This window comes from Serratia proteamaculans (assembly GCF_013337185.1).
Taxonomy (GTDB): Bacteria; Pseudomonadota; Gammaproteobacteria; order Enterobacterales; family Enterobacteriaceae; genus Serratia; species Serratia proteamaculans_D.
In genome coordinates this window covers 744,096-859,438 of the sequence record NZ_SWDE01000001.1, presented here as the reverse complement: position 1 = coordinate 859,438, position 115,343 = coordinate 744,096, and the positions used below count along the sequence as shown (strand labels likewise).

108 protein-coding genes, 3 tRNA genes and 1 other RNA gene (1 of these 112 only partly in view) are annotated in these 115,343 nt (G+C 54.5%); 44 read left to right on the top strand and 68 right to left on the bottom strand.

Translation table 11 applies throughout. The features are described 5' to 3' along the window. The 3 genes from FCL49_RS03980 to FCL49_RS03970 all read left to right on the top strand — a co-directional run. Nucleotides 1-455: the final stretch of a lipoate--protein ligase A gene (locus FCL49_RS03980; RefSeq protein ID WP_174352515.1), read on the top strand. It extends 559 nt beyond the left edge of the window; only the last 455 of its 1,014 coding nucleotides appear in the window; its start codon lies beyond the left edge, outside the window; the stop codon is at nt 453-455. Between the two features lie 552 nt (nt 456-1,007). After that, nucleotides 1,008-1,745: an EAL domain-containing protein gene (locus FCL49_RS03975; RefSeq protein ID WP_174352514.1), complete on the top strand. Its 738-nt coding sequence runs from the start codon at nt 1,008-1,010 to the stop codon at nt 1,743-1,745. Between the two features lie 252 nt (nt 1,746-1,997). Then, a complete protein-coding gene (locus FCL49_RS03970; protein ID WP_174352513.1) occupies nt 1,998-3,440 on the top strand; it encodes a protein adenylyltransferase SelO in 1,443 nt (480 codons plus the stop codon). Nucleotides 3,441-3,488: 48 nt separating this feature from the next. On the opposite strand, the gene FCL49_RS03965 is transcribed toward FCL49_RS03970, so the two are convergent. From FCL49_RS03965 to ppsR, 9 genes are all read right to left on the bottom strand, one after another. Then, nucleotides 3,489-4,274, bottom strand: coding sequence for a heme ABC transporter ATP-binding protein (locus FCL49_RS03965; protein WP_174352512.1), 786 nt, complete (start codon nt 4,272-4,274; stop codon nt 3,489-3,491). Continuing rightward, nucleotides 4,267-5,271 carry a FecCD family ABC transporter permease gene (locus FCL49_RS03960; protein WP_174352511.1) on the bottom strand — a complete coding sequence of 335 codons (1,005 nt, stop codon included), beginning with the start codon at nt 5,269-5,271 and terminating at the stop codon, nt 4,267-4,269. Before FCL49_RS03960 ends, FCL49_RS03965 begins: the two co-directional genes overlap by 8 nt. Beyond that, on the bottom strand, nt 5,271-6,101 hold the full coding sequence (locus FCL49_RS03955; RefSeq protein WP_174352510.1) for a heme/hemin ABC transporter substrate-binding protein: 831 nt from the start codon (nt 6,099-6,101) through the stop codon (nt 5,271-5,273). Before FCL49_RS03955 ends, FCL49_RS03960 begins: the two co-directional genes overlap by 1 nt. Next, a complete protein-coding gene (locus FCL49_RS03950; RefSeq protein ID WP_174352509.1) occupies nt 6,098-7,132 on the bottom strand; it encodes a hemin-degrading factor in 1,035 nt (344 codons plus the stop codon). Before FCL49_RS03950 ends, FCL49_RS03955 begins: the two co-directional genes overlap by 4 nt. Nucleotides 7,133-7,195: 63 nt before the next feature. Further along, nucleotides 7,196-9,280, bottom strand: a complete 2,085-nt coding sequence (locus FCL49_RS03945) for a TonB-dependent hemoglobin/transferrin/lactoferrin family receptor (RefSeq protein WP_174352508.1) — start codon at nt 9,278-9,280, stop codon at nt 7,196-7,198. Between the two features lie 93 nt (nt 9,281-9,373). Continuing rightward, on the bottom strand, nt 9,374-9,559 hold the full coding sequence (hemP, locus tag FCL49_RS03940) for a hemin uptake protein HemP (protein WP_012144902.1): 186 nt from the start codon (nt 9,557-9,559) through the stop codon (nt 9,374-9,376). Nucleotides 9,560-9,727: 168 nt separating this feature from the next. Then, nucleotides 9,728-10,213: a glutathione peroxidase gene (locus tag FCL49_RS03935; RefSeq protein WP_135316321.1), complete on the bottom strand. Its 486-nt coding sequence runs from the start codon at nt 10,211-10,213 to the stop codon at nt 9,728-9,730. 104 nt (nt 10,214-10,317) lie between these two features. Further along, the gene (locus tag FCL49_RS03930; protein ID WP_174352507.1) at nt 10,318-11,364 is read right to left on the bottom strand and encodes a 3-deoxy-7-phosphoheptulonate synthase; all 1,047 of its coding nucleotides are present in this window, start codon (nt 11,362-11,364) and stop codon (nt 10,318-10,320) included. A gap of 197 nt (nt 11,365-11,561) precedes the next feature. Continuing rightward, complete coding sequence (gene ppsR / locus FCL49_RS03925; protein ID WP_174352506.1) at nt 11,562-12,440, bottom strand: posphoenolpyruvate synthetase regulatory kinase/phosphorylase PpsR; 879 nt, start codon at nt 12,438-12,440, stop codon at nt 11,562-11,564. Between the two features lie 475 nt (nt 12,441-12,915). Here ppsR and ppsA point away from each other — a divergent pair, with 475 nt between their 5' ends. Then, complete coding sequence (gene ppsA, locus FCL49_RS03920; RefSeq protein ID WP_174352505.1) at nt 12,916-15,294, top strand: phosphoenolpyruvate synthase; 2,379 nt, start codon at nt 12,916-12,918, stop codon at nt 15,292-15,294. 111 nt (nt 15,295-15,405) lie between these two features. On the opposite strand, the gene rprA is transcribed toward ppsA, so the two are convergent. Both rprA and ydiK read right to left on the bottom strand, forming a co-directional pair. Beyond that, an RNA gene (gene rprA / locus FCL49_RS03915) (antisense sRNA RprA) lies at nt 15,406-15,516 on the bottom strand. 251 nt (nt 15,517-15,767) lie between these two features. Further along, the gene (ydiK, locus tag FCL49_RS03910; protein ID WP_012144907.1) at nt 15,768-16,868 is read right to left on the bottom strand and encodes an AI-2E family transporter YdiK; all 1,101 of its coding nucleotides are present in this window, start codon (nt 16,866-16,868) and stop codon (nt 15,768-15,770) included. A 254-nt stretch (nt 16,869-17,122) separates the two neighbouring features. On the opposite strand from ydiK, the gene ydiJ reads away from it, so the two are divergent. After that, a complete protein-coding gene (ydiJ, locus tag FCL49_RS03905; RefSeq protein WP_174352504.1) occupies nt 17,123-20,179 on the top strand; it encodes a D-2-hydroxyglutarate dehydrogenase YdiJ in 3,057 nt (1,018 codons plus the stop codon). After that, nucleotides 20,176-20,592: a 1,4-dihydroxy-2-naphthoyl-CoA hydrolase gene (gene menI / locus FCL49_RS03900; RefSeq protein WP_174352503.1), complete on the top strand. Its 417-nt coding sequence runs from the start codon at nt 20,176-20,178 to the stop codon at nt 20,590-20,592. The genes ydiJ and menI overlap by 4 nt, the downstream gene beginning before the upstream one ends. Nucleotides 20,593-20,645: 53 nt before the next feature. Here menI and FCL49_RS03895 read toward each other — a convergent pair whose 3' ends face one another. Beyond that, nucleotides 20,646-21,050, bottom strand: a complete 405-nt coding sequence (locus FCL49_RS03895; protein WP_004943694.1) for a hypothetical protein — start codon at nt 21,048-21,050, stop codon at nt 20,646-20,648. Between the two features lie 555 nt (nt 21,051-21,605). Here FCL49_RS03895 and sufA point away from each other — a divergent pair. The 7 genes from sufA (at nt 21,606) to FCL49_RS03860 (ending at nt 28,571) form a co-directional block, all read left to right on the top strand. Continuing rightward, entirely contained in the window at nt 21,606-21,977 is a 372-nt protein-coding gene (gene sufA, locus FCL49_RS03890) for a Fe-S cluster assembly scaffold SufA (RefSeq protein ID WP_174352502.1), read from the top strand. Nucleotides 21,978-21,991: 14 nt separating this feature from the next. Next, nucleotides 21,992-23,488, top strand: a complete 1,497-nt coding sequence (gene sufB / locus FCL49_RS03885; protein WP_026142350.1) for a Fe-S cluster assembly protein SufB — start codon at nt 21,992-21,994, stop codon at nt 23,486-23,488. Nucleotides 23,489-23,530: 42 nt separating this feature from the next. Next, nucleotides 23,531-24,277, top strand: coding sequence for a Fe-S cluster assembly ATPase SufC (sufC, locus tag FCL49_RS03880; protein ID WP_135316339.1), 747 nt, complete (start codon nt 23,531-23,533; stop codon nt 24,275-24,277). After that, nucleotides 24,252-25,538 carry a Fe-S cluster assembly protein SufD gene (sufD, locus tag FCL49_RS03875; RefSeq protein WP_174352501.1) on the top strand — a complete coding sequence of 429 codons (1,287 nt, stop codon included), beginning with the start codon at nt 24,252-24,254 and terminating at the stop codon, nt 25,536-25,538. Before sufC ends, sufD begins: the two co-directional genes overlap by 26 nt. After that, nucleotides 25,535-26,755, top strand: a complete 1,221-nt coding sequence (gene sufS / locus FCL49_RS03870) for a cysteine desulfurase SufS (protein ID WP_174352500.1) — start codon at nt 25,535-25,537, stop codon at nt 26,753-26,755. Before sufD ends, sufS begins: the two co-directional genes overlap by 4 nt. 95 nt (nt 26,756-26,850) lie before the next feature. After that, nucleotides 26,851-27,264: a cysteine desulfuration protein SufE gene (gene sufE, locus FCL49_RS03865; protein WP_174352499.1), complete on the top strand. Its 414-nt coding sequence runs from the start codon at nt 26,851-26,853 to the stop codon at nt 27,262-27,264. Nucleotides 27,265-27,557: 293 nt separating this feature from the next. Further along, nucleotides 27,558-28,571 (top strand): L,D-transpeptidase family protein, encoded by a 1,014-nt coding sequence (locus FCL49_RS03860; protein ID WP_174352498.1) that lies wholly within the window; start codon nt 27,558-27,560, stop codon nt 28,569-28,571. A gap of 144 nt (nt 28,572-28,715) precedes the next feature. Here FCL49_RS03860 and FCL49_RS03855 read toward each other — a convergent pair whose 3' ends face one another. The 7 genes from FCL49_RS03855 to FCL49_RS03825 form a co-directional block, all read right to left on the bottom strand. Continuing rightward, on the bottom strand, nt 28,716-28,952 hold the full coding sequence (locus tag FCL49_RS03855; protein WP_005165631.1) for a major outer membrane lipoprotein: 237 nt from the start codon (nt 28,950-28,952) through the stop codon (nt 28,716-28,718). Between the two features lie 308 nt (nt 28,953-29,260). Continuing rightward, nucleotides 29,261-30,673: a pyruvate kinase PykF gene (gene pykF / locus FCL49_RS03850; RefSeq protein WP_135316344.1), complete on the bottom strand. Its 1,413-nt coding sequence runs from the start codon at nt 30,671-30,673 to the stop codon at nt 29,261-29,263. Nucleotides 30,674-31,075: 402 nt separating this feature from the next. After that, nucleotides 31,076-31,381 carry a cupin gene (locus FCL49_RS03845; protein ID WP_174352497.1) on the bottom strand — a complete coding sequence of 102 codons (306 nt, stop codon included), beginning with the start codon at nt 31,379-31,381 and terminating at the stop codon, nt 31,076-31,078. Between the two features lie 141 nt (nt 31,382-31,522). Then, nucleotides 31,523-31,599: transfer RNA gene (locus FCL49_RS03840), tRNA-Val, on the bottom strand. Between the two features lie 21 nt (nt 31,600-31,620). After that, nucleotides 31,621-31,697 (bottom strand) — tRNA-Val (locus FCL49_RS03835). Nucleotides 31,698-31,718: 21 nt separating this feature from the next. After that, a tRNA-Val gene (locus FCL49_RS03830) sits at nt 31,719-31,795 on the bottom strand. 188 nt (nt 31,796-31,983) lie between these two features. Continuing rightward, nucleotides 31,984-33,360: an MATE family efflux transporter gene (locus tag FCL49_RS03825; protein WP_174352496.1), complete on the bottom strand. Its 1,377-nt coding sequence runs from the start codon at nt 33,358-33,360 to the stop codon at nt 31,984-31,986. 242 nt (nt 33,361-33,602) lie between these two features. Between FCL49_RS03825 and FCL49_RS03820 the strand changes: the two genes are divergently transcribed. Then, entirely contained in the window at nt 33,603-34,253 is a 651-nt protein-coding gene (locus tag FCL49_RS03820) for a riboflavin synthase subunit alpha (protein ID WP_174352495.1), read from the top strand. Between the two features lie 29 nt (nt 34,254-34,282). Continuing rightward, nucleotides 34,283-34,579 carry an I78 family peptidase inhibitor gene (locus FCL49_RS03815; RefSeq protein ID WP_174352494.1) on the top strand — a complete coding sequence of 99 codons (297 nt, stop codon included), beginning with the start codon at nt 34,283-34,285 and terminating at the stop codon, nt 34,577-34,579. A gap of 80 nt (nt 34,580-34,659) precedes the next feature. Here the strand turns inward: FCL49_RS03815 and cfa are convergent, their stop codons facing one another. Both cfa and punC read right to left on the bottom strand, forming a co-directional pair. Then, nucleotides 34,660-35,811: a cyclopropane fatty acyl phospholipid synthase gene (gene cfa, locus FCL49_RS03810; protein ID WP_174352493.1), complete on the bottom strand. Its 1,152-nt coding sequence runs from the start codon at nt 35,809-35,811 to the stop codon at nt 34,660-34,662. Between the two features lie 340 nt (nt 35,812-36,151). Beyond that, on the bottom strand, nt 36,152-37,360 hold the full coding sequence (gene punC / locus FCL49_RS03805; protein WP_174352492.1) for a purine nucleoside transporter PunC: 1,209 nt from the start codon (nt 37,358-37,360) through the stop codon (nt 36,152-36,154). Nucleotides 37,361-37,483: 123 nt separating this feature from the next. Between punC and punR the strand changes: the two genes are divergently transcribed. Then, nucleotides 37,484-38,428 carry a DNA-binding transcriptional activator PunR gene (gene punR, locus FCL49_RS03800; RefSeq protein WP_174352491.1) on the top strand — a complete coding sequence of 315 codons (945 nt, stop codon included), beginning with the start codon at nt 37,484-37,486 and terminating at the stop codon, nt 38,426-38,428. Here the strand turns inward: punR and purR are convergent. Further along, nucleotides 38,425-39,450, bottom strand: a complete 1,026-nt coding sequence (purR, locus tag FCL49_RS03795; RefSeq protein WP_135316351.1) for an HTH-type transcriptional repressor PurR — start codon at nt 39,448-39,450, stop codon at nt 38,425-38,427. The two genes, punR and purR, sit on opposite strands and share 4 nt — an antisense overlap. 323 nt (nt 39,451-39,773) lie before the next feature. Between purR and FCL49_RS03790 the strand changes: the two genes are divergently transcribed. Then, on the top strand, nt 39,774-39,863 hold the full coding sequence (locus tag FCL49_RS03790; RefSeq protein WP_004943739.1) for a YnhF family membrane protein: 90 nt from the start codon (nt 39,774-39,776) through the stop codon (nt 39,861-39,863). A gap of 53 nt (nt 39,864-39,916) precedes the next feature. Here FCL49_RS03790 and sodB read toward each other — a convergent pair whose 3' ends face one another. Further along, complete coding sequence (sodB, locus tag FCL49_RS03785; protein WP_174352490.1) at nt 39,917-40,495, bottom strand: superoxide dismutase [Fe]; 579 nt, start codon at nt 40,493-40,495, stop codon at nt 39,917-39,919. Between the two features lie 192 nt (nt 40,496-40,687). Beyond that, nucleotides 40,688-41,509, bottom strand: coding sequence for a C40 family peptidase (locus tag FCL49_RS03780; RefSeq protein ID WP_174352489.1), 822 nt, complete (start codon nt 41,507-41,509; stop codon nt 40,688-40,690). 414 nt (nt 41,510-41,923) lie between these two features. On the opposite strand from FCL49_RS03780, the gene FCL49_RS03775 reads away from it, so the two are divergent. Continuing rightward, entirely contained in the window at nt 41,924-42,271 is a 348-nt protein-coding gene (locus FCL49_RS03775; RefSeq protein WP_012144929.1) for a Grx4 family monothiol glutaredoxin, read from the top strand. 70 nt (nt 42,272-42,341) lie between these two features. On the opposite strand, the gene rnt is transcribed toward FCL49_RS03775, so the two are convergent. Continuing rightward, the gene (gene rnt, locus FCL49_RS03770; protein WP_135316354.1) at nt 42,342-43,022 is read right to left on the bottom strand and encodes a ribonuclease T; all 681 of its coding nucleotides are present in this window, start codon (nt 43,020-43,022) and stop codon (nt 42,342-42,344) included. 78 nt (nt 43,023-43,100) lie between these two features. After that, on the bottom strand, nt 43,101-43,508 hold the full coding sequence (gene gloA / locus FCL49_RS03765) for a lactoylglutathione lyase (RefSeq protein ID WP_153860638.1): 408 nt from the start codon (nt 43,506-43,508) through the stop codon (nt 43,101-43,103). Between the two features lie 338 nt (nt 43,509-43,846). Between gloA and idi the strand changes: the two genes are divergently transcribed. Continuing rightward, a complete protein-coding gene (gene idi, locus FCL49_RS03760; protein ID WP_174352488.1) occupies nt 43,847-44,386 on the top strand; it encodes an isopentenyl-diphosphate Delta-isomerase in 540 nt (179 codons plus the stop codon). 68 nt (nt 44,387-44,454) lie between these two features. Here the strand turns inward: idi and FCL49_RS03755 are convergent, their stop codons facing one another. The 4 genes from FCL49_RS03755 to FCL49_RS03740 all read right to left on the bottom strand — a co-directional run bounded on the left by FCL49_RS03755 (nt 44,455) and on the right by FCL49_RS03740 (nt 48,803). Then, a complete protein-coding gene (locus FCL49_RS03755; protein ID WP_174352487.1) occupies nt 44,455-45,552 on the bottom strand; it encodes an alkene reductase in 1,098 nt (365 codons plus the stop codon). A gap of 87 nt (nt 45,553-45,639) precedes the next feature. Then, on the bottom strand, nt 45,640-46,260 hold the full coding sequence (locus FCL49_RS03750; RefSeq protein ID WP_174352486.1) for a TetR/AcrR family transcriptional regulator: 621 nt from the start codon (nt 46,258-46,260) through the stop codon (nt 45,640-45,642). A 103-nt stretch (nt 46,261-46,363) separates the two neighbouring features. Next, complete coding sequence (gene eptA / locus FCL49_RS03745) at nt 46,364-48,001, bottom strand: phosphoethanolamine transferase EptA (RefSeq protein ID WP_174352485.1); 1,638 nt, start codon at nt 47,999-48,001, stop codon at nt 46,364-46,366. Nucleotides 48,002-48,161: 160 nt separating this feature from the next. Continuing rightward, nucleotides 48,162-48,803: an NAD(P)-dependent oxidoreductase gene (locus tag FCL49_RS03740; RefSeq protein ID WP_174352484.1), complete on the bottom strand. Its 642-nt coding sequence runs from the start codon at nt 48,801-48,803 to the stop codon at nt 48,162-48,164. A 123-nt stretch (nt 48,804-48,926) separates the two neighbouring features. On the opposite strand from FCL49_RS03740, the gene FCL49_RS03735 reads away from it, so the two are divergent. The 3 genes from FCL49_RS03735 (at nt 48,927) to FCL49_RS03725 (ending at nt 51,113) form a co-directional block, all read left to right on the top strand. Next, the gene (locus FCL49_RS03735; protein WP_261420332.1) at nt 48,927-49,856 is read left to right on the top strand and encodes a LysR substrate-binding domain-containing protein; all 930 of its coding nucleotides are present in this window, start codon (nt 48,927-48,929) and stop codon (nt 49,854-49,856) included. A 21-nt stretch (nt 49,857-49,877) separates the two neighbouring features. Next, on the top strand, nt 49,878-50,117 hold the full coding sequence (locus FCL49_RS03730; RefSeq protein ID WP_174352483.1) for a DUF1289 domain-containing protein: 240 nt from the start codon (nt 49,878-49,880) through the stop codon (nt 50,115-50,117). 99 nt (nt 50,118-50,216) lie between these two features. Beyond that, the gene (locus FCL49_RS03725; protein WP_174352482.1) at nt 50,217-51,113 is read left to right on the top strand and encodes an aldo/keto reductase; all 897 of its coding nucleotides are present in this window, start codon (nt 50,217-50,219) and stop codon (nt 51,111-51,113) included. 40 nt (nt 51,114-51,153) lie between these two features. On the opposite strand, the gene FCL49_RS03720 is transcribed toward FCL49_RS03725, so the two are convergent. Beyond that, the gene (locus FCL49_RS03720) at nt 51,154-53,004 is read right to left on the bottom strand and encodes a polyurethane esterase (protein WP_174352481.1); all 1,851 of its coding nucleotides are present in this window, start codon (nt 53,002-53,004) and stop codon (nt 51,154-51,156) included. Nucleotides 53,005-53,245: 241 nt separating this feature from the next. Here FCL49_RS03720 and sodC point away from each other — a divergent pair, with 241 nt between their 5' ends. Then, on the top strand, nt 53,246-53,767 hold the full coding sequence (gene sodC / locus FCL49_RS03715; RefSeq protein WP_174352480.1) for a superoxide dismutase family protein: 522 nt from the start codon (nt 53,246-53,248) through the stop codon (nt 53,765-53,767). 9 nt (nt 53,768-53,776) lie between these two features. Here sodC and FCL49_RS03710 read toward each other — a convergent pair whose 3' ends face one another. The 3 genes from FCL49_RS03710 to FCL49_RS03700 are packed head-to-tail and all read right to left on the bottom strand — an operon-like array spanning nt 53,777 to nt 56,908. Next, nucleotides 53,777-55,801, bottom strand: a complete 2,025-nt coding sequence (locus tag FCL49_RS03710) for an FUSC family protein (protein WP_174352479.1) — start codon at nt 55,799-55,801, stop codon at nt 53,777-53,779. A gap of 9 nt (nt 55,802-55,810) precedes the next feature. Then, nucleotides 55,811-56,668, bottom strand: a complete 858-nt coding sequence (locus FCL49_RS03705; RefSeq protein ID WP_174352478.1) for an efflux RND transporter periplasmic adaptor subunit — start codon at nt 56,666-56,668, stop codon at nt 55,811-55,813. A gap of 3 nt (nt 56,669-56,671) precedes the next feature. Continuing rightward, nucleotides 56,672-56,908 (bottom strand): DUF1656 domain-containing protein, encoded by a 237-nt coding sequence (locus tag FCL49_RS03700; RefSeq protein ID WP_012144944.1) that lies wholly within the window; start codon nt 56,906-56,908, stop codon nt 56,672-56,674. Between the two features lie 180 nt (nt 56,909-57,088). Between FCL49_RS03700 and slyA the strand changes: the two genes are divergently transcribed. After that, complete coding sequence (slyA, locus tag FCL49_RS03695) at nt 57,089-57,523, top strand: transcriptional regulator SlyA (protein ID WP_174352477.1); 435 nt, start codon at nt 57,089-57,091, stop codon at nt 57,521-57,523. A gap of 87 nt (nt 57,524-57,610) precedes the next feature. Here the strand turns inward: slyA and FCL49_RS03690 are convergent, their stop codons facing one another. Continuing rightward, the gene (locus FCL49_RS03690; protein ID WP_099062075.1) at nt 57,611-58,075 is read right to left on the bottom strand and encodes a glycine zipper 2TM domain-containing protein; all 465 of its coding nucleotides are present in this window, start codon (nt 58,073-58,075) and stop codon (nt 57,611-57,613) included. A gap of 368 nt (nt 58,076-58,443) precedes the next feature. On the opposite strand from FCL49_RS03690, the gene anmK reads away from it, so the two are divergent. The 4 genes from anmK (at nt 58,444) to tyrS (ending at nt 62,068) form a co-directional block, all read left to right on the top strand. Next, nucleotides 58,444-59,565 (top strand): anhydro-N-acetylmuramic acid kinase, encoded by a 1,122-nt coding sequence (gene anmK, locus FCL49_RS03685; RefSeq protein ID WP_174352476.1) that lies wholly within the window; start codon nt 58,444-58,446, stop codon nt 59,563-59,565. Between the two features lie 45 nt (nt 59,566-59,610). Beyond that, complete coding sequence (locus FCL49_RS03680; RefSeq protein WP_174352475.1) at nt 59,611-59,913, top strand: MliC family protein; 303 nt, start codon at nt 59,611-59,613, stop codon at nt 59,911-59,913. A gap of 87 nt (nt 59,914-60,000) precedes the next feature. Continuing rightward, the gene (gene pdxH / locus FCL49_RS03675) at nt 60,001-60,654 is read left to right on the top strand and encodes a pyridoxamine 5'-phosphate oxidase (protein WP_135316370.1); all 654 of its coding nucleotides are present in this window, start codon (nt 60,001-60,003) and stop codon (nt 60,652-60,654) included. A 139-nt stretch (nt 60,655-60,793) separates the two neighbouring features. Further along, entirely contained in the window at nt 60,794-62,068 is a 1,275-nt protein-coding gene (tyrS, locus tag FCL49_RS03670; RefSeq protein ID WP_174352474.1) for a tyrosine--tRNA ligase, read from the top strand. Nucleotides 62,069-62,158: 90 nt separating this feature from the next. Here the strand turns inward: tyrS and FCL49_RS03665 are convergent, their stop codons facing one another. The 3 genes from FCL49_RS03665 to FCL49_RS03655 all read right to left on the bottom strand — a co-directional run bounded on the left by FCL49_RS03665 (nt 62,159) and on the right by FCL49_RS03655 (nt 71,720). Next, a complete protein-coding gene (locus FCL49_RS03665) occupies nt 62,159-65,248 on the bottom strand; it encodes a DUF4214 domain-containing protein (protein WP_174352473.1) in 3,090 nt (1,029 codons plus the stop codon). A 131-nt stretch (nt 65,249-65,379) separates the two neighbouring features. After that, on the bottom strand, nt 65,380-68,607 hold the full coding sequence (locus FCL49_RS03660) for a DUF4214 domain-containing protein (RefSeq protein WP_368040105.1): 3,228 nt from the start codon (nt 68,605-68,607) through the stop codon (nt 65,380-65,382). Between the two features lie 14 nt (nt 68,608-68,621). Beyond that, nucleotides 68,622-71,720: a DUF4214 domain-containing protein gene (locus FCL49_RS03655; RefSeq protein WP_174352472.1), complete on the bottom strand. Its 3,099-nt coding sequence runs from the start codon at nt 71,718-71,720 to the stop codon at nt 68,622-68,624. A 300-nt stretch (nt 71,721-72,020) separates the two neighbouring features. Between FCL49_RS03655 and pdxY the strand changes: the two genes are divergently transcribed. Next, on the top strand, nt 72,021-72,881 hold the full coding sequence (gene pdxY, locus FCL49_RS03650) for a pyridoxal kinase PdxY (protein WP_174352471.1): 861 nt from the start codon (nt 72,021-72,023) through the stop codon (nt 72,879-72,881). A gap of 49 nt (nt 72,882-72,930) precedes the next feature. Here pdxY and gstA read toward each other — a convergent pair whose 3' ends face one another. From gstA to FCL49_RS03630, 4 genes are all read right to left on the bottom strand, one after another. After that, nucleotides 72,931-73,536: a glutathione transferase GstA gene (gstA, locus tag FCL49_RS03645; protein ID WP_174352470.1), complete on the bottom strand. Its 606-nt coding sequence runs from the start codon at nt 73,534-73,536 to the stop codon at nt 72,931-72,933. Nucleotides 73,537-73,628: 92 nt separating this feature from the next. Further along, nucleotides 73,629-74,513 (bottom strand): 4-hydroxy-tetrahydrodipicolinate synthase, encoded by an 885-nt coding sequence (gene dapA / locus FCL49_RS03640; RefSeq protein WP_174352469.1) that lies wholly within the window; start codon nt 74,511-74,513, stop codon nt 73,629-73,631. A gap of 201 nt (nt 74,514-74,714) precedes the next feature. Further along, a complete protein-coding gene (locus FCL49_RS03635) occupies nt 74,715-74,981 on the bottom strand; it encodes a DUF3811 domain-containing protein (RefSeq protein ID WP_012144954.1) in 267 nt (88 codons plus the stop codon). Between the two features lie 91 nt (nt 74,982-75,072). Then, nucleotides 75,073-75,738 (bottom strand): HD domain-containing protein, encoded by a 666-nt coding sequence (locus FCL49_RS03630; protein WP_174352468.1) that lies wholly within the window; start codon nt 75,736-75,738, stop codon nt 75,073-75,075. Between the two features lie 233 nt (nt 75,739-75,971). Between FCL49_RS03630 and FCL49_RS03625 the strand changes: the two genes are divergently transcribed. After that, the gene (locus tag FCL49_RS03625) at nt 75,972-76,367 is read left to right on the top strand and encodes a nuclear transport factor 2 family protein (protein WP_174352467.1); all 396 of its coding nucleotides are present in this window, start codon (nt 75,972-75,974) and stop codon (nt 76,365-76,367) included. On the opposite strand, the gene FCL49_RS03620 is transcribed toward FCL49_RS03625, so the two are convergent. Together FCL49_RS03620 and FCL49_RS03615 are read right to left on the bottom strand one after the other, a co-directional pair. After that, nucleotides 76,364-76,633, bottom strand: coding sequence for a hypothetical protein (locus FCL49_RS03620; protein WP_174352466.1), 270 nt, complete (start codon nt 76,631-76,633; stop codon nt 76,364-76,366). The genes FCL49_RS03625 and FCL49_RS03620 overlap by 4 nt on opposite strands. Before the next feature lie 113 nt (nt 76,634-76,746). Continuing rightward, nucleotides 76,747-77,124 carry a RidA family protein gene (locus tag FCL49_RS03615; protein WP_174352465.1) on the bottom strand — a complete coding sequence of 126 codons (378 nt, stop codon included), beginning with the start codon at nt 77,122-77,124 and terminating at the stop codon, nt 76,747-76,749. A 143-nt stretch (nt 77,125-77,267) separates the two neighbouring features. Here FCL49_RS03615 and FCL49_RS03610 point away from each other — a divergent pair, with 143 nt between their 5' ends. After that, entirely contained in the window at nt 77,268-78,122 is an 855-nt protein-coding gene (locus FCL49_RS03610) for an aminoglycoside phosphotransferase family protein (RefSeq protein WP_174352464.1), read from the top strand. Here FCL49_RS03610 and FCL49_RS03605 read toward each other — a convergent pair. From FCL49_RS03605 to FCL49_RS03595, 3 genes are read right to left on the bottom strand one after another with little or no spacing between them, the layout of a single operon-like run. Beyond that, on the bottom strand, nt 78,087-78,590 hold the full coding sequence (locus FCL49_RS03605; RefSeq protein ID WP_174352463.1) for a cupin domain-containing protein: 504 nt from the start codon (nt 78,588-78,590) through the stop codon (nt 78,087-78,089). The two genes, FCL49_RS03610 and FCL49_RS03605, sit on opposite strands and share 36 nt — an antisense overlap. A gap of 23 nt (nt 78,591-78,613) precedes the next feature. After that, on the bottom strand, nt 78,614-79,279 hold the full coding sequence (locus FCL49_RS03600) for an O-methyltransferase (protein WP_174352462.1): 666 nt from the start codon (nt 79,277-79,279) through the stop codon (nt 78,614-78,616). Beyond that, a complete protein-coding gene (locus tag FCL49_RS03595; RefSeq protein ID WP_174352461.1) occupies nt 79,266-79,754 on the bottom strand; it encodes an MEKHLA domain-containing protein in 489 nt (162 codons plus the stop codon). The genes FCL49_RS03600 and FCL49_RS03595 overlap by 14 nt, the downstream gene beginning before the upstream one ends. A 169-nt stretch (nt 79,755-79,923) precedes the next feature. Between FCL49_RS03595 and FCL49_RS03590 the strand changes: the two genes are divergently transcribed. Both FCL49_RS03590 and FCL49_RS03585 read left to right on the top strand, forming a co-directional pair. Then, nucleotides 79,924-80,760, top strand: coding sequence for an AraC family transcriptional regulator (locus tag FCL49_RS03590; RefSeq protein ID WP_174353455.1), 837 nt, complete (start codon nt 79,924-79,926; stop codon nt 80,758-80,760). 49 nt (nt 80,761-80,809) lie between these two features. Beyond that, nucleotides 80,810-81,244: a DUF2000 domain-containing protein gene (locus FCL49_RS03585; RefSeq protein WP_254611022.1), complete on the top strand. Its 435-nt coding sequence runs from the start codon at nt 80,810-80,812 to the stop codon at nt 81,242-81,244. On the opposite strand, the gene FCL49_RS03580 is transcribed toward FCL49_RS03585, so the two are convergent. Continuing rightward, a complete protein-coding gene (locus FCL49_RS03580) occupies nt 81,228-82,421 on the bottom strand; it encodes a benzoate/H(+) symporter BenE family transporter (RefSeq protein ID WP_174352460.1) in 1,194 nt (397 codons plus the stop codon). The genes FCL49_RS03585 and FCL49_RS03580 overlap by 17 nt on opposite strands. Before the next feature lie 113 nt (nt 82,422-82,534). On the opposite strand from FCL49_RS03580, the gene FCL49_RS03575 reads away from it, so the two are divergent. Both FCL49_RS03575 and FCL49_RS03570 read left to right on the top strand, forming a co-directional pair. Then, nucleotides 82,535-83,098 (top strand): helix-turn-helix domain-containing protein, encoded by a 564-nt coding sequence (locus FCL49_RS03575; RefSeq protein WP_174352459.1) that lies wholly within the window; start codon nt 82,535-82,537, stop codon nt 83,096-83,098. Nucleotides 83,099-83,262: 164 nt separating this feature from the next. Beyond that, the gene (locus tag FCL49_RS03570; RefSeq protein WP_174352458.1) at nt 83,263-85,353 is read left to right on the top strand and encodes a prolyl oligopeptidase family serine peptidase; all 2,091 of its coding nucleotides are present in this window, start codon (nt 83,263-83,265) and stop codon (nt 85,351-85,353) included. Nucleotides 85,354-85,433: 80 nt separating this feature from the next. Here the strand turns inward: FCL49_RS03570 and dtpA are convergent, their stop codons facing one another. From dtpA to rsxD, 5 genes are all read right to left on the bottom strand, one after another. Next, a complete protein-coding gene (dtpA, locus tag FCL49_RS03565) occupies nt 85,434-86,954 on the bottom strand; it encodes a dipeptide/tripeptide permease DtpA (protein ID WP_174352457.1) in 1,521 nt (506 codons plus the stop codon). A 598-nt stretch (nt 86,955-87,552) separates the two neighbouring features. Continuing rightward, on the bottom strand, nt 87,553-88,194 hold the full coding sequence (gene nth, locus FCL49_RS03560) for an endonuclease III (RefSeq protein WP_135316384.1): 642 nt from the start codon (nt 88,192-88,194) through the stop codon (nt 87,553-87,555). Then, nucleotides 88,194-88,892, bottom strand: a complete 699-nt coding sequence (locus tag FCL49_RS03555) for an electron transport complex subunit E (protein ID WP_135316385.1) — start codon at nt 88,890-88,892, stop codon at nt 88,194-88,196. The genes nth and FCL49_RS03555 overlap by 1 nt, the downstream gene beginning before the upstream one ends. After that, nucleotides 88,889-89,518: an electron transport complex subunit RsxG gene (gene rsxG, locus FCL49_RS03550; RefSeq protein ID WP_174353453.1), complete on the bottom strand. Its 630-nt coding sequence runs from the start codon at nt 89,516-89,518 to the stop codon at nt 88,889-88,891. Before rsxG ends, FCL49_RS03555 begins: the two co-directional genes overlap by 4 nt. Nucleotides 89,519-89,527: 9 nt before the next feature. Beyond that, entirely contained in the window at nt 89,528-90,613 is a 1,086-nt protein-coding gene (gene rsxD / locus FCL49_RS03545) for an electron transport complex subunit RsxD (protein ID WP_174352456.1), read from the bottom strand. A gap of 380 nt (nt 90,614-90,993) precedes the next feature. On the opposite strand from rsxD, the gene FCL49_RS03540 reads away from it, so the two are divergent. Continuing rightward, a complete protein-coding gene (locus FCL49_RS03540; protein ID WP_174352455.1) occupies nt 90,994-91,887 on the top strand; it encodes a helix-turn-helix domain-containing protein in 894 nt (297 codons plus the stop codon). Between the two features lie 35 nt (nt 91,888-91,922). Here FCL49_RS03540 and rsxC read toward each other — a convergent pair whose 3' ends face one another. The 6 genes from rsxC to FCL49_RS03510 form a co-directional block, all read right to left on the bottom strand. Next, on the bottom strand, nt 91,923-94,151 hold the full coding sequence (gene rsxC, locus FCL49_RS03535; RefSeq protein ID WP_174352454.1) for an electron transport complex subunit RsxC: 2,229 nt from the start codon (nt 94,149-94,151) through the stop codon (nt 91,923-91,925). After that, the gene (rsxB, locus tag FCL49_RS03530) at nt 94,144-94,716 is read right to left on the bottom strand and encodes an electron transport complex subunit RsxB (protein WP_012144971.1); all 573 of its coding nucleotides are present in this window, start codon (nt 94,714-94,716) and stop codon (nt 94,144-94,146) included. Before rsxB ends, rsxC begins: the two co-directional genes overlap by 8 nt. Continuing rightward, nucleotides 94,716-95,297 (bottom strand): electron transport complex subunit RsxA, encoded by a 582-nt coding sequence (gene rsxA / locus FCL49_RS03525; RefSeq protein WP_085116624.1) that lies wholly within the window; start codon nt 95,295-95,297, stop codon nt 94,716-94,718. The genes rsxB and rsxA overlap by 1 nt, the downstream gene beginning before the upstream one ends. A 271-nt stretch (nt 95,298-95,568) precedes the next feature. Beyond that, complete coding sequence (locus tag FCL49_RS03520) at nt 95,569-96,009, bottom strand: DUF2569 domain-containing protein (RefSeq protein ID WP_174352453.1); 441 nt, start codon at nt 96,007-96,009, stop codon at nt 95,569-95,571. A 160-nt stretch (nt 96,010-96,169) separates the two neighbouring features. Then, nucleotides 96,170-97,675, bottom strand: coding sequence for an L-arabinose isomerase (araA, locus tag FCL49_RS03515; RefSeq protein ID WP_174352452.1), 1,506 nt, complete (start codon nt 97,673-97,675; stop codon nt 96,170-96,172). A 31-nt stretch (nt 97,676-97,706) separates the two neighbouring features. Further along, nucleotides 97,707-99,392: a ribulokinase gene (locus FCL49_RS03510; RefSeq protein ID WP_174352451.1), complete on the bottom strand. Its 1,686-nt coding sequence runs from the start codon at nt 99,390-99,392 to the stop codon at nt 97,707-97,709. Between the two features lie 361 nt (nt 99,393-99,753). On the opposite strand from FCL49_RS03510, the gene FCL49_RS03505 reads away from it, so the two are divergent. From FCL49_RS03505 to FCL49_RS03480, 6 genes are all read left to right on the top strand, one after another. Next, the gene (locus FCL49_RS03505; protein ID WP_012144975.1) at nt 99,754-100,737 is read left to right on the top strand and encodes an arabinose ABC transporter substrate-binding protein; all 984 of its coding nucleotides are present in this window, start codon (nt 99,754-99,756) and stop codon (nt 100,735-100,737) included. A 60-nt stretch (nt 100,738-100,797) separates the two neighbouring features. Continuing rightward, on the top strand, nt 100,798-102,333 hold the full coding sequence (araG, locus tag FCL49_RS03500; protein ID WP_174352450.1) for an L-arabinose ABC transporter ATP-binding protein AraG: 1,536 nt from the start codon (nt 100,798-100,800) through the stop codon (nt 102,331-102,333). Nucleotides 102,334-102,350: 17 nt separating this feature from the next. Beyond that, complete coding sequence (gene araH / locus FCL49_RS03495; RefSeq protein ID WP_012144977.1) at nt 102,351-103,334, top strand: L-arabinose ABC transporter permease AraH; 984 nt, start codon at nt 102,351-102,353, stop codon at nt 103,332-103,334. Nucleotides 103,335-103,432: 98 nt separating this feature from the next. Next, nucleotides 103,433-104,350, top strand: a complete 918-nt coding sequence (gene araC / locus FCL49_RS03490) for an arabinose operon transcriptional regulator AraC (RefSeq protein WP_135316396.1) — start codon at nt 103,433-103,435, stop codon at nt 104,348-104,350. A gap of 81 nt (nt 104,351-104,431) precedes the next feature. Then, complete coding sequence (locus FCL49_RS03485) at nt 104,432-105,472, top strand: oxidoreductase (RefSeq protein WP_174352449.1); 1,041 nt, start codon at nt 104,432-104,434, stop codon at nt 105,470-105,472. Nucleotides 105,473-105,538: 66 nt separating this feature from the next. Then, complete coding sequence (locus FCL49_RS03480; RefSeq protein WP_174352448.1) at nt 105,539-106,537, top strand: bile acid:sodium symporter family protein; 999 nt, start codon at nt 105,539-105,541, stop codon at nt 106,535-106,537. 120 nt (nt 106,538-106,657) lie between these two features. On the opposite strand, the gene add is transcribed toward FCL49_RS03480, so the two are convergent. From add to FCL49_RS03435, 9 genes are all read right to left on the bottom strand, one after another. Beyond that, the gene (gene add, locus FCL49_RS03475) at nt 106,658-107,656 is read right to left on the bottom strand and encodes an adenosine deaminase (RefSeq protein WP_174352447.1); all 999 of its coding nucleotides are present in this window, start codon (nt 107,654-107,656) and stop codon (nt 106,658-106,660) included. A 187-nt stretch (nt 107,657-107,843) separates the two neighbouring features. Beyond that, entirely contained in the window at nt 107,844-108,440 is a 597-nt protein-coding gene (locus FCL49_RS03470) for an AAA family ATPase (protein ID WP_174352446.1), read from the bottom strand. Further along, on the bottom strand, nt 108,437-108,874 hold the full coding sequence (locus tag FCL49_RS03465; protein ID WP_174353452.1) for a PTS sugar transporter subunit IIA: 438 nt from the start codon (nt 108,872-108,874) through the stop codon (nt 108,437-108,439). The genes FCL49_RS03470 and FCL49_RS03465 overlap by 4 nt, the downstream gene beginning before the upstream one ends. 9 nt (nt 108,875-108,883) lie before the next feature. After that, nucleotides 108,884-109,153: a hypothetical protein gene (locus FCL49_RS03460; RefSeq protein WP_174352445.1), complete on the bottom strand. Its 270-nt coding sequence runs from the start codon at nt 109,151-109,153 to the stop codon at nt 108,884-108,886. Nucleotides 109,154-109,226: 73 nt separating this feature from the next. Beyond that, nucleotides 109,227-110,069: a class II fructose-bisphosphate aldolase gene (locus FCL49_RS03455; RefSeq protein ID WP_115184764.1), complete on the bottom strand. Its 843-nt coding sequence runs from the start codon at nt 110,067-110,069 to the stop codon at nt 109,227-109,229. Next, a complete protein-coding gene (locus FCL49_RS03450; protein WP_174352444.1) occupies nt 110,056-111,423 on the bottom strand; it encodes a PTS sugar transporter subunit IIC in 1,368 nt (455 codons plus the stop codon). Before FCL49_RS03450 ends, FCL49_RS03455 begins: the two co-directional genes overlap by 14 nt. Next, complete coding sequence (locus tag FCL49_RS03445) at nt 111,416-111,730, bottom strand: PTS sugar transporter subunit IIB (protein ID WP_012144987.1); 315 nt, start codon at nt 111,728-111,730, stop codon at nt 111,416-111,418. The genes FCL49_RS03450 and FCL49_RS03445 overlap by 8 nt, the downstream gene beginning before the upstream one ends. A 10-nt stretch (nt 111,731-111,740) precedes the next feature. Continuing rightward, nucleotides 111,741-112,721, bottom strand: a complete 981-nt coding sequence (locus FCL49_RS03440) for a 6-phosphofructokinase (protein WP_174352443.1) — start codon at nt 112,719-112,721, stop codon at nt 111,741-111,743. A 385-nt stretch (nt 112,722-113,106) separates the two neighbouring features. Further along, the gene (locus FCL49_RS03435) at nt 113,107-113,862 is read right to left on the bottom strand and encodes a DeoR/GlpR family DNA-binding transcription regulator (RefSeq protein WP_174352442.1); all 756 of its coding nucleotides are present in this window, start codon (nt 113,860-113,862) and stop codon (nt 113,107-113,109) included. 100 nt (nt 113,863-113,962) lie between these two features. Between FCL49_RS03435 and FCL49_RS03430 the strand changes: the two genes are divergently transcribed. Both FCL49_RS03430 and FCL49_RS03425 read left to right on the top strand, forming a co-directional pair. Continuing rightward, a complete protein-coding gene (locus FCL49_RS03430; RefSeq protein ID WP_174352441.1) occupies nt 113,963-114,559 on the top strand; it encodes an NUDIX domain-containing protein in 597 nt (198 codons plus the stop codon). Further along, the gene (locus tag FCL49_RS03425) at nt 114,556-114,933 is read left to right on the top strand and encodes an NUDIX hydrolase (protein ID WP_174352440.1); all 378 of its coding nucleotides are present in this window, start codon (nt 114,556-114,558) and stop codon (nt 114,931-114,933) included. Before FCL49_RS03430 ends, FCL49_RS03425 begins: the two co-directional genes overlap by 4 nt. Nucleotides 114,934-115,343: the final 410 nt, after the last annotated feature.

Genomic DNA, 115,343 nt, shown 5'->3' with positions numbered 1-115,343 from the left:
TGGCGGAGTTTAAAGCCGATATCAGCCACCAACAGGTGTGCGAGGCTATCACTCAGGCGTTCTTTGAGCATTATGGCGAGACTGCGAAAGCAGAAATCATTTCTCCCGATGTTTACCCCGATTTACCGGATTTTGCCGCGCAGTTTGCCAAACAAAGCAGCTGGGAATGGAATTTCGGCAAGGCGCCGGCGTTCAGTCACCTGCTCAATGAGCGGTTTGTCTGGGGTGGGGTAGATATCTTCTTTGACGTGGAAAAAGGCGCCATTTGCCGGGCGCAGATTTTTACCGACAGCCTCAACCCGGCACCGTTGCAACGGTTGGCCGAGATGCTGGTGGGCTGCACCTATCGCAGTGAGGCGTTGGCCGATTGCTGCGATGCTTTGATTGTGCAGTACCCCGAACAGGCTGCAGAATTAACCGAACTGCGTCAATGGTTGCTTGAAACGATCAAATAACGTGCGGATCCTGAATGCTCCGGGATGAGGCAACTCATCCCTTTTTTATGTCACGGGTTTGCCTCTCTTTCCTGTTGTTATCCTTGTTTGCAAAAAATACAGTCAAAACACTCAACTAGCATAACTTCCCTAAAAATCAAGGTGGGCATTTTTTTGCCGAATCAATGCAAGGAATAACGCCAGGAATTGATGCGTTATTAAATTTAATCAGTTAAGCTCGCTGCTCTGTACCTAGGCCAGATATACGTATTTGATATTTAACCCGGAATAGGAATTTCTTTAATTAAAACAATGACGATAAGTCAAATTTTCAGAATTACCCTATCCCATAAGCTAAATATGTCTCAAATTCATGCCGTGGGCCACGGTTGTTGCCTTAAGCCAAATTGTTTTCATATCCGCGTTATCGCCATCTAATATAGCTTTAATCTATCAATTAAATGATAAGTTATGACTGGCAGCATTGATATTTCCGATTAATCTCACAGGGATTGATCGATAAAATATATTGATATACGATGAGATGTTCGCCATTCAGCCTATGGCATTGAAATGAAAATCCAACTCGAAGCTGACTTTATTAGTAGCTATGTTTTTCAACCTGTTTACTCAATGGAGGGCAGGCTGTTGGCGGTGGAAATCTTGAACCGTTTTAATAGTCTGGACGGTGATTTGGCGATGCCGGCTGACATTGGGATTAATTTATTGTCCACCGATCAAAGGATTGAGTTATTTAATGAACAATTGAGTTTGGCGGAGCAGAATGCCGCCTGGTTCGTCGAAAACGAGGTATTGCTGACGCTTAATGTCGAAGAAACCCTGGTCGATTTGATCCTTACTGACGGTCCATTATGCGAACGGATCAGACAATGGTCATTTATCGCCTTTGAAATCAGCGAGGGTTTTCCAAATCTTTCGGCGGGGAAAAACAATGAAAAAATCCGTCGGTTCAGTGAGAAGTTCTCACTGTGGCTGGACGATTTTGGTTCTGGTCAGGCAACTCTGACCGCATTGTACGATGGTCTATTCGACTACGTGAAAATCGATAAGCGTTTTTACTGGCAGTTGTTTACCCACCAGGGTTATGACGTGGTGATTGACTCGCTATTAAAGAATATCAATCTGCTGTGCAAGGGAGTGATCGTCGAAGGAATAGAGAAGGAGGAATATTTTAATAAGCTCAGACACGCCGGTGTTTTTGGCCTACAAGGTTTTTTATGGCCCAGCGTTGGTGTGGATAATCTGGCGGCGTTACGGGTAACGCCCGATGAGTTCAATAAAAATAATTGAGAGTACTGCACACACAATGGTTCCAATAATGGACGGGATGAGGTGGTTGCTATCCCGGTACTGTTATTCATTATCAATCTCTCGCTGATAAAGTATTTTATTCATCAGCGAAAAAGGTTTTCTAGCCGTATCGGCTTACATAAAAGCTAAATCCCCCGCATCTGTCCTGGTATCAGGCAGATGCGTTCTCCCTGCATTTCTTCCGTGTTAATCCCCACGCTCAGGCTCTACACTAGGTGGAACGGAGGGCCTATGCCGCAGTTTGAAAACGCTTACCAACAACAATTAGCCGGTTTTTATACCGAATTGAACCCCACGCCGTTAAAGGGAACTCGCCTGCTGTATCACAGCGAGCCACTGGCGCGTGAGCTGGGGCTGGATGAAAGCTGGTTTACCCAGGATAAAACCCCGATTTGGGCAGGAGAAACGCTGCTGCCGGGTATGCGACCGCTGGCACAGGTGTACAGCGGCCATCAGTTCGGCGTCTGGGCCGGGCAGTTGGGTGATGGTCGCGGCATTCTGCTAGGTGAACAACGGCTGGCGGATGGCCGCAGCATGGACTGGCATCTGAAAGGGGCCGGTTTGACGCCGTATTCGCGTATGGGCGATGGCCGTGCGGTGCTGCGCTCGGTGATCCGTGAGTTCCTGGCCTCCGAGGCATTGCATCATCTGGGTATTCCAACCTCGCGCGCGCTGACCATTGTGACCAGCGAACAGCCCGTCTATCGCGAACAGGCCGAGCGTGGGGCGATGTTGTTACGCGTAGCGGAAAGCCACGTGCGCTTCGGTCATTTCGAACATTTTTATTACCGTAAGCAGCCGGAGCAGGTGCAGCAGTTGGCTGATTTTGTGATTGCCCGCCACTGGCCGCAGTTTAAAGATCAGAGTGATGGCTATTTGCTGTGGTTTACCGATGTGGTTGAGCGCACCGCCCGGCTCATTGCCCATTGGCAGACCGTCGGTTTTGCTCACGGTGTGATGAACACCGATAACATGTCGATTCTGGGCATCACCATCGATTATGGGCCATACGGCTTCCTTGACGATTATAAGCCCGACTATATCTGTAACCATTCCGATCATCAGGGGCGTTATGCCTACGATAACCAGCCGGCGGTGGCGCTGTGGAACCTTCACCGCCTGGCGCAAACCCTGTCCGGGCTGATGAGCACCGAGCAGCTGCAAAATGCGCTGGCGGCCTATGAACCGGCCCTGATGCGTGCCTATGGGGAACAGATGAGGGCCAAGCTCGGCTTCTTCACCCAGTCGCAGCAGGATAACGATTTGCTGACCGGATTGCTGAGTCTGATGGCGCAAGAGGGGCGGGACTATAGCCGCACATTCCGCTTGCTAAGCCAGACGGAGCAACAGCAGGCGCAGTCGCCACTGCGAGATGAATTTATCGATCGTGCCGCATTCGATAGCTGGTATCAGCAGTACCGCCAGCGCCTGCAGCAAGAACAGGTGAGTGACGCGCAGCGCCAGCAGGCGATGAAGGCAGTGAATCCGAAGCTAATCCTGCGCAACTATCTGGCACAACAGGCGATTGAAAGTGCCGAACAGGATGATGTCAGTCAACTGGCGCGTTTGCATCAGGCGTTACTGGCGCCGTTTGCGGATAACCCAGAGTATGACGATCTCGCCGCGTTGCCACCGGATTGGGGCAAACATCTGGAGATCTCTTGCTCTAGCTGATTGGCGAAGAAAGATGACGGGCGCGGGATAACGCGCCCGGTAAATAAACTACTGACGCAAATACACCTGTGGCAGCGCCACTTCCGGGTGATAAACCACGCCCAGATCTGCCTGATACCAACGGGTGAGAATATCTGCCTGCAACACTTCCTGCGGCGTGCCCGTCGCGACCAATTGCCCCTGATGCATCAATAAAATGCGATCCGCATACAATGCCGCGAGATTGAGATCGTGCAATACACAGCACACCGCAATCGGCTGTTGCCGCGTCAGCGTACGCAGCAGCCTGAGCGTATGTTGCTGGTGGTAGAGATCCAGCGCCGAGGTCGGTTCGTCCAAAAACAGCCAGGCCGGCGTGGGCTGCGGCTGCCAAAGCTGCGCCAGCACGCGGGCGAGTTGCACTCGTTGCTGTTCACCGCCGGAAAGCTGACGATAATCGCGCTGAGCCAATTCGAGACAGTCGGTTTGCGCCATCACTTGCTGCACCGCCTGCTGTGCGTCGCGTTTTCCGTGGGGCGCGCGGCCCATACTGACCACTTCCTCTACGGTAAAGGGGAAGGCCAGATCGCTATGTTGACGCATGACCGCGCGCACTTTCGCCAATTGCTGTGGTTGCCACTGTTCCAGCGGTCGCCCGAGCAACTGGCATTCGCCACAGCCTGGGGCCAGATAACCGGTTAACAGGCGCAGTAACGTCGACTTACCGGCGCCGTTCGGCCCAATAATCGCCACCATCTCGCCGCTATTGATGCTGAGCGAGACATCGTTGATCAACCGCCGCGAACCCAAGCTGTAACGTAACTGCTGCGCCGTCAGGCTTGCTGTGTTATCCACCCACACGCTCCCGCTGGCGCATGACCAGCCATAAGAAATAAGGCCCGCCGATCAGGCTGGTCATCAAACCGACCGGCATTTCTGCCGGAGCCACCAGCGTGCGTGCCAGCGTATCGCTGACCAACAGCAGGCAGGCCCCCCCCAGTGCGGAACAGGGCAGCAGCCAACGGTGGTCGCCACCGAGGCGCATGCGCACCAAATGCGGCACCACCAGGCCGATAAAGCCAATCACGCCACTCATCGCAACCGCGGCACCTATCAGCAATGCGCTTAACAGCAGCAGCTGTAGCTTGGCACGCTGAACATTCACACCGAGGTAATGCGCCTCTTCATCTCCCAGTTGCAGCAGATTCAGGCGACGCGCCTGTAATAGCGTCAGCAGGGTGGTCGGCAGGATCAGCGAGGCGGAAACGGCGAGAGTTGGCCATTGTGACTGGCTCAGGCTGCCCATCATCCACAGTGAAAATTGACGCAGTTGCTGGTCACTACTGAGGTAAGACAACACGCCAATCGCCGCCATGCACAGGGCGTTGATGGCGATACCCGCCAGCAGCAGGCGCGACAGGCTGCCGTGGCCGCTGCGGCTGATGCCGTAAATCAACAGCGAGACCAACATGCTGCCGAGAAATGCCGCCAGCATGTGGCCATACAGGGCAATTACCGGCGGCAGGGCCAGCGGCATAACAATAATCAGCGCAACAAACAGCGCGCCGCCGCTGCTGATGCCCAACAGGCTGGGATCGGCCAACGGGTTACGGAACAACCCCTGCATTACGGCTCCGGACACCGCCAGCGCGCAACCTATCACTACCGCCAGCAGCACGCGCGGCAAACGGATATTCAGCCAGATATGCCAGGAGGTGTCGCTGAAAGGCTGCTGCCACAGGGTGCGGAATGACAGCGTCAGCGCGCCCATATTGGCCGCGCCCAAGGCCAAGAGCGCCAACAGTACCAGCAGGCCGGTCATTGCCAGTCGGGGGGAGGTACGGCAGCGCATTACTTTTGCTCCGCCGCATCACGCAGTTTGGCCAGCGCGGCAGGGGTTTCCAGCCCAAAACCCAGCAGCGCCATATCGTCAACTACCAGTACGCGGTGTTGTTTACCTGCCGGGGTGAGTGCCATGCCGGGCAGTTTCCACAGCTGTTGCTCGCCGCCGAGCGTTTTTATGCCGTCAGTGGTGACCAGCAGCAAATCCGGCGCGCTGGCTATCACGCCTTCCTGCGACAGCGGGCGATAGCGGCTGAAGCCCTGCATGGCATTCTTCAGACCCGCAGCGGTGATGACCGCGTCGGCGGCCGTGTGTTGCCCGGCCGCCATTGGCGTAATACCGCCGTGGCTCATGACGAACAGCACCCTGACCGGCAACGCATCGGTTTTCACCGCCGCCAATTGCTGCTGGTAACGGGTGCTCAACTGCTTGCCCTGCTCGGTACGCTGGAGCGCACTGGCAATCACAGCGATTTTTTCCGGTACGCTTTGCAAAGTGGTATCACCGGGAATGCGCACCACTTTAACGCCGCTCTCTTCCAGCTGTTTGAGCACCAGCGCCGGCTCAGCCAATTCGGTGGTCAGCACCAGCGTGGGTTTCAGCGCCAAAATACCTTCGGCATTGAGCTGACGCATATAACCGACGTCCGGCAGTTTTTTAACCGCTTCCGGCTGCAGGCTGGTGCTGTCTCGCGCTATCACTTCATCGCCCGCGCCCAGGGCGAAGGCAATTTCGGTGACGTCACCGCCTATCGAGACAATACGTTCCGCCGCCGCAGCGGTGAACGGCAACGCCAGCGTAATGTACAGCGCCAGACGACGGGTCAATGAAGGTATCATGCGGCAATATCCTTGGGTTCAAGCGCGGCAACCTGCTCACGCCACTGAGTTTGCTCCGGCTGGCCTTCGGTGCGCTGGCCGTAAAGTTGTGCTATCTGGGTACCGTCGGCGGCAAACAGTTCCAGACTGGTGACGAAACCGTCTTTGGTGGGCTTGCGGGTGATCCAGCTTTCGGCGATCGCGTCTTCGATCAGGTGCAGAGTGAAGCGGCGATTGAACACGTTAATCCAGCCTTCCTGCGGCATCAGGCGTTCAATCTGACCGGTGAAGATTTGCACGCAGCCACGGTTGCCGACAAAAATCATGATTTCGTTCTGCAGGCCCATCGCGGCGTTAAGCAATTGGCTCAGGGCGCCGTTATCGACCCGATAGGCCAAATCGTTACCGACGGCGCTGAAGGCTTGCTGGCGGGTTAGTTTATTGCGGCTCAGCAACTGGAAAAACTGGTGAACGTCGGTCATTGCACGCCATTCCTGGTCGATTTTCTCGGCATCTGGCGAGGCGTTACTGACCGTGGCGTCTGCCGGTTGCAGGTCCAGTGTCGGGTTTTCCGCATTCAGGTGGCGTTCAACCAGCGCCATCCAGGCAGGGAGGTCGGTTTCATCGGTGGTGTAAACCTTATGCAGTGCGTCGCCCTGATGATCGAAGAACTGAATGCTGTGACGCACACCGCGCTTGTTGGTTTCGCTCATGGCGAAAGCGCTGGCCCACTGGTTGAGGAACAGACGCAGATCCAACTCACGCGGATTGAGGATCAGCCCGGCGTGGCCGTTCAGGTGTTGGTTGCGATAACGACCCATTTGCTCATGCACCGCGTAGCTGTTACGGGTAATGGATTTGGTGACGCCAACCTGTTCGAGTTCGGTCAGCAAGGTACGGGCATCGGCCTGCAGACGACGGGTGTCCTGACCGACGCGGGCATGGGTCAGTTCCGCTTCGCTGACGCCAAGAATTTCAGCCAGGTCACGCGCATATTTGCCTGGGTTATCAATTTTTGCCTGCTGATAGCGTGCATAGAGGGTATTGCTCATTGCGGGTTCTCCTGTGTGAGATTCAGGCGGCGGGCAATCTTCATGCCCGCCGGATTCAAAACATTACCACTGATAGCTGACCAGCAGTTTGGCATTGCGCCCGTCCTGCGGAATGCCCTGTGGCGAGTAGTATTCTTTATCAAAGGCGTTGCCCAGCACCACCGTGGTGGTCACGCCCTGCAGGCGATCGCGGCCTTTATAGCTCAGGTAGAAATCGTTGACGCCGTAGCCGCCTTGTTCTGCGGTGCCGGTTTCTACGCGGGTGGCTCGTTGGGCCACCGTGGCCACCCAGCCGGTCGACAGGCCGGTTTCACCCAGTGGCACGTCCAGCGTGCTGGTGACCGTGTCCGGATTGATGCTGTTTAGCCATTCGCCGCTGCTTTGATTTTTTCCGCGAGTCCGGTTATACGCCAGATCCCAGCCAAAAATGGCGGTTTTGTAGCTCAGCGTAGCGTCCCAGCCCCAAATTTTTGCACGGTCGATATTGGTCGAGAAAGTGGTGCAACTGATGCAATAAGGGCCTCGAGGGCCACGACCCAGCTCCATGGTGACATCCGTGGTGATGTAGTCGCGGGCTTTGGTATCGAAGTAGCTGGCTTTGAATTGCAGGCTGTCATCAGCCAGTAGCAGATCGTCAAAGCGCAGCCCGAAGCCGTATTCCTGGGTGGCGTTGGTTTCCGGCTTCAGGTTCGGGTTAGGCACCCAGTTGTTGGTAATGGTGGTGGGGCCCATGGGAATGGAGAAGTGTTTGGAATCGTTGTACATCTCTCCCATGGTCGGGGCGCGGAAAGCCTGCGAATAAGAGCCGAACAGCATTAGCCAGTCGGTTGGTGTCACCGTGACGGCGCCGCGCGATGACCACTTGTCGGCGTCAACATCGGCGTAACCGTCACTGGAACCTTTGTAGTTATCATAACGCGTCCCGGCAAGCAGGGTGACCGGCAGGTCGCGCAGGGTAATTTCGTCCTGCAACCAGCCGGAAGCAAAGTTGATTTTCGCCTGTGGGAAGCTTTCTGTCGCGCCACCCGGTGTCTGCTCCTGCTTGTAAGCTTCGCTGCCATAGGTCAACAGGTGAGAGGCGAAGGTATCGGCAAACAAACGGCTGCGGTTTTCGAGCTTGGCACCGCGAGTGGTTTGCTTGCGCGCTTCATCCTCACTGCCGTTGGTGTGGGCGTTGATCTCCACTTCGGAGTAATAGATTTTGGCTTCGGCGTCGAGCCAATCCTGACCCACAGGTTTCAGTTTGTAGCCCAGTTGGCCGTCGCGTTGAATGGTCGAGCGGTCGGTCATCAGGTTACCGCTGCTGCTGGCCGATTCCTGCGGGTTTTTCGGCTCTTGCGCCCGGTTGTTGTAGTAGCGCAGGTCGCCGCTCAATGACTGATTCTCATCGAGCGTCCAGGTGCCCTTGGCCAGCAGATTGCTGATGGTTTCATCATTGGGGGCATCAAAGCCGTTGCCCTGACGCAGATTGCCGACGTCGCGGGTGCCAAATGACAGCAGGCCGTCGAGAGTGTCGGTTCTGCCGTAGGTGCTGGCCCCCATGCCGAGGCTGTGATCGCCACTGCCGGCGGTGCCATACACCCGATAGCCGCTATTATGGCCAGGTAACAGCAGATCGGCGGCATCTACGGTTTCATAAGCAATTACGCCCCCCAGTGCACCACTGCCATACAGCAGGGCGGAAGGGCCGCGCACCACTTCGATGCGTTTCACCAGTGCCGGATCGAGAAAGGTGGCGCCAAGATGCCCGGTATCGGTGCCCTGACGGATGCCATCCACCAATGTCAGCACGCCATTTTTACCGTAGCCACGCATGAAAACGTCCTGACCATTACTGCGGCCGGTGCCATTGACGGTAATGCCCGGCACACGGCGCAGCATATCGCCGGCGCTGGTGGCGGTCTGGCTTTGCGGTGTATCGGCCTGAATCACTGTGACCATCATCGGCGCTTCAAAGCTGCTGCGCGCATTGCCGGTGGCGGCTACCGTCATGGTTTCGTCGCTGGCTTTGTCCTTTTTAACCGATGCCGTCGCCGTGGAAGAGGAAGGGGTTTCGCTGGTTTGTGCAAAAGTCACCGTCGGCAGAGCACAGGCAATCGCCAGACTCAATGCGGATAAACGCAGCCGGGTGGAATAGATCAGAGGCATGTCGCAACTCTCCGTATGTTTTAAACATATCAATAGATTTGCTGGCTGCCTGGATCAAAAAGGATCTGGGTGGCTGGCGTTAAGGGATGGGAATTATTTGGTCAGGATCAATTTCCCGGCTTTGGTCTGTCGTAACTGATAGCGCTGGCCCTGATGGATGATGATCGCCACGCCATCGGCATCGAGCAGTTGCGCACTGTCGTAGCAAGGCGGCGTGGCCAGGCCGCTTTCAGCGGTGTGAGCAGCCTGGGCAGGCGTGTTGTGGTGGTGATTATCCATCGTCATATGTTTATGAAACAGGCCGTTAAATAGTAATTAATATCAAAGTGAGAATCATTATCATGTGAACGAAAGGTTACATCAAGGAAAATTTTCTTACCCATGGAAGCTTTTTGCAGGAAGGAGAGGTATGACGGGCTGAGGCGGCTCAGCCCGCAAAATTCAGGGTTATTTCAGCAGGGTTTCGATGCGCTCAAACAGGCGTTCGGGTTTGGTGATCGGCGCGTAGCGTTTCACCCGCTGGCCGTCGGCGGTCAGCAAGAACTTGGTGAAGTTCCATTTGATGCGTTGAGTACCCAGTACGCCTGGAGCCAGGCGTTTTAACTCGTTAAACAACGGATGCGCGCCAGGGCCATTAACTTCAACCTTGCTGAACAGCGGGAAGCTGACGCCATAGTTCAGCGTGCAAAAGTTGGCAATCTCCAGCGGGTCACCGGGCTCTTGTGCGCCGAACTGATTGCAGGGAAAGCCCAGCACCATCAGGCCGCGTTCGCGGTAGTACTGCCACAGATTTTCCAGCCCGTGGTACTGAGGAGTAAATCCGCATTTGCTGGCGGTGTTGACCACCAGATAAGCTCGGGCAGGGAAATCGCCCAGGGTTTTGTGTTCCCCTTGCAGGGTGACGCAGGGGATAGATAACAGTGAATGGATCATGCCTAGGCTCCAAATCCGTTCCATGGGGGAACTGCGAGAATTGCTACCAGTATAGATGAGTGAGTGGGGGGCGGAAAAGCCGGGGCGGGGCCCCGGCGATGGGATCAGAAGCGGGTGTCTACCGCATCGGCCAGCATGGCCAGCAGCTGTTCGCTGTCGGACCAGCTCAGGCAAGGGTCGGTGATCGATTGGCCATAGGTCAGCGGTTGACCGGCAACGATTTTCTGGGTGCCTTCCACCAGGAAGCTTTCTGCCATGACACCGGCAACGGCGACGGAACCGGCGCGGATCTGCTGGCAGACGTTTTCGGCCACTTCCAACTGGCGACGATGCAATTTCTGGCAGTTGCCGTGGCTAAAATCGATCACCAGTTGCTCCGGCAAATCGAATTCGCGCAGGCTGTCGCAGGCGGCGACCACATCGGTAGCGTGGTAGTTCGGCGTCTTGCCGCCACGCATGATGATATGGCCATAAGGATTGCCGCTGGTCTGATAGATAGTCATCTGGCCGTGTTTGTCCGGCGACAGGAACATATGGCCGGCGCGGGCTGCACGAATGGCGTCAATCGCTATACGGGTGTTGCCATCGGTGCCATTTTTAAAGCCCACCGGGCAGGACAGTGCCGAGGCCATTTCACGGTGGATCTGGCTTTCGGTGGTCCGTGCGCCAATCGCGCCCCAACTGATCAAATCAGCAATGTATTGGCCAACGACCATGTCGAGGAACTCGGTGGCGGTCGGCAGGCCGAGCTGGTTCACTTCCAGCAGCAGCCTGCGCGCCATTTCGATCCCGCGATTGACCTGGAAGGTGCCATCCAGGGCCGGATCGGAGATCAGGCCTTTCCAGCCCACCACGGTGCGCGGTTTTTCAAAATAAGTGCGCATCACGATTTCGAGGCGGTCCTGGTAACGGATGCGCAGCGCATTGAGTCGGCCGGCATAGTCGACGGCGGCGTCAAGATCGTGGATAGAACAAGGGCCGATGACCACCAACAGGCGACGGTCTTCACCGGTCAGGATTTTTTCAATTCGTTGCCGTGAGGCCGTTACGCTGTCCGCGATTTCCGCCGAAATTGGCAACTTCTCCGCCAGCTCTTGCGGCGTGACGAGGCTGTCGATGCGCGCGGTCCGCAGTTCATCTGTTTTGTGCATGATTTTCTCTAAAAACTTTTCTTCTCTGCGGCAGGAGTGCCGGGAAGTGATGGCGATCACAATAACGTAAAAACCGATGAATTCAACCGGAGAAACTGTGTTCTGTTGATCAGAACCGCTAAAAAAAGCACAAAAAACGTGGCCTGTGGGGAAATAATCAACAGATGGCAGGGGGCTTCCCCACCATCTTGTCAGGATCAGAACATCCGGCGACTCATTCCCAGAATATCCAGGATTTTGGTCGAGATCTCTTCCACCGAATAATTGGTGGTATTCAGATAACGGATCTGGTTTTTACGAAATAGCGCTTCGACTTCCGCAAGCTCCATCCGGCACTGGCGAATGGAAGCATAGCGGCTGTTTTCACGCCGTTCTTCACGGATGGCGGCTAACCGCTCCGGATCGATCGTCAGGCCGAAAAGCTTATGCTGAAACGGTTTCAGCGCGGCGGGGAGGTGCAAGTTGTCCATATCGTCGGCGGTAAACGGATAGTTGGCCGCGCGGATGCCGAATTGCATCGCCAGATACAGGCTGGTGGGAGTTTTACCGCAGCGCGAAACGCCGAGCAAAATCACCTGCGCCTGATCGAGGTTACGCAATGAAATGCCGTCATCATGGGCTAACGTGTAGTCAATAGCCGCGATACGGGCGTCATACTTGCCGAGATTGCTGGCGGTCAACCCGTGGGTGCGGTTAGGCACCGGGGTCGGTTCGACTTCCAGTTCGCCCTGTAACGGGCCAACCAGCGCCTGCACGATGTCCTGACAGAAACCTTCGCTCTGGGTAATGACCTTGCGCACTTCCGGCGAAATGATCGAGTAGAACACTAACGGCCGCACGCCGGTATCACGATAGATATCGTTAATCTGCTGGCAAACCCCACGGGCCCGGGCTTCGGTTTCCACAAAGGGCAGCGTAAAGGTGGTGGCCTTCACCGGAAATTGCGACAACACCGCGTGACCCAAAACCTCCGCGGTGATCGCCGTACCGTCCGAAATATAAAAAACGCTTCTTTCCACCCTGGGCTCCTTACCTGAAATTGTGACGTCACTATCACGTCTATTGGTCCTTATCATGGGCTGCAGAGGATCCCACGGTAAAGGGGCAGGCAAAAAAATTGTGATAGTGCGGGCAGAGTCGATGAATAAACGGTCGGTCAGGGAATAAACGATGGCGATAAAAACACGGGGCTAAAACACTATTTTAAATTTTATGAAAAACGGAGGTTTATTTCCCATGAGGAATTATTGGTCATGATGGCGCTATTTTCATCAAAGACAATGCAAATAACAGGGTTTTTAAAACTGAAGTTTAAAAAATACTTAATTTGTTGAGATTTAAGCTATTAGTGCGACAGGGAACGATTCCAGGCCGGATTTCCGTTTCAGGAAGTTTTCCTAAAATCCACTTTCTTCAGCGGGTTGATCGATTCACCTTTCCATTTCCTATGGATCATTGTGCTAGTCTGACTCGGCACCGTTTTAGCGGCGCTGAGAAAGCAAGCGAATTAAATCCGTCTATACCCTACTGATAGCAATAAGGATTGTCTCGATGTCCAACAATGGCCCAGACTTGCGTAATGTGCTTTGGTACAACCAGCTCGGCATGCACGACGTTGACCGTGTCGGCGGCAAAAATGCCTCCCTCGGTGAAATGATCACCAATCTTTCCGATTTGGGCGTTGCCGTGCCAAACGGTTTTGCCACCACCGCGCAGGCGTTTAACGATTTCCTCGAGCAAAGCGGTGTTAACCAGCGCATCTATCAGTTACTGGATCAAACTGACGTTGACGATATTGCTCAATTGACCAAGGCGGGCGCGCAAATCCGCCAATGGATTATCGACACGCCGTTCCATGCGGAATTCGAGCGTGAAATTAACCTGGCTTATCAGCAACTGGCCGACGGCGAACCGGAAGCGTCATTTGCCGTGCGTTCCTCTGCCACCGCAGAAGACATGCCGGATGCCTCCTTTGCCGGCCAGCAGGAAACCTTCCTCAACGTGCAGGGTATCGACGCCGTGATGGTGGCGATTAAGCACGTATACGCCTCCCTGTTTAACGACCGCGCTATCTCCTACCGGGTGCATCAGGGTTATGACCATCGCGGCGTGGCCTTGTCGGCCGGCGTACAGCGCATGGTGCGTTCTGACCTGGCGTCTTCCGGCGTCATGTTCACCATCGATACCGAATCCGGTTTTGATCAGGTGGTGTTTATCACCTCAGCCTTTGGTCTGGGCGAAATGGTGGTGCAGGGCGCCGTCAACCCGGACGAGTTCTATGTGCACAAACCGACGCTGCTGAGAGGCAATCCGGCCATCGTGCGCCGTAACCTCGGTTCGAAGAAAATCCGCATGGTGTATGCGCCATCGCAGGACCACGGTAAGCAGGTACAAATTGAAGACGTGCCAGAGCAGCAACGCAATCGTTTCTCTCTGACCGACGAAGAAGTGCAGGGGCTGGCCCATCAGGCAATCCTGATCGAAAAACACTACGGCCGCCCGATGGATATCGAGTGGGCCAAAGACGGCCATACCGGCAAATTGCTGATCGTGCAGGCCCGTCCGGAAACCGTACGCTCTAACGAGCAAACCATGGAGCGTTATCAGCTTAACGCGACCAGCCCGGTGCTGGTGGAAGGGCGCGCTATCGGCCACCGCATTGGCGCAGGTCCGGTGAAGGTCATCCATAACATCAGCGAGATGGACCGTATTGAGCCAGGCGACGTGCTGGTGACTGACATGACCGACCCGGATTGGGAACCGATCATGAAGAAAGCCGCCGCCATCGTCACCAACCGTGGCGGCCGTACCTGCCACGCGGCGATCATTGCGCGTGAACTGGGCATTCCGGCGGTGGTTGGCTGTGGCAACGCGACCGATCTGCTCAAAGAAGGCCAACAGGTCACCGTTTCTTGTGCAGAAGGCGATACCGGCTTCGTCTACAGCGATATCCTCGATTTTAACGTGCAGAGTTCCGAAGTGACCGAATTGCCGGATCTGCCGCTGAAGATCATGATGAACGTCGGCAACCCTGACCGTGCCTTTGACTTCGCGCGTTTGCCGAATGAAGGTGTGGGCCTGGCCCGTTTGGAATTTATCATCAACCGTATGATTGGCGTGCATCCGAAGGCGTTGCTGGAGTTTGATCAGCAGACTCCGGAGCTGCAAGCGGAGATCAAAACGCTGATGCAGGGCTACGACCATCCGGTCGAGTTCTATGTCGGCCGTTTGACGGAAGGGATCGCAACGTTGGGCGCTGCGTTCTGGCCGAAGCGAGTGATCGTGCGTCTGTCCGACTTCAAATCCAATGAGTACGCGAACCTGGTCGGCGGCGAGAAGTATGAACCGCACGAAGAAAACCCAATGTTGGGCTTCCGCGGAGCCGGTCGTTACGTGTCCGACAACTTCCGTGACTGTTTCGCGATGGAGTGTGACGCGGTAAAACGCGTGCGTAATGAGATGGGCCTGACCAACGTTGAGATCATGGTGCCGTTTGTTCGCACGGTAGAACAGGCGGAAGCGGTGGTGGCCGAATTGGCACGCCAGGGCCTGAAGCGCGGTGAGAACGGCCTGAAAGTGATCATGATGTGCGAGATCCCATCCAATGCGCTGTTGGCGGATCAGTTCCTGCAGCACTTTGATGGCTTCTCCATCGGCTCCAACGACATGACTCAGTTAACCCTGGGGCTGGATCGTGACTCGGGCGTGGTGTCTGAGCTGTTTGACGAGCGTAACGAAGCGGTGAAAATTCTGCTGTCGATGGCGATTCAGGCGGCCAAGCGTCAGGGCAAATACGTCGGTATTTGCGGTCAGGGCCCGTCTGACCATGAAGACTTTGCCGAATGGTTGATGGATCAGGGTATTGACAGTCTGTCGCTCAATCCGGATACCGTGGTGCAAACCTGGGTTAATCTGTCGAAGAGAACATAATTTTCTCGATAGGGAATAATTATCAAGGCTAAAGCCGTAACTCAGGTTACGGCTTTTTTATTTCTGAATGTAAATAAAATGGCGTGGTGAATAAAGACGGTCAAAAAAAGAATAAAAAAAAGCCCATCATAGAAGACGGGCAAAGACTACACACAGCAATTCACATGTATGGCATTACATTGTTTGGAAATCTTGCTTTAAATCAGGTATTTGAAGCAATAGATGGCAATAATACTAGATATTTAAGCGTCATTAGTCATTAAGAATCGTCTTAATCAATCGGCCTATTAGAATTTATTTTTAACCGAGGTCTATTTTAACGCAGTACTAAAAAGATGTATTTATTCAGTATGTTTAAATAATGGTCATCAGGTCAGAAAACGTTGGCGATTTTTATTATTGCGGAAGATTTATTCCACAAAAAGCCATCGGGAAAAGGAGAGTTCTGCCCGGTAACCCGGGCAGAAGAGGGATTACATCTGTTCCAGATCCTTGGCAACTTCTTCCAGGTCGGCAGTCGGTTCCGGCGCTTCATTCATCCAGGCAGTGAGTAAACGGTAAGACACCGCCAACACCACCGGGCCGATAAACAGGCCAATCATGCCGAAAGCCAGTAAGCCACCGATAACGCCGGACAGGATCAGGATCATCGGCAGATCGGCGCCCATGCGGATCAGCACTGGCCGCAGCACGTTATCCAGCGTGGCGACCACGCAACTCCAGACCAACAGCACGGTGCCCCAGGTGGTATCGCCACTCCAGTACAACCAGATGATTGCCGGAACCAGCACCAGTAACGGCCCCAACTGCGCCACGCAGCAGATAAAGATCAATACCGTCAGCAGGGTCGCGGCAGGGATGCCGGTCACCGCCAGGCCAATACCGCCCAGTACCGACTGCACCAGCGCCGTCACCACCACGCCCAGTGCTACCGCGCGGATCGCCTGGCCACCCAGCACCACGGCAGCGTCGCCTCTTTCGGCACCCAGACGCGTGGCAAAGTGGCGAATGCCCAAAGCCACTTGCTCGCCGCGTGCATACAGCAACACGCTAAACAGCAGCATCAATGTGCAATGCAACAGCAGGCGGCCAATATGCGCGGCCTGTGCCACAAACCAGGTGGCGGTCTGGCCGAAGTAAGGCTGTACCTTCGCCACCAGTGCACTGCCTCCGGCGTTCACCAGGGTGTGATAACTGTGATAGACCTTATCGCCGATCATCGGGATCGATTGCAGCCAGGCCAGATCGGGAATATGCAGTTTGCCCGGCGTGCTGGCCCAGGCGACGATGGGCGCGCTGTTGTCCACCACGCTGCTGACCAGCAGAGAGATTGGCAGAATAAACAGCAGGATCAGCAGTATCGTCATCACCAGTACTGCCAGTGAACGTCGCCCCCAAAGTATTTTTTGCAGCTTAATCAGCAGTGGCCAGGTGGCGATGACCACCATGCCGGCCCAGGCAAAACCGAGAATAAAAGGTTGAATGACCCAAAAACAGGCGACGATCATTATGGCGATAAACAGCACGCCAAAAATAATCCGTGGCAAATCATAGCGGGATTTCGGGATTGTCATGAATGGGTTCTCATTCTGGTCAGTTAACTCCTTGGGATCGTTTAATCATGGTGCACGTTGATGAAAAACGACAGCACGGCGCACCTTTTGTTGCGAGCGATTCTGCGGCAGGACAATTGCAATAATCTGCATGCCTTCACTAAACGAGTATGTTAGTTTTTATCTCTAATAAAAAACAGGGTGGGTCTGAATAAAGGCCTGATTCAGCGTGCATAATGACGCATAAAAATTAGACAGACAGGGTCAAAAAGCGAATGATCCCACAGATTTCTCAGGCGCCCGGCCTCGTTCAACGGGTGCTCGATTTTTTGGAAGCGTTGAAGCAAAACGGGTTTAACGGCGATATCGCTACCAGCTATGCCGACCGGCTGACGATGGCGACCGATAACAGTATCTATCAGTTGCTGCCTGACGCGGTAGTGTTTCCCCGCTCCACTGCGGATGTGGCACTTATTGCACGTCTGGCGGCCGAAGAGCGCTTCACTGCGCTGACCTTCAGCCCACGCGGTGGTGGGACAGGGACCAACGGGCAGTCGCTCAACAGCGGTATTGTGGTGGATATGTCGCGCCACATGAACCGCATTCTTGAAATCAACGTCGAGCAGGGCTGGGTCAAGGTTGAGGCCGGGGTTATCAAGGATCAGCTCAACCAGTACCTGCGGCCGTTCGGTTATTTCTTCTCACCGGAGCTTTCCACCAGTAACCGCGCTACGCTCGGCGGCATGATTAACACTGACGCCTCCGGTCAGGGATCGCTGGTCTACGGCAAAACTTCCGACCACGTATTGGGCTTGCGGGCGGTGCTGCTGGGTGGCGATATGATTGACACCCGCGCCATGCCGACGCCATTGGCGGAAACGATTGCCAACGAAGACACGGTTGAAGGGCGCATCTATAACCGGGTGCTCAACAGCTGTCGCGATCAGCGGGCGTTGATCCTGGAAAAATTCCCCAAGCTTAACCGTTTCCTGACCGGCTACGATCTGCGCCATGTGTTCAGCGACGACCTGCAAACCTTCGATCTGACACGCATTCTGACCGGCGCCGAAGGGACACTGGCGTTTATCACCGAGGCGCGGCTGGATATTACGCCGCTGCCGAAGGTGCGCCGGTTGGTGAATGTTAAATATGACTCCTTTGATTCCGCACTGCGCAACGCGCCTTTTATGGTGGAAGCCAAAGCGCTGTCGGTCGAGACTATCGACTCCAAGGTACTGAACCTGGCACGCGAAGATATTGTCTGGCATTCGGTCAATGAACTGATCACCAACGTGCCGGATAAAGAGATGCTGGGTCTGAACATCGTTGAGTTTGCCGGCGATGACAAGGCACTGATCGACCAGCAGATGGAGGCTTTGTGCCTGCGGCTGGACGAACTAATTACCGAGCGAGAGGGCGGAGTGATTGGTTATCAGATTTGTGGCGATCTGGAGGGCATCGAGCGCATTTACAACATGCGTAAAAAGGCGGTCGGGCTATTGGGCAATGCCAAAGGGCGCGCCAAGCCGATCCCGTTTGCCGAGGACACCTGTGTGCCACCGCAGCATCTGGCCGACTACATCGTTGAATTCCGTGAGTTGCTCGATAGTCATAACCTCAGCTACGGCATGTTTGGCCATGTGGATGCCGGTGTGTTGCACGTGCGTCCGGCTCTCGACATGTGCGACCCGCAGCAGGAAGTGCTGATGAAGCAGCTTTCCGACCAGGTGGTGGCGTTGACCGCCAAGTATGGCGGCTTGCTGTGGGGGGAGCATGGCAAAGGGTTCCGCGCCGAATACAGCCCGGCGTTCTTTGGCGACGAGCTGTACCTGGAGCTGCGCCGTATCAAGGCCGCTTTCGACCCGGACAACCGACTCAATCCCGGCAAAATCTGTTCGCCGCTTGGCGTCGATGCGCCGATGATGAAAGTGGACGCCGCCAAACGCGGTACCCTTGATCGTCGCATTCCGGTCGAGGTTCGCACCTCGTTCCGTGGCGCCATGGAGTGTAACGGCAACGGTTTGTGTTTCAATTTTGACGTCCGCAGCCCAATGTGTCCGTCAATGAAAATCACCGGCAGCCGCATTCACTCGCCAAAAGGGCGGGCGGCGCTGGTGCGTGAATGGCTGCGTTTGCTGTCCGAACAGGGTGTCGATCCGCTGGAACTGGAAAAGCAGCTGCCGAAGCAGCGTGTCAGCTTCAGGGCGCTGATCGAGAAAACCCGCAACAGTTGGTACGCCAGCAAAGGGGAATACGATTTCTCGCACGAAGTGAAAGAGGCGATGTCCGGCTGTCTGGCCTGCAAGGCCTGCTCCACTCAGTGCCCGATTAAAATCGACGTACCCGGCTTTCGCTCGCGTTTCCTGCAGCTTTATCACACCCGTTATCTGCGACCGGCGCGTGACTATATGGTCGCCGGGGTAGAGAGTTATACCCCGTTGATGGCAAAGGCGCCAAAGGTGTTCAACTTCTTCTTCCGCCAGCCCTGGGTGCGTGAACTGAGCCGCAACAGCATCGGCATGGTTGATTTGCCGATGCTTTCCAGCCCGACGCTGCGCCAACAGCTCTCCGGCCACGGCGCGCTCAGCATGACGCTGGAACAGCTGGAAGCGCTGAACCCGCAACAACGCGAACAGCATGTATTGATCGTGCAGGATCCGTTTACCAGTTATTACGACGCCAAAGTGGTGGCGGACTTTGTACGGCTGGTGGAAAAGTTGGGTTATCGCCCGGTGCTGTTGCCGTTCTCACCCAATGGCAAGGCGCAGCATATCAAAGGTTTCCTGACGCGCTTTGCCCGCACCGCGCGCAAGACCGCCGATTTTCTCAACCGGGTGGCCAAGCTGGGCATGCCGCTGGTGGGGGTCGATCCGGCGCTGGTGCTGTGTTACCGAGATGAATATAACGAGATCCTCGGGGAAACTCGTGGCGACTTCCAGGTGCAATTGGTGCACGAATGGCTGCAACAGTTGCTGGCCGAGCGTGCCGAGCAGCCGGCCACCGGTGAAGCCTGGTATCTGTTCGGCCACTGCACCGAGACCACGGCATTACCGACCAGCAGCCAACATTGGACGTCGATCTTTGCGCGTTTTGGCGCCAGGCTGGAAAATGTCAGCGTTGGCTGTTGTGGTATGGCGGGGACTTACGGGCATGAAGTCAATAACCTGCAGAATTCACTCGGCATTTATGAGCTATCATGGCACCAGGCGTTACAACGTTTGCCACGGCAGCGTTGCCTGGCGACCGGCTATTCCTGCCGCAGCCAGGTCAAACGCATTGAGGGTAACGGAGTACGACACCCATTACAGGCACTTCTGGAGATGATTGAGTGAAACTGTGGAAAAGAGAAACGACGCTGGAACAATTAAACCAGGCCGGTGAAGGCTGCATGGTCAGCCATGTCGGCATCCGCTTTACCCGGCTGGAGGAGGACTACCTCGAGGCCACCATGCCGGTCGACCAGCGCACCCGGCAGCCGTTTGGCCTGCTGCACGGCGGGGCATCGGTCGTGCTGGCAGAGTCGATGGGGTCGATGGCCGGTTATCTGTGCTGCGAAGGTGAGCAGAAGGTGGTGGGGCTGGAAATCAACGCCAACCATTTGCGGGCAGCATTTGAAGGCGAAGTCCGCGGTGTGTGCCGTGCGCTGCACGTTGGTCGTCGTCATCAGGTGTGGCAGATCGAAATCTTCGATTCGCGCGATCGTCTGTGCTGCACCTCGCGCCTGACTACCGCCGTCATCGATTAAGCGTTTTACCCCGCAGGCAGCCCTGTCTGCGGGTATTTTGTCGTTCAACCGGATTACAGCTGAAAAGGCACCCGCTTGACGAAATCCTTCTGGAAGGCGTTGGCCTTCTCCCAGGTCCCTTCCATCGCATATTTCTGGCAGATCAGGGTCAGGGTATGACGGGCAAAATGATAGCTCTGCACCCGGAATAGCTGGCAGCGCTGCGGATTATTGATTTCCACGATCAGCCGATTATGCAGTTTGCTCAGCGCATGCAGGTAGCTTTCATCATCGCCATTCTCCAGACACAGATTCGCCATGTTCAGACTGACGTTGTTATAGCGTTTCAGGTGGTTGATGTTGCACTCAGGTCGCCGCAGTGACGCCTCCGCCATATAGAAATCTACCGTGGCGTCGCGCACGCTGAATTTGTAGTCATCAATTTTTCCCAACAGCCACGCATTCATCGAGATATTCATTTGCCCACGCCCAATGCGAATTGAATGATAATCATTATCATATTTATTGACGCGTTGGTGATCAATCATTCTGTTGAATTATTTATTGTCGGCAGGGGATGCATAGGGGCAGTAGCGACCCAATATAGCCAGTAGCGACTAAACTTTAATCAGAGGTGGCCGCTTCTGCCTGCTCGGTTGGGTGAGTGGAATGGCGTGAAATGCGCCTTATTGTCGATAAACGCATTTTTAAGACAGACAAAATGCAGAAATAGGTATTTTCTATGAATGTTTAAATCGACAGAAAAAGCCCGGCCCTGTAAAGCGTTCGAGCCGATGGGTAAACGCAATGGTGATACAGGATGTGCAGTAAATTCATAAGGATAAAATGATTCCATTTCTGACCGGCAGCGCCTGGCGCGCTGACTGTCCCGCGCGCTTGCCGCATGCCGAAGTAAAAATCCGGGCTTTTAGCGGATACCCCTGTAAAACAAACGGTTGAAGTGATAATCGTTATCACTAACATAGTAGCAACCCAGATTGGCTGTGGAAAAACACGAGTGTGAGGTAGGCCATATGCAAACGGAAAATGTCGGCACCTTTTCTCTGGACGAAAATGTCTGGCAAGGCATTTTGCTCAGTGACAATGCCGTACAACAAATTACGAAACTAATGCAGCAGGACTCGCAGGTGAAGGGGCTGCAACTCGGGGTGAAGCAGTCAGGCTGCGCCGGGTTTGCCTATGTGCTGGATCTCACCCGTGCCCCTGCTGACGACGACCTGCTGTTTGAGCGCGATGGCGCCAAATTGTATGTGCCGTTGAAAGCCATGCCGTTTATCGATGGCACCACGGTGGATTTTGTCCGTGAAGGGCTGAATCAGATATTCAAATTTAATAACCCTAAAGCTCAGCATGCCTGCGGGTGCGGCGAGAGTTTTGGCGTTTGAGCGATGCAATCAACATGACACGAAGCAATGTAGAAATGCCTAATGAAGTGCAGGCTTGGGTCAGCGAAGGTCGCTACAAAGAAGGGTTTTTTACCCAGTTGGCCACCGACGAGTTGGCGATGGGCATCAACGAAGACGTGGTGCGCGCGATCTCGGCCAAGCGTAACGAACCTGAGTGGATGCTGGAGTTCCGCCTGGAAGCCTACCGTGCCTGGCTGCAAATGGAAGAGCCGCACTGGCTGAAAGCGAACTACGAGCGCCTGAACTATCAGGATTACAGCTATTACTCGGCGCCGTCCTGCGGCAGCTGTGATGACGCCTGCGGCTCGCAGCCCGGCGCGGAGCAGCAACCTGGCGCCCCGACCGACAACAATTACCTGACCAGCGAAGTTGAACTGGCGTTTAACCAGCTCGGCGTGCCGGTGCGTGAAGGCAGTGAAGTGGCGGTGGACGCTATCTTCGACTCGGTCTCGGTTTCGACCACCTACCGTGAAAAACTGGCGGAGAGCGGGGTGATTTTTTGCTCGTTCGGCGAAGCCATTCATGAATACCCGGATCTGGTGCGCAAATACCTCGGTCGCGTAGTGCCTTCCAACGATAACTTCTTTGCCGCCCTGAATGCGGCGGTGGCCTCCGACGGTACCTTTGTCTATGTGCCGAAGGGCGTGCGTTGCCCGATGGAGCTGTCGACCTATTTCCGTATCAACGCCGCCAAAACCGGCCAGTTCGAGCGCACCATCCTGATCGCCGATGAAGGCAGCTATGTCAGCTACATCGAAGGCTGTTCTGCCCCGGTGCGCGACAGCTACCAGCTGCATGCGGCAGTGGTGGAAGTGATCCTGCACAAAGACGCCGAAGTGAAATATTCGACGGTGCAGAACTGGTTCTCTGGGGGTGACAGCAAGGGCGGCATCCTCAACTTTGTGACCAAGCGCGCGCTGTGTGAAGGTGCGGGCTCGAAAATGTCGTGGACCCAGTCGGAAACCGGTTCGGCAATCACCTGGAAATACCCCAGTGTGATCCTGCAGGGGGATAACTCTATCGGTGAATTCTTCTCGGTGGCACTGACCAGTGGCCATCAGCAGGCGGACACCGGCACCAAGATGATCCACATCGGCAAGAACACCCGTTCGACCATCATCGCCAAAGGCATCTCCGCCGGGCACAGCGAGAATACCTACCGCGGGCTGGTGAAGATCCTGCCGGGTGCGGAAAACGCGCGTAACTTTACCCAGTGTGACTCGATGCTGATCGGGCCGGATAGCGGCGCTCATACCTTCCCGTATGTTGAAGCACGCAACAACAGTGCGCAGCTGGAACACGAGGCGACGACCTCAAAAATTGGTGATGACCAACTGTTCTATTGTCTGCAGCGCGGCATCAGCGAAGACAATGCCATTTCGATGATCGTCAACGGGTTCTGTAAGGACGTGTTCTCTGAGCTGCCGCTGGAGTTCGCCGTTGAGGCACAGAAGTTATTGGCCATCAGCCTGGAACACAGCGTGGGCTAACCGCCGGATTTACAGCGCGAAAGCGCGACCTAAGGACACTGCATGTTAAGTATCAAGAATTTAAAAGTCAGCGCGGAAGGCAACGAGATCCTCAAGGGCCTGAGTCTGGAAATCAAACCGGGTGAAGTGCATGCCATCATGGGGCCGAACGGCTCGGGCAAAAGCACGCTTTCTGCGACCCTGGCCGGGCGCGAAGAGTATGAAGTGACCGCGGGCGAAGTGACCTTCAAAGGCAAGGACCTGCTTGAACTGGCACCGGAAGACCGTGCCGGTGAAGGGGTGTTCCTGGCGTTCCAGTATCCGGTGGAGATCCCCGGCGTCAGCAACCATTTCTTCCTGCAGACCTCGGTCAATGCAGTGCGTAAATATCGCGAGCAGGAGCCGCTCGATCGCTTCGATTTCGCTGATTTTATCGAAGAAAAAATTGAGTTGTTGAATATGCCGCCCGATCTGCTGACCCGTTCGGTTAACGTCGGCTTCTCCGGCGGCGAGAAAAAGCGTAATGACATCCTGCAGATGGCCGCGCTGGAACCGGACCTGTGCATTCTGGATGAAACCGACTCCGGTTTGGATATCGATGCGCTGAAAATTGTCGCCAACGGCGTTAACTCACTGCGGGACGGCAAGCGTTCGTTCATCATCGTCACGCACTACCAGCGCATTCTGGACTACATCAAACCGGATTACGTTCATGTTCTTTCCCAGGGGCGCATCGTCAAATCCGGCGATTTCACCCTGGTGAAACAGTTGGAGGAGCAGGGCTATGGCTGGCTTACCGACGAACAATAATTCGCGCGCGCTGCAGCAACTCTACAGTCTGTTTGAAGCCCGCGGCGGCGAGCATTCCGCCCATGCGCTGGCGCACTGGCAACAGGCCTTGCGCCTGGGCTGGCCGACCCGCAAGCATGAAAACTGGAAATATACCCCGCTTGAAGGTTTGCTGGAGCAACAGTTCCTGGAGCCGCCGCTCGAAGCGGTGACTGCCGCTCAGCGGGATGCATTGGCGCTGGATATCGACGCTTACCGTTTAGTGTTTATCGACGGGCGCTTCAGTGCGGCATTGAGCGACAGTGAGCTGGGCGATTACCAGTTTGAGGTGGCCCCTTACGGCACGCTACAGGCATTGCCGGAGCCGATCCAGGCCGAAATCTTCCTGCATCTGACCGAAAGTCTGGCGCAGGAAACCAGCATTATCCGCGTGGCGGCCGGCAAAATTGCCCAGCGGCCGTTGTATCTGTTGCATATCAGCAGCGGACGCGGCGCTGAAGGTGAAGTGAATACCGTCCATCACCGCCATCATCTTGATATTGCGCGTAATGCGCAGGCGGAGGTGATCGAGCATTACGTCAGCCTTAATGATGCCGCGCATTTCACTGGCGCACGCCTGACCGCTAACGTGGGTGACAATGCTCAACTGCAGCACTGCAAACTGGCATTTGAAAGCCAGCCGAGCTACCACTTCGCCCATAACGATCTGGTGATTGGCCGCGATGCGCGGGTGAAGAGTGACAGTTTCCTGCTCGGGGCGGGGCTGACGCGGCATAACACCAGCGCACAGCTCAACGGTGAAGGCTCCAACCTGACGATCAACAGCCTGGTGCTGCCGGTCGGTAAAGAGGTCTGCGATACCCGCACTTACCTGGAGCATAACAAGGGTTATTGCGAGAGCCGCCAACTGCACAAAGTGGTGGTCAGCGATCGCGCCAAAGCGGTGTTTAACGGCATGATCAAAGTGGCCAAACACGCGATTAAAACCGATGGCCAGATGACCAACCACAACCTGCTGCTCGGCAAGGTGGCGGAGGTGGATACCAAGCCGCAACTGGAAATCTACGCTGATGACGTGAAGTGCAGTCACGGTGCTACCGTTGGGCGCATCGATGAGGAGCAGCTGTTTTATCTGCAATCGCGCGGGATCGACAAGCATGCGGCGCAGCAGATGATCATCTTTGCCTTTGCCGCGGAGCTGACCGAGGGGATTGGCAACGACACCATCCGTGAATCGGTGCTGGCGCGGATTGCGCAGCGCCTGCCGGGGGAGGCTGCATGAGTTTTCCAATTGAACGGGTACGCAGTGAATTTCCGCTGTTGGCGCGCGAGGTCAATGGCCAGCCGCTGGCTTACCTCGACAGTGCCGCCAGCGCGCAGAAACCGCAGGCAGTCATCGATCGCGAGCTGGATTTTTACCGTCATGGCTACGCGGCGGTACACCGGGGCATCCACACGTTAAGCGCCGAAGCGACGCAGGAAATGGAAGCGGTGCGTGAAAAGGTGGCGGCGTTTATCAATGCCGGCTCGGCGGAAGAGATTGTGTTCGTCAAGGGCACTACCGAAGGCATCAATCTGGTAGCCAACAGCTTTGGCCGCCATTTTTTGCAGCCCGGTGACAGCATTATCATCACCGAGATGGAACACCACGCCAACATTGTACCCTGGCAGATGCTGGCGCAGGAACGCGGGTTGAACCTTCGCGTCTGGCCGCTACAGCCAGATGGCACGCTGGATTTGGCCCGGTTGCCGGGCTTGATCGACGCGTCCACCAAACTATTGGCGCTAACCCAGGTGTCTAACGTGTTGGGCACGGTGAACCCGGTGCAGGAAATAACGGCGCAGGCGAAAGCTGCCGGTCTGAAGGTACTGATCGACGGTGCACAAGCGGTGATGCACCAGCGGGTGGATGTTCAGGCGCTGGATTGCGATTTCTACGTGTTCTCCGGGCATAAGCTGTATGGGCCTTCCGGCATCGGTATTCTTTACGGTCGTCAGGGGCTGTTGCAGCAAATGCCACCCTGGGAAGGGGGCGGGTCGATGATCCAACAGGTCAGCCTGACGGAAGGGACTACTTACGCCGAGCCACCCTGGCGCTTTGAGGCCGGTTCACCCAACACCGCCGGCATGATGGGGCTGGGTGCGGCAATTGACTATGTGAATGCGCTGGGGCTGGAGGCGATTGGTGACTACGAGCAGTCGCTGATGCATTACGCGCTGGAGGCTCTGCAACAGGTACCCCGGCTTAAAATCTACGGCCCGGCAGAACGTGCCGGGGTGATTGCCTTTAACCTGGGTGAGCACCACGCCTTTGACGTAGGCAGCTTCCTGGACCAGTACGGCATTGCCATTCGTACCGGACACCATTGCGCGATGCCGCTGATGGCGTTCTATAATGTGCCGAGCATGTGCCGCGCTTCGTTGGCGTTATATAATACGCGCGATGAAGTAGACCGGCTGGTGGCCGGGTTACAGCGTATCCAAAAACTGCTGGGATAGGACAGACCGGAGCTTAATCCCTCCGGGTGAATCAATGCCTGTAGTCAGTGACATGGGGTCGGCATGCCGGCCCCTGAATGATTGAAAGGATCCTCATGGCGAACTTGCCGGACAAAGATAAGTTAGTGCGTAATTTCTCCCGTTGCCTGAATTGGGAAGATAAGTACCTGTATGTCATTGAGCTGGGCGCCAAGCTGCCGGCGCTTGACGATACGGAACGTCAGGCGGGCAATCTGATTTCCGGCTGTCAGAGCCAGGTATGGATTGTGATGCAGCTTGATGAGCAGGGGCGTGTTGAATTCCATGGCGACAGTGATGCGGCAATCGTCAAAGGGTTGCTGGCGGTGGTGTTTATTCTTTATCACCAAATGACGCCGCAGCAGATTGTCGAGCTGGATGTTCGCCCCTTCTTCGCCGAATTGGCGTTGAGTCAGCACCTGACACCGTCACGTTCGCAAGGGTTAGAGGCGATGATCCGCGCTATCCGCAGTCAGGCTGCCAAGTTGTGACATAGCGGTAGACTCATTGATGCGTTACTGGTATTTCCTGTGTCAATGAGTCTTTACAAACCCTCAACACCCCATTCGTTCGCCCCGCAAATCAGTGACATATCAGCAGCTTACCCCTTGACGTTACATTGACAAATCCATAAAGCGATTACGTTATAACATGTTGATTTTTAGAGGACTTATTGCCTTTAACTGCAGCATTGCTAGTATTAATCAGGTCTTGTCTGATTTACCCGCCGCCAAGTGCCCGTTAGCCTTGTGGCCGAACCGTAATAAGCATAATAGGGATGATAATGAAACGTGCGTTGAGTTTAATGGGCATGCTATTTGCCACCGTACTGACTGGCACCCAGGCCGCCAGTGCGAGCGAATACCCGCTGCCGCCGCCGGACAGCCGTCTGATTGGCGAGAACACCACCTATACCGTACCCAATGATGGCCGCCCGCTGGAGGCGATTGCCGCTGACTATAAAATTGGTTTGCTGGGCATGCTGGAAGCCAATCCGGGCACCGATCCCTTCCTGCCCAAACCAGGTTCGGTATTAACTATCCCGACCCAGATGCTGTTGCCGGATACCAAGCGTGAAGGGATTGTGGTCAACCTGGCCGAACTGCGCCTGTACTACTACCCGAAAGGCGAGAACAAAGTGATTGTTTATCCTATCGGTATCGGCCAGACGGGGATGCACACGCCACTGCAGGTGACCTCTGTCAGCCAAAAAATCCCGAACCCAACCTGGACGCCGACGGCCAATATCCGTAAACGCTACCTGGAAAAAGGGGTGAAACTGCCTGGCGTCGTACCGGCCGGGCCTGAAAACCCAATGGGCCTGTTTGCCATGCGTCTGGCCATGGGACACGGTGAATACCTGATCCACGGCACCAACGCCAACTTTGGTATCGGCATGCGCGTCAGCTCCGGCTGTATTCGCCTGCGCCCAACGGATATCGAAGCGTTGTTTAATATGGTTCCGCGTGGCACCCGCGTGCAGGTAATCAACGACCCGGTGAAAATTTCCGTTGAGCCGGACGGTAAGCGCTACGTAGAAGTGCATCAGCCACTGTCGAGAGTTGAAAGCGACGATCCACAGACCATGCCGATCGCGTTGTCGAAAACCGAGAAAGCTTTTGTGGGGGATGCCCAGACCGATAAGGCCGTGTTCGACAGCGCGGTTGTACGCCGTTCTGGCATGCCGGTACTGGTTAACCTGGGGCAGAGCCCATCTGAGGTCAGTTTAACGCCTGTAGCCTCTCAGGAAGCGAATAAAGGCCTATTCAAGAGCGCACCTATCAGTTCGGTGAATTAAAACGCGGTCTTAATGGGTAATTCCGAGGGGTTCAGCGTGCTGAGCCCTTTTTTTTCGCCTGACGGCAGGGGGGAACAAGAGGGGAAATTTGCAGACAAAAAAAACGGCGCACATTGTGCGCCGTTTTCAATAACCGAAGCTATCTTACTTTTTGTAAGCGTGTGCTTGGTTGTCCAGACGCTGGTTAGCACGTGCTGCGTCGTCTTTAGCTGCTTGAACGTCAGAACGGATTGCGTTCACGTCGTTGCTCAGCTGGTCAACTTTAGCGTTCAGAGTCTGAACGTCAGAAGACAGTTGATCGATTTTAGCATTGCTTGAACAGCCAGCCAGCATAGTGGAAGCCAGGATTACCGCGCCCAGTACCAGTTTAGTACGATTCATTATAACACCCTCTAGATTGAGTTAATCTCCATGTAGCGTTACAAGTATTACACAAACTTTTTTCGAAAGAGAATAATTTTTTTGGATTGGAGTGCTTTATTTTGATCGTTCGCTCAAACTTGCATCTTCTTTTGAAAAATAGTTAAAAAATGTAGGGAAAACAGCTGGATTCCATGGGACAACTCCGATTTATAATTAGCTAAATAATGAGCAATCCACGGTTGCGTTTTTGAGAAAACGGTTTACCAGTGCTAAAAAAAACGCCGCTAAGCGGCGTTTTTGTCAAAATAATTATGTCACGTTTTATATTAAAGCACGTGAACCGAGGCAGTATTGGTAGTGCCGCTTGGTACCAGAGCACCAGAAACCATCACCACAACGTCGCCTTTTTGTGCCAAACCGCTGGCCAGTGCCGCTTCTTTACCGATGCGATAGAAGTCGTCGGTAGAGGCGATTTCCTTAACCATCTGTGGGATCACGCCCTTGGTCAGAATAAGCTGATGAGCGGTAGTTTCGTTGGTGGTCAGCGCCAGGATCACGGCGTTAGGGAAGTATTTACGCACGGACTTGGCTGATTTACCGCCGCTGGTGGCAACCACGATCAGTGGAGCATCCAGTTTCTCTGCGGTTTCAACCGCACCACGGCATACGGCTTCGGTGATGCGCAGCTTGCGGTTGTCATGCAGGCTGTCGATACGGCTTGGCATCACGCGATCGGTGCGCTCACAGATGGTCGCCATGATGGTAACGGCTTCCAGTGGGTACTTGCCCTTGGCGCTCTCACCAGACAGCATCACGGCGTCGGTACCGTCCAGAATGGCGTTAGCAACGTCGCCGGCTTCTGCGCGGGTAGGGCGCGGGTTCTTGATCATGGAATCGAGCATTTGGGTGGCGGTGATCACCACTTTACGTGCACGGTTACATTTTTCGATCATCATCTTCTGAGCGAAGATCACTTCTTCTACCGGGATTTCAACGCCCAGATCGCCACGAGCAACCATGATGCCGTCAGACGCTTCGAGAATTTCGTCGAAGTTGTTCAGGCCTTCCTGGTTTTCGATTTTGGAGATGATTTGGATCTGCGCGCCGCCGTGCGCTTTCAGGTGCTCACGAATTTCCAGCACGTCAGAACGCTTGCGAATGAAGGAAGCGGCAACGAAGTCCACGCCTTGTTCGCAGCCGAAAATCAGGTCGCGTTTGTCTTTTTCGGCCAGTGCAGGCAGCTGGATGGAAACGCCCGGCAGGTTAACGCCTTTGTTTTCGCCCAGGTCGCCGCTGTTCAGTACCTTACAGACAACTTCGTTTTCGGTCACGTTGGTGACTTCCATGCCGATCAGGCCGTCATCCACCAACACGGTGTTGCCGATTTTCAGGTCAGCGCTAAAGCCTGCGTAGGTTACCGCAACGCGTTCGTTGTTGCCGATAACGCTCTGATCGGTGGTGAAAGTGAAGGTCTGGCCGGCAACCAGCGCCGCGTCTTTACCGCCTTCCAGTTTCATGGTGCGAATTTCCGGGCCTTTGGTATCCAACAGGATGCCGGCGTTCTGACCGGTTTTCGCCATCACGGCGCGCATGTTCTTGATGCGGTTGCCGTGCTCTTCATAATCGCCGTGGGAGAAGTTAAGGCGCATTACGTTCATGCCCGCATTCAGCAGGTTGGTCAGCATTTCTTCCGATTCGGTTTTTGGACCGATGGTACAAACAATTTTGGTCTTTTTCATGACGGATTTTTCTACAAGTTGTGATGGATAATAAAACGAATAAAACCAGCGGTCAGGCCACTGATAAGGGATTTGAGTCGTTCCTGGTGGTGCAAAACACAGTTAAGGATAGGTGACCAGAGTCGAAATGGGGCGGAAAAATTCAGCCAGCGCCGGGATGCGGGGATGCTGCGCAACGTGATGAGATGAAAATGTGTTGTTATTGCGTTTTCGCAGATCAAGGGCTGAAACCATTCAACTGAAAGACGTTGCGCATTATAAAGGCTAAGCGGCGGGAAACAAAATAAAAAACCGATGCAAAACCTCGGTTCCGTCAAATCAGCAGTAAATAGGGCGCAAATGCAAACCCTTAGCTGGGGTTTGTTGCGCAAATAACCGCTTTATAAGTGCAGGTATTAACGATCAGCGTGTAGTGATGATTTCCCACAGGGTACCTGCCGTCAGACAGAAACAGCCGCTGGCGGTGTTGGCAGGGATCATGATGCTTTCACCGGCGACCACCACCTGAATGTCATTGCCCAGGGTAAATTCAAACTCACCGGAAACCACCTGCGTTTGCAGAGCGAAATCACGCTTTTGCAACTGACCAAAGGTACCAGCGTCGAATTTCACTTCGGTGGCACGGGCGCCGTTGCTCATGATGCCTTGTCGACGGATGAGTCCGTTGTCGAGTTTCTCGAACGGGGTCTGGGCAGTAAATGTCAGCATGGATTCGGTCCTGATAAGGTATTCGCCTTGATGATACCTGATGCCGCTTGCGGTGACAGGAGCAAAGCTACGGGATCGTACTGGCGAGTTAACGGTAGAGGAAGCGCGAGTCGATAGGGTGAAACTGAGGAAACAATGATTTGGTGCGTCCGAGTGGACTCGAACCACCGACCCCCACCATGTCAAGGTGGTGCTCTAACCAACTGAGCTACGGACGCACTGCACTGCTTTTAGATATTTGGTGCGTCCGAGTGGACTCGAACCACCGACCCCCACCATGTCAAGGTGGTGCTCTAACCAACTGAGCTACGGACGCACTGTACTGCTTTTAGGAATTTGGTGCGTCCGAGTGGACTCGAACCACCGACCCCCACCATGTCAAGGTGGTGCTCTAACCAACTGAGCTACGGACGCATCTTTTCCTGTCTGTCATGGCTGACAGCGGGGACGAATATTAACGAGCAACCTGCGTGCTGGCAAGGAGAAAAACGTAATTTTATCCGGTATTTCACGCGATTGCTGCGCTTGTGTGCAGTGCGGTGATTTTTTCCGCAGTGATGGTGCCAAAGCCACCGGCAGGCGATGCCAACCGGTGGCCAGTCTTAACGGGTGGAGCGCTGCAGGATCAGTGCCGCCGGTTGTCTTTGCAGCCAGCGCATACGCATGGCCATCATGATGGCGGCGAAGGTCAGGCCAATGATAAAGCCAATCCAGAATCCGCTAGGCCCCATTGCCGGTACCAGGATATCGGTCAGCGCCAGCACATAACCGCTCGGCAGCCCCAGGATCCAATAGGCTACAAAGGTGATGAAGAAGATTGAACGGGTATCTTTATAACCACGCAGAATGCCGCTGCCGATCACCTGAATAGAGTCGGAAATCTGGTAAATAGCCGCCAGCAGCATCAGGTGCGAGGCCATGGCAACCACCGCCGGGCTGTCGTTATACAGCAGGGCAATTTGTTCACGGAAGGTGGCGGTAAACAGCGCGGTGCAGCAGGCCATGGCGATACCGACGGCAATAGCCGCATAGGCGGCAATTCGCGCACCTTCAACCGAGCCTTCACCCAACCGATAGCCGACGCGGATAGTTGCGCTGACCCCCAGTGACAATGGCAATACAAACATCAGTGCGCTGAAGTTAAGTGCAATCTGGTGCCCGGCCACGGAAACAATGCCCAGTGGCGACACCAACAGGGCGACGATAGCGAACAGCGTGACCTCAAAGAACAGCGCCAGCGCTACCGGCAGGCCAATGCCGAATAAGCGTTTCATCGCCGGCCAGTCTGGCCGCATGCTGCTGCCTTCGTGTGGCAGAATATCGCGTTGTGAAGGGGCGCGTTTTACGTACCAACGCATCGCCAGGAACATAAACCAGTAAACGCTGGCGGTTGCCACGCCGCAACCGACGCCACCCAGCTCCGGCATGCCGAATTTGCCGTAGATGAAAATATAGTTAATCGGGATATTCACCAGCAGGCCGAGAAAGCCAATCACCATGCCCGGTTTGGTTTTCGACAGGCCTTCGCATTGGCCACGCAGCACCTGGAAGAACAGATAGCCCGGCGCGCCCCACATGATGGCATGCAGATAGCCCACCGCTTTATCCGCCAACCGCGGGTCGATGTTGTGCATCATGTCGATGACAAACTTGCTGTTATACAGCACGATAATTACCAGCAGTGAGACGGCGGCGGCCAGCCAAAAGCCCTGACGCACCTGATGAGCGATGCGATCGCGTCGGCCAGCGCCATTGAGCTGTGCAATCACCGGCGTTAGCGCCAGCAGCAGGCCGTGGCCGAACAGGATAGCCGGTAGCCAGATTGAGGTACCCACGGCAACCGCCGCCATATCTGTGGCGCTGTAGGCACCGGCCATAATGGTATCAACCACGCCCATTGCGGTTTGTGATATTTGCGCGATGATCACCGGGATAGCGAGGGCCAATAAGCTACGCGCTTCAATTAAGTACTTCTGCACGCATACACCTTTTCTATTTATTTATGATGGAGGGAAAGGTCGTCGTGAAAGGACAACAATTAAAAATAGCGGAATTTTGTCAAAAAGATTGTACCCGCTCGGCGTGGTTAAGCAAATGCTGTGATGAAATAGTTATTAAATGCGCAGCTGCAGATTTTTTGTCGCCTCGGGTTTGGTTTTCATCGTCAACTGGGGCAAACTGCCCCAAGCGCTTTAAACATTTTTAGAAAGAAGAGGCCCACATGTTCACCGGTATCGTACAAGGCACCGCGCCGCTGGTCGCCATTGATGAAAAATCCAACTTCCGCACTCACGTCATCGAGATGCCTACTGAACTGCTGCCCGGGCTGGAGCTTGGCGCGTCGGTGTCTCATAACGGTTGCTGCCTGACCGTCACTGCGGTAGAGGGCAACCGCGTCAGTTTTGATTTGATCAAAGAGACGCTGCGCCTGACCAACCTTGGTGAATTGACGTTGGGTGACGTGGTCAACATCGAAAGAGCGGCCAAATTTAATGATGAAATTGGCGGTCACCTGATGTCCGGCCATATTATCTGCACGGCAGAGGTTGCCAAGATTTATACCTCTGAGAATAATCGTCAGATATGGCTGCGCATGCCGGACGCGGAACTGATGAAATACGTTCTGCACAAAGGCTTCATTGGCATCGATGGTATTAGTCTGACTATCGGTGAGGTCGTCAATAATCGTTTTTGCGTACATTTGATCCCGGAAACTCTGGAGCGCACCACGCTGGGCAAAAAACGCCTGGGTGATAAGGTGAATATTGAAATCGATCCACAAACGCAGGCGGTGGTTGACACTGTCGAGCGGGTGTTGGCGAGCCGTGAAGCGGCAATGGCGGCGGCGAGTGCGCTGGCGCAGAAGATCTGACGAACGACAAACCAGAGAGGAGCTATCGCGTGAAGTTTTATGGGAAAACGTTGATGTTAACGGCGCTGTTGGCGCTGAGTGCTTGTAGCAGCTCGCCTGAACAGGGTACCGCCAACACGGCGGCGGATGCAGAGAACGATACCTGCGGCGCAGCGCAATATCAGAACTATGTCGGCAAACCGATGTCAGCGCTGGAAGGCGTGCAGATTGAGTCGCAAGTGCGCGCTATACCGTATAACTCTGCGGTCACGATGGACTTTAACCTGCGTCGGCTGAACTTCCTCGGCGATAGTGATGATAAGATCATCCGGGTGTATTGCGGCTGATATACCCACGCTGGTCAATACATAAAAAGAACCCCGGTCAGTGCAAGCTAGCCGGGGTTCTTTTATTGGAAGCGTCGAGATTAACGCGTTACGCGAATACCGCCGTCAACCCCTTTAGGGCTGAATACCACTTGCCACAGTTGAATATCACGTGCGCGGAAGGCTCCGGCGCAGGCGTTCAGATAATAGCTGAACATGCGTTCGAAACGATCTGAATAACGCTGGGCAAGCAGTGGCCACGCCTGTTTGAAGCGTTCGTACCAGGCCATCAGGGTGCGATCATAATCGGCGCCAATATTATGCCAATCTTCCATCACGAAATGCCCCTCACTGGCCTGGGCAATATGTGAGATCGACGGCAGACAGCCATTCGGGAAGATATATTTGTTGATCCACGGGTCAACATTCATATCTGTCCGATTCGAGCCAATGGTGTGCAGCAGGAACAGACCGTCCGGTTTTAAATTACGTTCCACCACTTTAAAATAGGTGTGGTAATTTTTCGGACCGACGTGCTCGAACATGCCGACAGAAACAATACGGTCAAACAGCTGGTGTAAATCGCGGTAGTCCTGTAACCGAATATCGACGTCCAGCCCGGCGCAATGTTCCTGAGCCAGTTTTTGTTGTTCGGCGGAAATGGTCACACCCACCACCGAAACACCATAGTTTTTCGCCGCATAGGCGGAAAGTCCGCCCCAGCCACAGCCAATATCCAGCAGGTTCATGCCCGGCTGCAGCTGCAGTTTTTCGCAAATCATCCGCAGCTTGGCTTCTTGCGCTTCTTCCAGCGTGGTGGCTTCTTTCCAGTAGGCGCAGGAATATTGCATATGCGGATCGAGCATCTGCGTAAACAGATCGTTCCCCAGATCGTAATGTTCTTTACCGACTATCCAGGCGCGTTTCTTCGATTGCAAATTGGTGAGGCGCGCGGCAGCAATACGCAGGGTATCTTTTAAATGGCGGGGGAGTTTCTTTTCCAGCCCGGCACGCACCACGTGTTGAAAGAATATATCCAGCCGTTCACATTCCCACCAGCCATCCATATAGCTTTCGCCCAGGCCAAGAGAACCGTCCTGCAGCACGCGTTTAAAAAAATTGGGATTTTTAACCTGAATATCGAAAGGGCGTGAGCCGTTTATTTCAATACCGGCCATGCTGAGCATTTCATTAGCGATGCGATACCATTGGTTGTCCTGGATGCTCACATCTTCTATACACGATGAACTCATAGCTTCTCCATCACCTTCTTCTGACTTATGACCCGCCAAAAAATAGCTTAGACAAATTCTGCGGGAGCATACGTTTACCTACGGCAAAAAGTTCCGTGGCGTCTGATATCCGACTATGAACAGAGGAAAACTTTAAGAAGGTTCCTGCGCAAGAAACGCTGGAAAGACAATCCTTAAAAAAGTGTGACGCCATACGCGTACACAACAGCAATTTGTGATAAAGAAATTATAAAGGTGTTATTTTAAAAGGTCGTTTTGAGTATAGGCTTGCCGAGGCGCTTACTCAACTGTAAATCGCACTCGGCAAAAATATTCTTTAAGTGATTATTAACACATACAATTATGACGCTGAGTTAGCATGTTCCTGCCGCGTCGCCTGCTGTTCATCCATCACTTTTCCCCGTTGCAGCATATAGCCCAATGCGGCTAATACTACCGTAGAAACCATCACCGTCACCGTTGCCAACAGCGGCTGGCTGATAAAGGCCGATACCAGCATGCTGGCGACAAAACACAGGCCCAACTGCAGGGTATTTTGCAGCGCGGCGGCTTTACCGGTGCCTTCCGGGAACGGGGTTAATGCATTTGCCACTACGATTGGGTAGGTGGCACCGTTGACCAGCGCCATCACGCAGAACGGGATCAGCAGCGTGGTAAGCGTGGGTTCGGTCTGCGTGGCAACCAGGTATAACGCCACCATGCTGATGCCATAAGCTACCAGCAGCCACGGCAGTAAGGTGTTGCCATTAATGCGATTTAACGCAGTGCGGCAGCCATAACCTCCTAACAGGAAGGCCAGGGTCTGCGGCACATAGCTCAGGCCGATATCATTTGGGCTGTACCCCATATCGCCAAGAATAAAAGGTGAGCCGGTCAGCCAGGCGAAGAAGCCGGCGGAGCAGGCAGCAAAGATGATAACGCTACCGCTGAATACCGGAGATTTCAGCAATTGCAGGAAAGTCAGGCTGCTTTTCTTTTCGCTGGAAGGCTGCGTTTTGGCGTTTTCTTTCAACAACAGAGTCGGCAGCAAGAGAATGACGGTAATGCCCAGCAGCACGGCGAAAATGGCACGCCAGCCCATGTGGTTCAGCAACCAGGCGCCGACCAGGGGTGCCAGCGCCGGTGAGAGGGCGACCAGCGGCATAATGGTGGCGAATACGCGGTTTGCCTTGCCTTCGCGGTAGCGGTCGATCACCAGTGCCTGCCAGGTGACGGCGGCGGAACAGACGCCAATTGCCTGGATAAACCGCAGTGACCACAGTTGAACGGCATTTTGTACCCACAGCATGCCCAGACATCCCAGAGCAAACAGGGCCAGACCAATCAGCAATACCGGCTTACGGCCGAGATGGTCGGAAAGCGGCCCCCACAGCAGTTGAGCAAAGGCAAAGCCGGCCAGGAAGATACTGAGGCTGGCACTGATCGCCCCAGCGGAAATTTGCAGGTCTTGCTGCATCACACCAAAGGCGGGCAGATACATGTCGGTGGCCAGATAACCCAGCATACTCAGGCCGGCAAGGTAGAACATAAAACCAAAGGAATTTCGCATGGTATTTCTCGTTAATATTTTAATGTCGCAGGTTTTTAGCGCCGGCAAGTGTATCCGGCTGGATCTCTGCTTGTGAAACGGTAATATTTGCGAGGTGCTGTTAAAAAAATTGAAGGCAAGCTCATGTGGTCTGAATATTCTCTCGATGTGGTAGACGCGGTCGCCCGCACCGGCAGCTTTAGCGCAGCGGCGCAGGAGCTGCACCGTGTGCCCTCGGCGGTCAGTTATACCGTGCGGCAATTGGAACAATGGTTGGCAGTTCCGCTGTTTGAACGGCGTCATCGTGACGTGGAACTGACCCCGGCCGGCGTGGTGTTTGTGCAGGAAGCACGCAGTGTCATCAAAAAAATGCTCGACACCCGCCGCCAGTGTCAGCAGGTGGCTAACGGCTGGCGTGGCCAACTGAAAATTGCGGTAGACATCATTGTTAAACCCCAGCGTTGCCGCCAACTGGTGCTGGATTTCTATCGCCATTTCCCCGACGTAGAACTCTTGGTTCAACCTGAGGTGTTTAACGGCGTCTGGGATGCGCTGGTGGATGGACGTGCTGATATGGCGATTGGGGCGACGCGTGCGGTGCCGGTCGGCGGCGGGTTTGCCTTTCGCGATATGGGCGACATGCGCTGGCTGTGCGTGGTCAGTCCGCAGCATCCGCTGGCGGCGTTGGATGGACTGTTGAATGATGATCAACTGCGGCCTTTCCCGTCGCTGTGTCTGGAAGATACCTCGCGTAACCTGCCCAAGCGGGTCACCTGGACACTGGATAACCAACGGCGGCTGGTGGTGCCGGACTGGGCCTCGGCGCTGGACTGTCTGTGTGCCGGTCTGTGCGTTGGCATGATGCCTGCGCATCAGGCATTGCCATTGGTGCAGCGTGGGGAACTGGTAGCGTTGCAGTTGCAGCAGCCGTTTCCGGCCAGCCCCTGTTGCCTGACCTGGCAGCAGAATACGCCATCACCGGCGATGGCCTGGCTATTGGACTACCTGGGGGACAGTGAAACGCTGAATCAGGAATGGTTAAGCGAAGTGACGCCGGAAACCACAGAGGCTTCCGGCGTTGGCAATTAGCGGCGGTAATCGATGAATGGGCCGTCAGCGACCGAACGGCGCTCAATCAGCTTTGGATGCACTTCAATCACCTGCGACTCTTCGCGCTTGCTGATAATACGGTCCAGCAACATGGTGAACGCCATCTCTCCCAAACGCTCTTTGGGCTGATGAATGGTGGTCAGCGCCGGGGTGAAATAGCGGGCGTTACGCACGTTATCGTAGCCAATCACCGAAATGTCTTGCGGCACCCGCAGACCAAGCTCGTCGGCGGCGCAGATCGCGCCCATCGCCATGATGTCGCCGCCGCAGAATACCGCGGTCGGCCGATGTTTTTGCGACAAGATCTGGTGCATGGCCTTGTAACCGGATTCCGGCTCAAAGTCTCCCTGAACAATCCACTCGTCGCGTACTTCGATATTGGCTTCTTCCATGGCTTTTAAAAAGCCCTGATGGCGACCGCCACCGGTATTGCGCGACAGTTGGCCTGGAATGGCACCGATATCGCGGTGACCGCGTTCAATCAGATAACGTCCGGCCAGATAGCCGCCTTCGAAGGCGTTATCAATGATGCTATCGGTAAAATCACCGCGGGCTGCGCCCCAGTCCATCACCACCATTGGGATGTTGCGGTAGTCTTCCAGCATACCCAGCAATTGGTCTGGGTATTCCGAACACATCACCAGCAGGCCATCGACACGCTTTTGCGCCAGCATTGCCAAATAGGCCCGCTGTTTGTCCAGATTGTTGTGCGAGTTGCACAAAATCAGCGTATAGCCTTTGCTGTAGCAGCTGTTTTCTACCGCCTCGATCACTTCGGCAAAGTAGGGGGCTTCGCTGGAGGTGGCCAGCAGGCCAATCGATTTGGTGTGATTGACCTTCAGGCTGCGCGCTACGGCGCTGGGTGAGTAATGCAGCTCTTTAATCGCAGCGCCAACGGCCGCTTTAGTTTCTTCGGCGACGAAACGAGTCTTATTGATGACGTGCGAAACGGTGGTGGTGGAAACGCCAGCGCGTTTGGCCACATCTTTAATCGTTGCCATGTAAAGAATGACTCCTGAACTCACATGTTGCAGCATGTAAGTGTGATGTTAATCGTTTGCCTGCGTAGATCCTTCTCCAAAGAAGCGAAAACTGAGTTTTTAGTGTGTTGAAGTCGTCAGCGCTTGGTCAGGAGGGGCATTTTGCCGGTACACAGTTGTGAACTGCGAATTTTGTCCCATATTGAGCCAAAGTGGAAGAGGTAATCGGTATAATAAACCGGGAAATGATAACAAGATTTTATTGTTCAACTGTGTGAAAATGGTTTGACGCATTAATTGTGTGCCTTTTACCCTTGGGAAACCCAATCTGAAAAGGAGTTGTAATGGATACCGATCTGAAAATGTCACTGTTCACCACCGTTTGTGCGCTGGCCGTGATTATTGCTTTCAGTTTCACCGCTGCTTTGAACTGATCCCCTCAAGTAAAACAGGCGCAGCCCGCTGCGCCTGATTGTTTTTCCCCGCGTTACGCCAGGTTCTTTTCCACAAATGCCCAGTTAACCAGTGCCCAGAAATTTTCCAGGTAGGCAGGTCGCGCATTGCGGTAATCGATGTAGTAGGCGTGTTCCCAGACGTCGACGGTCAGCAACGGTTTATCATCACCGGTCAGCGGTGTCGCCGCGTTCGAGGTGTTAACAATGGCCAGCGTACCCTCTGGTTTTTTCACCAGCCAGGTCCAGCCTGCGCCAAAGTTTTTCACTGCGGCGTCGCTGAATTGCTGCTTAAAGGCGGCGAAAGAACCAAATGCCTGATTAATCGCCTCAGCCAGTTTACCTTCAGGCTCACCACCGCCCTGTGGCGACAGGCAGTGCCAATAGAAAGTGTGGTTCCATACCTGGGCCGCATTGTTGAAGATGCCGCCGTCAGAGGCCTTAACGATCTCTTCCAGGGATAATCCTTCAAACTTGCTGCCTTTCAGCAGGTTGTTCAGGTTCACCACGTAGGCGTTGTGATGCTTGCCATAGTGGTATTCCAGGGTTTCTGCGGAAATGTGTGGTTCGAGGGCGTTTTTTTCATAAGGTAATGCAGGTAGTTCAAACGACATTGCTTCCTCCTAGTACAGTGCCAGCCCACCGTCGTAACAACGGCAACAGATTGGCCTTCTTTTATTGTGGGTATTTAGCTTAGCAATTTTCGCGATGAAATACAGGGGAAACGGACAAGGGATTGAGTACAACAATGAGGTTTGCGGGAATTATCAGGGGAGAGCGGCTGGCAGCGCCAGCCGCAAAGAGTATTATCGAATGGTTTTTGGCGTGACTACCCGGCGTGCGCCGATGTAGTGGTTTTGCCAGTAATCGTTGTCGAGCTGGCTAATGCGGATTTCTTCACCGGTACGCGGTGACTGAATGAATTTACCGTTGCCCAGATAAACCCCAACATGGTCTGCCGCGCCGCGGTTGTTAATGCGGAAGAACACCAGGTCGCCGCTTTCCAGTTCACTCTTTTTAATCGGCGCTGCGTCACGCAGGTGGTACATCTCGTTGGCAGTACGCGGCATTTTAATTTTAACGATGTCTTTATAGGCGTAATAAATCAGACCGCTGCAGTCAAAGCCGGTTCTTGGCGAGGTGCCACCCCAGCGATAAGGTTTACCCATTTGATCCATCAGCTTGGCCATCGCGGTTTGCTTGGCATGCTGGTAGCGTTTTTTGTGCGCCGGGCTGAGCTTCAGTGGCTTTTCGTCACCCACCAATTTGGCGGTGGCCATACCGCTTTCGCGATGGCGTCCATAGCCTTTTTTATAGCCCTTCTTCGGCGGGGTCACTTTAATTTTGGCTATTTTATGAGTTTTGTTTTTCGATTTTGCGCTGACGATCTTTTTAGCGGTTTTTTCTGTTTTGGCTTTGGTGACCTTGGCGGTTTTTTGCGGAGTAGTGACTTTCACTTTTTTGCTGCTGGCCTTAACCGCTTTCTTTTTCTTGCGGTCATCCGGCCGGGCTTCGTTTACGTGGCTCTTGCGCTGCTCAGCGGCAACACGGGCCTGTGGCGCTGCGTGCGCCAGATTAAAGAATAGCTGTGTAAACAACAGCACAAAAAGCGTAAGAATTAAACGCATGTCGACGTTACCAACCTTGGCCCCGGAACAGATATCGAATGAGTGACAGTATTCCCGAATTTCGCCATATAAAACAGCGAAGAACTCATAAATGATAATCCATATTGTGAGAAAACGTTAATAGCATTTTTTTTGCCGAAAAATCAAACTGTTGATGTATAAAAAACCAACAATGACCACCGGCGGACTTATTAAACGGCGCGTTTTGATAAAAAATATATTAGTGAAATGGCCAGATTAAAAATGTTATTCTGCGCATATGTTTTGACCGGAAAGGCCTTGCCGGTGAGACGCGACTGACAACGGGGGAATGCCCTTGCAAAAGATGGCGTTTTCTTGCGACTGTTCCAGCCGCTACAATAGCCAATGTGATGCATGTTGTAGCCATGAGATTTGGCTTGAGGAAGCAATATAATGACGACGACGATTGAAAAAATTCAGCACCAGATCACTGAGAACCCAATTCTGCTGTATATGAAAGGTTCACCGAAATTGCCAAACTGCGGTTTCTCTGCGCAAGCCGTGCAGGCGCTGTCTGCCTGTGGCGAACGCTTTGCTTACGTTGATATTCTGCAGAACCCGGACATCCGTTCCGAGTTGCCGAAATACGCCAACTGGCCGACTTTCCCACAGCTGTGGGTAGACGGTGAGCTGGTCGGCGGCTGTGATATCATCATGGAAATGTATCAGCGCGGCGAATTGCAGCAGCTGATCAAAGAAACGGCAGAGAAGTACAAACAGCAGGAAGACCAGCAGCCATAATCGGCTCGGTTTTATTGTTGCAAGTCATCGGGCGGTGCCAGCTAATACTGGGCCGCCCGATTTTTTTGTCTTAGTCGGTATTAGTGGCGGCCAGCGGCCAACCGCCAAGACGCTTCCAGCGGTTAACCAGCTCGCAGAACAGCTGAGCGGTTTGCTCGGTGTCATACAGCGCTGAATGGGCCTGGGCACTGTCGAAGGGAATATCGGCGGCAATGCAGGCTTTGGCCAGTACCGTCTGTCCCAACACCAGTCCGCTTAACGCCGCGGTGTCAAAGGTGGCGAAAGGGTGGAAAGGATTGCGTTTCAGGCTGGCACGCTCGGCGGCTGCCATCAGGAAGCTGTGATCAAAATTGGCGTTATGCGCCACAATTATCGCCCGGTTACAGCCGCGATCCTTAATGCCTTTGCGCACCGCTTTAAAAATAGCGTGCAGTGCATCGTACTCACTGACTGCACCGCGCAGGGGATTACTCGGATCTATGCCGTTAAACGCCAGCGCTTCGGGCTGCAGGTTGGCACCTTCAAAAGGCTCCACGTGAAAGTGCAGGGTTTCGTCCTGCTGCAACCAGCCGTCTTCATCCATTTTTAACGTAACGGCGGCAATCTCCAGCAGCGCGTCAGTTTTGGCATTAAATCCGGCGGTTTCTATATCTATCACTACGGGGTAAAACCCACGAAAACGGCCACTCAGGGCGTTAAGATCACTTTTTTCGGCCATCAGTTTCTTATCTTCATCGAATGCAGCGCGCATTATGGCAAATTTTGCGCCCGGTTGCAGGCGGTTATCACGCGGAAAAAACAAGGGCGCAGAAAGCGCCCCTGATTGACCTTAGTGGCCGAGGCCATGGCCGGCGTGTTTGTTTTCGATCAGTTCGATTTTATAACCGTCCGGATCTTCAACAAAGGCGATAACCGTGGTGCCGCCCTTGACCGGGCCGGCTTCGCGAGTAACCTTGCCACCGGCATGACGAATGCTGTCACAGGTTGCGGCGACATCATCAACACCCAGGGCCAGATGGCCGAATGCGGTGCCCATTTCGTAGCTGTCGGTGCCCCAGTTATAGGTCAGTTCAATCACCGCACCTTCACTTTCATCGGTATAGCCTACAAACGCCAGTGAGTACTTGTATTCCGGGTTCTCGCTGGTACGCAGCAAGCGCATGCCTAATACCTTGGTATAGAAGTCGATGGAGCGTTGCAGATCACCGACGCGGATCATGGTATGGAGTAAGCGCATAATTCCTCTGATTGGATGTGCCGTTGCCAATGGCGGATGGATTGAAGCAAATCCAGTATAGCGTTGCCGCATAAGGGATTTCAATGTATGCCACGGCAGGGAGCATCATGACATCAGTGACGTTGTCACTCAAAAGTTCCGCAGGATAACACTACCGCACACTTTGTCGCCGTGCATAACATGGAAATAGGTACTATAACCGCTGTCAGGAACAGAGCGTCACGATAACGATGTAGCGCCCGGATTGGACAGGGCTAATTTATAAATTTGGATCAGATTAATAATGACGGTTTATATTTTCACAGCAGTAACATCAGGTTTGCCGAAGGAGCCGCTTAATGGATGAAATGCTGATTCTGGTTGATGCTGATGATAATCCGATTGGCTCGCAAAGCAAAACGCGGGTACACCAACAGGGGTTACTGCACCGGGCATTTTCAATTTTTATCTTTGATAGCCAGGGCCGCTTGCTGCTGCAACAGCGAGCATTCAGCAAGTATCACTCGGCCGGGCTATGGACCAACAGCTGTTGTGGTCACCCGCGCTGGGGCGAGTCAACGCTGGCTGCGGCTCAGCGCCGCCTGCAGGAGGAGATGGGGTTCAGCACTGAGCTACAACAAGTTTCCAGCTTTACCTATCAGGCTGCGGTACCCGGCGATTTGATTGAGCACGAATTCGATCATATCTACGTCGGTTTATTTGACGGCAAGCCGGAAGGGGCGCCTGAAGAGGCCCATAGTTGGTCGTGGACTGATATTCAGCAATTAACGGATGAAACAACGCGTAATCCTGAAAAGTTTACCGTTTGGTTTCTCACAATAATGAAGGATCTTGGAGCCAATGAAATGAAACGTTGGGCGAGGTTGGCCGCGAGCTAACTGACGGCTCCCCCTAAATGGCAAAAAGCCCGCCGGCATTGGCCTACCGGCGGGCTTTGCTATTTTACTTACAGCGTTGGGTAGTCGGTGTAGCCTTCAGCACCGCCGCCGTAGAAAGTTTCCGGTTTAGGTTCGTTCAGCTCAGCGCTCAGTTTAAAGCGCTCAACCAGGTCCGGGTTGGCGATATAGCTACGACCAAAGGCCACGGCATCGATAAAGCCTTTATTGATCAGCTCTTCTGCTTTCTCGGCGGTATAGGCGCCGGCCCCGACAATCACGCCTTTAAAGTGGGCGCGTACCGAGTCACGGAAGGCGTCGGAATAAGGCTTGCCACCTGCCCAGTCAGGCTCAGAAATGTGCAGATAAGCGATGTTACGCTTGTTCAGCTCTTCCACCAGATACAGGGCTGCATCTTCCTGATCTTCACCATTGTCCAGGCCGTTGAACGGACCCAGCGGTGAAATACGGATACCAATGTGCTCTGAACCCCATTCAGCGATGCTGGCATCAACCACTTCCAGTGTCAGACGCGTGCGGTTTTCGATGCTGCCGCCGTACTGATCGGTGCGCTGGTTAGAGGCCGGAGCCATAAACTGGTGCAGCAGATAGCCGTGCGCCGCATGCAGTTCGATAAAGTCGAAACCGGCTTCACGTGCGTTGGCAGTCGCCTGGCGGAAATCATTAATGATGCCTGGGATCTCTTCAGTTTCCAGGGCGCGTGGGGTAGAGGTTGGCACTCGTACCCAGGCGCCGGTTTCGTCACGCACGGTAGTGCGTGTGTCGGCATTGATCGCAGAAGGGGCTACCGGAGCCTGCTGGCCCGGCTGCAGGCTATTATGGGAAATACGGCCCACGTGCCACAGTTGAACGGCGATATGACCGTTCTTGTCATGCACAGCCTGGGTGATCTTTTTCCATGCGGCGATCTGCTCTGGGGTATGCAGCCCCGGTGCGCCGGCATAGCCTTTCGCCTGGAAAGAAATCTGGGTGGCTTCGGTGACAATCAGACCCGCGCTGGCGCGTTGGGCATAATATTCGCCCATCAGTGGCGTCGGGATATCACCAGGCTCTATGCTGCGCAGACGCGTCAGCGGGGCCATAAACACGCGGTTTGGCAGGGTTACAGCGCCAACCTTCAGCGGGGAGAACAACTTTTCAAGCTTCATAGTGCATCCTATATTAATAGACCGGTCGACTAGTAACGAATGTAAAGCCGCCCAATGCGGCAATTCATGATAAACAGGGTGTTTTGTTTAGTGTTGCGCCGGACGCAACAACAGTTCAATACTTTCCAGCGCGTTGGTCAGCGGGGCGACCGAGTGGCGGATTTTGGCGCGTAATGAAGCGCCAAGCCACAGGGAATACAGCGTTTCCGCCGTGGCCGCCGGGCTCATGGCCAGCGACAATGAACCTTCGCGGATCCCGCGTTCAATCGTATCCTGCAGGTGACCAATCACCCGGGCACTGCCGGTTTCCAGCGCATGACGCATGGGCTCCGACAGGTCGCTCACCTCGGCAGACAATTTCACCGCCAGGCAGGCGTTATGGCATTCGCTGCGGCAGTGATAGCTGATCGCCTGAGCGTAATAGCTTAACAATTGGTGGCGTGCATCGCCTTTATCGTCGGCAAACAGCTGCTGCATTGCCGCATCATAATGTTCGAAATAACGCTGCAGCATCGCTTCGCCAAACACTTCCTTCGACCGGAAGTAGTGGTAGAACGAACCTTTTGGCACGCCCGCCGTGCTCAGCAGTTCGCTCAGTCCCATACCGGTAAAACCGAGACGCAGGCTGAGGGTCTCGCCAGTAGCGAGCAAATGTTCACGGGTATCTGTAGGGCAGTGCGCTTGTTTAGTCATAATGGGTGTCAGCATAATAGACCGATTGGTCTAGGTCAATAACAATAAAAAAACCGGCATAAAAATGCCGGTTATGATGAGTGATACTTTGCCTGAATAAAGCGCGGAAGTTAAGCCCTTAGGCGGCTCCCCGGCAGCGCTGCAGAATATCCAGCTGCGGTTGATATTCCCGTGTTTGCACGTTCAGCATGCCAAGCATGGTATGGAACAGGTTGTCTTGCGAGACATCATCCTTTTCCGCCATGTTACTCAGGCATTGGCGATCAACCTTGAAGTTGCGCTCATAGTCCGCGGACATCCACATCAGGAAGGGGACGTGGGTCTGCTGGCTTGGGGCAAACACGTAAGGGGTACCGTGCAGATACATGCCGTTTTCGCCCAGCGATTCACCGTGGTCAGACAGATACACCAGCGCGGTGTTGAACTTGTCGCTGTGTTGTTGCAACAGCTTGATGGTGTCGTCCAGCATGGCGTCGGTATAAAGCAGCGAGTTGTCATAGGTATTCACCAACTGTTCGTGGCTGCAATCCTGGATCTGATTGCTGTTGCAGGTGGGCGAGAACTTCTGGAACTCTGGCGTGCTGCGACGGTAGTAGGCCGGCCCGTGACTGCCCATCTGGTGCAGCACTATCACGCCGTCATCTTTCAGGCTGTTGATATAGTCGTTCAGTTTGTACAGCAGCACGTTATCCATACAGACGTCACCGTCGCAATCCTGCGGCAGTTTCAACTTGGTCATGTCAACGTGCGGCACGCGATCGCAGGCACCTTTGCATCCGCCGTCGTTTTCGCGCCACAACACATTGACCCCGGCATGCGCCAGTACGTCAAGCATGCCTTCCTGATGGGTAGCCTGGGTGGCGTCATAATCCTGACGTGGCATGTTGGAGAACATGCAAGGCACGGAGATCGCCGTTTCGGTGCCGCAGGAACTGGCGTTTTTAAAGTACACCACGTTTTGCTGTTTCAGGCGTGGATTGGTTTCTCGCTCATAGCCGCTCAATGAGAAGTTCTCGGCGCGTGCCGTTTCTCCTACAACCAGGATCACCAGGGTTTTCTTTTGCTGCGCAGTAATCAGTGGGCCTTTACGCGCATCTTCACCGATTTTCACCAGCGGTAAATTGCGGGTGAAGTAACGTTGCTGGGTAAATTTGATGGTGCCGGAAACGAAGTTCGACGGCGTCAGCATTTTCACCACGCTTTTGTTATTACGGATAAGCGACGCGTAATCCTTATAAAACAGGGCGGCGATAATCAGGATCACCACTACCGAGAGCATCACGTTAGCGGCCCGTAACCCGACCATGTACCACCATGGGCGAGTCTTACGGATTTCGATAAAGCAAACCACTACCGCAGGCAGAATACCCAGCAATAACAGCCACAGGCCCATGCGTGGCGTCAACAGCGCCGTGGCTTCCTGAGGATTGGTTTCGAAGGCGTTCTGCATCATATTGCCGTCGATCACCACGCCGTAACTGAACATAAAGTAGTTGGCGGCCGCGCTGCCGAGCAGGAAGAAAATCATCAGTGGCTTGCGTAAAAACGGCACGGTCAGCACGCTGAAGATAATATTCAACGCACAGAAAATCACCACCGGCATGGTGGCGGCGAAAATCACGCTGTGGACGTTATCGAAGCTGATATACGACCAGGCTTTATGAAGGAATAACGCATTCTGGAACAGAGTGAAGAATAAGGCACTGGCGAGGATAAAACCCAGGCTGTTGCACTGTAAGCGTTGACGTAACGACATTGCCAAATCTGAATCCTGATATTGAGTAATGCGCTGAAATTTACAGGATGAAACTTAAGAAAACCTTAGAGATTTATCATGGTTACGCGGGCGTTTACTTTTGGTTTAGCTTGAGAGACGCCAGACCGGACGGTCTGGCGAGGGATTAAGGCGAGAATGATTAATAGGCGGCGGTAAATTGCGCTTTAATAAACTGCGGTTTTTCGATCTCGTCGATAATCGCTACCGACAGGTCTTCCACCGAAATACCGGCGGGTGCCTGGCCGTTCATTAGCAGTTTGGTGGTACCCAGGCGGAACTGACCGGTACGCTTGCCGGGCTCCAGCAGCGCGGCTGGAGATAAATAGGTCCAGTCGAGTTGGGAGTCATTACGCAATTTGTTGCGTAAATCACGCACGGCCTGCGCACCCGGGCGGATATTTTCCGGGAACTGCGGGGTATCGACCAGTTCAACGCCAGGCGCCACTTCCAGGCTGCCGGCACCGCCAACCACCAGCAGGCGTTTTACGCCGGATTTTTTCACCGCGTCCAGGATCTGTTGTGAGCCTCTGGTGGTTTTCTCGTACAGATTTTCTTCCGCCCAACCCGGGTTAAAGGCGCTGATTACCGCGTCCTGACCGGTTAGCTGTTTCGCCAGCCATTCGGTGTCGGCGACGTCGCCCAATGCGATGGTCAGGTTTGCGTTGTCGGGCAAGTCTTTTTGCTGACGTGCAATCGCCGTGACCTGCAAACCGCGGGCCAGTGCTTCATCCACCACGCGGCGGCCAACAAAACCTGTTGCTCCAATAATGGCTACTTTCATCTGTTTGCTCCTGTCGTTTATCAGCTCAGATTCACCTGAGCGCGTATCTACAATGTAGTACTTAACAATAGGGTTGATTAGTGCCATATTCATGCTTTCTTGAGTAAGTAAAACTTCATAATCGTGGATAAACTGAATCGAATGGCGGTTTTCGCCACCGTGGTGGCGGAAGGATCCTTTGCCGGAGCGGCCCGGCGGCTGGGCATGACGCCATCGGCGGTCAGCCAGCATATGCGTTCGTTGGAAAAAGCGCTCGGTGTGCCGTTGTTACATCGTTCTACACGACGGTTGGCGCTGACTGAGGCAGGGGCGGCATTTCACCCCGGCTGCGAGGCAATGCTGTTTCAGGCGCAGCAGGCTGAACAGCGGCTGGCCGAGCTGCGTGACACTCTGGTGGGGGAGTTGCGCATTGCTACCACCATTGGCATCGGCGGGCGTCCGCTCGCAGAGGCGCTGGCACCGCTGCTGCAGGCGCATCCCAAACTGACTCTGCGGGTGTTGGCGGATGATCGAATCGTCGACATGATCGAACAACGGATCGACATTGCACTGCGGGTCAATCGTCAACTGGCGGATGCCAATATGATTGCCCATCCACTGGCGGAATGGCCGATGGTGCTGTGTGCCGCACCGCGCTATCTCAGCGTGCATGGCGTACCCGAGACACCGCAGGACCTGGTGCAGCACCGCTGGATCTCCGGCGCTTTCAGCGGCGCGCATCTGGATTTACATCATCAGGGCGGGCAACAGTTAAAATTGCGTCTGGCGGAAGGGCAGATCGTCAGCGACAGCATGAATGTGATGCGCGCCTTTACTCGCAGCGGTCTGGGGATCTCGATTCAACCGCTGTATGAAATAGAGGATGAATTGCAGCGCGGTGAACTGATCCAACTGATGCCTGAATGGCGACCGGCACCGCTGCGATTGCACGCGATGACGCTCGAACGGGCAATGCCGGAGAAAAATCGTCAGGCGCTGCGGTATTTACGCGATTATTTTCACCGTCATGCCGAAAAGTCACTTGCCAGCGGCGCCGATGGCGTCTTCAATTAGCAAGAGAACGCAGGAGGACGTGTGGCGCAGCAGCTCGAGTTTTTTGACATTCCCAGCCCGTGTCGCGGCATTTGTCAGGCCGACGATCGCGGCTTTTGCCGTGGTTGCCTGCGCAGCCGCGAGGAACGCTTTGGCTGGATGCAAATGAGCGATGCACAAAAACGCGACGTGCTGCGCCTGTGCCACCAACGCTTGCTGCGTCTGCAGCGAGCTAATAAACAACCGGATGAGCCTCTGCCGGAACAACCCTCGCTGTTCTAAGTCATTTCTGATCTGCCGCACGTAAGCGCGGCTTTCCGCTTCCCACCGCGTTATCCGCTTGTGTATGCTGGCATTAAACAAAGTCATGAGGTTTCAACAATGGTAAACCGTGTACAGCTCGCGCCCCAGGGGCCTGAATTTTCCCGCATGATTTGCGGATACTGGCGTTTGATGGAGTGGGGCATGTCGCCGCAGCAGTTGCTGGCGTTTATTGAGCAGCATATTGAGCTGGGTGTCACTACTGCCGACCATGCGGATATTTACGGTGGCTATGCCTGCGAACAAGCCTTTGGTGAAGCGATGCGCCTGAAGCCTTCACTGCGCCAGTCGATGGAGCTGGTGTCCAAGTGCGGCATCGCCACCACCGCCAAGCCGGGTAACCCGATCGGCCACTACATTACTGACCGTGAGCATATCGTTTACAGCGCGGAGCGCTCGCTGGCGCATCTGCATACCGATTACCTTGATCTGCTGTTGATCCACCGGCCGGATCCGTTAATGGATGCCGATGAGGTGGCCGAGGCCTTTGTGGCACTGCATAAAAGCGGCAAGGTACGTCATTTCGGCGTATCCAACTTCACCACCACGCAGTTCACGCTGCTGCAGTCGCGTCTGCCGTTCTCACTGGTGACCAATCAACTGGAAATTTCGCCGATCCATCAGCCGGCTATTCTGGATGGCACCCTGGATCAGTGCCAGCAATTGCGCATCAAGCCGATGGCCTGGTCTTGTTTAGGTGGTGGCCGCCTGTTCAACGACGCCGAGTTCCAGCCGCTGCGTGATGAGTTGCAGGCGGTGGCTCAGGAGATTGGCGCCGAGACTATCGAACAGGTGGTCTACGCCTGGGTGATGCGTTTGCCGTCGTCACCGCTGCCGATTATTGGCTCCGGCAAGATTGAGCGCGTACGTTCGGCGCTGAAGGCACAGCAGTTGACGTTGAACCGTCAGCAGTGGTTCCGTATTCGCAAGGCGGCTCTGGGTTACGACGTACCATAAATTGCCATAAGAAACCGGGCAGCCAAGGCTGCCCGGTTTTTTACGCCAGCACCACCTGGCCGTCCGATAGGCTGTTGAGCCCCATTCCGACCAGCGTGACCGTATTGCCGCCAAAGTTAAACACCAGATTGTCATTCACTTCAGAAACAAAATCGCGGAAGTTACCGCCCGCGCTGCTGCCATCGGCCCCCATAAAGACCAGTTTGTCCTGCGCCTGATAGCCGTAAATCTGGTCCTGACCGAAATCGCCACTGAACAGGAAGGTATTGCTGTCGCCCTGACTGTGTATGACGTCGTTACCGGCGCCGCCGACGAAGGTTAAATTACCGCCGGCATGGCCAATCAGGGTGTCGTTGCCATCGTTGCCGAACAGCCATTTATCACCGGCACGCGCCTGTAAGTTGTCATCGCCGGCACCGCCGTTGAGCGACGAGGCATAGGCTTTCAGCCCTTCGCTCGATTTTAAGCCGGCGCTGGTAACCTGATGGTCCAGCTCTTTGCTGAAGATGACCCAAGCGGTTTCTTTCGTACGCAGTGTGCCAATATCCTCGGCCAGGGTGATACCGCCTTTGGTGTCACGCAGGTAGAGCGTATTGCCGTCGTAGGCGACCTCGCTATTTTTCAATGCGTGCTGCAGATCCAGAGTGTTATTGCCTTCGCCGCCGGAAATAATATTAAAACCACCGTTGTCGCGGAAAGTGTCATTACCGGCACGGCCCTCAAGATAATCGTTCCCGGTGCCGCCCTTGATTAAATCATTGCTGTCACTGCCAACAATAAAGGTTGGGCCGCTGTGTTTCTCAGCGTTGCGATTGAGATCCTCAACCCAGGTAGTACCGCGGGTGACATCCGAGAGGTTGGAGACAATCACCGTCGAGTCTTTGCCGGTCAGTGAATAAAACTCTGAATTGAGTACCCGCATCAATCCGTCCTGATAAAAGAAGGGCAGATGGGATAGCCAGGTCGGAATATTCAGGATTGAGAAGGGCAGGATATTCCAGGCGTCAGAAGCATAGTGATCGTTGAAGTTAACAATACTATTGGTGGCCGACTCCTGCGGCGAATCATGTACGCCTAAAGAGGCTAATGTCAGGTTGGTGCCGTCCAATGCGCGGAATACGGGGTCGTTTTCATAGCCGATATTAATCACCTTGCCGCCAGTCTCGTATTGCGTTGGCGAGGCGAACGCCACATAGTTCGATGGCGCGTAGAAGCCACCCCAATTATCGTCGCTGAGTGCCGCCATGCTATTAACCGCCAGCCCACCCAGGCTGTGGCCGCTGATGGTCACATCATCTCCGCTCAGCCCGTGCGCCTGGGCGAATTTGGCGACATCACCCAGCAGGGTACCAAAGGCCTTCAGGCTGTAATTATCGGCATAACCGGCAGGGCCAAAACCCGCCAACAGGTCATTAATCAGATCTCCAATGCTATCGGTAATCAGGGATTCTCGCGGACCGCTGGTGCCACGAAAAGCAATACCAATGGAGGTGAGATTACCTTCGCTGTCATATTTTCCCAAGACTTCGGCCTGTGCGGTGGTGTAACCCAGGGTTTCACCGTAATAGGTACCACGCGCGTCGGTTTTACCGGTATAACCCAATTGGTCGGCCCCTATTACTGACCAACCGGCGTTATTTACCGCTTCCAGTGCCGCCTTTTCCGAATCCGGATTCCAGGGAATACCGGGTAACCCACCTTGTGATTGCGTACTGCCAATTAACGCCGTCACCAGCGTTAACGGTAAACCCAATCCAAAACCGGTATTGTGGTAGCCCTCATCAAAGCCATTGTCGATATTGTGATAGGCATAAGTGGAAATCGCCAGAGCGTCAGTGAATAACGCCTTGGATTTTTCCTCGTTGAGCCCTTGATAATTAAAGATTCCCATATCAGTTCCTTATGAACTAGCTGCAGTGCCGGGGTGATCTTTGAATAGCTATTGCAGCTTGTGCTGGTAGAGAGGATATACCGAACGGCAGCTGGTCAGAGGACCGACATCGGTAGAATTATTATTAGTATGAATTATTCAGAATGCGAATTTGATCGGCAAAATTGTGCGCGTTTTGGGCGGTTGTGTCACAGATTCCCCTATACTTGAACACTCACAGGTATTCCAAGGAGATTGATTGATGAAACATTATTGGTATGCGGCCTTCGGTTTGATGGCTTGCGGAGCCGCTCAGGCGGCGACGGTGGATGTTGACATGAATCTGGTGACCGGACAGGGAATTGGTCAGGAAATTGGCAAGGTGACGATCAGCGAAACGCCTTATGGCTTGTTGTTTACTCCGCAGCTCAAAGCGTTACCGGCTGGCGTGCACGGATTCCACGTTCATGAAAACGGCAGTTGCGAGCCGGGGATGAAAGAGGGCAAGGCGGTTGCTGCACTGGCGGCGGGAGGCCATTTTGATCCGCAAAAAACCGGTAAACACCTGGGTCCCTATGCCGACGGCCATTTGGGTGACCTGCCGGCAATTTACGTAACGGACGATGGCATGGCCAGTTATCCGGTATTGGCTCCACGGCTGAAAAAAATCAGTGAAATAACCGGCAGGGCGCTGATGGTACATGCTGGTGGCGATAACCACTCCGATCACCCGAAACCTCTGGGTGGTGGTGGAGAGCGTTTCGCCTGTGGCGTTATTAAGTGATAAAGCCACTTAGCCCGCGGTTGCTGCACTGTCAGGCGGGGTGATAGCCTGCTGTAACTGTTGCAACGAACAATAAAGCCGCCAAATTAACCCGGCCAGATCGCGCGCCGCCTGTTCCGGGTGGTGCGCCAGTGCATTACTCATGCGTTGCAGCTCTTGCAAGCTGGCGTCCAGTGAACGGTGCTGTACGCCTTTTTCCGTCATAATGCCCCGCAAACAGTGTATGCAGACGTCACGCACCGCCGAGAGCGGATCGGAGCGGGTCTGCCAGTCACGCAGTTGCCAGACGATATGGCTGCAGTTGAGCAGCACCACGCCCCAACGCAATAACCAACTGCGTGCCTCTTGATCCTGGCTTTGATTCAATTGGCTGATGCGGTGATAAATCAGCGATTCAAACTGGCTCTCACTCTGTTGCGGTTTTTTACTCAGTTGATCGATAAAGTCTCGTCGCAGGGCACGGATAATGCGTCGGCTTTTGCGTTTGTCTGAACTCGGCCGCAAGATCTGGAACGCCAGACCGGCCAACAGCACGCCGACAATTTTGCCGATACTGTCATTGATAAACGACTGATAATCGTAGCTTGGCGGATTGGTGACGGACAAAAACGAACCCATAAACACGATCAGTTGCCCCCAGAGTGCGGCATAGGACGGATTCTGCAGCTTGAGCATCTGCATGGTGACCAGCACTGGGAACAGGAAAGCGCAGAACAACCACAAATCATCTATCTGAATCATCAGGCCAAACTTCACCATAAAACAGACGATCGAAAGCAGTGTCACTGCCTTCAGCAGTGTGGTGATGCTGTTGATCGGTGAGGGTGTGGAGGAATAGAGCACGCAACTGATGGCAACCAGCGTCAGGGCCGAACTGCCGGCATCCCACTGGGTGTTAATCCAGTAAGCACAGCCGAGGATAATGCACAGAAAAGTGCGCAGGCCATTATAGGCGGCCTCGTAACTGTCGGTATGACGGGCCAGAGACGTTACACGCGGCGGTTGTATCTCGCTGACCGGGGTAGCGCTCTCCAGCCGTTGCAACCAGCGGCTGCAGTTAAGGTACAGCCAGCAGAAATGGCGTAGGCGTAGCCAAAAGGCACGATGGCGGTAATCGGCAGGATCCTGTGGGGCGATCTGCTGCAGGATGCGGGCCAGCCGATATTTATCAGTATCAGGATTACGTAGTTCGTTCAGCAACTGATCCAAAACGGTCGCCAGGTTGGCCGGGCGATCCGGCCAGTTCAGCAGCATGCGGCGCAGGCTGGAGATCACGCTGGTAATGCGCAGTTGCTGATGCAGCATATAGTTGAGCAGGTTATTTTGCCGACGCAGCCGGTAGTGACTCCAAAAGGCCTGAATGCGCAACAGGTTCATGGTCAGGATCTGGCCGATAACCCCTTCATGTGACGTGCGCATCTGTACGGTGATCTCGGGTTGCCACAGCATCGCAGCGTGCTCCAGCAACCGCAGGTGCATGCGCCGCAGGGAGGTCAACAGTGCTTCACCGTCCGAAGTGCTGGGCAGGATCATCATCATCAGTCCGCCGCACAGAATACCGGTGATCACCTCGCAAACACGTGCCTGGGCGATATCAAAGATTTGCTGGGTATCGGTGACGTTGACCGTACTAAAGGCGATGATCGCGGCGGTATAGCCTGCCAGGGCAAAGGCATAGGAGACGTTGTTTTGATAATGATTGGAAATGTAAGTACACAGGCCGATCCAGGCGGCAATAAAAAGCGTGAACAGCCAGGGATCGTTGAGGCAATGACCGGCAATCGCCACCGACGCGGCAGCACCGACCAGGCTACCGAAAACGCGCCCGATGCTTTTACTGATCACGCCACCGACGGTGGGGAAACTGACCACTGCCGCTGAGGTGAGGGCCCAGTAAGGCTCGTCAAGATTGAGGACGAACGCTACCCACAACGAAAGGCACATCGCCAGCGAATTGCGCAGCGCATAACGCCATTGCCCAGCGCTGGCTTTCCCCCAGGGGGTACGCTTCCATTCCAAAAAAGGCAGGTTCACTGGTTAGCCTTACTGATGAATGGAGATGGTGCAGGTGGTGCCCGCCACCAGGGGTAAATCAGCGGGCACATTCAGCAGTTTTATCCGCACCGGAACGCGCTGAGCCAGCCGTACCCAAGGCACGTTGGGCTTCACGTCCATTAATAAATCACTGCTGCTTTCAACGCTCTGATCGTAAATGGCACGGCCAATGCTTTCTACTTCGCCCTGGAGAGGAGTATTGCCATTATATAAAACGATATCCGCTTTGTTGCCTTCTTTTATATGCTTTAATTTGGTTTCTTCAAAATAGCCGAGGACATAAAAAGAGTGTACGTCGACCAGTGCGACCAGGGGGGTACCTACGCTGGCATAGTTTCCAACCCGGGCCTGTAAATTGGTGATATAGCCATCGGTAGGGGCATAAATTTTAGTTTTACTTAAATTCCACTTTGCCTGTTCCAGATTGGCCTGAGCGGCTTTATAAGCGGCTTTCATTGCCTGGGCTGCTAAATTTGACTCATCCATGTCTTCGGCAGAAATAACATTTTTGGGCAAGCTGCGGCGGCGGGCTGCCTCATGGTCTGTTTTGGCCATATCGGACTGCGCTTTTGCCAGCGCGGCCTCAGCATTGTCGAGCGCAATCTGGTATGGCACGGGGTCGATCGCAAAAATCAGACTTCCCGCAGGTATGAACTGATTGTCATGAACGGTTATTTTCTCTAATCTTCCAGAAACTTCTGGTGTGATATTGACGAGTTCGGCGCGTACCTTTCCATCACGGGTCCACGGGGATTGCATATAATAATTCCACAACCACCAGCCGGCACAGATGGCAATGGCGCAGACGATTACCGTAGAAAAATATTTTAATGTTTTATGTGTCATCGGTTACCAACTCGCTAAAAGCCACAGGGCGCCGCTGACGGCAATGACGAAAATAGACAAATCCATCAGCATGGGATGCCAAATTTCGCCGGAATAAATCCAGTCTCGCAACAGGTGGTGTACCAGTAGCCATAAAACCAGGCCAAGCAACACAGCCTTAAATATGGGTGGAAAATAAAGCGAGGCGCCCAGCACCAAATCGGGTAGCGGGGACGAGGCATGGAGCCATGAAGTATTCACATTAACAATCCCGATGAGTGAATATGTTGAGTCTTTGCATAGAGAATAAACAATAACTGGCCAAAATGGTGGCTAATTCCACAATATACATTATATACATTTGTGTTTTTAATGTTAGTTACTCAAAATAGTCTAAACTCTGGGAGGGTATGTTAGCATGCTAATTATAAGGAGGGGTAAGTGGAGTCAACATTAGGTTCCGATTTAGCACGATTAGTTCGTGTTTGGCGCGCGCTGATCGATCATCGGCTCAAGCCGCTGGCGCTGACGCAAACACATTGGGTAACCCTGCACAGTATCAATCGCCTACCGCCGGAGCAGTCGCAGATCCAGCTGGCCAAGGCGATCGGCATTGAGCAACCGTCATTGGTTCGCACTCTGGACCAGTTAGAAGAAAAGGGGCTGATTACTCGCCACACCTGCGCCAATGACCGGCGTGCGAAGCGTATCAAGCTGACTGAAGCTGCCGAGCCCATCATCCGGGAGGTGGACAGCGTGATCAGTTCGACGCGGGGCGAAATTTTGAGTGGGATTACCACTGACGAAGTGCAATTGTTGGTAGGTTTGATTGGCAAGTTGGAACAAAACATTACTGAACTGCAAAATAAACAATAAGAAATTCTTCTTTTTACGATTAGATTTCACAGCATCGGAAATGAAACCGGAGGCCTAAAGCCTCCGGTTTTACCTGCTAAGTACAGCTTACAGTGGGGATACGGTGATGGTGTCGCCAGTGCGAGCCATACGAACGCGTTGCCCTGGGCTGAACTTGGTGTCGCCCGCCTTCTGAACCACCACGATGTTCTCTTTCTGGTCGGTCTTGATTTCCAGCTCATAGCCCGTAGTACGGCCGGCAGCTTCACCGATGCTGTTACCGGCTACACCACCTGCTACAGCGCCGGCTGCAGTCGCCAGGCTACGGCCTGTGCCGCCGCCGACGGTGTTACCGAGGAAACCACCCAGTACGGCACCACCGATGGCGCCAATGGTGTTCGATGTTTCACTACCCTGGATCTTGACCGGGCGCACAGAAACCAGCGTGCCGTAAGTCACGGTTTGCACCTGTTTGGCCTGCGAGGCGGAATAAACGTCGCCGGACATGGAATCATTGGCGCACCCTGCCAGCGTAACTGCGGCGATGGCAACGACGAGAAGACGCTTGATCATATAAAACTCCTGTTGGTAGTAGTCCATAACCTGGGAAACCTTGCCAGGCCAGATTCAGTAAAATGATAGAACAAAGTATGGCTTAAACCCACGTACATCACCACGACTCGTCACTGCACGCAGCTTAACTTTGCTCTGTTCAACCAATAATAAACGGTGGTTTAGCTTTATAACAGCCCTGGAAGAAATTCCATTGCGTGTTGAGGCGCTGTTTAGCCGTACTTATCAATATTCGGTGTGGGCTAAAAACAGGCACATTGCTCACAGAGCTGAGAAAATACAACATAGTTCATGGCGTTAATGTGGCAATTCTGGTTTATTTGTCAGGTCAAAATTTTTGCTTCCCCGCTAGGGTAAAGGATATTGCTATGAAGTCAGGCCGCTATATAGGTGTTATGTCTGGCACCAGTCTGGATGGGGTTGATGTGGTGCTTGCTGCAATTGACGGACGTATGGTGGCGCAACAGGCCAGTTACAGCCATCCGATGCCGCTCCAACTGAAGCAGGATATTCTCGGGATGTGTCAGGGCCAGCAGACCACGCTTTCTGCGGTCGGGCGGCTGGATGCGCAGCTTGGTACGCTGTTTGGCGAGGCGGTACTGGGCTTGCTGAAGCAAACCGGTGTGGCGGCGCACGACATCACCGCCATCGGTTGTCATGGCCAGACGGTTTGGCATGAACCCGAGGGGGATGCGCGTTTTTCTATGCAACTGGGTGACAATAATCGCATCGCCGCGCTGACCAATATCACCACCGTTGGCGATTTTCGCCGACGTGACATGGCCTACGGCGGTCAGGGGGCTCCATTGGTACCTGCCTTCCATCAGGCACTGCTGTCACACCCGGTAGAGCGACGTATGGTGCTGAATATCGGCGGCATCGCCAATCTGTCGATGTTGTTGCCGGGGGCTGCGGTACGTGGCTTCGATACCGGGCCGGGCAATATGCTGATGGATGCCTGGATATGGCGTCATCAATCGCTGCCTTACGATAAGGATGGTGGTTGGGCGATGGCGGGACGTGTTTGCTTGCCGCTGTTGCAACAGATGCTGGCCGATCCTTACTTCTCGCTACCTGCACCGAAAAGCACCGGGCGTGAATATTTCAACGCGGCCTGGCTGGAGCGCCAGCTCGCAGGTCTGGCGGCAGTCAGCCCGGTGGATGTGCAAACCACGTTGACGGAACTGACGGCGGTCACCATCTGCGAACAGGTTCAGCTGGCGGGCGGCTGTGAACGTCTGCTGGTTTGCGGCGGTGGGGCACGGAATCTGTTGCTGATGGCCCGGATGTCTGCGTTGTTGCCAGGAACCGAGGTCTGTCTGACTGACGATTTCGGCATTAGCGGCGACGATATGGAGGCATTGGCCTTTGCCTGGCTGGCGTTTCGCACCTTGTCCGGGCAACCCGGCAACCTGCCTTCGGTGACCGGTGCCAGCTGTGAAACCCTGCTGGGTGGGATTTATCCGGTTTTGCCTTTGGGGGGCCGTTAGCTCTGTTAGGATAGAAATCGATAGATTTCCCTAAGGAGCAACAGCATGAAAAAAATCATTATTGCCGCCGGCACATTGGTGCTGGCCGGCTGCAGTTATGTTCTGCCGCAAAACAGCCAAACCTTGCATTACCAGTGCGGCACCACGCCGTTGACGGTGTCACTGGACGGTAAGGAAAGCACCGTCAGTATGTTGATGGACGGCGAGCAACTGAAGCTGAAACAGGTACTGGCCATGTCCGGTGCAAAATACAGCGATGATAAATACACCTTTTGGTCGAAGGGCCAAAACGCCTACCTTGAGCGTAATGGCAAAGTGATTATGAGCGACTGTACGCTGACGAATTGATCCGGCAGTTGCGGCGTCAGAGCGATTGAGATCCTGACGCCGCTGGCGCAGAATAGAATCACGATTTTTCAGTTGGTTGATAACCGAATGATTGAAAATAATGAATTTGATGTTGCGGACCTGCGCCGCGAATATACCCGTGGCGGCCTGCGTCGTAACGATCTGACAGCCAATCCGCTGGAACTGTTCGAGCATTGGCTGAAACAGGCCTGTGACGCCCGTCTGGCGGATCCGACCGCCATGTGTGTGGCTACGGTGGATGAAAACGGCCAGCCCTACCAGCGTATTGTATTGCTCAAGCATTTTGATGACAAAGGGTTGGTGTTCTACACCAACCTGGGCAGCCGCAAGGCGCAACAGCTGGCGAATAACCCGCACGTCAGCCTGCTGTTTCCGTGGCACATGCTCGATCGTCAGGTGATTTTCCTCGGCAAGGCGGAGCGCCTGTCCACTTTCGAAGTCATGAAATATTTTGCCAGCCGGCCGAAAGACAGCCAGATCGGCGCCTGGGTCTCGCAGCAGTCATCGCGTATTTCTGCGCGCGGCGTGCTGGAGAGCAAATTCCTCGAACTGAAGCAAAAATTCCAACAGGGCGAAGTACCATTACCGAGTTTCTGGGGTGGATTTCGGGTTAATTTCGACTCCGTCGAGTTCTGGCAGGGCGGCGCCAACCGTCTGCATGACCGTTTCCTGTATCAACGGGACGGGAATGACTGGAAAATTGACCGACTGGCACCCTGAACAGCGAAAATCCCCCTTAAGCGCTGGCACTGATGTCGCCGGCGCTTTATTCTATGCGTCATTCTGAATTTAATATTTCGCCAGTGGGCGAAAGGTCGTGTACCGACAAAGGTGCATTCGTTTATACATGGAGTCATTGATGGCAAGCAGCAACTTGATTAAACAACTGCAAGAGCGGGGCCTCGTTGCCCAGGTTACGGATGAAGAAGCGTTAGCAGAGCGACTGGCGCAAGGGCCTATTGCACTGTATTGCGGTTTCGATCCGACCGCTGACAGCTTGCATTTGGGCCATCTGGTTCCTCTGTTGTGCCTGAAGCGCTTCCAGCTCGCCGGGCATAAGCCGGTAGCTTTGGTGGGTGGTGCTACTGGTCTGATTGGTGATCCGAGCTTCAAAGCGGCTGAGCGCAAGCTCAACACCACCGAAACGGTGAACGAGTGGGTGGATAAAATCCGCAAACAGGTTTCTCCGTTCCTCGATTTCGACTGTGGTAGCAACAGCGCAATTGCCGCCAACAACTACGACTGGTTCGGCGGCATGAACGTGCTGACCTTCCTGCGTGATATCGGCAAGCATTTCTCCGTCAACCAGATGATCAACAAGGAAGCGGTGAAGCAGCGCCTGAACCGTGACGACTCGGGCATTTCTTTCACCGAGTTCTCCTACAACCTGTTGCAGGGCTTCGACTTCTCCGAACTGTACAACCGCCATCAGGTTGAACTGCAGATTGGCGGCTCCGACCAGTGGGGCAATATCACCTCCGGTATCGATCTGACCCGCCGTATGCACCAGCAACAGGTATTTGGCCTGACCGTGCCATTGATCACCAAGGCTGACGGTACCAAATTTGGCAAGACCGAAGGCGGCGCAGTCTGGCTGGCGCCAGAAAAAACCAGCCCGTACAAGTTCTACCAGTTCTGGATCAACACCGCCGATGCCGACGTGTACCGCTTCCTGAAGTTCTTCACCTTTATGGATCTGGCCGAAATCAACGCGCTGGAAGAAGAAGACAAGAACAGCGGTAAAGCGCCACGCGCCCAGTATGTGCTGGCAGAAGAAGTGACCGGTATGGTGCACGGTGCGGAAGGTTTGGCTGCGGCCAAGCGTATCACCCAGAGCCTGTTCTCTGGCGCGCTGCACGAGATGACCGAAGCAGACTTCGCCCAGTTGGCGCAGGACGGCATGCCGACCATCAAGCTCGATGGCGATGCCGATCTGCAGCAGGCGTTGGTTAACGCCGAGCTGGTGCCTTCACGTGGCCAGGCGCGCACCATGATCGGTTCCAATGCGGTGACCATCAACGGTGAGAAACAGTCCAACGCCGAATACAGCTTCAGTGATACCGATCGTTTGTTCGGTCGTTACACGCTGCTGCGCCGTGGCAAAAAGCATTACTGCCTGGTCGATTGGCAGTAAACGCGTCTGTCTGAATGGAAAAAGCCCGGGGGATAACCTCCGGGCTTTTTAATTTTCAGTGAGGGCTGATACGGGTTAGCTAATCAGTTTTCAGGCCATTTCCTCCACCAGATGCGTTGTTGCCGCTGCACCGTTGACGGTGATCGCCGGTGCCTGGTAGTGCAGGGAAACGGCGGCCAGGTACGGATCCTGATTACCGATCGAGAACACCAGGTCATCGGCATCAAACGTCTGGTTGTGGTTGTTGTCCACAATGACATAAACCGATTTATCCAGCTTAAGCAAGCCGACTTCAGACAGGTTATTGGTGCTGGTTCCATTGGTCATTTTAGCCAACACCTGTGAGAACAGATCCTGAGCGTTGTCGCTTGCCGTCAGGCCGGTAAAGACGTTTTTGAGCTCAGTGGCCGTGGTGGCGCTGCCGTACAGCGTAGCGGTTTTGTCACCGGTCTTGGAGAAAATCCATTGATTACCGACATCACCGGCGGTAATGACGCTGTTCTGGTAGCCGGTATTCAAGGTGACCATGCTATCGATAGTACTGTCGCTAAAGGTCAGCTTTTGTGTTGTATCCAGGGTGGTGTTGCCTTTAACGCTGGCCGAATGCACTGTCAAACCGGTATTTTTAACGCTGAGTTGGTTACCCGCCAGTGTGTCGATAATATGGCTAAAATCACTTTTGTTAGCGAGTGCGTTAAGTGTTTTGTAGAAACCCCCACCGCCGGTGCCGCTTTTTTCCGATACCAGGTTGAGATCTATCTGCGAAAATACTGGCCCCATCGAGGCATCAATACCGGTAATCGTTTGCAGGTTATCGCCGAAATCTGATTTGATTGTCAGGTTCAGCAGCATATCCGGGCCGGTCGTCAGGCCCGAGAGCTCCAGGGTGGAAATGTGGTTATCTCCTCCGCTCAGCGTTAATGCACGTTCTACTGCATGGGTAGACGCGTGTTTCATGGAGATGTCCAGCGTATCTTTATGTGTTGACGTCAGGCTGAAAGTCCCCATGTCGAGATAGGGCACTTCAGTCGCGGCTTCCGTCAAGGCAAGGTTAAATGTTTTGCCGCTTTGCAACGAGTCATACACATGGATGCGGCTTTGGTGGGTCAAGTCGCCATTGATCTGCAGGTAAGTATTGGTCATGTTAATCAGGGACAACTCACCGGAATAGGCGGAAATGATTGCACCTTGGGAGCCGGTATAATTACCATCCAGCACTTTGGCTCTGTCGGCCTGCAACAGCGTACTGACATTGTTATAGGCTTGATTAAATATAGTGGCCTGTTGATCAATCACGCCAAAGTCAAATACCTTGCTACCTTCTGTGGCCACCAGTTGCCCATTCATATAAATATTGCCGGTGCCAGTGTAGTGGGTGAGATCAATAAGGGAAAAATACAGAAATTGGTTGATGTTACTTACGATGCTGCCATCGATGCCGCCGGCATCATTGCTGGTCAAGTATATCGACTTGGTAATGAAATTGGCCGATATCATCGAGTTATTATTGTCGACTCTGGTGTCTCTCTCCGCCAGGAAGTTGTTGCCGATATGATTGGCTCCTCCGTTAATGCTATTTCCTTCCCAATATAATTGGTTGTTTAACAAAAGATTGATCTTGGCGCTACTGAGGTCTGCTCCGCTCTCAACCGTGGCGTTTGTCGCCTTCAACTGCTGCGTAGCATCGGCATTTGCGATGTTTGTTTCCGTCAACAACAGATCAATAGCATATTTGTTACCCAATGAATCCCGAACCGTCGTGCTGGTGGCAAAGTCACCGGAAAGTACGATTTTGTTAATGCTGATTGATGGCACCTGACTTAAATCCACCGCAATATTCAGATTGGCGTTGATATTTAACTGGCTCAATGCCGTCAGTGACGCAATTTCCGCATAGGTGACTTCATGGGGAGCACGGGCGTTGATATCTGCCATCAGCTTACCGTTGTCAGAAAGGGAAAAAGTGCCGTTAAAGGTTTTTTGATAACCTAATGCGGCACCTAAATTCACTTCATAGTCATGTAACAGAGTGGCTGGTGGTGGCGCAGGATGGTTATCTAGCGGGTATTTCCCTTCGCGGAAAGCATCAATAATGAGTGAAGTGGCTTTGACTTTGTCATTGCCTGCCTTCAACAGGATCGCCTGTGCGGAGGTGCCGTCAAGTGGGCTGCCATAGAGCTTCATATAAATGGACTGATAGTCGCCGGCGTTGCGGAACAGGTCGGTTTTGGCCAGGATGTTGAGCACTTCGGCTTGAGTCTTGCCGCCAGCCAGCAGGCGACTAAACGAGTCAATCGCGGCGGCATCGGCAGAGACACCGGCGACAGTCAGGTAAAGCGACATGACCACTTCGGCATATTTGGCGTCCGGGAGTTCACCTGGGGCATAAACATGGGTTGCCGCCGCAAAGTTCTGTCTGGCCGCCTCGTGGCTGGTATCATTTCTGATGTCGTCCATCATGCGCATCATAACGTCTCCGCGTGTTTCACTCTGGCTGTTAAGGCCGCTAACGTATTTTTGCAAATCGGTGCTGTTGGCCGTGGTGCCAAAGGCTTGGGAAAAGATCTTCTTCACGAAATCTTCGTTGTTCAGTGAACCGATGTAGCCTTTGAGCGAAACGAAATAGTTGGCCATTTCAACGGCGGTTTTTTTGCCGCTATCCAAAATACCGCTCCAGTAATCGATGGCGGCAGAGTTGACCATACTGCCAAGCAAGTAATACATGCCTTGCACATTTTCTGCGGCGGAAATCTGGGAGGGAAGTTCGATTTGCGAAGGGTACAGTGTGGTGTTGATGACGTTTTCCAGATGCTGTTGCTGACTCAAGGGGGCTGAATCACTACCGGCATAATTTTTGGTTTCGGTAATTAAAGCGTTTGTCAGGTTGCCCAGCGTGGTACCGCCATCGACTTGCGCGGTCAGTGCGTTCAAGGTAGCGGCATCCGGTGGTGTACCATTGGTATTTTGGTAGATATACTGCACTTTTTGGCTGGTAGTCAGGCCATCGTAACGATGTTGACCATCCTCGGAAAGAATAAACTTGGTGGCCAATTCACTTTGGGTATAGGTGCCTTTTTCAAGCTGTTTGGCAAAATAAACCAAGGCCTTGTCGTCTGCCTTTTTTCCCAGTGTGGCGTAGAAAAGGATGGCTACATCCTGCTGTAACGTCAGTAGACTCATGAGATATCCCAGTGGCTATGAAAGAAAAATCCAGTAACGAGTAGGGGCCAAAATTGCCGATTGAGAGGCGATAGTTCTCCAGGCAATTCTGGTTTTCCAAACCTGCGGCCGCCGCAGGTTTGGACGTTAAATCAAACTAATTCAACGCTGTGTTGGCTGGCACCATTAACTGCGATGGCCGGTGCCTGGTAGTGAAGGTCATTAGCTACCTGGTAAATGTCCTTATCACCCAGAGCGAAAACCATATCGTCCTGATCGAAGTGCTGATTATGGTTTTTATCAATCACCACATACAGGTTATTGCCCAGTTTTACGGCTCCAGCTTCAGCCAAACTCCCATTGCTGGCACCATGAGTGATTTTTTCCAATGCCTTGGCAAAGATATCCTGTCCGTTGTCTCCACTTTCCACGCTGATTGAGTTAAACAGCGCATTAACATCTGATGCCTTACTCACACTGCCGTAAACGGCCATCGTCTGGCTGGCACCGCTGCCGAATAACCATTGCCCGGCCCCCTTGCCGATGAAAATGCTATCGCTTGTTTCCAGGGCTTCGATAGTCACCATACTGTCGATATAACTAGTGCCGAAACTGATCTTATTGCCGCCACTATACGGATCTCCGCCCAGATCACGGGTCAGGGTGGTGTTGCCCTGGATCTGAAAACTGTTCATGGCGGTGAAGGCGATGGTGAGTTGATCGCCGGACAGTTCGTCAATAAGTCCATTGTAAGCACTGTGATCGTTCAGGGATTGCAGTAGCTTATAAAAGGCTCCGCCACCGGTACCGCCTTTTTCCAGCGTCAGGTTTACATTGATAATAGGTGGGTTGCTCCAGGGATCTTCTGGCACAGGGATAACGATGTTTTTCAGAGAGTCGCTGAAATCGGCTTTAATCGTCAGGTTCAGGTCAGTAGAACCATAGACCACCATCGTTTCAATATGATTGCTACCGCCCGCGAGAGTCAGGGTGTTATGCGAGGTTTCCGCTGAGTTAATAGATAAAGTTTCGCCGGATAAGGCTGTCGAATGACTGGTCAGGCTCAGGGTGCCACCATCCACCGTTGACGTTTTATCATTGCCTATCACGATGTTCCAGTGGGGTGTTTCACTGCCGGTGAGGGTCTCGAGGTGTAGCTTGCTCTTACTGGTGGCATTGTCCGTTATGCGTAAGTTCACGGGGGTGGCCATAGAAATGTTTATGACATGAACATTGTTGGCAAAACCTGAAAGATTAAACCCCAGCGAGCCGGTCCAGATGTCGCCAGTACTGTCTTTTTGCGCCGCATCGGCCTGAGTAAGGTCGGTGACGCCTGAATAGAGCTTATTGTAGATGCTGGCGCTTTGATTCAACAGGCCGGCATCAAACAGGTTTGAGCCCTCGGTCGCCACCTTTTGTCCATTGAGATAAATATTGGCTGTACCGCGATAATTCGCCAAATCGATATATTGGAAATGCAGGAACTGATTCAGATTGCTTTGAATAGTGCCGCTGATGTCACCCTCTGACCCGGAGCTCAACAACACATCTTTAGTGATGAAGTTTGCAGAAATAACACTGAAGTTATTGTATTGCCCGGTGGAAGTAGACGTAGCGGTGAAATCGTTACTGACTTTATTGACATCGCCAGGAGTGGCGTTGCCTTTCCATAACATCCGGGTTTCGCCACCGCTCGCAGTATTGATATGTGTATGGGCTGTTGCGACATCCAGCCGATCGGCAACTAAGAGGCTGCTGTTGAAATTAATCAAGCCTGCTGCGTTGGTTACGTTATTATCGTCGAGGTAAAGCGTAACACTTTTTCCTCTCAGTGAGTCTAAGGTGGTTTGGTTGGCGGCAAAGTCGCCTTGCAAAGAGATCTGCTGCAATGATTTGGCAAAGCTGAGATCGACAGCGGCTTCGACGTTGACGTTAAGGGTAATTTGCAGAAGCTGGGCAATTTCGGCATGGCTTAGTTGGTGTTCGACACCTGAATTAAGACTGCCTTTGAGGGTGCCGTCGGTACTCGATAGCGTCAGGTTACCGCGGATCTGATAGCCCAGTTCACTGCCAATTTTATACTCGAAGTCAACCATACTCTTGGCGCTGGGCAGAGGGCCACTGTCCAGTGGTGCATCACCATGGCGGAATGTATCAATAATATTCAGAGTCGCCTGCAGTGGGTTATTGCCCGCTTGCTGAAGAATAGCCTGTTTTTGCAGGTCATTGAGGGAAGTGCCGTAGAGCTTGCGATAAACGGTACCAAAGTCGGCTGCGCCCTGGAAGTGAGTCGATTTGGCTAGAAATGTCAGCAGGTCCAGATCGGACTTTCCACCAGCGAGCATTTTACTGTAATAGTCCAAACCGGCAGCATTCAGCGCAGTTTTGTTCGCCAACTGCATAAACAACAAGGCGACAGTTTCCTGGTAATGCAGCGCAGGAAGTTCACCCGCAGCATACACATGGGTAGCATTAAGGAAGTTCTGTTTGGCCGTATCATGTGAGGTATCGTTGCGAATATCGTTAATCAAACGAATAAGAACATCGCCGCGGGTGGCGGTATTATTATTTAACCCGGCGACATAATCGGCGATTTCGCTCGCACCAGCGTCCACGCCAAAAGTATTTTTGTATACCGTTTTTACAAAATCCTCGTTGCTGAGTTCTTTCAACCCACTGCGGGTATCCACAAAACGACCTGCAATATAGCTGGCGCTGGCTTTTCCTTCAGCAAGAATACTGCTCCAATAATTAATGCCGTCTGCCACCATGAGACTGCCGACCACGTAAAACATAGCCTGAATATCGGCGGCGGCGTCGGCATTGGCGGGATAAGGCGTCAACGCAGGGTAGAGCGTAGTATCGATAACCTCGAACAAGTGCTGCTGTTGCGCAACCTGAACGGCATCGCTGCCGGTATAGCTCTTCACTCCGCCAACCAGATCTTTGGCGAGTTGCCCCAGAGATTGCCCGGCATTGACCTGAGCTACCAGCGTCCCCAGCAGGCTGGAGGCTGGAGCATCACCGGTGATGTTTTTATAGATGTATTGAATTTTTTGCGCGGTGGTTAACCCATCATAACGCTGGTGCCCATCCTCCGACTGTATAAACTTTTCGGCCAGTTGGTCTTTGCCATAGAGACCCAGATCCAACTGTCTGGCGAAGAAGTCCAGCGTTTTGATATCTGCTTTTTTACCGAGTGTGGCATAAAAAAGGATTGCCACATCCTTCTGTAATGAAAGGAAGCTCATTTGATGTCCCATTGGTGTGGAGAGAAAAAGAAGCTTTAAGTACAGTTGATAATCCGGAAAAAACAATGTGTCCGAGACTAAGGAAATTCTGGTTTTTCCAAGCGTGCGACCCAATTGTCTGGGCCACACGTTTGAATTTCCTATTAAATAGATTCGGCACTGTATTGGTTGGTACCATTTACCACCACATTGGGTGCCTGGTAATGAAGATTTGCGGCAATATCATAGACATCTTTATTGCCTAGCGAGAAAATAATATCCTGAGCATCAAGTTTCTGGTTGTGATTATTATCAATAACAATATAAGCGTCGGTGCCGAACTTCACCACGCCGACATCCTGCAGAACACTGCCGTCGGGGGCTATTTTCGCTAATGCCTGGGCAAAGATATCCTGTGCGGTACTTTCGCCGTCGACATTCAATGAGTTAAAGAGTGTATTAATCTCAGCGTCTTTGGTTACGTTGCCATAAACCTTAATATTCCCGACATTATTGCTGTTGAAAACCCACTGTTGGCTTGGGCTACCTGCGGTAATGGTATCCGTTAGGGTAAGGGTATTGATGGTGACCATATTGTCGACGGTACTTTGTTCGAAATTGATTTTACTGTCATGGGCATGATCATTACCCGTCACCAAATTATTCAGCGTGGTGTTGCCTTTTAGGGTCAGTGTCTGACTGTTGGTATATTGGATATTGATTTGGTCGCCCGCCAGCGCACTGATAATGCCGTCGTAAGCGGTGTGGCTGTTCAAAGAGGAGAGTAGTGTGTAAAAGGTGCCGCCACCAGTGCCTCCTTTCTCCATTGTCAGAACAACTTCAATACGTGGGATCCCTTCACCAAATGGGTCAGAAACCGGCTCAATGATAATATTTTTCAGGCTATCACTGAACTCGGCTTTCACTGTGGCTTCCAACTTGGTGACGCCGCTCAAATACAGGGTGTCGATATGGCTGTCGGCGCCAGTCAGTGCCAGGGTATTAAGTTTTGAACCGCTGGAGTAAATCCTTAGCATTTCTTGGGGTTGCTGCCCAGTGAAATGGCTGGTGAAACTGAGTGTGCCGGCATCTACATGATCCAGTGCGGCGTTACCGATATTGACTCCCCAGAATTCGCTGGCGGCGGGTTTATAGGATGCCAGTTCAAGGTGCAGTTTGCTTTGCGCTCCGGCATTGCCTGTGACTGACAGCTGGGGCAATTTGTCCATGTGTATATTAATAACATGAACATTATCGGCATAGCCGGAAAGCACGAAACCATCGACACCGGTCCAACTGGTACCATCGGGGCTTTTTTGAGCATGATCGGCTTGTCGCAGATAGTCGACATTGGCATAACTGCCGTTATAGATGCTGGCGGTTTGATTGATAACACCATAATCAAAAACATGGGTGCCTTCAGTGGCAACCAGTTCGCCGTCCAGATAAATATTACCGGTGCCACGGTAACCGGCAAGGTCAAGGGTGGGGAAGTAAAGGAATTGGTTAATGTTAGTGTAGATCTGACCGCTGATGCTGCCATCTTCGCCTGTGGTCAGAAGAATATCTTTCAGGATAAAGTTGGCAGAAAGAGTGCCACTCGCATCGAATTGGTTTTGCGCGGTGAAAGTGGTGCTAACGCTATTTGCACCCTGGTTAACGCCATTGCCGCTCCAGATTAAACCAGCACCGCCGTCTGCAAAATCTATATTGAGCCTGGCATTGGAAATGTCATATTTTTCGGTGACAAACACGGAATCTTTTTCCGTGCCAAACGCGATTTTTTCCGCCGTTTTGAACCAGGTACTCTCATCCAGGTTAACTCTTAACGCGAATGATTTATTTTTTAACGAGTTGAGGGTGACGTCATTGGTTGGCATATCCCCTTGCAATACCACTTCTTGCAAATTTGGCGAGTGGGTGAAGTTAACGGCAGACGGAGTATTAATATTGAGATACACCTGGGTTAATATCAATAGCTCGGCCTGACTCAATGAATGATCCCCGCCAGAATTTACCGTGCCGGTAAGGGTACCGTCATTAGCGATACTGAGCTCTGCGCTGGTCTTATAACCCAGTGAGTGGGCAATTTTAGTTTGATAGTCAGCGACGCGTATCGGGTTCGGCTTTTCATTGCTGTCGAGCGGGTATTCACCATTACGGAAAGCTTCAATGATGAGTGAGGTCGCGGTGATCTTGTCGTTACCGGCCTTGAGAAGGATCGCCTGTGCCGAAGCACTGTCGAGGACGCTGCCATAGAGCTTCTGATAAATGGACTGATAGTTATCGGCATTATTGAACAAGTCGGTTTTAGCCAGGGTGTTCAGCAGTTGGTCTTGAGTTTTTCCACCGGCCAGCAGGCGGCTAAAAGAATCCATCGCGGCGGCGTTGGCAGAGACACCGGCTACCGTCAGATAAAGCGACATGACCACTTCGGCATATTTTGCGGCCGGAATTTCACCGGGGGCATAAACATGGGTTGCCGCCGCAAAGTTCTGCCTGGCTACATCGTGGCTGGTGTCATTTCTGATGTCATCCATCATGCGCATCATAACATCGCCGCGCGTTTCACTCTGGCTGTTCAGGCCGCTGACGTATTTTTGCAAATCGGCGCTGTTAGCCGTGGTGCCAAAAGCTTGGGAAAATATCTTCTTCACGAAGTCTTCGTTGTTCAGTGAGCTGATGTAACCTTTGAGCGAAACGAAATAATTGGCCAATTCAACGGCGGTTTTTTTACCGCTATCGAGGATACCACTCCAGTAATCGATGGCGCCGGAATTGACCAGACTGCCGAGCAGGTAATACATGCCTTGTACATCTGCGGCGGCGTCAACCTGTGACGGTTGCTCGATTTGCGAAGGGTACAGCGTGGTGTTGATGATATTTTCCAGATGTTGTTGCTGGCCCAGAAGCGCCGCCTCGTTACCAACATAATTTTGGGTTCCGGCAATTAAAGCGGTTGTCAGGTTGCCCAGCGGGGTACCGGCATCAACCTGTGCGGTTAACTCGTTCAGGGTCGTGGCATCCGGTGGTATACCATTGGTATTTTGATAGATGTATTGCACCTTTTGGCTGGTGCTCAGGTCATCGTAACGGTGCTGACCATCCTCGGAGAGAATAAACTTGGTAGCCAATTCACTTTGGGTATAGGCGCCTTTTTCAAGCTGTTTGGCGAAGTAGGTCAAGGCCTTGTCGTCTGCCTTTTTTCCCAGTGTGGCGTAGAAAAGGATGGCAACATCCTGCTGTAATGTCAGTAGACTCATGGAATATTCCTGTGTGCATGAAAGAAAACAATCAGCAACAAGTACAGCCCATAATCTGTTGATTGCAATATGAGTGTCCCTAAGGAATATCTGGATTAACGACAGAAAGCTGAAGGATGTTCTGGCTATCTGCTTTTTTTGCCGGCTAGCATTGGTTACAATATCCCGCCGCCAAAAAAATAAAAAAGTCCTCTAGTTTCTTGTTTTTAGACGCGCCGGCATAACGTTTCTGTACGTTATTTGTTCATTCTATTTCGCCGCGGGCTGATGCACACGGTATGGCGAGGTCAGGTTGTCCCAATGAAAAACATTCTATCTATTCAATCTCATGTGGTGTTTGGCCATGCAGGCAACAGCGCGGCAGAGTTTCCGATGCGCCGCATGGGCGTTAACGTCTGGTCGCTGAACACGGTGCAGTTTTCCAATCATACTCAGTACGGCAAGTGGACCGGTTGCGTGATGCCGGCCAGCCATCTGACCGAGATTGCCCAGGGTATTGCGGATATAGATCAACTCAAACACTGCGATGCGGTGCTGAGCGGTTATATCGGTTCGCCGGAGCAGGGCAGCCATATCCTGGAGATTGTGCGTCAGGTTAAGCAGGCCAACCCGAACGCCTGGTACTTCTGCGATCCGGTGATGGGGCATCCGGAAAAAGGCTGCATCGTGGCACCGGGCGTGGCGGAGTTTCATTGTCAGCAGGCGTTGCCGTGCAGTGACATGATTGCGCCCAACCTGCTGGAACTGGAATTACTGAGCCAGCGTACCGTGACCAACGTGGAGCAGGCGGTAAGCGCCGCACGCGAGCTGATTGCCAAAGGGCCGAAGTTGGTGCTGGTCAAGCATCTGAGCCGCGCCGGTTATAATATCGACTGTTTCGAAATGCTGCTGGTCACGGCCAGCCAGGCCTGGCACATCAGCCGTCCGCTGGTGGACTTCGGCGAGCGGCAACCGGTGGGTGTCGGCGACCTGACCAGTGGTTTGTTGCTGGTTAATTTGCTCAAGGGTGAGGCGTTGGACAAGGCGCTGGAGCACGTCACGGCAGCGGTATATGAAGTGATGCTGACGACCCAGGCAATGGGTGAGTATGAGTTGCAGGTGGTGGCGGCTCAGGAGCGTATTGTGCAGCCGGGCTGCGAGTTTAAAGCGGTAAAACTGTAACTCTGCTGGCAGAGTGCCCCGGCGCATTCTCACCGCCGGGGCGCGGGTATTATTTCAAGCCTTCCGCATTCAACGTCGCATCTACCGCAGGTCGTGCGGCCACGCGATCAAAATAGGCCGCAAGCTGAGTGCGCTTTTTGATATCAAACTGCAGGGCGATGGCCCAACGCATCACGGTGAACAAATAGGCATCCGCTACGCTGAACTTGTTGCCCAACAAGAAATGCTGCTTCGCCAGCAATGAATCCAGATAGTCGAACTGTTTGTCCAGTTTTTCCCGTGCGATGGTTTTGTATTCATCAGGCGTTTTCGGGTTAAACAGCGGGCTGAATCCCTTGTGCAATTCAGTGGCAATAAAGTTAAGCCATTCAATCGCATGATAGCGCGACAGCGTACCAGCCGCGGGGATCAGGCCGCGATCCGGCACGCGGTCCGCCAGATATTGCACAATTGCCACGCCTTCGGTCAGCAGGCTGCCATCATCCAGCAGCAGCGCCGGGACCTGTCCTTTCGGGTTGATGGTCAGGTAGTCTGCACCGCTTTCAGTCTTTTTCAGTGCCAGATCAACCTTTTCCGCTGTGAAATCCAGGCCCGCTTCGCGCAATACAATATGAGGGGACAGAGAACAGGCACCGGCCTTATAGAACAGTTTCATCGAAAGCTCCTTGATAATGATGAGTGACAAGCATGCTTAACCTCTGATCCTAGCCCTATAGCGTTAAAATTACAGCGGGTTAATCAACAAATTTAATTTATCAGCTCGGCTTGCGGCTGTAACTGCGCCAGGGTTGCCGCAATTTGCTGCTGCAACGTTTGTGGTACGGCTTGCATGGGTGAACGCAGTTCATTGTGGATCAGCCCTTGCTGAGCCAGTGCGGCTTTAACCGGTGCCGGGTTAGGGAAACTGAACATCTGGTGGATCATCGGCAGCAGGGCATAGAAGTTTGCACGGGCGGCAATCAAATCGCCTTCAGCGACCTGTTGCACCAGTTGTACAAAGCGTTCTGGATGAATGTGTGCGGAAGCCGAGATTGCGCCGGTGCCCCCCAGGCACAGCGTAGTCAGGATCAGGTTATCTTCACCGGTCAGCACGTCGATTTCACCGTCATCAATCAGCGCCATCATGGTGTCAGGATTGCCGCTACATTCTTTGATCGCTTTCACTTGCGGATGACGAGCTATCTGGCGCAGGGTGGTCAGTTCGATAGTAATACCGGTGCGTTGCGGAATGTTATACAGGATCACCGGCACGCTCGAGGCATCGGCAAGCTGGGTGAAGTAGTCCACCAGGCCACATTGCGACGGGCGAATATAATAGGGGGCCGGGATCAGCACGCCGGCAATATCCCGCAGTTGGATGGCCTGCTGCATTTGCAAAGTGTCGACCATGTTATTACCGGACAGGCCCATCACTACCTGATGAGCCGGGGTGACGGCCAGCACCGCGTCGAGCACGGCCAACTGTTCGTCCTGGCTTAACGCGGCCGCCTCACCGGTAGTGCCGCAGACCACCAATCCATCGACGCCGGAGGCAATAAGATGCTGAGCCAACCTTTGAGTGGCGGGCAGGTCGACAGCGTGATGATTAAATGGGGTAACCAGCGCAACCCAAATACCGGAAAATGAGGCCATAGTAAGTTCCTTCAGTGCGAGCAATAAGAAGCCAGATAAGAAAACAAGCGAGGGACGATGCGCTGATAATGAATATTCTGCATGAGGCTGTCAATTTACAACCGCTTGATAACACGGTTATTCATGATTAAGCAGCACGGATGAGTTTGGCTAATAAAATGGGGACGATAAAGCCCCTGCCTTGGCAGGGGCTTCGGGAGGTTAACGCGGACGACGTGTGCTGTTGATCGAGGCTGTCCAATTGAAGGTTTCGCCAGTAGGTTGAATGCGATTGGCTTTACGTTCGGCCCGGGTGGCTTTTTCAATTTTCGCACGGGCGGCGGTAATACGCGCCACCACTTCGTCCTTGATCTTGTTATTCTCGGCATTGGTTAAGGCTCTGCCGAGGTTTTTACGTGCCTTGTCCAGCTCGGTTTTTACTTCACGTTGCTCGCTTTCCGTCATGTCTTTCAGCGTCAGTTTTTTCATTGTTATAGCCTGGTCAGTGAAGATGTCAGCCAGTGTACCGCAATTAGCTGGCCGAAGATGCCGCTGCGTATCGGAAATGCCGAAACGGGGATCACATCTCTTCTTGCAGTTCGTCGAGAAAACGCCGCATTCGTTCGGTGCGCTGCAGAGCCATTTTTTTGCCGGTAGCGGTTTGGAAGCCTTCCTGCAGCTTGAACAACTTGGTTTCGAAGTGATCCAGACAGTAGTGTTTGTCGTCATATTGACGCTGCTGTGCCAGCGGATCGGCTGCGTCGTATAACGCACTACGCATGCGCCCACCAATATAGAAACAACGGGCTACGCCAATCATGCCAATGGCATCCAGGCGATCGGCGTCCTGCAGAATTTTGGCTTCCAGCGTTTCCGGGGTAAGGGCGGCGGAGAAACTGTGAGCTTCAATGGCATGGGCGGTTCCGGCGATATCCTGTGGCTCCCAACCCAGTTGTGTCAGCATCAGCTTGGCTTTTTCCGCCGCCATGCGGGAAGCCATGTGGCGCTGCGGTGAGTTCTTCTCCACGGCGACACAGTCATGCAGCAGCACCGCGGCACAAAGGATACGGCGGTCGCCACCTTCGTGCTGGCTGATATTGCGAGTGTTCTTCCAAACACGGTGCAAATGAGCCACGTCGTGAGAGCCGTCATCGGAAGCGAGTGTCAGAGGCAACAAGGCTTGTGCCAGTTCCTGATAGGGTGAGAAGGGTTGCAACAAGGCCTGCGCCAGGGTTGAAGAATGCACGTTTCTATCCTTGTGGTCGGAAAGGCTCAAATAATAGCGGCCGTTGATGAGGGGCTTATGACAATGCAAAAAACTATTGTTTACTCTACTGCAACAGACTATTGCCGTAATCGCGGTTTTTATACCGGAATAAGCAACCTAGAATGTTCTTATTCCGGTCATCCCCGCTTGGTGTAAGCCTGTGTCCGTGGGGCGTGGCCGGAATATCCTGCTTATGCTACCGGAGAAACCCCATGCCAACGAATCTTGAAATTGTACGCGCTACCTATGAAGGCGGCAGTGCCGAAGAGAATGGTCGTAACCTGTTGGCGGCATTAGCGCCCGACGCAGAGTGGACCGAAGCCGCAGGCTTTCCCTATGCCGGTACCTATATGGGTCCGCAGGCGATATTTAAAAATGTTCATCAACGTCTGGGAACGGAATGGCAGGGCTACCGTGCCGATGTCGACCATTTTTATGATGCTGGTGAAAACGTGATTGCCCAGGGCTTCTACCATGGCACCTATGGCGCGACCGGAAAATCATTTACCGCATCCTTTGCGCATATTTATCAGCTACGCGACGGGAAAATCATCAAGTTTGTGCAAATCGTTGACAGTGCAAAAGTGCTGGAAGCCATGCAGGCCTAAAGGCCGCTGTGTTTGCCAAACTTGCGATCGTACTCCCGCCGGTAACCGCGCGCCTTGTTGCGATCGCGGATCCACAAATAGCCACATACCAGCGCGACGGCGCCTGAAAAGGTAATGTTGCGCATATCCCGGTCATAAAAATACACCAGCACCGCGTCCATCGTCGCGATAAAGGCAATCCATTTGTACATATGGGATTGTCGTCGTGTGGCGGCGTTGAGGCGCTTTAACTGTCTGGCTTCGTGCATAACCGGCTTTTGCTGCATAACGTCTCGTCGGTAATAAATTTCTTAGTGGTAAATTAGCAGAAGTTTCCTGTTGGTGGTAAAGACAAACGTGCGCCGGGTCGGTTTTTATAGGGGGCGTTTAGCCGCCAATTTCATAATGCTACTATGGCCTCGATCTCAACGCTGACCTGCGGTGAGAACAGGGCGCTGACCGCAACCAGTGAGCAGGCCGGCAGCGCCCCATCAAAATAATCGAACAGCACCGGCCGTATGGCCTGCAGATCGCCGATATCGGTTAAAAATACCGTGATTTTAATCAGCGCTTTTAGATTGGTTCCCTCGTCGGCGGTGATGGTCGCCAACTGCTCCAGAATGGCCTGCGTCTGTTGTTGCGTGGTTTGCCCTTGCGCTTCGGTGGCAAAGGCCGTCAGGCCGGAAATGTACAGAGTGTCGCCATGGCACACGGCATGGACATAGGGGCCGCCCGGCGTGGGCAATTGTGGATAATTAATGCGCTTTAATGATGTCATGGTAAAAACCCCGAGAGATTAATTAAAAAAATAAACAAACTTGGCTAGGATGGAACGATGAACATCGGAAGTACGCTGAGATTTATTGTTCTCTAATAATATCACTAACATTCATTTCTAACTGTGAAGGACGTTTCAGGGTAATGAATAAGGCTTTAATTCCCTATATGCAACGCTGGCAGTTGCAGCCCGATGGCCAGGCATTTGAAACTCACAGCAGCCTACTGATGCCGGTACGCTATCAGGGGGCGGCCGCCATGTTGAAAATTGCCCGCGAACAGGAAGAAAAGTTCGGTGGGCTATTGATGTGCTGGTGGCAGGGCGAGGGCGCGGCGCGAGTGCTGGCCTGGCATGAGGACGGTATCTTGCTGGAGCGCGCGCAAGGCCGCCTCTCGCTGGCGCAGATGGTACGCGATGGCGAAGATCGACAGGCCACGGCGATTTTATGTCAGGTGGTTGCCCGCCTGCATGTGCCACGAGCCGAGCCTTTGCCGGAGCTTATTCCCCTGGACCAGTGGTTCAACTCACTGTGGCCGGCGGCGCAGGCGCATGGCGGCATGTTGCGTCTCAGTGCCACCGTCGCGGCGGAGCTACTGACCAGCCCACGCGAACAGACGGTGCTGCACGGCGATATTCACCATGACAACGTGTTGGACTTCGCTGAGCGTGGCTGGTTGGCGATCGATCCCAAACGGTTGTATGGCGAGCGTGCTTTCGATTACGCCAATATTTTCTGCAATCCCAACTACGGTATCGCCACCGATCCTGATATTTTCCTTTGCCGGGTCGACCAGGTCTGCCTGTTGGCCGGACTGGAGCGCCAGCGGCTGCTGCAGTGGATCCTCGCCTGGGCCGGATTGTCCGCGGCCTGGTTTATGGAGGACGGCGAGGCGGCGGATATCGATTTTCGCGTCGCAGAGCAGGCCGCCCGCGCGTTGGGGCTTTCGCTACCGGAAGGGGATTCAGGGTTCATCCTGCCAATAGTCGAGCGAGGCTGAAGGGCGTTGCACATAGCGCACCGGTTTACCATTTTCGCCCAAAGCCGCCGCCAGAAACTTGCCTGAGTCCGGATATTCCACCAGTTCGGGCATTTCACGGGTGCTGATGGAAAGATATTTCAACGGCGCGTCCGATGTGTTGATGATCTGGTGCGGGTATTCCGGTCCCGGTGGGATAAAAATCACGTCACCAGTTTTGATAGGCAATAGCTCCCCGGCAACCCGCAGGGTACCGGTTCCCTCCAGCACGATAAACATTTCTTCCTGTGCATAGTGGAAGTGATAAGGGCAGGAACGCATGCCCGGCGCCACTACGTCGATCGAGGCACCCAGCTTGCCGGCGGCGGTGCCGGTTCCCAAACGGGCGCCAATGCTGTCATAGAGTGGCGGGCGGGCGTCGTGTGTTTTTTCAACCTGTTCGTAGTTACGGATCAAACGCTGGGCTAGCAGCATGGCAGGGTTATTCATGGACATCCTCGTGACGTTGTCACCTAATCATTAACGATGGCGATGGAAAAACCATCCCAACCTTTGCTGCCTACGGTTTGTAAGGCAGTAGCGCTGAGACGCGGTTCATCCGCCATCATGTCAAAAAAACGTCGTACTCCCTGAACCCGATCGTCAGTGCTGGTGGTATCGGTGACCGCACCATCGCGCACCACGTTGTCGCCGATGATCACCGTACCGGGGTGTGACAACGCCAGAGCCCAGTGCAGATACTCCGGATTATTAGGTTTGTCGGCATCAATAAATATCAGGTCGAAAGGCGTATCTTGCGGCAGTTGTGGCAGGCTGGTGAGGGCTGGGCCAACCCGCAACTCAACCTGCTCACTCAGTCCGGCACGAGCAATATTTTTCCTGGCTATGTCAGCGTGGCGTTCGTCGGCTTCCAGAGTGACCAGAGAACCTTCAGGTGGTAACGCACGGGCCAGCCAAATGGTGCTGTAACCGCCTAACGTTCCGATCTCCAGAATGCGTTTGGCATTGACCATACGGGCAAACAGGTGCAGCAGTTTACCCTGATTCGGTGCCACGTCGTGTTCAGGCAAGCCTGCCGCAGAGTTGGCGGTCAGCGTCTGTAATAATGCTTCATCTTGAATGACCAGTTTGTCGACAATATAAGCGTCAACACGGGCCCAGCGGTTATCTTCTTGCATTGTTCACCTGTTCCTGATGGCCATACCAGCCCGGCCGGCGTTTTGGCTGTGGCCAGAACAGCGCGGCCTGGCCACCGTCGGGAGTCTGCCACACCTCGCAGTCATAAATGGTGAAGGTGTCGCCGAATTTATCGACGCGCAGGCCACGATATCCCTGCGCGATGCCTTGTTCAGTGACCTTATCCAGCAATTGCTGACGTTCTGCACGGTCTGCCGGAGAAGCGCTCAAGCGGGAAGGCAGCGCGATAAACTCATCGAAGGAATAGCCAAAGCACTGCTGTGCGCAGTGGTTAGCATAAATAAACACCGGATCGCCGCCGCCGGTGTGGGCCAGCAGGCTGTAGGGTGCTTGTTGATGCAGCCAGGACCATCGTTCGCCAACTGCGGCCTGTGGGCCGGGCAATCCGTCACCTGTCCAGTGGCGGTACGCGGCGTCTATCTGTTGAATCAGGTCAATCTGCGCAGAAGATGGCATAGAAACTCCCTTAACGATCCCTGGAGGGCAACGTTCGTCCCTCTCTCATTTAAGCAGAAGATCGCCAAAGGGGAAAATGACGTCTGTAACTCCGGCGCGCACATTTGTTCCAGACGCCGGGGGGGACATCTGCTATATGAAAGGTTGGCTTAACGAAAATAGGGCGGCGATGAGCAGCTGGATCGAATTAAAGAAAGACCGGCCGACCGGCATAGAGTTGATCCGCGCCCATTTTGGCGGGCATGCGCATGCCTATGACCCCCACTGGCATGATGATTACCTGGTGGGGGTCACCGAGCAGGGCGTGCAGCAGTTCCACTGCCGAAGTCAGCGTCATCGCAGTACGCCGGGCCAGGTTTTTTTGCTGGAGCCTGGGGAGTTGCATGACGGTGATGCGCCGGCAGAAGAAGGTTTCACCTACCAGATGCTGTACCTCAATCCGCAATGGCTGGATCTACAGCTACGCCAGTTATTTGCCGAGGTGCCTGACAGCTTCTGCCTTAGTTTCGCTGCCACGCTGTCTGACGATCGGCTACTGGCACAGGTAACGATGCGGGCTTTCTCGCAGTTACAGCAACAGGCTGAGGGAGAATTGCAGCGTCAATTTGCGTTGGATAACCTGCTGTGCGGCCTGACCCGGCATGTGCATTGGCGGCGATCGTTGCCGAGTGAAACTTCCGGCTATCAGGCGCGGCGCATCCGTGATTATCTGCATGCCAATAGCCATCAGGATATTCGTATGGAAACGCTGACGGCGTTAACCGGGCTGGATCGGTTCCGTCTGACCCGCCTGTTCCGCCAGACTTTTGGTTTGCCGCCCCATGCCTATTTGGTTCAGCTTCGGTTGGCGCAGGCGCGACGGCTTTTAGCCACAGGGGCAAAGCCGATTGACGTGGCGGCACAACTGGGTTTTGCCGATCAAAGCCACCTGGGCCGCTGGTTCCAGCGCGCCTATCGTCTGACCCCGGCGCATTACCGTAAACTGTGCACAAACCTTCCAGATTAAGCCGTCGCGGCTGGGTATCCTGCAGGCTGACTTATCGACAGGAAACCCAATGATGGAAGTGATCTCCCCAGGAATGATCAGCGCCGAGCGCTGCGTAATTGTGATTAATCAGGATTTGCCGCTGGGTAATATTGCCAATGCGGCAGCGGTACTGGCGTTAACGCTGGGACAACGCCATCCGATGTTGGTGGGCGAGGTGTTGGCTGACAGCCAGGGGCAATGTTGGCCGGGGTTAATCCCGATAGGCATCAGCGTGCTGGCGGCCAGTGAGGAGCAACTGGGCGCTCTGTTGCAACAGCCGCGCGCAGCGGAAGTAGACCGGATCCTGTTCCCGGTTGATGGCCAGCAAACCACCAATTATGCCCAATTCCGCGCCAGCGTCGCCAACCGGCCAAGTTCCGAATGGCGTTTATTGGGTATCGCGTTGGCCGGTGAGAAGAAAACCGTGCGTAAGTTGACGGCTAAACTCAATCTGCTGACTTAGCTGGGCGTTGCGGTAACGACAGGATGATATGGGCAATTGCGCCGCCAATAATCCCCCAGAATGCAGAGCCGACGCCGAGCAGCGTCACGCCGGACGCGGTGATCAAAAAGGCGATCAGTGCGGCGTCGCGTTGCTTTTCATCCTGCAGTGCGCGTTGCAGACTGCCGGCGATGGTGCCCAGCAGGGCCAGCCCGGCAATGGTGTGGATCAGGGCCACGGGCAAGGCGCTGAACAACATACCGATAACGCCGCCAAACAGACCGGCCAGCAGATAAAACACCCCGGCGGCGACGGCTGCCATGTAGCGGCGCTGTGGATTCGGGTGTACGTCCGGCCCCATACAAATGGCGGCAGTAATGGCGGCAATACACACCGAAAACCCACCGAATGGGGCCAGCAGCAGTGCGGTCAACGCCGTCCAGCTAATTAACGGTGAGGTAGGGACGTGGTAGCCGGCCGCCTTTAGCGTGGCAATACCGGGGGCGTTTTGTGACGCCATGGTGACCACGAAGAACGGCACGCCAATCCCCAGCAGTGTCGACCAGCTAAAATGCGGCGTAATAAATTCCGGCATGGCGAACGCCAGCGGCTGTTGCGAAAGATGAATGTTGCCCTGCAGCGCCGCAATCGCCAGCCCGGCCAGCAGCGTCAGTACAATCGCATAACGCGCCAGATAACGCCGCGTCACCAGATACACCAGCCCCATTGCGGCGCTGAGTACGAAATTGACCTGCAGCGAGGCAAATGCATCCAGGCCAAAGCGCAGCAGGATCCCCGCCAGCATCGCCGCCGAAATAGCCTGCGGAATATAATCCATCAGCCGGGCGAACAGCCCGGTCACGCCGCACAGTAGGATCAGCCCGGAGGCAAAGATAAACACGCCAATCGCTTCGTTAATCGACGTGCCGGGCAGGCTGGTGACCAGCAGCGCTGCACCAGGGGTCGACCAGGCGGTCAGAATCGGCGTGCGGTAATACAGCGAAAGCCCGAGCGAGGTAATGCCCATTCCCAGCCCCAACATGCTCAGCCAGCTGCCAATCTGCAAGGGGGTAGCGCCGGCAGCGGCAGCCGCCTGGAAGATAATGGCAGCAGAACTGGTATAGCCGACCAATACCGCAACAAACCCGGCCATAACGGCAGGCAGAGACAGATGACGCAGAGAGATGGCTGGGCGCATGGCACACTCCGACAAAAGTTGTGCGTTATAACGCACGATAAGCGGCGAGCATAGCACCGTGCGTTATAGCGCACAAGTGGCTATAATCAGCCGCACTATCAGGGGAGAAAAACATGCAGGAACTGTCTGGCCATCTGGCACAAACGCTTCGTTCGCTGCGTATGCAGCGCGGCTGGAGCCTGGCACAGGCTGCCGAAAACACCGGCGTCAGCAAGGCGATGCTGGGGCAGATCGAACGGGGAGAATCCAGCCCGACGGTGGCAACCTTGTGGAAAATCGCCACCGGTTTTAACGTGGCTTTTTCCGCCTTTCTGGAGATCTCACCGTTGCAACAGCAAGCCACGCTACATCGCTATGGCGATGCTCCGGTGTTCAACCAAGGCAACGCCGACATGCGGGTGGTGCCGCTGTTTCCGTTCGACCGGCAACTGGGTTTTGACATGTTCGTTATCGACCTGGCGCCGGGCGCGCTCAGCGAGTCTTCGGCACACGAGCCGGGAGTGATTGAACACGTGATTGTCATCAGCGGTGAACTGGAGCTGGCGGTTGACGGCCAGTGGCACCATCTGACCCAGGGTGAGGCGATGCGCTTTCAGGCCGACCGGCCCCACGCTTACCGTAATACCAGTCAACAGACTGTGCGCATTCACGATCTGATCCACTATCCTAAATTTTGACTCAACGGTGTGGGCGCAGGCTTTGACTCGGCCCCGCCAAACGCCTACTTTATTGAAAATGATTCGTATTAACTGTCAAAGGGAGTTTGATTTTGCCCATCAACCACAGTAACCGCCGCCAGTTTCTTAAACTCAGTGCCCAAACTGCAGGAGCCGTATTCGCGATGACTTCATTACCTAACAGTATCCGCCTGGCGATGGCGGCAGAAGGCGGCGCCAGCGCCACCGATGAATTTTTATGGCTGGAAGAGCTGCAGGGCAAGGCCGCACAGGCGTGGATCAAACAGGAAAATCAGCGCACCACCGCGCGCTTTGCCCAGGGCGAAGGCTTCCAGCGGGTGGAAAAACAGGTGCTGGATATTCTCAATAAAGAGAGCCAAATTCCGTGGGTCGCCAAGCGCGGCGATTTCTATTACAACTTCTGGCAGGATCAAACCAATCCGCGTGGCTTATGGCGACGCACCACCTTGCAGGAATACCGTAAAGCCAAGCCGGTTTGGGAAACGGTGCTGGATATTGACGCTCTGGGCAAGGCGGAGGGCAAAGACTGGGTATTCCACGGCTCGCAGTCGTTGGCACCGGAATACCGTTATTGCCTGCTGGAACTGTCGCCGGATGGCGGTGATGCCACCGAAATCCGTGAGTTTGATCTGGTCAGCAAAGAGTTTGTCAAAGACGGCTTTGTGCTGCCGGTAGCGAAAAGCCAGGCCTCGTGGATTGATAAAGACACGCTGTTTATCGCCACTGATTTCGGCGCAGGCTCGATGACTCAGTCCGGCTATGCGCGCATTGCCAAACGCTGGCGGCGCGGTACACCGCTGAGTGCCGCTCAGACGCTGTATGAGGCGCAACCGCAGGATATGACGGTGTTTGCTTACCACGACCAGACGCCGGGATTTGAACGGAACTACGTGGGCCGCAGTCTGGATTTCTATCGCCGTGAAACCTATCTGCTCAATGAGCAAGATCAACAGGTCAAAATCGACATTCCCGCCGATGCCGAGTTCAGCACGCACCGCGAGTGGATATTGATTAAACCGAGCAGTGACTGGGAAGTGGGCGGAACGCGCTATCCTTCGGGCTCACTGCTGGCGGCCCATTTCGACGACTATCTGGCGGGCAAGCGTGAGCTGACGGTGTTATTTGCCCCGACCGCACAGGCGGCGCTGAGCGGCTACAGTGGTACCCGTGACCACCTGATCCTCAGCATCATGGACAACGTGGTCAACCGACTGGAAGTCCTGACACCGCAGGGAAAAACCTGGCAGCGCAAGCCACTGGGCAAACCGGGGGCAATTAGCACTATTTCCGCTGGCGGCGTCGATGACGAAACCAACGATTATTTCCTGACCATCAGCGGATTCCTGCAACCGACTTCGCTGTATCTGGGCAATCTCGACGGCGGTGAGGCAGAGCTGCTCAAGCAGGGGCCACAGGACTTTGATGCCAGCGGCTATCAGGTCAGCCAGCATTTCACCAAGTCTAAAGACGGCACGCGGGTGCCGTATTTCCAAATTTCAGCCAAGGGCATCAAGCTGGACGGCAGTAACCCAACCTTGCTGTATGGCTATGGCGGGTTCGAGGTGTCGCTATTGCCGGGTTACATGGGGGCAAAAGCACCGGCCTGGCTGGAACGCGGTGGGGTGTATGTGGTGGCGAATATTCGTGGTGGCGGTGAGTATGGTCCGGCCTGGCACCAGGCGGCGTTAAAGCAAAATCGCCATCGCGCCTATGAGGATTTTGCCGCAGTGGCGGAAGATTTGATTGCGCGAAAAGTGACATCGTCACAACATCTGGGGGCGCGCGGCGGCAGTAACGGTGGCTTGCTGGTGGGCAATATGCTGACGTTATACCCGCAGCTGTTCGGCTGCATTGTCTGTGAAGTGCCGTTGTTGGATATGCAACGCTATACCCAACTTTCTGCCGGTGCTTCCTGGATTGCCGAATACGGCGACCCGAGCAAGGCGGAAGAATGGGCCTACATCAAAACCTTCTCGCCGTATCACAATATCAAAGCCGGTGTGGCCTACCCGCCGGTGCTGTTTTATACCGCCACCAGTGACGATCGGGTTAACCCGTCGCACGCCCGTAAAATGGCGGCACGCATGCAGCAGATGGGGTATCCGCAGGCCTACTTCTATGAGAATACCGAAGGCGGGCACAGCGCCGCGGCGGACAAGAAACAGGCCGCATTCCACGGCGCACTGGTCAGTGAATTTATGTGGGTCAATCTGAGCGCTAAATCCACAGCCTAAACCGCAGGGCGCTGACATAAAAAAGCCGGGGCAAATTAATGCCCCGGCTTTTTTTTACCTGTCTGAAACCCTGTCAGCAATCAGTTGGCGATAGCGGCCGCCTGAGCTTTCTTCTCGGTATCTTCTGCGGTGTCCAGCGTCATGCGATACAGCTTCGGCGCGGTCAGCATCATCAGAATGGCGATGACGGCGGTGGCGATACCGATTTGCATAAACACGTGGCTGTAGATAGCCAGAGAAGCGTGCGCATCGTTGATGTTGGCAGGCACGGCAGTCAGGCCAGCGACCTTACCGGCAATCAGCGCGGCGGCGGCAGTGGTCAGGAACCAGGAGCCCATGATAAAGCCCATCAGGCGTTGCGGCACCAGCTGTGCGACCATGGCCAGACCCAGGCCGGAGATCATCAGTTCGCCGATACTCTGCAGCGCATAGCTCAGGATCAACCAGTTAACCGAAACGATACCCTGTTCATTGGCGAAGCTGGCACCCCAAGGCAACACCAGGAAGGCACCGGAGCACAGGATCATACCGAAGGCGAACTTGTGCGGCATCGGCAGACGGTCGCCCATCTTGTTATACAGGGCCGCCAGAATCGGGCTGGCCAGCATGATCCAGAATGGGTTCAGTGCCTGATACTGCTCAGGTTCGAACGCCAGACCCAGGATATTGTGCTCAACGTTATGGATAGCGAAGAAGTTCAACGAGGTTGGCATCTGGGCGTACAGCACGAAGAATACCACCGCTTCCAGCATCAGCAGGAAGGCAACGATCATCTTGCGACGTGCCGCACCGTGCAGGGCAAAGGCTTCTTTAGCGAATACGATCACGATGCCGATGGAGATCAGCGCCAGCGCCCAGCGGGCAACCACCTGGTTGTGCAGCAGCCAGCTTGAAATGGCGACCAGCGCAACCACGCCAACCAGCACCATCAGCAGTTTCTGTATGTGCAGTGGTTTGAAGTCAGGCTTGGAACCGTGGTTCTTCACCCACTTGTGACACACCATAAAGTTAACCAGGGTGATCAGCATACCCACAACGCTCAGTGAGAACGCGACGCTCCAGCCATATTTCACTGCCAGCCACGGGGTGGCCAACATCGACAGGAAAGAACCGATGTTGACGGACATATAGTACATGGTGAATGCACCGTCCAAACGCGGATCGTCTTTCTCGTAGCAGGTTGACAGCAGGGAGGAAGGGTTGGCTTTGAACAGGCCGCTACCTACGGCGATGGTCGCCATACCCAGGTACACCCAGAAAATCTCATGGCCGGAGTAGGCCACCATGGCATAGCCGACGGCCAGCACCAGCGCACCCAGCACGATCACGCGCTTGGAGCCCAGCACTTTGTCCCCAAGCCAGCCGCCGATGGCAACGAAGCCATACACCAGCGCACTGAAGGAGGAGAACAGGGTAATCGAGTCGGCTTCACTCAGACCCAGCATCTTGACCAGATAAACTGCCATGATGCCTTGCAGGCCGTAATAACCAAAACGTTCCCAGAGTTCGATGGAGAAGATCAGGTAAAACGCTTTAGGTTGTTTGAAGGCGTTGAGACTCACGCTTTCAGGATGTTCGCTGTTGTTGTTTGCAGTTGACACTGGTACCTCTGATTTTTCACTGCCCCGACTCAGAAAGACGGGAAATTGCAAAAGGTGATGCAGGACTGCATCCTTCTGCGTTGTTATAGGATGGGATGACGGCGGTTAATGTTCACTATCTTTGTCAACGAGGCAAGGCGTTTGTCATATTCTGTTACATATAACGCTCACGAAGTGAAACGACCATGTTGCAAATGTTATGCAGCATTAACTTTCGACTTTGTTTGCTTTGCCGAGTTTTTGTTTTGATTAAAAGCTATACGGAATTTAAACAGTGATATATTCTGCTGCATTGGTTTTTGATGGTTCATATCAATAGGTGTGGTGAATAATCCATTGGAATGTTGTGCATATGGCGGTTTTTGTAAAATTTTAGAAATTTGGGAAAACGGCTCTGGCGGTTGTGACGACAATGTGATCGTCAAAACGTGAGACTTGCCGCAATTTTTGACTAATTTTTCGCTTGAAAATAAGCGGGAAGTGAGTTTTTCACTAAAATCCGTGGAAACACCAAGGTTACTGCTGCTTGATATCACATTTCCGATAAAAACCAGGTCAGTGGCGGGGCTGAAAGGGGCGATGAGTGCGCCCCTCGAGATCAGGCGTCGGGATAAACCTTCTCTTTAAACTCGCAGAGGTCTTCAATCATGCAGGAGCCGCAGCGGGGTTTACGTGCGATGCAGGTATAGCGGCCGTGCAGGATCAACCAGTGGTGGCAATCAACCTTGAACTCCGCCGGCACCACCTTCAGCAGCTTCTCTTCAACCAGATCGACATTTTTGCCCGGTGCGAAATTAGTGCGGTTACAAACGCGGAAGATATGGGTATCGACGGCAATGGTCGGCCAGCCAAAGGCCGTATTGAGCACCACGTTGGCGGTTTTGCGGCCGACGCCAGGCAGAGCCTCCAGCGCCGCACGATCTTCCGGTACCTCGCCGCCGTGCAATTCCAGCAGCATGCGGCAGGTTTTGATCACGTTTTCGGCCTTGCTGTTAAACAGGCCGATGGTCTTGATATAGCCTTTAACCCCATCGACGCCCAGAGCCAGCATGGCGGCCGGCGTATTGGCCACCGGATAAAGCTTGGCGGTGGCCTTGTTGACGCTGACGTCGGTCGCCTGCGCGGACAGCAGCACGGCAATCAGCAGCTCAAACGGCGTGGTGTACACCAGCTCGGTGGTCGGGTGTGGATCGTTGTCACGTAGTCGGGTAAGAATTTCCAGCCGTTTTTGCTTATTCATTATGCTTTCTCTGCCTGTCCTTGTCCCTGCGCCGGTTCGGCCAGTAACGCTTTGGCCGTACGCGCCTTCATCCTTTCGTCAATCAGGTATTTAACCGCCAACAACAGGCCCAGACCAATAAAGGCACCCGGTGGCAGCATCGCCAGCAGGAAAGGGCTGTCGAAGTGAACCACCTCAATCCGCAGTACCTTGGCCCAACTGCCCAGCAGCATATCGGCACCGTCGAACAGGGTACCGTTACCCAGTAGCTCACGCATCGCACCCAGCGTCACCATCACGCCGGTAGCCCCCAGACCAATCGCCAGCCCGTCCAGTGCGGACAGACCGACCGGTTTTTTAGAGGCTACCGCTTCGGCGCGGCCGACCACGATACAGTTGGTGACGATCAGCGGGATAAAGATCCCCAACGACTGGTAAAGGCCGAAGGCATAGGCATTGATCAGCATTTGCACGATGCTCACCGCGGCAGCGATGATCATTACGTAAATCGGGATACGGACTTCATTCGGTACCCAGCGGCGCACGGCGGATATCGAGGTATTGGTCAGTATCAGTACCAGCGTGGTCGCCAGCCCCAGCCCGAGGGCGTTGGTGACGGTCGAAGTCACGGCCAGCAGCGGGCACATCCCCAGCAATTGCACCAGCGCGGAGTTGTTCTTCCACAGCCCCTGGACAATCAGATCTTTGGCTTCACTCATTCGCTGGCTCCACAGGCAGGTAAGCTATCAAGTTTAGGCGGCAGCGTTTCCATATACAACGCCGTGCGTCGAACGGCATTGACCACCGCACGCGGCGTGATGGTGGCGCCGGTGAACTGATCGAACATACCGCCGTCTTTCTTCACTGCCCAACGTTTATCGTCCGGGCCGTCAATTTTTTTGCCGCTGAAAAACGAGATCCAGTTCGAAATACGCAGTTCAATTTTATCGCCGAGGCCAGGGGTTTCATGATGTGAGACTACCCGGGTCCCCAGCACGTTACCGCTGAAATCGGCACCGACCAGCAGTTGAATGGCACCGGAATAGCCGTCCGGTGCGGTGGTTTCCAGTGCCGCGGCGGTGGGCTGACCGTTTTTGCGTGCCAGATACAGACGATGCGGCGAGCCATTGCCCAATGCCAGACTGCTAACCAGAAAACACTCGGTCTGCATGTTGTTGTCGTAATGTTCCGGTGGCACCACCTGATCAAGCAGCGACTTTTGCTGTAACGCAGCCTGGTGGGCGATGGTGCTTTGCGTCAGGCTATGGACCACCGCCGTCAGGGCGGTGGTCACTGCGGCAAACACCGCAAGCGTGGTGCCATGCTTTCTCATTGAATTTAGCATCATGGCTCCTTAGCGATGGCCGTACACGCGGGGCTGCGTGTAGTGGTCGATCAGTGGGACGGTAATGTTGGCCAGCAACACCGCAAAGGCGACGCCATCCGGATAGCCACCGTAAACACGGATTAACCACACCAGTAAGCCCACCAATGCGCCGTAAATCAGGCGGCCTTTCGGCGTGGTAGAGGCACTGACCGGATCGGTGGCAATAAAGAACGCGCCCAGCATGCTGGCACCGGAGAACAGGTGGATCAGCGGCGAGGCCTGCTGCGCCGGGTCAAGCCACCAGGCCACGCCGGAACACAGGGCGATAGCCGCCAGCATGCTGAACGGGATCTGCCAGTGGATCAGACGACGCCCCAGCATAAACAGGCCACCGGCCAGGAAACCGAGATTAACCCATTGCCAGCCGATACCGGCCAATGCGCCACCGAACAGCGGCTGTTGCAGCACCTGTTCAACGGTATGGCCACTGCGCAGGCCGGTTTTGAAACCGTCCAGCGGGGTGGCCTGGCTGATGCCGTCGATACCCATTTGCAGTTCGTGGATAGTGGCACCCTGCGTCGTGTGGCCACTGAAAATAGCCAGCAGGGTATCCTGGAACGACAGCGCAGTCGCCCGCAGTTCATCCGGCGGTAACCAACTGGTCATCTGTACCGGGAAGGCGATCAGCAGCACCACATAACCGACCATGGCCGGATTGAACGGGTTCTGCCCGAGGCCACCATACAGCTGTTTGGCAATCACAATGGCAAAGAAGGTGCCGATGACAATCATCCACCAGGGGGCCAGTGGCGGCAGACTGATGCCCAGCAACAGGGCGGTCAGCAGGGCCGAGTTATCCGCCAGCCGGGTGCGTACCGGCAATTTGCGCAGCGAAAGGATGATGCCTTCCGCCAGCAGGGCGACGATCATCGCCAGTGCGGTCTGAACCAGCGTGCCATAGCCAAAAAACCATACCTGTGCAGCGATACCGGGAATACAGGCCAGCATCACCCACAGCATGATACGGCTGGTGCTTTGCTGGTTATGGGTGAAGGGGGAACTGGCGATGTGCAAGCCTTTGGCGGCTGTGGGTTGTACCGGCCTGAACTTCATAGAGAACTACACCTATCTTTGCCGGACATCGGCAGGTTCAACGCGCCTCTCAGCGGAGACGCAGGAAAAATTATAGCGCTGTATTCTACCTGAATCACCCTGAGGGTAATACGTCTTAATTGTAGGGCTATTAGGCTTTTAGCACGGCATGTACTCCGAAATTTCTCAGACCTATGGCGCGATCGGATTTTTCTTGGTTATATATTCGGGTTAGGTTGGTAGTGCAAGAACGAAACTGCCGGCATTAATGACCGGTGACAGGCGATAACCTCTGGATTGACATGGTGTTTTTGGTTCGTTTTTTCGCACAAAATAACAACTTTTACATAATCTATGTGGGTTATTATCCCGAGTATTATTAAGTTAGTGAATGCAAATTAATGACAAATGAAGATGTATTTTTTATTGAAGAGCTAATTGAGTGGGTTGAGATACATCTGGAGAAACGGCCAAACCTGGACGAAGTCGCGCGCATTTCCGGCTACTCCAAATGGCACCTGCAACGCAAGTTCAAACGCATTACCGGTATTCAGCTCGCCACCTATATCCGTTCGCGCATTCTGACGCGGGCCGCCGTGGCTTTACGTATTACCCATCGCTCTATTATCGATATATCAGACGAACTGGGCTTCGACTCGCAGCAAACCTTTACTCGCATGTTCAAACAGCGTTTTGAAACCACGCCCAATCGTTACCGTTCGATGGAACGCTGGGACGTGAAGAATCTGATGCCACGTTTTAGTTTTGATGCCAACTTTGCGGCCGACTTCTATCCCGAAGTGAAGCGCCTGACGTTGCCGGATATGCAGTTGGTGGGATACTCGCGCCAGCTGGATTTCGCTGGAGAGAACGGCATCGAACATTCGTCCTGTATGGCGATGAAGGATGAGATTTTTACCGATTTCTTCCGTGGATTAAGCGTGGAGTGCCGCCGGGTGTACAGCATCCATTCCGTCCGTAATCGGGGGGAGAATGAGTGTTCGGCTACTCATGTCATGGCGGTAGAGCCTGAAAACAAAAAGGATATTCTGTCAGGCTACCAGATAGACAATATCCCTATTGCCGGGCGTGAATATATCTCTATCAACCATCAGGGGAGCGCTATGGAATGCTCCAAATTCTTCGCTTATCTGATTACCCACGTAATGCCAGGGTTGCGCCATGAGGTGAAGGGCAGCGTGGAGATGGAGATTATTCAAACCAAGGAATGGAATCAGGACTCGAAGATGCGTCAGATTGACGTTGATTATACTTATCTGATTTCTATCGATTAAAAGGCGCCTTGCGTTCTGCAAGGCACCTCACTTTGTCACTCTTTATCCGTATCCGCCGTGGTCAGATTTTGCGCCGCTCTTTTAGCTTTGGCGCGGGCAATGGCGGCTGCGACTGCCGCCTTGCGCGGGTCTTCTTCCGTTACTGCTGCTGGCGATTCGGCTGGCGTTTCCACCACTGCGGCTTGCTGCGCGGCTTTCTTGGCTTTGGCGCGGGCAATGGCGGCTGCGACTGCCGCCTTGCGCGGGTCTTCTTCCGTTACTGCTGCTGGCGATTCGGCCGGCGTTTCCACCACTGCGGCTTGCTGCGCGGCTTTCTTGGCTTTGGCGCGGGCAATGGCGGCTGCGACTGCGGCCTTGCGCGGATCTTCTTCCGTCACCGCTGCTGGCGGCTCGGTCGGCGTTTCCACCACTGCGGCTTGCTGCGCCGCTTTCTTGGCTTTGACTCGCGCCAGTGCGGCGGCAACCGCGGCCTTGCGCGGATCCTCTTCTGTCACCACTGCTGGTGATTCGGCAGGAGTATTATCCACCGTCGTCTGCTGCGCCGCTTTCTTGGCTTTGACTCGTGCCAGTGCGGCTGCAACCGCGGCCTTGCGTGGATCTTCATCTTCGCTAGCCGATGCCGTTACCGGTGCTACAGCAGTTTCCTGCTGGGCACGGCGTTCACGAGCCTGCGCTTTACGGGCTTCACGGGCAGCGATCATCTCGCTGTTGTCCGGTGCGTCGCCGCTGATGGTGCCGGTCGCCGGAGTAGCATTCTTACTGCGCACTCGCGCCAGGGCAGCCTGAACCGCATCCTGGTCGCCATCGGTCAGTTTGACTGCCGCTTTCTTATGGCGCTCTTCGCGCGCCAGTTTTTCACGTTCCAGACGCGCCAGCTTGGCTTCGTAACGCGCCTTGGCTTCCGCCGTGCGTGCCGCTTCCAGATCGATAGCTTTGATCTCGGCCTTCTCCTGGCGGTAGTACTGCACCAGCGGGATATTGCTCGGGCAGACAAAGGCGCAGGCACCACATTCAATGCAGTCGAACAGATTATGATTGCGGGCTTTTTCGTGTTCTTCACCGCGGCTGAACCAGTAAAGCTGCTGCGGTAACAGGCCCGCAGGGCAGGCGTCAACACACAGGCCGCAGCGAATACAGGACTGCTCCGGCTCCTGCGGTGCCATTTCGCTGACCGAGGGGGCCAAAATACAGTTGCTGATCTTGACGATGGGGACATGGAGCGCGGGCAGGGTAAAGCCCATCAGCGGGCCCCCCATCACGACCATTTGCTGAGCCTGCGGCTGGAAACCGGCAAATTTCAACAGGTGCTGTACCGGTGTCCCTATGCGCGCCCACAGGTTGCCCGGCTGGCTTAGTGCCTCGCCGGTCAGGGTCACCACGCGTTCAATCAGCGGTTCGCCGTCGACAATTGCACGTTTAATGGCAAAGGCAGTACCGACGTTCTGCATCAGCACGCCAATAGCGGAGGAGTGCTTGCCGTGCGGCACTTCCTTGCCAAGCAGGATCTTGGTGAGCTGCTTGGCGCCGCCAGAAGGGTATTTAGTTGGGATCACCCGCAGGGCAATGCCGGGCTGGTCGCGCAGTGCCAGTTTCAAGGCGGCGATCGCTTCGGGTTTATTGTCCTCGATGCCGATCAGCGTGACCTTGGGTTGCAGCAGGTGACGCAGGATCTGCGTGCCTTCAATGACCTGATCGGCATGCTCCTGCATCAAACGGTCATCGGCAGTGATATAAGGCTCGCACTCTGCGGCGTTGAGGATCAGGGTTTCCACCCCGTTCATGCCGCCCTGCAGCTTGCTGGCGGTCGGGAAACCGGCGCCGCCCAGCCCGGCGATGCCGGCCTGATGAATGCGTTGGATCAACTCGCTGGTGGTCAGTTGACGGTAGTCGGCCACCGGCGCACGCTCGCACCAGCGGTCTTCGCCGTCCGGCTGAATAATCACGCACAGTTCTGCCAACCCGGAAGGGTGAGCGGTGATATGCGGTGCGATGGCGCTGATTGTGCCGGAGGTCGGTGCGTGCACCGGTACGGTACGACCGCGACCGACGGTCAGCGGCTGGCCTTTCAGCACGGTGTCGCCGACCTTGACGCACAGTTCGCCTTCCGGTCCCAGATGCTGTTGCAACGGGATAATAAACTTATCCGGCAGTGGGGCGATACGCAGCGGTACGCCGCTGGACTGGGTCTTCATTTCCGGTGGATGGATCCCGCCGTCGAAATCCCAAATCCGGTCTTTTTTGAAGGCGGCGAACAGGTTAAGCATGTTGCTCCACGTGGATCACTTGCACCGGTATCGTCTTCATGTCCCACTTCCAGTTGGCGGTAGTGGTGGCGACCGGTCTCATTTCAATACAGTCTGTAGGGCACGGCGCAACGCACAGGTCGCAGCCGGTACAAAGATCGGTAATCACGGTGTGCATGGCGCGGGTAGCGCCGACGATGGCGTCCACCGGACAGGCCTGAATGCACTTGGTGCAGCCGATGCAGTTGGCTTCGTCAATATAGGCCACCTGGCGCACCGGTTCGGCGGCGGCTTCGCTGCCCAATGGCTGCGGTTCGACGTTGAGCAATTCAGCCAGTTTCAGCATCACCTGCTCGCCACCCGGCGCGCATTTGTTAATCATCTCACCGTTGGCGACCGCTTCGGCATAAGGACGACAGCCGGGGTAGCCGCACTGGCCACACTGGCTCTGTGGCAGGATCTCATCGACCTGTTCGGCCACCGGATCTTCTTCCACTTCAAAGCGGCGCGCGGCATAGCCCAGCACCAGACCGAACAGCAGGCCGAGGGCACTTAACGCAGCAATCGCAATCCATAACGCAGTCATTAGAATTTCACCAGCCCGGTAAAGCCCATAAAGGCCAGCGACATCAGCCCGGCGGTGATCAGCGCGATGGAAGAACCGCGGAAGGGTGCAGGCACGTCGGCAACCGCCAGACGTTCACGAATGGCGGCGAACAGCACCATCACCAGCGAGAAGCCCGCGGCGGCACTAAAGCCGTATACCGCAGACTGCAGGAAATTGTAGCCAAGATTGACGTTAAGCAGCGCAACGCCGAGGACCGCGCAGTTGGTGGTGATCAGCGGCAGGAATATGCCCAGCAGGCGATACAGCGCCGGGCTGGTTTTGCGGACCACCATCTCGGTGAATTGCACCACCACGGCGATCACCAGAATAAATGACAGGGTGCGCAGATACACCAGATCCAACGGAACCAGAATAAAGGTATTGATCACCCAGGCGCTGACCGAGGCCATCGTCATCACGAAAGTGGTGGCCATTCCCATACCAATGGCACTTTCCAGCTTTTTGGAAACGCCGAGGAACGGGCACAGGCCAAGGAACTTCACCAGGACGAAGTTATTCACCAGTACGGTGCCGACAAACAGGAGCAGGTATTCGGTCATTGCGACGCCTAAAAAAATAAAAGCCGCCTATTATCGGGAATTGGCGGCCTGATCACAACATAGGGAAAGCAGGGTTATTGCCCTTTTTGCCACTTTTTGCCCATTTTTGTTGAATATTTACACAACCAAGCCCTATGAATTTCGAATCGCAGCTAGGCGCCCAGCTCGCTCATCCCCAGGCGCTTACTTAAGTAAGTAACTGGGGTGAGCGAGTGCAGGTAACAACGCTGCGGTTTGAAAGGCGACGGGCCATATTTATGTACAACGTGGTTTAGTTCTCGGTGAAGGTGCCTTTGACTCGCTTGGATCGCTTCATGTAGGGCACCAACAATGCCGCCATCAACAGAGGCCAACCCAGACTGCGCACTGCCAGTTCATCCGGCACTGGCGCAAAGGCAAAGGCTTTCACCGCCAGTAGCACGGTAATCAGCAGCCACAGCAGGAACAATTTGGGGAAGCGCTGTGAACGGTGGCAGAACAGCCACAGCAGCCACAGGGTAAAGCACCACATCGCCAGGGTGGTCAGCACCGAGAAATACCACTGCGTGCTAAACGCCTGGGCGTTGGTGAGCAGATATTCGCGCGATTCCGGCACGAAAATTGCCATGCCATACAGGAGCAGCATCAGACTGGCGCTAAGCAGGGTGACAATCAGATAGGCCATCGGGGCCAGCAACCAACCGCCGATACGGGTGTATTCAGCTTGAGACATAAACGGCTTCCTGGGTAAGACAGGTTTCAATATGACAGCCGCCTAGCTTAGCGGGTAATGCGGGCTTCGTCATCAATATCAAGCGGATGGTTGGGAGCAAGGGGGCGTGGCAGCACGTTTGGCTACCGGCAGGCGATTTTTGCCCCCGGTAGCCGGGCGATTAACGGCGGTTGAGTTGATAGTAGGCTTCGTTCCAGCGCAGTTCGTTTTTGAACGCCGGCAGGGTGGTGTCCTGGCCAATCAGCAGGAACTCGATGTTATGCATTTCGGCATACAGCCGCAGCATATCGGCGTCCAGCGCCTGGGAGAACACCGTGTGGTGGGCGCCGCCCGCCAGGATCCAGGCTTCGGCGGCGGTCGCCAGCGTGGGTTGGGCCCGCCAGATGGCGCGTGCCACCGGCAGCTTGGGCAGCGGGTGCGGTTGTTCCACGGTGTCCACCTGATTGACCAGCAGGCGGAAGCGATCGCCCATGTCGATCAGGCTGGCGTTGACCGCCGGGCCGGCCGGAGTCGAGAAAATCAACCGCGCCGGATCGGCCTTGCCACCTATACCAAGCGGCTGGATATCCAACAGCGGTTTGGCTTCTTTGGCGATCGACGGGCAGACCTCCAGCATATGCGAGCCGACCACCAGATCGTTCCCCGGCTGGAAGTGATAGGTGTAATCCTCCATAAAGGAGGTACCGCCGTGCAACCCATCGGCCATCACTTTCAGGATGCGCAGCAGCGCGGCGGTTTTCCAGTCTCCTTCGCCGCCAAAGCCGTAGCCCTGCTGCATCAGGCGTTGTACCGCCAACCCCGGCAGCTGTTTCATGCCGTGCAAGTCTTCAAAGTTGGTGGTGAAGGCCTGGAAGTTGCCCTGTTCGAGGAAGCGTTTCATGCCCAGCTCGATACGCGCCGCGTCTATCAGGTTTTCGCGTTTTGCGCCGTTGATTTTTGCTGCATCGCTCAGCACATAGCTGGCCTCATACTCTTCAATCAGCGTATCGACATCGCCACGGCTGACTTCGTTAATGACGCTGACCAAATCGCCAATACCATAGGCATTGACCGAGTAACCAAACTGGATCTGTGCGCCGACCTTGTCGCCATCGGTCACCGCCACCTCACGCATATTGTCGCCAAAACGCGCCACTTTAAGCTGCTGCCCGGCCTGTTTGGCGCTGGCGACGCGCATCCACTGGCCAATGCGCCGGTGTGCCTCGGGATCCTGCCAGTGCCCGGCAATCACGCTGTGCTGCTGGCGCATACGGGCGCCGATAAAGCCGAACTCACGGCCGCCGTGGGCGGTTTGGTTGAGGTTCATAAAGTCCATATCCATGCTGTCCCAGGGCACCTGGGCGTTGAACTGGGTATGGAACTGCAACAGCGGTTTATGCAGCACGGACAGACCTGCGATCCACATTTTGGCCGGTGAGAAGGTGTGCAGCCAGGCCAGGATGCCAATGCACTGCGGCTGATAGTTGGCGTCACGGCACAGGGCGGTGATTTCATCCGGCGTGGTGACCAGCGGTTTCAGCACCAGCTTTACCGGTAAGCCGGCTTCGCGGTTAAGGCTTTCCACTACCTGTTCGGCGTGCGCCTTGACCTGTTGCAGGGTTTGCGGGCCGTACAGATGTTGGCTGCCGATGGCGAACCAGACTTCGCGCTGCTTGAATGCATTCATTAAAAAAGACTCCTCTGTATTGGGTATGGGCTTAATTTGCTGAACCGGAGGTCGGGGCGTAGCGCGGCTCGGCGGCCTGGCACCATTGTTGATAGCGTTGATAAAGTTGTTGGTAACGATCGACGCGCTGCGGATCGGGCTGCAGGGTGCGTTCGATGCCGCAGGCCATCTGGCGCTGGGCTTCGGGCACGCTGGTGAAACGGCCGGCAGCGACGGCAGCAAAGATGGCAGCACCCAGCGCGCAGCACTGATCGGAGGCCACAATTTGCAGCGGTCGGTTCATCACGTCGGCGCAGGCCTGCATGATTGCCGGAGATTTACGCGCAATGCCGCCCAGCGCCAGCACGTTATCGACCGGAATATCCTGCTGTTCAAAGCATTCCATAATGGCGCGAGCGCCAAAGGCGGTGGCGGCGATAAAACCGCCGAACAGCGTCGGTGCATCGGTGCCGAGGTTCAGATCGGAGATCACGCCTTTCAGCCGCTGGTTGGCGTAAGGGGTGCGTCGGCCGTTAAACCAGTCCAGCACCACCGGCAAATGATCCAGTGACGGGTTTTCCACCCAGGCATCGGTCAGTGCCGCCAGCAGACCGGCTTCAATCTTTTGTAGCTGCGGTTGCAGTTCAGGCTGGTTTTTTGCCGCTGCATGCAACGGCCAGCTCAGCAGGCGACTGAACCAGGCGTACATATCGCCAAAGGCCGACTGCCCGGCCTCCATGCCAATCATCCCCGGCACTACGCTGCCATCGACCTGACCGCAAATTCCCTCGATGGCACGGCCGTCTACTCGCTGACGATCGGCAATCAGAATGTCGCAGGTGGAGGTGCCGATCACCTTCACCAAAGTATAAGGCTGGGCACCGGCACCGACGGCCCCCATATGGCAGTCGAAGGCTCCGCCGGACAGTACCACCGTGGTGGGTAGTCCGAGGCGTGCCGCCCATTCGGCGCTCAGAGTGCCGACCGGCAGATCGGCGGTATGGCAATCTTCAAACAGCGGCCAGGGCAGGTGTTCAACCAGCAGAGGATCGAGTGCGGCAAAAAAGGCTTTGGGCGGCAGGCCACCCCAGTCCGGGTGCCACAGCGTTTTGTGGCCGACGCTACAGCGCCCGCGTTTTAACTGATGTGGCGCGGTGGTCGCGGACAACAGCGCCGGTACCCAGTCGCACAGTTCAACCCAGGAGGCGGCGGCCTGCCGTACCTCGGCGTCCTGACGCGTGACATGCAGGATCTTGGCCCAGAACCACTCAGAGGAATAAACGCCGCCGATATAGCGGGAATAATCGGGAAACTCGCCGCTGCGGCACAGCCGATTGATGGCGTCAGCCTCTTCAATGGCGGTGTGATCTTTCCACAGCACAAACATGGCGTTGGGGTTATCGGCAAACTCCGGACGCAGTGCCAGCACCTGACCCTGACTGTCGATCGGCGCCGGTGTGGAGCCGGTGGAGTCAACGCCAATGCCAATCACCTGCAGCCGCTGTTGCGGGGACAGGCGCTGCACCACAGTGACAATCGCCTGTTCCATGGCTTCTATATAGTCGAGCGGATGGTGGCGAAAACGGTTCTCCGCCGCGTTGCAGAATTCGCCGCGCTGCCAGCGAGGGTAATAAACCACTTCGGTATCGAGTTCCGCGCCGTTATGGCAGTCGACCGCCAGCACCCGCACCGAGTCGCTGCCGAAGTCCAATCCCAGGGCAATAGCACCTGCCGTCATGATGTTGACTCCTGATGTGTTAATACGCTGTGACAACCATAGGAGCCGAAGCGCTGGGCAGGTGAGGAGCCGTTAGCTGGAAGTATGCACTTTTCTGCTTCCCGCAGTGGTTTTGTGACGGCTGTCATAAGTTGTCGCTTGGCGGAATTCGCTAAATATATGCACATATCTGCTGTATTCCACGGATGTGATAGCGCTCTACATTTCAGTAACAAATACCCGCTAAAACTTAAGCCGTCTTACTCCTGTTGTGGGTGAATGTCGCGACATAAGCGACGTGCCGACAGCAGACACCCTAATGATAACGTTTTCATGGCGAGCGGCTTTTGTCGCCACGGAGAACAAACTAGCGGAGAGCATCATGCATAAATTCACTAAGGCGCTGGTGACACTGAGTCTGGCGGCCGTTATGTCACATTCAGCTATCGCCGAGACCATGAAGCTGGGCTTTTTGGTCAAGCAGCCGGAGGAACCCTGGTTCCAGACCGAATGGAAGTTTGCCGACAAGGCCGGTAAAGACCTCGGTTTTGAAGTGATAAAAATCGCCGTGCCGGACGGAGAGAAAACCCTCAATGCCATCGACAGCCTGGCGGCCAGCGGAGCCAAGGGCTTTGTTATCTGTACGCCAGATCCGAAACTCGGCTCGGCGATTGTCGCCAAGGCGCGCAGTTACAACCTGAAAGTGATTGCGGTGGATGACCAGTTTGTCACCGCCAAGGGCAAACCTATGGACAGCGTGCCGTTAGTGATGATGGCCGCCACCAAAATCGGTGAGCGTCAGGGGCAGGAATTGTGGAAAGAGCAGAACAAGCGCGGTTGGAAATTAGCGGACACCGCAGTAATGGCGATCACCGCCGATGAGCTGGACACCGCACGTCGTCGCACCGGCGGGTCGATCGACGCGCTGAAGGCGGCCGGCTTCCCGGAGAAACAGATTTATCGCGTGCCGACCAAATCCAACGATATCCCAGGGGCGTTTGACGCCGCCAACTCAATGCTGGTGCAGCATCCTGAAGTGAAAAACTGGCTGATTGTCGGCATGAACGACAACACCGTGTTGGGCGGCGTGCGCGCCACCGAAGGCCAGGGCTTCAAAGCGCCGAACGTGATCGGCATCGGCATCAACGGGGTGGATGCGGTCAGCGAACTGTCCAAGGCACAGGCCACCGGTTTCTACGGTTCGCTGCTGCCAAGCCCGGATATCCACGGTTACAAGAGTATCCAGATGCTGCATGACTGGGTAGAAAAGGGCGTAGAGCCGCAAAAGTTCACCGAAGTGACCGACGTGGTGCTGATCACCCGCGACAACTTTAAAACCGAACTGCAGAAAAAAGGCCTGATGTAACAAGCGAGCCGCCCACGGCACGCTGTCGGGCGGCATTTTTGACTGCAGGAGGAGCACACCATGACCGCCGCATTGCCGTATTTGGCGTTTAAAGGCATAGGTAAAACCTTCCCGGGCGTGAAGGCGCTGGATGACATCAGCTTTAGCTGTCATGCCGGACAAATCCACGCGCTGATGGGGGAAAACGGCGCCGGGAAATCCACGCTGTTGAAAATTCTCAGTGGCAATTACGCGCCGACCCAGGGGGAGGTTCAGTTGCAGGGGCGGCCGGTGCAGTTCGCCAACACCACCGATGCGTTAAATGCCGGGGTGGCGATTATCTATCAGGAACTGCATCTGGTGCCGGAAATGACGGTGGCGGAGAACATTTATCTTGGCCAGTTGCCGACCAAGCGTGGGCTGGTGGACAGAAAACTGCTGCGCTACGAATCTCGCTTGCAGCTGGAACATCTCGGGTTGGATATTGATCCGGATACCCCGCTGAAATACCTGTCGATCGGCCAGTGGCAAATGGTGGAAATCGCCAAGGCGCTGGCGCGCAACGCCAAGGTGATTGCCTTTGACGAACCCACCAGTTCGCTGTCGGCCAGAGAAATTGAGCAACTGTTTCGGGTGATCCGGGAATTACGCGCCGAAGGGCGGGTGATCCTGTACGTCTCGCACCGTATGGAAGAAATTTTTGCCCTCAGCGACGCCATTACCGTGTTTAAAGATGGTCGCTACGTGCGCACCTTTGACGATATGCAGCAGGTGGATAACGCGCAGTTGGTGCAGGCGATGGTCGGGCGCGATTTGGGCGACGTCTATGGCTACCAGCCACGTGAGCTGGGGCCGGTGCGGCTGGAACTCAAGGGGCTGAAAGCGCCGGGCGTCAAAACGGCGATCGACCTGAGCGTGCGGGCCGGGGAGATCGTCGGGCTGTTCGGCCTGGTGGGTGCCGGGCGAAGTGAATTGATGAAGGGGGTTTTTGGTGCCACGCGGGTCAGTGCCGGCCAGTTGATGCTGGATGGACAGGAGATCGCCATTGGTTCACCGATTGACGCGATCCGCGCCGGTATCATGCTGTGCCCGGAGGATCGCAAGGCGGACGGCATCATCCCGGTACACTCGGTGCGCGACAACATCAACATCAGCGCACGGCGCAACAGCCTTCGCGCCGGTTGCCTGATCAACAAAGGGTGGGAGGCCAGCAATGCCGATCATCATATTCGTGCATTGAATATCAAAACCCCTGGCCCTGAGCAGTTGATTATGAATTTGTCCGGCGGCAATCAGCAGAAGGCCATTCTGGGCCGCTGGCTGTCGGAAGAGATGAAAGTGATCCTGCTCGATGAACCCACACGCGGCATCGACGTCGGTGCCAAGCATGAAATCTACCACGTCATTTACCAACTGGCGCAGCGCGGCATTGCGGTGCTGTTCGCCTCCAGTGACCTGCCAGAGGTGCTGGGGCTGGCTGACCGTATCCTGGTGATGCGTGAAGGCGCACTGTCCGGCGAATTACTGCATGACGAAGCCAGTGAGGAAAAAGCCCTTAGCCTGGCGATGCTGCGCACCCCCGATATAGCCCCTGATGCCGCTGCGGCGGTGGCCTGATTGTGAAGGAGAAAGAGATGTCGACCATAACGACCCATTCGGTGAAAAAACGCAACGGCCTGGGGCTGGCGCGAATTTGGGACAGCTACGGCATGCTGGTGGTATTTGCGGTGCTGTTTTTAGCCTGCGCGCTGTTTGTGCCCAACTTTGGTTCCTTTATCAATATGAAAGGGCTGGGGCTGGCGATTTCGATGTCCGGCATGGTGGCCTGCGGCATGCTGTTCTGTCTGGCCTCCGGTGACTTTGACCTGTCGGTCGCTTCGGTGATTGCCTGCGCCGGGGTCACCACCGCGGTGGTGATCAACATGACCGAAAGCCTGTGGATCGGCGTGGCCGCCGGTCTGTTACTGGGCATGGTCTCCGGGTTGATTAACGGTTTTGTGATCGCCCGGCTGAAAATCAACGCGCTGATCACCACCCTGGCTACCATGCAGATTTTCCGCGGGCTGGCTTACATTATCTCCGACGGTAAAGCGGTAGGCATTGAGGACGAACGCTTCTTCGCCCTGGGTTACGCCAACTGGCTGGGCCTGCCGGCACCGATCTGGATCACCGTCGCCTGTTTGATCCTGTTTGGCTTCCTGCTCAACAAGACCACCTTTGGCCGCAATACGCTGGCGATTGGCGGTAACGAAGAGGCCGCGCGGCTGGCCGGGGTGCCAGTCGTACGCACCAAAATCGTGATCTTTATGCTGTCCGGGCTGGTGTCCGCCGCCGCCGGCATCATTCTGGCTTCGCGCATGACCAGCGGCCAGCCGATGACCTCAATTGGCTATGAGCTGATCGTGATCTCCGCCTGTGTGCTGGGAGGCGTGTCACTGAAAGGTGGCATCGGTAAAATTTCCTACGTTATCGCCGGTATTCTGATCCTGGGCACGGTGGAAAACGCCATGAACCTGCTGAATATCTCGCCATTCTCGCAGTATGTGGTGCGCGGCGTGATCCTGCTGGCGGCGGTGATTTTCGACCGGTACAAACAGCAGGCCAAGCGCAGCGTTTAAATTGCCAACCCTGTTCACAGTTCTGTTATCGGCCCGGGCAGTTATCTGCCGGGCCGCTAAGCTGGAGTATTGTTACCAAAGCCGTTCCGGGAGGACAGATGTATCATCGCATGGCGCAGGAACCGCAGCCCAACCCGCTGTTACCGGGTTACACCTTTAACGCCTATCTGGTGGCGGGGTTGACGCCCATTATGGCGGACGGTCCGCTGGATTTCTTTATCGATCGCCCCGGCGGCATGAAGGGCTACATTCTCAACCTGACCATCAAGGGCCAGGGCAAGGTGTTTGACGGCGAAGATACCCTTTACTGTAATCCTGGCGATCTGCTGCTGTTTCCGCCCAAGGCGGCGCATTACTATGGCCGTTCACCGGACAGCGACTGCTGGTATCACCGTTGGGTGTATTTCCGTCCGCGCGCCTACTGGGCCGACTGGCTGGAATGGCACAGCAAAACCCATGAGGTGGGGCGGCTGACCTTGCCGAACAATAACCTGCTGCTGGAATTTGATCGGTTGTTCGCCAATATCGAACAGACTCAGCGCTCCGGTCGCCGCTTTGCCGAAGAGCTGGGGATGAACCTGCTGGAGCGTCTGCTGTTGCGCGCGATGGAGGAAGACCCGCTCAGCCCGCAGAAAATTATGGATCCGCGGGTGATCGAAGCCTGTCAGTTTATCACCGGCAACCTGGCCGGCGAGCTGCGGATTGACGAAGTGGCGCGGCATGTCTGCCTGTCGCCATCGCGGTTGGCGCATCTGTTCCGCGAGCAGGTGGGCATCAATATTCTGCGCTGGCGCGAAGATCAGCGGGTGATCCGCGCCAAGCTGCTGTTGCAGACTACGCAGGAGTCGATCGCCACCATAGGTCGGGTGGTGGGTTATGACGATCAGCTGTACTTTTCCCGGGTATTTCGCAAGCGGGTGGGGGTCAGCCCGAGCGATTTCCGCCGCCGCAGCCTGGAGATAAACTATCCGGCCAGAAATCAGCGTGAACAGCCTTTCGCTATGGGCACGAATTAACATTAAATTTACTTCTTGTTCCTGCCTGCATCATGGTGTCAAATCTGATGGGTCTATTGCGAGCCAGTAAGAGGAAACACCATGGCAGAAAAAATTCGGGTTGGGCTGGTCGGTTACGGCTATGCCAGCAAAACCTTTCATGCGCCGCTGATTGTCGGCACTCCCGGCGTAGAGCTGGCTGCCGTTTCCAGCAGCGATGCCGGTAAAGTGCATGCAGACTGGCCGTCGATGACGGTAGTCAGCGATCCGCAGGCGCTGTTCAACGACCCCTCTATCGATCTGATCGTCATTCCTACCCCCAACGATACCCACTTCCCGCTGGCACAGCAGGCCATGGCCGCCGGTAAACATGTGGTGGTGGACAAACCGTTTACCGTGACGTTGTCACAGGCTCAGGAATTAAAACAGCAGGCGGAGCAGAGCGGCAAGTTGTTGTCGGTGTTCCATAATCGTCGCTGGGACAGCGATTTTCTGACGCTTAAGACGCTGCTGAAAGAAGGCGCGCTCGGCGAGGTGGTTTATTTCGAATCTCATTTCGACCGCTTCCGGCCAGAAGTGCGTCAGCGCTGGCGTGAGCTGGGCGGCGCAGGCAGCGGCATTTGGTACGATTTGGGGCCGCACCTGATCGACCAGGCGCTGCAACTGTTCGGCAAGCCGGAAACGCTGTTTGTCGATCTGGCCGAACTGCGTCCGGGCGCGCAGTCGGTGGACTATTTCCACGCGGTGCTTAACTACGGCAAGCGCCGGGTGGTGCTGCATGGCACGGTGCTGGCGGCGGCGGAAACCGCGCGTTATATCGTGCATGGCACCCAGGGCAGCTTTATCAAGTTTGGTCTGGATCCGCAGGAAGACCGGCTAAAAGCCGGTGAGCGCCTGCCGCAGGCCGACTGGGGTTATGACATGCGCGATGGTGTGGTGACGTTGTCACGCGATGGCGTGCTGGCGGAAAAACCGCTGCTGAGTATTCCGGGCAATTACCCAGCCTATTACGCGGCGGTGCGCGATGCGATTAACGGTGTAGGTGAAAACCCGGTACCGGCCGCCGATGCCATCCAGGTGATGGAACTGATCGAGCTGGGCCTGGAATCGGCAAAACAGCAAAGAGCGCTGCCGGTAGCCTAACCGCCGCGCTTGCTTATCCGGGTTCGGCTGACCGAACCCGCCATACTCCTCGAAGGATCCGGTTCCATGTCCTGGTTACAACGTCTGCGCATTGATAAATTTCTGCTGGTTTTGATTCTGGTGGTGATTGTCGCCTCGGTTTTCCCCTGCGAAGGGATATGGAAAACCTTCTTTGATCGCCTGACCACCGCCGCCATCGCGCTGCTGTTTTTTATGCATGGCGCCAAGCTGTCGCGTGAGGCGATTATCGCCGGTATGGGCCACTGGAAGCTGCATCTGGTGGTGTTCCTCAGCACCTTTGCGCTGTTCCCACTGCTGGGGCTGGCGATGAATTTGATGGTGCCGGGGCTGATGACGCCGACGGTCTATATGGGCTTCCTTTATCTGTGTGCGCTGCCGGCCACGGTGCAGTCGGCCATTGCCTTCACTTCGGCGGCGGGCGGTAACGTGGCGGCGGCGGTCTGCAGCGCTTCGGCATCCAGTATCCTCGGCGTTTTCCTCTCGCCATTGTTGGTGGGCGCACTGATGCACACCCAGGGCGGTGATACTGACGTGTTGCACGCCATCGGTTCGATCATTTTGAAACTGATGGTGCCCTTTGTGGTGGGCCATCTGGCGCGGCCGCTGATCGGCAAATGGGTCGATCGCCACCGCAAGCTGATTAATCTCACTGACCGGTCATCGATTCTGCTGGTGGTGTATACCGCCTTTAGCGCCGCAGTGGTAGAGGGAATTTGGCACAAGATTGACGGCTGGTCGCTGCTGACCATCCTGGTGATGTCTCTGGTGCTGCTGACGGTGGTGCTGATTATCAACACCTATGCCGCGCGTTGGCTGGGATTCAATACTGCGGACGAGATCACCATTGTGTTCTGCGGTTCGAAAAAGAGCCTGGCGAACGGTATCCCGATGGCTAACGTGCTGTTCCCGGCGGCCGCGGTGGGCGCGATGGTGTTGCCGCTGATGATTTTCCATCAGGTGCAATTGATGGTGTGTGCCGTGCTGGCCCAGCGCTATGCGCGCAAAACCGCCAAACAGCGGGCAGAAGTGCTGACGGCGAAGTAAAAAATGGGCGTCCCCCTCTCCAGGGGGAGAGGGCCGGGGTGAGGGGCTTTGCACCCATTTTGCATGTATCCCCTCACCCTAACCCTCTCCCAAAGGAGAGGGAACAATGATTCAATGCAATCAGCCGCGAACTTTATCGCGCAGCGCCTGCTTTTCCTGCTCGCTGAGGAATGCCATTTTCAGGCCGTTTTCCTGAGCGGTGCGGATCTCCGCCTCTGTCAGCCCGGCCTGTGGTGCCGCGACCCGATATTCGTGTTCAATTTCGATGCCCTGAACCGCCGGATCGTCGGTGTTGATCGACGCCATGACGCCGTGGCGCAGGAATTTGGCCAGCGGATGCTGCGCCAGTGACGGCACTGTGCTGGTCTGAATGTTGGAAGTCAGGCAGGATTCGATACCAATGCCGTGTTCCGCCAGGAAGTCCATCAATGCTGGATCTTCAACGGCTTTCACTCCGTGACCGATGCGCTCGGCACCCAGCTCGCGGATCGCCTGCCAGATGCTCTCCGGACCAGCGGCTTCACCGGCGTGCACGGTGATGCGCAAACCGGCGTCACGGGCGCGATTAAAATGATTGAGGAACAGGCCGCCTGGGAAGCCGAGTTCGTCACCGGCCAGATCCAGCGCGGTAATACCGTCACGGTGGGCCAGCAGGCCTTCCAGCTCTTGCAAACAGGCGGCTTCGCCGAAGGTACGGCTCATGATGCCGATCAGGCGCACATCAATACCCAAATCGCGGGAGCCGGAACGAATGCCATCAATTACCGCTTCCACCACCCCAGCCACCGGCAGCTGGTGCTTCATCGCCATGTAATACGGCGAGAAACGCAGCTCGGCATAGTGCAGACCGGCGTTGGCGGCATCCTCAACGTTTTCGTAAGCGACCCGGCGGCAGGCTTCCAAATCGCCCAGCACCGCCACACCCCAGTCCAGCTTTTGCAAGAAGCTGACCAGATCCGGTTCGGCATGGGTAATTTGCACGTGTGGACGCAGGGCTTCCAGTTCGTCGGCCGGCAGGGCAAGGTTAAACTGACGGCCCAGGTCGAGGATGGTTTGCGCACGGATGTTGCCGTCGAGGTGACGGTGGATGTCGGTCAGCGGAAGGCGGGAGTCAATCATGATGTGCACTCGTTATTTTGTTGTAGGTAAAGTGCAGATCAGTATAAAAACAAAATGATGAAAATTGCCATGTCGTTGCATAAAAAAGTGACTGAAATCACATTAATTGCGATGGGTGCCGCATTTTCAGGCGATGGCGGGAGGAAAATACTCCCGCCTTGTGGTTGGCCAAGGTGTCCTGAACACCTCAACCTACCTTCAGTTTGACGATATTTCCATCGGTCTTGGCACCCACGCCATGTTGCACCAGCCAATCTACCAGCCGGTCGATTTCCAGCGGTAGCGCTTGATCAACGCGGATCACCGGGCCGATGGCCATCGGCATGGCACGTTCGGCCAGCGCCCGTAACTCCGGCAAATATTCTGCGCCAGGATGGCCTGCCGAACGCTGGCCGAGGCGGGCAGCATAGCGCTCGGCCGCCAATTTTGCGGAGATCTGATTCCACACTTCCAAAACCTGAGTTACGCCCGCTTCACGCAGGTATTGCCGCAGCAATTCTCTGGGTTGAAAACCGTACCAGGCGTCAATCACGTAGATACAGCGCTGCGGTGCCTGCGCCACCATAGACCAAATGGCCTGATAGGCGGCGTAACCTAGCCGACGGTTAAGCTCACGATCCACGTTGTCCAACTGCGCCATAAAGGGTTCTTTGATACCGTCGAGGCTCAAATAAGGCAGGCCAAAGTGCTGCGCCAGCGTACGGGCGAGGGTGCTCTTGCCAGAAGCCGGAATGCCATTGACCAAAATAACGGTTTTGTCGCCGCTGTCAGTTAGCGCAGTCATAAGATTTCTACCACCTCTTGCCACAGTTTGGCGGCGCGCAGCTTATCGAGCCGCTGTTTGTTGTCCAGCAACTCGACAATCGCCCGGATGCCTTCTTCAATATGCCGGTTGCTGTCCGTCGCGCCGAACAGGATGACAATATCGGCCTTTTCACTGCCTTGAAAGGCGATGGCCTGCTCCAGCAGCACCATGCTGAAGCAATTTTTGATCACGCCACACTCGGGCCGGGCATGGGGGATGGCAATCCCCTCGTCAAACACATAATAAGCGCCATTGGTCAGCGTATTGTTGATCACCGCCTGGTGATAGGAAGGGTGAATATAGCCGTTATCGACCAAAGGCCTTGCCGCCAACTCAATGACTTTTTTCCAGTCCGTTTCCTGTACGCCGACCTGTATTGCTCCGGCCTCGATCAACAGTTGTTTAATGGTCATCATATTCCCTCAAAGAGACTTCCTGATAATATTGCGCAGCTCGTCCATCTTGATAAAAACCACATCGATATCCTGGCGGTAGTTTTTATTTTTGGCATAAATCTTTAATGCCCGATTATAGGCCAGCATTAATGTTTTATGAATTTCGCCATTTGCCGGCGTGGCGGCCAATTGCTGCTCCAATAAAGTTATTTCGGCTGATATATCATTGGCTTCAGCATCATTGTGCCCGTCGGGTGCCGATTGTTTTTCGCGCAGACGTTTGATGAAGTTAAGCATGATTGTCTCCAGCCCTGACGGGTGCCAGGGCACCAGGGTTGTGGGTTATATTAAAATGAAATTAGAGTTTTATTTATCTAAACAGGCCGATTTTTTCCGTTAATACCTGAGTGACGGCATTATTGGCCGGGATCAGGAATTTGCGCACGCTGTCATTCACCTTGCCCTTTTCAAATGTCTGCATGCAGCGGCCGACCCATTGCACGTTCATCTCGGTGCCCACATTGACCTTTTCAATGCCGCCTGCCACTGCTCGTCGCATGTCTTCATCACTGACCCCGGTACCGCCGTGCAGGACCAGTGGGGTACGGGTGGCCGCGGTGATTTCCGCCAGCCGCTGATGCTGGATATGGGCCTTGCCGGTATACATGCCATGAACGGTGCCGACCGAGACGGCCAACATGTCGACCCCGGTTTCATCGACAAAGCGTTTGGCGTCTTCCACCGTGGTAAAAGTAATATCTTCTTCCGCCACCGCCTTGCCGTCTTCCGAGCCGCCGATAGCGCCCAATTCGGCCTCAACAGAAACGTTGCGCTGGCGTGCAATGTCGATCACCTTGCGGGTATTGGCGATATTCTCGTCCATTTCCAGGTGCGAACCGTCATACATCACCGAACTGAAACCAGCGTCGATCGCGGTCACGATGGAGGCGATATCCGAGCAGTGGTCCAGATGCAGGCAGGTGGGCACATCTTCGCTTTCTGCCAGTGAGCGTACCGAATCAACCAGCAGTTTGTAGCCCAGATACTCGGCGGTGCCGGTCGAAATCTGGATCATCAGCGGGCTGTGGGTGTCCCTGGCCGCTTTGAAAAAGGCCGGCAGCATCTCCAGACAGTGGAGGTTGAATGAGCCTATTGCCTTGAAATCACGGGCTTTGGCCACCGACAACAGCTCGTTGAAGTTATAGAGTTTCATGGACTTTTTCCTCATGGTGCTTGGTTGATTTACCGTTAACAAACCACGCAATCAGCGTGACGAAGATGATGAACAGAGCGATGAACAGCCAGTTGCCCTGGAAGGCATGCCCCATCACCAGGCCGCTACTGATGACGTCGGAGTCGCTGAAGGTCACGCCGACAAAACCGTAGCTTTCCAGCATCGGTACCAGAATGGCGGGCAGGAAGGTGATAAACAGGCCGTGGACCACACCGCCGATCATGGCACCGCGTCGGCCGCCAAGTGCGTTGCCAAAGATGCCTGCGGTTCCTCCGGCGAAGAAGTTGGTCAGCAGGCCGGGCAGGATCATCGCCAGCCCGAACATTGGGAAAACGATCATGCCGATGATGGAACCCAGCGTGGTAGCCAGGAAGCCAACGATCACCGCGTTAGGGGCGTAGGGGAACAGGACCGGGCAGTCCAGTGCCGGTTTGGCATCCGGTACGATGCGCATGGCGATACCACGAAAGGCCGGGACCAGCTCATTGAGCAACAGACGCACGCCGCTGTAGAGGATAAAGACCCCAGCAACAAACTGGATGGCCTGCATAAAGGAGTACATCAGATAATTCATGCCGCCGGCATACTGGGCGATGTACTGAGGGCCGGCGGCCAGTGCGGGGATCAGATACATCGGGATCATCACCACCGCCATCGACAGGTAGGTGTCCTGCAGGAACTTGAAGTTGTCGGGCAGCTCCAGATCTTCGGTTGAGCGTGAGCCTTTACCGACCACCTTGGCGACCGCAGCCTGTACCAGATAGCCGATGGTGCAGAAATGCCCCAAGGCTACGTCATCCGAACCGGTAATCTTACGCACCACCGGCTGGGCCAACGCCGGCATTAACACCGCCATCACGCCGCCAAATATACCGCCGGTCAGGATCAGCGGCAGGCCGGTGAGCCCCGCTTTATAGCCGATCACCGCCCCTATGGTGGCCATCCACAGCAACGCCTGCCCGGTCAGGAAGATGTATTTGAACGGGGTGATACGCGCAATAATGATATTTACCGCGAAAATCACCATCAGGGTCATCGCCACTTCCGAGCCGAGCTCGCGGTTGGCCAGGCCGGCAATGGCGGCGACGTCGGTGATGTAGCCGGTCATGCCGAAGCCGTGAGTGAAGATGCTGTTCAAATAGGTCAGGGCGCCGACAATAATGTTGATACCCGCCATCATGATCAGAAAGCCCAACAGGGTTTTAAAGGTGCCCTCGGCCACTTTTCCGCTGGATTTTTTCTGCAGTATCAGCCCCAGCATGGCGATAAAGGCGATCAGGATCGAAGCCTGACCGAGCAGGTCCTTGACGATAAAGTCAATCAGGCTATTCATGGTGGGCTTCCTTCATATCGCGCTCTTTCAAAAAGGCCACAATCTTTTGCTCAATTTCCGCCTTGTCGGTAAGCCGGTGCAGAATAATCACCCGTTTCTTTTCTTCTTCGCTGGCATCGGCATTTAAAATGTCGGCAAAGGTTTTTTGGGTGAGAATAATATCTGATTTAAAGGCGCTGGCTTCAGAGATAGTGGTGTGATCAATATCTGCCTCAATCTCTAATTTTTTCAGCACCGCCCTTGCGCTCATTTCGATGGCAAAGCTGGAGCCGAGGCCACAGCCACATACGCACAGTATTTTAAGCATGAGTCTCTCCTCAGATTATATTTAATTGCCTGGCGAGTTTATAATGGTGTCCTTCGGTATCAACCAAACGTTTTTGCATGCTGATTAAATCAATAGGGATGGGTTGGTTAGCGGAATTAATAATGACCGCCTTGTTTTTCATGCCGGAGTGAATACAGCGAACCACTTCGCTGGCCATAATAGTGCCCTGATAAATCTCTTCACAGGTAGGGTCGCCATTACGCAGGCCATAACCCATAATGGTTTTACGAATACGTACGCCAATCTTGGGTTCAAGCTGTTTAATCATGGTGTCGATGGCACCCTGAAAACCCGGTGAATATTCTTTGGTATAGCCTTCTGAACATAAAATAATAACGCTGTTTTGTTGTTCCAGCCGCTGGCTTATTTTCTCCGCCAGTTGGCTTAAGGCATATTGGCACTCCGGGATCAGGGCAAAATCCGCATTGGATTTGATCGCCGCCTGCAGCGTCAGTTCCCCGCAGTAACCGCCAAGCAGTTCAATCATAAACACGCGTCCGGGCAGGGCGCGCCCGGTGTTACGCAGTTTGGAAACCTCTTTGATCACCTGTTCGCAGGCGGTGGAAAAACCAATGCTGTAAAGGCTGCCAAAAACATCATTGTCGATGGTCATACCCACGCCAAAACAGTTAATGCCAAATTCGCTAAGGGTATTTAAAAACTGCAACGAACCGTCGCCACCGGCCATAATAAGCACATCAATGTGCAACGCCTTAAACTGTTTGCTGATGGTTTCATATTCACTGGCGACCAGTTTTTTGGCTGTGCGGCCGGAAGACATTATTGGCATCGCTGAAATAGCGTAATCAACCAGGTCACGCCGGCTGATAGCCCGGTGCTGATTAGTCAATAGTCCGGGTATTCCGCCGTTGAACAGAATGATATCGGCCTGCGCCAGTCTGGCAACCTGGAAAATAAAGTTATTGATGCCGGTGACGTCGCCGCCGCTTATTACCACACCGATTTTCATATAGCTGCTCCCAATCTGTTCCGTGGAGCTCATTGTCATTTTTGACATAGCTAAAATTTGCAGGCGATATCACAAAACAATCACAAATATTTTCGTGAATGACCTTGACATGCTGCTGGGTGGCAATGTTTTTGAGAGTAAGATCTCGTTTTTATTGGGGGGGTATAGCGGGGTTTCAAATACTATTTATTAATAATCATCATGTTACCTCTGAATCGCTATAGAGGTATTTGCCAAGGAGGAAATGACTCTTCAGGAAAAAATAAGTTTAATGAAGTGTGATTGCTCTCGCATTTTTATCCGATGCGCGGAGATGAGCAGGAATAAATACGCGGTCAGGATTAATAACCCCGTATTTATTAGGTTATTTAATTCAGGATACCACTCAGGCCTTGATAACCGTCACCCCGGCTTGTTCCAACGGGGTAATCAGTGCGGCGTCGGTTGAACGTTCAACAATAATGCTTTGGGCCAGGGTGATATCGCCAATGGCAAATTGCGAAGCGGCATTCAGCTTGGCGGCAGAGGCCAACACCACGGTTTCGGCTGCACGGGCCGCCAAAGCGCGTTTGATATAGGCCTCTTCAAGATCGCCGGTGCTCAGGCCGGCGGTCGGGTGTACGCCGGTGACGCCCATAAAGTAAATATCGGCACGAATGTGCGACATCGCCTCAACCGCCGCCGCGCCCACGCTGACAATCGAATGTTTGTACAACCGCCCACCGATCAGGATCACTTCCACTTTGGGGTGATCAACCAGGCCGACGGCGACGCTGGGGCTGTGGGTGACGATGGTGGCCTCCAGCGTAGCGGGAAGCTGCCTGACCAGTTCGGCGGAGGTGGTGCCGCCATCAATGATCACTACCTGGCCGGGGGCGATCATTGCCGCAGCGGCTTTGGCGATTGCCCGCTTGGCGGCGGATTCCTGGCCGTTTCTTTCGGCAAAGGTGGCAATGGCCGGGGAGACCGGCAGCGCGCCGCCGTGTACCCGTTGCAACAGTCCTTCGCTGTCCAGTTCGCGCAAGTCACGCCGCAGAGTATCCTCGGACAAGCCGAACATTTCGCTGAGCTGTTTGGCCAGAACCTGCCCGTCCTGGGCCAGTTTTTCCAGAATGATTTTTTTACGTTGGCTGGTGAGCATGGCGTTTCCCCGGTTGAATTTGTTTGCACGAAATACCTTGATCATACACGAAAGTGCACGATAGTATCATTTTCCTTTCCTGGATGTGGAGTTGACCAACATGCTCGCCACTAAAGATCGGGTTCGTATTATTGAAACCCGCGTGCTGTCCGATGACTGGTATCTGCTGAAAAAAACCACCTTTGATTTTCTACGCCGTGATGGCGTATGGCAACGACAAAGCCGTGAAACCTACGATCGCGGTGACGGTGCAACCATTTTACTGTTCAACCGGCAGGCGCAGACGGTAGTGCTGACTCGTCAATTTCGCTTCCCGGTATTCGTCAACGGCCATGACGGCATGTTGGTCGAGGCTGCCGCTGGATTACTGGACAACGCCTCGCCGGAAGAACGCATTCGTGCCGAAGCAGAAGAGGAAACCGGCTATATCGTGCAAAACGTGCAAAAGGTATTTGAAGCCTATATGAGCCCCGGCTCGGTCACCGAGAAGTTGTATTTCTTTGTCGGTGAGTACCATGCCGCCGACCAGGTTAGTGACGGTGGCGGGGTGGAAGCGGAAGGCGAAGACCTGGAGGTGATTGAACTGCCGCTGGCGGAGGCCTTGAGCGCTATTGCGCAGGGGAGCATCGTCGATGCCAAAACCATCATGCTGTTGCAGTTTGTCGCTCTGAACCACACTCTGGGGAATAGGTTATGAAAGCTCAACTGATTTTGATTGCCGGCCCTTACCGGAGCGGCACCGATGGCGACGCACAGCGGATTGCCGCTAATTTGCAGCGGTTGGAGCAGGCGGCGCTGGAGGTGTACCAGCGTGGTCATGTTCCGGTGATTGGGGAGTGGCTGGCGTTACCGCTGGCGGCGGCGGCCGGTTCCACCCAGCATGGCGACGCCATTTGCGAGGAGTATCTCTATCCGGTGGCCCATCGGCTGATTGCCCAGTGTCAGGCGGTTTATCGTATTGAGGGTGCCTCTGCAGGCGCAGATAAGGATGTGTTACTGGCTAATGAATGGGGGTTGAGGGTATATCACAGCGTGGAGGAAATCCCGCAGGCTACAGTCATTTCTGGTTAACGGGAGCACTGCGTGAAGCCGTGCAACTGACGCCCCTGAAAGTTGGCTGGTGTTCACGCAGTGCTGTTTTAAACCGGGGAGCCGGAGCGGGGCTAATTGAGCAAGGTGCTCAGCTCAATGATATGGGGTTCGCTCAGGGTATAAACAATCAGCATGATCAAAGACAAAAAAACATCATCACCAGAATGATGCAATCGCCCCATTGCGTTTAACGGTCAAAGCTTCATCCCTTTACCGCCGTCGTTGGCGGTTTTTTTTATCCTAATAAACTGATTTTATAAATAAATTAGTCATCTCACTGAAACCAGAACCCTTGTCCTGCCTCACTTTGCGCTGCAACCATGATGTAGATCAAGGTTGTTGGTATAACTTGGTATACCATGGTGTTCCATGAGGTCAGCGCAAAGCAT

Coding starts and splice junctions, on each gene's coding strand:
- FCL49_RS03975 (WP_174352514.1), top strand. CDS start 1,008: ATGAAAATCCAACTCGAAGCTGACTTTATTAGTAGCTATGTTTTTCAA.
- FCL49_RS03970 (WP_174352513.1), top strand. CDS start 1,998: ATGCCGCAGTTTGAAAACGCTTACCAACAACAATTAGCCGGTTTTTAT.
- FCL49_RS03960 (WP_174352511.1), bottom strand. CDS start 5,271: ATGCGCTGCCGTACCTCCCCCCGACTGGCAATGACCGGCCTGCTGGTA.
- FCL49_RS03955 (WP_174352510.1), bottom strand. CDS start 6,101: ATGATACCTTCATTGACCCGTCGTCTGGCGCTGTACATTACGCTGGCG.
- FCL49_RS03950 (WP_174352509.1), bottom strand. CDS start 7,132: ATGAGCAATACCCTCTATGCACGCTATCAGCAGGCAAAAATTGATAAC.
- FCL49_RS03945 (WP_174352508.1), bottom strand. CDS start 9,280: ATGCCTCTGATCTATTCCACCCGGCTGCGTTTATCCGCATTGAGTCTG.
- hemP (WP_012144902.1), bottom strand. CDS start 9,559: ATGGATAATCACCACCACAACACGCCTGCCCAGGCTGCTCACACCGCT.
- FCL49_RS03935 (WP_135316321.1), bottom strand. CDS start 10,213: ATGATCCATTCACTGTTATCTATCCCCTGCGTCACCCTGCAAGGGGAA.
- FCL49_RS03930 (WP_174352507.1), bottom strand. CDS start 11,364: ATGCACAAAACAGATGAACTGCGGACCGCGCGCATCGACAGCCTCGTC.
- ppsR (WP_174352506.1), bottom strand. CDS start 12,440: ATGATAAGGACCAATAGACGTGATAGTGACGTCACAATTTCAGGTAAG.
- ppsA (WP_174352505.1), top strand. CDS start 12,916: ATGTCCAACAATGGCCCAGACTTGCGTAATGTGCTTTGGTACAACCAG.
- ydiK (WP_012144907.1), bottom strand. CDS start 16,868: ATGACAATCCCGAAATCCCGCTATGATTTGCCACGGATTATTTTTGGC.
- ydiJ (WP_174352504.1), top strand. CDS start 17,123: ATGATCCCACAGATTTCTCAGGCGCCCGGCCTCGTTCAACGGGTGCTC.
- FCL49_RS03895 (WP_004943694.1), bottom strand. CDS start 21,050: ATGAATATCTCGATGAATGCGTGGCTGTTGGGAAAAATTGATGACTAC.
- sufA (WP_174352502.1), top strand. CDS start 21,606: ATGCAAACGGAAAATGTCGGCACCTTTTCTCTGGACGAAAATGTCTGG.
- sufB (WP_026142350.1), top strand. CDS start 21,992: ATGACACGAAGCAATGTAGAAATGCCTAATGAAGTGCAGGCTTGGGTC.
- sufC (WP_135316339.1), top strand. CDS start 23,531: ATGTTAAGTATCAAGAATTTAAAAGTCAGCGCGGAAGGCAACGAGATC.
- sufD (WP_174352501.1), top strand. CDS start 24,252: ATGGCTGGCTTACCGACGAACAATAATTCGCGCGCGCTGCAGCAACTC.
- sufS (WP_174352500.1), top strand. CDS start 25,535: ATGAGTTTTCCAATTGAACGGGTACGCAGTGAATTTCCGCTGTTGGCG.
- sufE (WP_174352499.1), top strand. CDS start 26,851: ATGGCGAACTTGCCGGACAAAGATAAGTTAGTGCGTAATTTCTCCCGT.
- FCL49_RS03860 (WP_174352498.1), top strand. CDS start 27,558: ATGAAACGTGCGTTGAGTTTAATGGGCATGCTATTTGCCACCGTACTG.
- FCL49_RS03855 (WP_005165631.1), bottom strand. CDS start 28,952: ATGAATCGTACTAAACTGGTACTGGGCGCGGTAATCCTGGCTTCCACT.
- pykF (WP_135316344.1), bottom strand. CDS start 30,673: ATGAAAAAGACCAAAATTGTTTGTACCATCGGTCCAAAAACCGAATCG.
- FCL49_RS03845 (WP_174352497.1), bottom strand. CDS start 31,381: ATGCTGACATTTACTGCCCAGACCCCGTTCGAGAAACTCGACAACGGA.
- FCL49_RS03820 (WP_174352495.1), top strand. CDS start 33,603: ATGTTCACCGGTATCGTACAAGGCACCGCGCCGCTGGTCGCCATTGAT.
- cfa (WP_174352493.1), bottom strand. CDS start 35,811: ATGAGTTCATCGTGTATAGAAGATGTGAGCATCCAGGACAACCAATGG.
- punC (WP_174352492.1), bottom strand. CDS start 37,360: ATGCGAAATTCCTTTGGTTTTATGTTCTACCTTGCCGGCCTGAGTATG.
- punR (WP_174352491.1), top strand. CDS start 37,484: ATGTGGTCTGAATATTCTCTCGATGTGGTAGACGCGGTCGCCCGCACC.
- purR (WP_135316351.1), bottom strand. CDS start 39,450: ATGGCAACGATTAAAGATGTGGCCAAACGCGCTGGCGTTTCCACCACC.
- FCL49_RS03790 (WP_004943739.1), top strand. CDS start 39,774: ATGGATACCGATCTGAAAATGTCACTGTTCACCACCGTTTGTGCGCTG.
- sodB (WP_174352490.1), bottom strand. CDS start 40,495: ATGTCGTTTGAACTACCTGCATTACCTTATGAAAAAAACGCCCTCGAA.
- FCL49_RS03780 (WP_174352489.1), bottom strand. CDS start 41,509: ATGCGTTTAATTCTTACGCTTTTTGTGCTGTTGTTTACACAGCTATTC.
- FCL49_RS03775 (WP_012144929.1), top strand. CDS start 41,924: ATGACGACGACGATTGAAAAAATTCAGCACCAGATCACTGAGAACCCA.
- rnt (WP_135316354.1), bottom strand. CDS start 43,022: ATGCGCGCTGCATTCGATGAAGATAAGAAACTGATGGCCGAAAAAAGT.
- gloA (WP_153860638.1), bottom strand. CDS start 43,508: ATGCGCTTACTCCATACCATGATCCGCGTCGGTGATCTGCAACGCTCC.
- idi (WP_174352488.1), top strand. CDS start 43,847: ATGGATGAAATGCTGATTCTGGTTGATGCTGATGATAATCCGATTGGC.
- FCL49_RS03755 (WP_174352487.1), bottom strand. CDS start 45,552: ATGAAGCTTGAAAAGTTGTTCTCCCCGCTGAAGGTTGGCGCTGTAACC.
- FCL49_RS03750 (WP_174352486.1), bottom strand. CDS start 46,260: ATGCTGACACCCATTATGACTAAACAAGCGCACTGCCCTACAGATACC.
- eptA (WP_174352485.1), bottom strand. CDS start 48,001: ATGTCGTTACGTCAACGCTTACAGTGCAACAGCCTGGGTTTTATCCTC.
- FCL49_RS03740 (WP_174352484.1), bottom strand. CDS start 48,803: ATGAAAGTAGCCATTATTGGAGCAACAGGTTTTGTTGGCCGCCGCGTG.
- FCL49_RS03725 (WP_174352482.1), top strand. CDS start 50,217: ATGGTAAACCGTGTACAGCTCGCGCCCCAGGGGCCTGAATTTTCCCGC.
- FCL49_RS03720 (WP_174352481.1), bottom strand. CDS start 53,004: ATGGGAATCTTTAATTATCAAGGGCTCAACGAGGAAAAATCCAAGGCG.
- sodC (WP_174352480.1), top strand. CDS start 53,246: ATGAAACATTATTGGTATGCGGCCTTCGGTTTGATGGCTTGCGGAGCC.
- FCL49_RS03705 (WP_174352478.1), bottom strand. CDS start 56,668: ATGACACATAAAACATTAAAATATTTTTCTACGGTAATCGTCTGCGCC.
- FCL49_RS03690 (WP_099062075.1), bottom strand. CDS start 58,075: ATGATCAAGCGTCTTCTCGTCGTTGCCATCGCCGCAGTTACGCTGGCA.
- anmK (WP_174352476.1), top strand. CDS start 58,444: ATGAAGTCAGGCCGCTATATAGGTGTTATGTCTGGCACCAGTCTGGAT.
- FCL49_RS03680 (WP_174352475.1), top strand. CDS start 59,611: ATGAAAAAAATCATTATTGCCGCCGGCACATTGGTGCTGGCCGGCTGC.
- pdxH (WP_135316370.1), top strand. CDS start 60,001: ATGATTGAAAATAATGAATTTGATGTTGCGGACCTGCGCCGCGAATAT.
- tyrS (WP_174352474.1), top strand. CDS start 60,794: ATGGCAAGCAGCAACTTGATTAAACAACTGCAAGAGCGGGGCCTCGTT.
- FCL49_RS03665 (WP_174352473.1), bottom strand. CDS start 65,248: ATGAGTCTACTGACGTTACAGCAGGATGTAGCCATCCTTTTCTACGCC.
- FCL49_RS03655 (WP_174352472.1), bottom strand. CDS start 71,720: ATGAGTCTACTGACATTACAGCAGGATGTTGCCATCCTTTTCTACGCC.
- pdxY (WP_174352471.1), top strand. CDS start 72,021: ATGAAAAACATTCTATCTATTCAATCTCATGTGGTGTTTGGCCATGCA.
- gstA (WP_174352470.1), bottom strand. CDS start 73,536: ATGAAACTGTTCTATAAGGCCGGTGCCTGTTCTCTGTCCCCTCATATT.
- dapA (WP_174352469.1), bottom strand. CDS start 74,513: ATGGCCTCATTTTCCGGTATTTGGGTTGCGCTGGTTACCCCATTTAAT.
- FCL49_RS03635 (WP_012144954.1), bottom strand. CDS start 74,981: ATGAAAAAACTGACGCTGAAAGACATGACGGAAAGCGAGCAACGTGAA.
- FCL49_RS03625 (WP_174352467.1), top strand. CDS start 75,972: ATGCCAACGAATCTTGAAATTGTACGCGCTACCTATGAAGGCGGCAGT.
- FCL49_RS03620 (WP_174352466.1), bottom strand. CDS start 76,633: ATGCAGCAAAAGCCGGTTATGCACGAAGCCAGACAGTTAAAGCGCCTC.
- FCL49_RS03615 (WP_174352465.1), bottom strand. CDS start 77,124: ATGACATCATTAAAGCGCATTAATTATCCACAATTGCCCACGCCGGGC.
- FCL49_RS03610 (WP_174352464.1), top strand. CDS start 77,268: ATGAATAAGGCTTTAATTCCCTATATGCAACGCTGGCAGTTGCAGCCC.
- FCL49_RS03605 (WP_174352463.1), bottom strand. CDS start 78,590: ATGAATAACCCTGCCATGCTGCTAGCCCAGCGTTTGATCCGTAACTAC.
- FCL49_RS03600 (WP_174352462.1), bottom strand. CDS start 79,279: ATGCAAGAAGATAACCGCTGGGCCCGTGTTGACGCTTATATTGTCGAC.
- FCL49_RS03595 (WP_174352461.1), bottom strand. CDS start 79,754: ATGCCATCTTCTGCGCAGATTGACCTGATTCAACAGATAGACGCCGCG.
- FCL49_RS03590 (WP_174353455.1), top strand. CDS start 79,924: ATGAGCAGCTGGATCGAATTAAAGAAAGACCGGCCGACCGGCATAGAG.
- FCL49_RS03585 (WP_254611022.1), top strand. CDS start 80,810: ATGATGGAAGTGATCTCCCCAGGAATGATCAGCGCCGAGCGCTGCGTA.
- FCL49_RS03580 (WP_174352460.1), bottom strand. CDS start 82,421: ATGCGCCCAGCCATCTCTCTGCGTCATCTGTCTCTGCCTGCCGTTATG.
- FCL49_RS03575 (WP_174352459.1), top strand. CDS start 82,535: ATGCAGGAACTGTCTGGCCATCTGGCACAAACGCTTCGTTCGCTGCGT.
- FCL49_RS03570 (WP_174352458.1), top strand. CDS start 83,263: ATGACTTCATTACCTAACAGTATCCGCCTGGCGATGGCGGCAGAAGGC.
- nth (WP_135316384.1), bottom strand. CDS start 88,194: ATGAATAAGCAAAAACGGCTGGAAATTCTTACCCGACTACGTGACAAC.
- FCL49_RS03555 (WP_135316385.1), bottom strand. CDS start 88,892: ATGAGTGAAGCCAAAGATCTGATTGTCCAGGGGCTGTGGAAGAACAAC.
- rsxG (WP_174353453.1), bottom strand. CDS start 89,518: ATGCTAAATTCAATGAGAAAGCATGGCACCACGCTTGCGGTGTTTGCC.
- rsxD (WP_174352456.1), bottom strand. CDS start 90,613: ATGAAGTTCAGGCCGGTACAACCCACAGCCGCCAAAGGCTTGCACATC.
- FCL49_RS03540 (WP_174352455.1), top strand. CDS start 90,994: ATGACAAATGAAGATGTATTTTTTATTGAAGAGCTAATTGAGTGGGTT.
- rsxC (WP_174352454.1), bottom strand. CDS start 94,151: ATGCTTAACCTGTTCGCCGCCTTCAAAAAAGACCGGATTTGGGATTTC.
- rsxB (WP_012144971.1), bottom strand. CDS start 94,716: ATGACTGCGTTATGGATTGCGATTGCTGCGTTAAGTGCCCTCGGCCTG.
- rsxA (WP_085116624.1), bottom strand. CDS start 95,297: ATGACCGAATACCTGCTCCTGTTTGTCGGCACCGTACTGGTGAATAAC.
- FCL49_RS03520 (WP_174352453.1), bottom strand. CDS start 96,009: ATGTCTCAAGCTGAATACACCCGTATCGGCGGTTGGTTGCTGGCCCCG.
- araA (WP_174352452.1), bottom strand. CDS start 97,675: ATGAATGCATTCAAGCAGCGCGAAGTCTGGTTCGCCATCGGCAGCCAA.
- FCL49_RS03510 (WP_174352451.1), bottom strand. CDS start 99,392: ATGACGGCAGGTGCTATTGCCCTGGGATTGGACTTCGGCAGCGACTCG.
- FCL49_RS03505 (WP_012144975.1), top strand. CDS start 99,754: ATGCATAAATTCACTAAGGCGCTGGTGACACTGAGTCTGGCGGCCGTT.
- araG (WP_174352450.1), top strand. CDS start 100,798: ATGACCGCCGCATTGCCGTATTTGGCGTTTAAAGGCATAGGTAAAACC.
- araH (WP_012144977.1), top strand. CDS start 102,351: ATGTCGACCATAACGACCCATTCGGTGAAAAAACGCAACGGCCTGGGG.
- araC (WP_135316396.1), top strand. CDS start 103,433: ATGTATCATCGCATGGCGCAGGAACCGCAGCCCAACCCGCTGTTACCG.
- FCL49_RS03485 (WP_174352449.1), top strand. CDS start 104,432: ATGGCAGAAAAAATTCGGGTTGGGCTGGTCGGTTACGGCTATGCCAGC.
- FCL49_RS03480 (WP_174352448.1), top strand. CDS start 105,539: ATGTCCTGGTTACAACGTCTGCGCATTGATAAATTTCTGCTGGTTTTG.
- add (WP_174352447.1), bottom strand. CDS start 107,656: ATGATTGACTCCCGCCTTCCGCTGACCGACATCCACCGTCACCTCGAC.
- FCL49_RS03470 (WP_174352446.1), bottom strand. CDS start 108,440: ATGACTGCGCTAACTGACAGCGGCGACAAAACCGTTATTTTGGTCAAT.
- FCL49_RS03465 (WP_174353452.1), bottom strand. CDS start 108,874: ATGACCATTAAACAACTGTTGATCGAGGCCGGAGCAATACAGGTCGGC.
- FCL49_RS03460 (WP_174352445.1), bottom strand. CDS start 109,153: ATGCTTAACTTCATCAAACGTCTGCGCGAAAAACAATCGGCACCCGAC.
- FCL49_RS03455 (WP_115184764.1), bottom strand. CDS start 110,069: ATGAAACTCTATAACTTCAACGAGCTGTTGTCGGTGGCCAAAGCCCGT.
- FCL49_RS03450 (WP_174352444.1), bottom strand. CDS start 111,423: ATGAATAGCCTGATTGACTTTATCGTCAAGGACCTGCTCGGTCAGGCT.
- FCL49_RS03445 (WP_012144987.1), bottom strand. CDS start 111,730: ATGCTTAAAATACTGTGCGTATGTGGCTGTGGCCTCGGCTCCAGCTTT.
- FCL49_RS03440 (WP_174352443.1), bottom strand. CDS start 112,721: ATGAAAATCGGTGTGGTAATAAGCGGCGGCGACGTCACCGGCATCAAT.
- FCL49_RS03435 (WP_174352442.1), bottom strand. CDS start 113,862: ATGCTCACCAGCCAACGTAAAAAAATCATTCTGGAAAAACTGGCCCAG.
- FCL49_RS03430 (WP_174352441.1), top strand. CDS start 113,963: ATGCTCGCCACTAAAGATCGGGTTCGTATTATTGAAACCCGCGTGCTG.
- FCL49_RS03425 (WP_174352440.1), top strand. CDS start 114,556: ATGAAAGCTCAACTGATTTTGATTGCCGGCCCTTACCGGAGCGGCACC.